This is a genomic window from Pedobacter soli (genome assembly GCF_900101435.1).
GTDB classification, from domain to species: Bacteria; Bacteroidota; Bacteroidia; order Sphingobacteriales; family Sphingobacteriaceae; genus Pedobacter; species Pedobacter soli.
The window spans coordinates 233299-348641 of record NZ_FMZH01000004.1; the positions used below are offsets into that span (position 1 = coordinate 233299).

At 41.6% G+C, this 115343-nt stretch carries 90 protein-coding genes and 1 tRNA gene (1 of these 91 running past the window's edge); 50 read left to right on the top strand and 41 right to left on the bottom strand.

Features of this window, described 5'->3' with window-relative positions:
* Positions 1-100 precede the first annotated feature (100 nt).
* Complete coding sequence (locus BLR37_RS10545; protein WP_090768262.1) at positions 101-526, top strand: nuclear transport factor 2 family protein; 426 nt, start codon at positions 101-103, stop codon at positions 524-526.
* A 158-nt stretch (positions 527-684) separates the two neighbouring features.
* On the opposite strand, the gene BLR37_RS10550 is transcribed toward BLR37_RS10545, so the two are convergent.
* The gene (locus BLR37_RS10550) at positions 685-1089 is read right to left on the bottom strand and encodes a hypothetical protein (protein WP_090768264.1); all 405 of its coding nucleotides are present in this window, start codon (positions 1087-1089) and stop codon (positions 685-687) included.
* 160 nt (positions 1090-1249) lie between these two features.
* A complete protein-coding gene (topA, locus tag BLR37_RS10555) occupies positions 1250-3811 on the bottom strand; it encodes a type I DNA topoisomerase (RefSeq protein WP_090768267.1) in 2562 nt (853 codons plus the stop codon).
* Positions 3812-4203: 392 nt separating this feature from the next.
* Between topA and BLR37_RS10565 the strand changes: the two genes are divergently transcribed.
* Positions 4204-4719 (top strand): glutathione peroxidase, encoded by a 516-nt coding sequence (locus BLR37_RS10565; RefSeq protein WP_090768273.1) that lies wholly within the window; start codon positions 4204-4206, stop codon positions 4717-4719.
* Positions 4720-4865: 146 nt separating this feature from the next.
* Here BLR37_RS10565 and aqpZ read toward each other — a convergent pair whose 3' ends face one another.
* The 3 genes from aqpZ to BLR37_RS10580 all read right to left on the bottom strand — a co-directional run bounded on the left by aqpZ (position 4866) and on the right by BLR37_RS10580 (position 7246).
* A complete protein-coding gene (gene aqpZ, locus BLR37_RS10570; protein ID WP_090768277.1) occupies positions 4866-5573 on the bottom strand; it encodes an aquaporin Z in 708 nt (235 codons plus the stop codon).
* 346 nt (positions 5574-5919) lie between these two features.
* Positions 5920-6756: an MBL fold metallo-hydrolase gene (locus BLR37_RS10575; protein ID WP_090768280.1), complete on the bottom strand. Its 837-nt coding sequence runs from the start codon at positions 6754-6756 to the stop codon at positions 5920-5922.
* 46 nt (positions 6757-6802) lie between these two features.
* On the bottom strand, positions 6803-7246 hold the full coding sequence (locus BLR37_RS10580; RefSeq protein ID WP_039472175.1) for a MarR family winged helix-turn-helix transcriptional regulator: 444 nt from the start codon (positions 7244-7246) through the stop codon (positions 6803-6805).
* Positions 7247-7416: 170 nt separating this feature from the next.
* On the opposite strand from BLR37_RS10580, the gene BLR37_RS10585 reads away from it, so the two are divergent.
* Positions 7417-8649, top strand: coding sequence for an MFS transporter (locus tag BLR37_RS10585; protein WP_090768283.1), 1233 nt, complete (start codon positions 7417-7419; stop codon positions 8647-8649).
* Between the two features lie 610 nt (positions 8650-9259).
* Here BLR37_RS10585 and BLR37_RS10590 read toward each other — a convergent pair.
* Entirely contained in the window at positions 9260-10282 is a 1023-nt protein-coding gene (locus BLR37_RS10590; RefSeq protein WP_039472179.1) for a LacI family DNA-binding transcriptional regulator, read from the bottom strand.
* A gap of 470 nt (positions 10283-10752) precedes the next feature.
* Here BLR37_RS10590 and BLR37_RS10595 point away from each other — a divergent pair, with 470 nt between their 5' ends.
* The 19 genes from BLR37_RS10595 (at position 10753) to BLR37_RS10680 (ending at position 36677) form a co-directional block, all read left to right on the top strand.
* The gene (locus BLR37_RS10595; RefSeq protein ID WP_090768286.1) at positions 10753-13893 is read left to right on the top strand and encodes a SusC/RagA family TonB-linked outer membrane protein; all 3141 of its coding nucleotides are present in this window, start codon (positions 10753-10755) and stop codon (positions 13891-13893) included.
* A gap of 4 nt (positions 13894-13897) precedes the next feature.
* Positions 13898-15601, top strand: coding sequence for a RagB/SusD family nutrient uptake outer membrane protein (locus BLR37_RS10600; RefSeq protein WP_090768289.1), 1704 nt, complete (start codon positions 13898-13900; stop codon positions 15599-15601).
* A 36-nt stretch (positions 15602-15637) separates the two neighbouring features.
* Positions 15638-18718, top strand: a complete 3081-nt coding sequence (locus BLR37_RS10605; RefSeq protein WP_090768292.1) for a SusC/RagA family TonB-linked outer membrane protein — start codon at positions 15638-15640, stop codon at positions 18716-18718.
* A gap of 67 nt (positions 18719-18785) precedes the next feature.
* Positions 18786-20504 (top strand): RagB/SusD family nutrient uptake outer membrane protein, encoded by a 1719-nt coding sequence (locus tag BLR37_RS10610; protein WP_090768295.1) that lies wholly within the window; start codon positions 18786-18788, stop codon positions 20502-20504.
* A 102-nt stretch (positions 20505-20606) separates the two neighbouring features.
* The gene (locus BLR37_RS10615) at positions 20607-22436 is read left to right on the top strand and encodes a glycoside hydrolase family 2 protein (protein ID WP_039472188.1); all 1830 of its coding nucleotides are present in this window, start codon (positions 20607-20609) and stop codon (positions 22434-22436) included.
* A 3-nt stretch (positions 22437-22439) separates the two neighbouring features.
* Positions 22440-23513 (top strand): endo-1,4-beta-xylanase, encoded by a 1074-nt coding sequence (locus tag BLR37_RS10620; protein ID WP_090768298.1) that lies wholly within the window; start codon positions 22440-22442, stop codon positions 23511-23513.
* A gap of 12 nt (positions 23514-23525) precedes the next feature.
* The gene (locus BLR37_RS25340; RefSeq protein WP_167356590.1) at positions 23526-23681 is read left to right on the top strand and encodes a hypothetical protein; all 156 of its coding nucleotides are present in this window, start codon (positions 23526-23528) and stop codon (positions 23679-23681) included.
* 250 nt (positions 23682-23931) lie between these two features.
* Positions 23932-25107 (top strand): DUF5009 domain-containing protein, encoded by a 1176-nt coding sequence (locus BLR37_RS10625; protein WP_090768301.1) that lies wholly within the window; start codon positions 23932-23934, stop codon positions 25105-25107.
* A 12-nt stretch (positions 25108-25119) separates the two neighbouring features.
* Complete coding sequence (locus BLR37_RS10630; RefSeq protein WP_090768304.1) at positions 25120-27582, top strand: glycoside hydrolase family 2 protein; 2463 nt, start codon at positions 25120-25122, stop codon at positions 27580-27582.
* Between the two features lie 6 nt (positions 27583-27588).
* Positions 27589-28779 (top strand): alginate lyase family protein, encoded by a 1191-nt coding sequence (locus tag BLR37_RS10635; RefSeq protein ID WP_090768307.1) that lies wholly within the window; start codon positions 27589-27591, stop codon positions 28777-28779.
* A gap of 1 nt (position 28780) precedes the next feature.
* Complete coding sequence (locus BLR37_RS10640; RefSeq protein WP_341844514.1) at positions 28781-29953, top strand: glycoside hydrolase family 88 protein; 1173 nt, start codon at positions 28781-28783, stop codon at positions 29951-29953.
* Positions 29954-29957: 4 nt separating this feature from the next.
* Complete coding sequence (locus tag BLR37_RS10645; RefSeq protein ID WP_244154636.1) at positions 29958-31079, top strand: glycoside hydrolase family 18 protein; 1122 nt, start codon at positions 29958-29960, stop codon at positions 31077-31079.
* Between the two features lie 54 nt (positions 31080-31133).
* Positions 31134-32600 carry a glycoside hydrolase family 30 protein gene (locus BLR37_RS10650; RefSeq protein WP_090768311.1) on the top strand — a complete coding sequence of 489 codons (1467 nt, stop codon included), beginning with the start codon at positions 31134-31136 and terminating at the stop codon, positions 32598-32600.
* 17 nt (positions 32601-32617) lie between these two features.
* On the top strand, positions 32618-33442 hold the full coding sequence (locus tag BLR37_RS10655; protein WP_090768314.1) for an SDR family oxidoreductase: 825 nt from the start codon (positions 32618-32620) through the stop codon (positions 33440-33442).
* Positions 33443-33488: 46 nt separating this feature from the next.
* Positions 33489-34652, top strand: coding sequence for a mannonate dehydratase (gene uxuA / locus BLR37_RS10660; protein ID WP_090768317.1), 1164 nt, complete (start codon positions 33489-33491; stop codon positions 34650-34652).
* 224 nt (positions 34653-34876) lie between these two features.
* The gene (locus tag BLR37_RS10665) at positions 34877-35104 is read left to right on the top strand and encodes a hypothetical protein (RefSeq protein WP_090768320.1); all 228 of its coding nucleotides are present in this window, start codon (positions 34877-34879) and stop codon (positions 35102-35104) included.
* 198 nt (positions 35105-35302) lie between these two features.
* Positions 35303-35376 (top strand) — tRNA-Arg (locus BLR37_RS10670).
* A gap of 396 nt (positions 35377-35772) precedes the next feature.
* Positions 35773-36186, top strand: a complete 414-nt coding sequence (locus BLR37_RS10675) for a helix-turn-helix transcriptional regulator (protein WP_090768323.1) — start codon at positions 35773-35775, stop codon at positions 36184-36186.
* 197 nt (positions 36187-36383) lie between these two features.
* Positions 36384-36677: a hypothetical protein gene (locus BLR37_RS10680; RefSeq protein ID WP_090768325.1), complete on the top strand. Its 294-nt coding sequence runs from the start codon at positions 36384-36386 to the stop codon at positions 36675-36677.
* Between the two features lie 25 nt (positions 36678-36702).
* Here the strand turns inward: BLR37_RS10680 and BLR37_RS10685 are convergent, their stop codons facing one another.
* Positions 36703-37179, bottom strand: a complete 477-nt coding sequence (locus BLR37_RS10685; RefSeq protein ID WP_039472210.1) for an Lrp/AsnC family transcriptional regulator — start codon at positions 37177-37179, stop codon at positions 36703-36705.
* Positions 37180-37503: 324 nt separating this feature from the next.
* Here BLR37_RS10685 and BLR37_RS10690 point away from each other — a divergent pair, with 324 nt between their 5' ends.
* The 3 genes from BLR37_RS10690 (at position 37504) to BLR37_RS10700 (ending at position 40119) form a co-directional block, all read left to right on the top strand.
* On the top strand, positions 37504-38460 hold the full coding sequence (locus tag BLR37_RS10690; RefSeq protein WP_090768824.1) for an NAD-dependent epimerase/dehydratase family protein: 957 nt from the start codon (positions 37504-37506) through the stop codon (positions 38458-38460).
* A gap of 168 nt (positions 38461-38628) precedes the next feature.
* The gene (locus BLR37_RS10695) at positions 38629-39585 is read left to right on the top strand and encodes a DMT family transporter (protein WP_208599632.1); all 957 of its coding nucleotides are present in this window, start codon (positions 38629-38631) and stop codon (positions 39583-39585) included.
* A gap of 126 nt (positions 39586-39711) precedes the next feature.
* Entirely contained in the window at positions 39712-40119 is a 408-nt protein-coding gene (locus tag BLR37_RS10700; protein WP_090768328.1) for a (R)-mandelonitrile lyase, read from the top strand.
* Between the two features lie 86 nt (positions 40120-40205).
* Here BLR37_RS10700 and BLR37_RS10705 read toward each other — a convergent pair whose 3' ends face one another.
* From BLR37_RS10705 to BLR37_RS10720, 4 genes are all read right to left on the bottom strand, one after another.
* A complete protein-coding gene (locus BLR37_RS10705; protein ID WP_090768331.1) occupies positions 40206-40793 on the bottom strand; it encodes a dihydrofolate reductase family protein in 588 nt (195 codons plus the stop codon).
* 169 nt (positions 40794-40962) lie between these two features.
* Positions 40963-41151: a hypothetical protein gene (locus tag BLR37_RS10710; RefSeq protein ID WP_090768334.1), complete on the bottom strand. Its 189-nt coding sequence runs from the start codon at positions 41149-41151 to the stop codon at positions 40963-40965.
* Positions 41152-41314: 163 nt separating this feature from the next.
* Positions 41315-42031 (bottom strand): LytR/AlgR family response regulator transcription factor, encoded by a 717-nt coding sequence (locus BLR37_RS10715; RefSeq protein ID WP_208599633.1) that lies wholly within the window; start codon positions 42029-42031, stop codon positions 41315-41317.
* A complete protein-coding gene (locus BLR37_RS10720) occupies positions 42031-43053 on the bottom strand; it encodes a sensor histidine kinase (protein ID WP_090768337.1) in 1023 nt (340 codons plus the stop codon). The genes BLR37_RS10715 and BLR37_RS10720 overlap by 1 nt, the downstream gene beginning before the upstream one ends.
* 174 nt (positions 43054-43227) lie before the next feature.
* Here BLR37_RS10720 and BLR37_RS10725 point away from each other — a divergent pair, with 174 nt between their 5' ends.
* A complete protein-coding gene (locus tag BLR37_RS10725) occupies positions 43228-43656 on the top strand; it encodes a hypothetical protein (RefSeq protein WP_143009561.1) in 429 nt (142 codons plus the stop codon).
* Between the two features lie 228 nt (positions 43657-43884).
* Here the strand turns inward: BLR37_RS10725 and BLR37_RS10730 are convergent, their stop codons facing one another.
* The 5 genes from BLR37_RS10730 to BLR37_RS10750 form a co-directional block, all read right to left on the bottom strand.
* On the bottom strand, positions 43885-44814 hold the full coding sequence (locus tag BLR37_RS10730) for a pepsin/retropepsin-like aspartic protease family protein (RefSeq protein ID WP_090768342.1): 930 nt from the start codon (positions 44812-44814) through the stop codon (positions 43885-43887).
* Positions 44815-44928: 114 nt separating this feature from the next.
* Positions 44929-45768, bottom strand: a complete 840-nt coding sequence (locus BLR37_RS10735; RefSeq protein WP_090768345.1) for an endonuclease/exonuclease/phosphatase family protein — start codon at positions 45766-45768, stop codon at positions 44929-44931.
* A gap of 27 nt (positions 45769-45795) precedes the next feature.
* Entirely contained in the window at positions 45796-47571 is a 1776-nt protein-coding gene (locus BLR37_RS10740; protein ID WP_090768347.1) for a RagB/SusD family nutrient uptake outer membrane protein, read from the bottom strand.
* Between the two features lie 18 nt (positions 47572-47589).
* Complete coding sequence (locus BLR37_RS10745; RefSeq protein WP_090768350.1) at positions 47590-50895, bottom strand: SusC/RagA family TonB-linked outer membrane protein; 3306 nt, start codon at positions 50893-50895, stop codon at positions 47590-47592.
* Positions 50896-51202: 307 nt separating this feature from the next.
* A complete protein-coding gene (locus tag BLR37_RS10750) occupies positions 51203-51844 on the bottom strand; it encodes a class I SAM-dependent DNA methyltransferase (RefSeq protein ID WP_167356591.1) in 642 nt (213 codons plus the stop codon).
* 185 nt (positions 51845-52029) lie between these two features.
* Between BLR37_RS10750 and BLR37_RS10755 the strand changes: the two genes are divergently transcribed.
* The gene (locus tag BLR37_RS10755; RefSeq protein ID WP_090768355.1) at positions 52030-53682 is read left to right on the top strand and encodes an FAD-dependent oxidoreductase; all 1653 of its coding nucleotides are present in this window, start codon (positions 52030-52032) and stop codon (positions 53680-53682) included.
* A 16-nt stretch (positions 53683-53698) separates the two neighbouring features.
* Here the strand turns inward: BLR37_RS10755 and BLR37_RS10760 are convergent, their stop codons facing one another.
* The 4 genes from BLR37_RS10760 to BLR37_RS10775 are packed head-to-tail and all read right to left on the bottom strand — an operon-like array spanning position 53699 to position 56868.
* Positions 53699-55024, bottom strand: coding sequence for a sensor histidine kinase (locus BLR37_RS10760; RefSeq protein WP_090768358.1), 1326 nt, complete (start codon positions 55022-55024; stop codon positions 53699-53701).
* On the bottom strand, positions 55025-55699 hold the full coding sequence (locus BLR37_RS10765) for a response regulator transcription factor (RefSeq protein WP_090768361.1): 675 nt from the start codon (positions 55697-55699) through the stop codon (positions 55025-55027).
* A gap of 3 nt (positions 55700-55702) precedes the next feature.
* The gene (locus tag BLR37_RS10770; protein ID WP_090768364.1) at positions 55703-56548 is read right to left on the bottom strand and encodes a hypothetical protein; all 846 of its coding nucleotides are present in this window, start codon (positions 56546-56548) and stop codon (positions 55703-55705) included.
* Positions 56549-56559: 11 nt separating this feature from the next.
* Positions 56560-56868 (bottom strand): hypothetical protein, encoded by a 309-nt coding sequence (locus BLR37_RS10775; protein WP_090768366.1) that lies wholly within the window; start codon positions 56866-56868, stop codon positions 56560-56562.
* 195 nt (positions 56869-57063) lie between these two features.
* Here BLR37_RS10775 and BLR37_RS10780 point away from each other — a divergent pair, with 195 nt between their 5' ends.
* Positions 57064-57861 carry a DUF4382 domain-containing protein gene (locus BLR37_RS10780; protein WP_090768369.1) on the top strand — a complete coding sequence of 266 codons (798 nt, stop codon included), beginning with the start codon at positions 57064-57066 and terminating at the stop codon, positions 57859-57861.
* A gap of 135 nt (positions 57862-57996) precedes the next feature.
* Here the strand turns inward: BLR37_RS10780 and BLR37_RS10785 are convergent, their stop codons facing one another.
* From BLR37_RS10785 to BLR37_RS10795, 3 genes are all read right to left on the bottom strand, one after another.
* Complete coding sequence (locus BLR37_RS10785; protein WP_167356592.1) at positions 57997-59073, bottom strand: RICIN domain-containing protein; 1077 nt, start codon at positions 59071-59073, stop codon at positions 57997-57999.
* 605 nt (positions 59074-59678) lie between these two features.
* Entirely contained in the window at positions 59679-61205 is a 1527-nt protein-coding gene (locus BLR37_RS10790; protein ID WP_090768374.1) for a PAS domain S-box protein, read from the bottom strand.
* 175 nt (positions 61206-61380) lie between these two features.
* Positions 61381-62082 carry a Crp/Fnr family transcriptional regulator gene (locus BLR37_RS10795; RefSeq protein WP_090768377.1) on the bottom strand — a complete coding sequence of 234 codons (702 nt, stop codon included), beginning with the start codon at positions 62080-62082 and terminating at the stop codon, positions 61381-61383.
* 190 nt (positions 62083-62272) lie between these two features.
* On the opposite strand from BLR37_RS10795, the gene BLR37_RS10800 reads away from it, so the two are divergent.
* Genes BLR37_RS10800 through BLR37_RS10810 form a run of 3 tightly spaced genes read left to right on the top strand, consistent with a single transcriptional unit; the run spans position 62273 to position 64786 of the window.
* Entirely contained in the window at positions 62273-64144 is a 1872-nt protein-coding gene (locus tag BLR37_RS10800; RefSeq protein WP_208599634.1) for a chloride channel protein, read from the top strand.
* A 26-nt stretch (positions 64145-64170) separates the two neighbouring features.
* Positions 64171-64404, top strand: coding sequence for a hypothetical protein (locus BLR37_RS10805; RefSeq protein ID WP_090768380.1), 234 nt, complete (start codon positions 64171-64173; stop codon positions 64402-64404).
* 31 nt (positions 64405-64435) lie between these two features.
* Positions 64436-64786, top strand: coding sequence for a hypothetical protein (locus BLR37_RS10810; RefSeq protein WP_090768383.1), 351 nt, complete (start codon positions 64436-64438; stop codon positions 64784-64786).
* Between the two features lie 70 nt (positions 64787-64856).
* Here BLR37_RS10810 and BLR37_RS10815 read toward each other — a convergent pair whose 3' ends face one another.
* On the bottom strand, positions 64857-65114 hold the full coding sequence (locus tag BLR37_RS10815; RefSeq protein ID WP_090768386.1) for a hypothetical protein: 258 nt from the start codon (positions 65112-65114) through the stop codon (positions 64857-64859).
* A gap of 242 nt (positions 65115-65356) precedes the next feature.
* On the opposite strand from BLR37_RS10815, the gene BLR37_RS10820 reads away from it, so the two are divergent.
* A complete protein-coding gene (locus BLR37_RS10820; RefSeq protein ID WP_090768389.1) occupies positions 65357-67024 on the top strand; it encodes a molybdopterin-dependent oxidoreductase in 1668 nt (555 codons plus the stop codon).
* 11 nt (positions 67025-67035) lie between these two features.
* Positions 67036-68088 (top strand): tellurite resistance/C4-dicarboxylate transporter family protein, encoded by a 1053-nt coding sequence (locus tag BLR37_RS10825; protein WP_090768392.1) that lies wholly within the window; start codon positions 67036-67038, stop codon positions 68086-68088.
* Between the two features lie 38 nt (positions 68089-68126).
* Here BLR37_RS10825 and BLR37_RS10830 read toward each other — a convergent pair whose 3' ends face one another.
* The 7 genes from BLR37_RS10830 to BLR37_RS10860 form a co-directional block, all read right to left on the bottom strand.
* Positions 68127-69539 (bottom strand): efflux transporter outer membrane subunit, encoded by a 1413-nt coding sequence (locus BLR37_RS10830; RefSeq protein ID WP_208599635.1) that lies wholly within the window; start codon positions 69537-69539, stop codon positions 68127-68129.
* Complete coding sequence (locus BLR37_RS10835) at positions 69536-72688, bottom strand: efflux RND transporter permease subunit (protein WP_090768398.1); 3153 nt, start codon at positions 72686-72688, stop codon at positions 69536-69538. Before BLR37_RS10835 ends, BLR37_RS10830 begins: the two co-directional genes overlap by 4 nt.
* Positions 72689-72726: 38 nt before the next feature.
* Positions 72727-73863, bottom strand: coding sequence for an efflux RND transporter periplasmic adaptor subunit (locus BLR37_RS10840; protein WP_090768401.1), 1137 nt, complete (start codon positions 73861-73863; stop codon positions 72727-72729).
* Between the two features lie 200 nt (positions 73864-74063).
* A complete protein-coding gene (locus BLR37_RS10845; RefSeq protein ID WP_090768404.1) occupies positions 74064-74819 on the bottom strand; it encodes a LytR/AlgR family response regulator transcription factor in 756 nt (251 codons plus the stop codon).
* On the bottom strand, positions 74816-75910 hold the full coding sequence (locus tag BLR37_RS10850; protein WP_039472257.1) for a sensor histidine kinase: 1095 nt from the start codon (positions 75908-75910) through the stop codon (positions 74816-74818). The genes BLR37_RS10845 and BLR37_RS10850 overlap by 4 nt, the downstream gene beginning before the upstream one ends.
* Positions 75911-76124: 214 nt before the next feature.
* The gene (locus tag BLR37_RS10855) at positions 76125-76493 is read right to left on the bottom strand and encodes a DNA-binding transcriptional response regulator (RefSeq protein ID WP_090768407.1); all 369 of its coding nucleotides are present in this window, start codon (positions 76491-76493) and stop codon (positions 76125-76127) included.
* Between the two features lie 134 nt (positions 76494-76627).
* Positions 76628-79072: a glycoside hydrolase family 2 TIM barrel-domain containing protein gene (locus BLR37_RS10860; protein ID WP_090768409.1), complete on the bottom strand. Its 2445-nt coding sequence runs from the start codon at positions 79070-79072 to the stop codon at positions 76628-76630.
* Positions 79073-79658: 586 nt separating this feature from the next.
* Between BLR37_RS10860 and ligD the strand changes: the two genes are divergently transcribed.
* Positions 79659-82361: a DNA ligase D gene (gene ligD, locus BLR37_RS10865; protein WP_090768412.1), complete on the top strand. Its 2703-nt coding sequence runs from the start codon at positions 79659-79661 to the stop codon at positions 82359-82361.
* Positions 82362-82784: 423 nt separating this feature from the next.
* Positions 82785-83555 (top strand): non-homologous end joining protein Ku, encoded by a 771-nt coding sequence (ku, locus tag BLR37_RS10870; RefSeq protein WP_090768414.1) that lies wholly within the window; start codon positions 82785-82787, stop codon positions 83553-83555.
* A gap of 107 nt (positions 83556-83662) precedes the next feature.
* On the opposite strand, the gene BLR37_RS10875 is transcribed toward ku, so the two are convergent.
* Together BLR37_RS10875 and BLR37_RS10880 are read right to left on the bottom strand one after the other, a co-directional pair.
* Entirely contained in the window at positions 83663-86299 is a 2637-nt protein-coding gene (locus BLR37_RS10875) for a TonB-dependent receptor (protein ID WP_090768417.1), read from the bottom strand.
* 196 nt (positions 86300-86495) lie between these two features.
* Complete coding sequence (locus BLR37_RS10880) at positions 86496-87185, bottom strand: DUF4397 domain-containing protein (protein WP_090768420.1); 690 nt, start codon at positions 87183-87185, stop codon at positions 86496-86498.
* Positions 87186-87458: 273 nt separating this feature from the next.
* On the opposite strand from BLR37_RS10880, the gene katG reads away from it, so the two are divergent.
* Positions 87459-89726 carry a catalase/peroxidase HPI gene (katG, locus tag BLR37_RS10885; RefSeq protein WP_090768423.1) on the top strand — a complete coding sequence of 756 codons (2268 nt, stop codon included), beginning with the start codon at positions 87459-87461 and terminating at the stop codon, positions 89724-89726.
* A 474-nt stretch (positions 89727-90200) separates the two neighbouring features.
* Here katG and BLR37_RS10890 read toward each other — a convergent pair whose 3' ends face one another.
* Both BLR37_RS10890 and BLR37_RS10895 read right to left on the bottom strand, forming a co-directional pair.
* Positions 90201-91151: a YeiH family protein gene (locus tag BLR37_RS10890; protein ID WP_090768427.1), complete on the bottom strand. Its 951-nt coding sequence runs from the start codon at positions 91149-91151 to the stop codon at positions 90201-90203.
* Between the two features lie 69 nt (positions 91152-91220).
* Positions 91221-92117 carry a LysR family transcriptional regulator gene (locus BLR37_RS10895; protein WP_090768430.1) on the bottom strand — a complete coding sequence of 299 codons (897 nt, stop codon included), beginning with the start codon at positions 92115-92117 and terminating at the stop codon, positions 91221-91223.
* A 189-nt stretch (positions 92118-92306) separates the two neighbouring features.
* Between BLR37_RS10895 and BLR37_RS10900 the strand changes: the two genes are divergently transcribed.
* From BLR37_RS10900 to BLR37_RS10915, 4 genes are all read left to right on the top strand, one after another.
* Positions 92307-93056 carry an AAA family ATPase gene (locus BLR37_RS10900; RefSeq protein WP_244154637.1) on the top strand — a complete coding sequence of 250 codons (750 nt, stop codon included), beginning with the start codon at positions 92307-92309 and terminating at the stop codon, positions 93054-93056.
* A gap of 7 nt (positions 93057-93063) precedes the next feature.
* Entirely contained in the window at positions 93064-93675 is a 612-nt protein-coding gene (locus BLR37_RS10905) for a hypothetical protein (protein WP_090768435.1), read from the top strand.
* A 122-nt stretch (positions 93676-93797) separates the two neighbouring features.
* On the top strand, positions 93798-94886 hold the full coding sequence (locus BLR37_RS10910) for an acyltransferase family protein (RefSeq protein ID WP_090768438.1): 1089 nt from the start codon (positions 93798-93800) through the stop codon (positions 94884-94886).
* Positions 94887-95189: 303 nt separating this feature from the next.
* Complete coding sequence (locus BLR37_RS10915) at positions 95190-95672, top strand: hypothetical protein (protein ID WP_090768441.1); 483 nt, start codon at positions 95190-95192, stop codon at positions 95670-95672.
* A 12-nt stretch (positions 95673-95684) separates the two neighbouring features.
* Here BLR37_RS10915 and BLR37_RS10920 read toward each other — a convergent pair whose 3' ends face one another.
* Entirely contained in the window at positions 95685-97565 is a 1881-nt protein-coding gene (locus BLR37_RS10920; protein ID WP_090768444.1) for a gamma-glutamyltransferase family protein, read from the bottom strand.
* A gap of 236 nt (positions 97566-97801) precedes the next feature.
* Here BLR37_RS10920 and BLR37_RS10925 point away from each other — a divergent pair, with 236 nt between their 5' ends.
* Genes BLR37_RS10925 through BLR37_RS10955 form a run of 7 tightly spaced genes read left to right on the top strand, consistent with a single transcriptional unit; the run spans position 97802 to position 104725 of the window.
* The gene (locus BLR37_RS10925) at positions 97802-98179 is read left to right on the top strand and encodes a transmembrane 220 family protein (protein ID WP_090768448.1); all 378 of its coding nucleotides are present in this window, start codon (positions 97802-97804) and stop codon (positions 98177-98179) included.
* Positions 98180-98197: 18 nt separating this feature from the next.
* Positions 98198-99058: an EboA domain-containing protein gene (locus BLR37_RS10930; RefSeq protein WP_143009562.1), complete on the top strand. Its 861-nt coding sequence runs from the start codon at positions 98198-98200 to the stop codon at positions 99056-99058.
* 26 nt (positions 99059-99084) lie between these two features.
* Complete coding sequence (locus BLR37_RS10935; RefSeq protein ID WP_090768454.1) at positions 99085-100071, top strand: TatD family hydrolase; 987 nt, start codon at positions 99085-99087, stop codon at positions 100069-100071.
* Positions 100072-100076: 5 nt separating this feature from the next.
* On the top strand, positions 100077-100961 hold the full coding sequence (eboC, locus tag BLR37_RS10940) for a UbiA-like protein EboC (protein ID WP_244154638.1): 885 nt from the start codon (positions 100077-100079) through the stop codon (positions 100959-100961).
* 27 nt (positions 100962-100988) lie between these two features.
* Positions 100989-102164: a 3-dehydroquinate synthase gene (locus BLR37_RS10945; protein ID WP_090768459.1), complete on the top strand. Its 1176-nt coding sequence runs from the start codon at positions 100989-100991 to the stop codon at positions 102162-102164.
* Complete coding sequence (gene eboE / locus BLR37_RS10950; RefSeq protein ID WP_090768462.1) at positions 102161-103372, top strand: metabolite traffic protein EboE; 1212 nt, start codon at positions 102161-102163, stop codon at positions 103370-103372. The genes BLR37_RS10945 and eboE overlap by 4 nt, the downstream gene beginning before the upstream one ends.
* Positions 103373-103375: 3 nt before the next feature.
* On the top strand, positions 103376-104725 hold the full coding sequence (locus tag BLR37_RS10955) for an alkaline phosphatase family protein (RefSeq protein WP_090768465.1): 1350 nt from the start codon (positions 103376-103378) through the stop codon (positions 104723-104725).
* Positions 104726-104861: 136 nt separating this feature from the next.
* On the opposite strand, the gene BLR37_RS10960 is transcribed toward BLR37_RS10955, so the two are convergent.
* The 4 genes from BLR37_RS10960 to BLR37_RS10975 are packed head-to-tail and all read right to left on the bottom strand — an operon-like array spanning position 104862 to position 112072.
* Positions 104862-106100, bottom strand: a complete 1239-nt coding sequence (locus BLR37_RS10960; protein ID WP_090768468.1) for an alkaline phosphatase family protein — start codon at positions 106098-106100, stop codon at positions 104862-104864.
* Positions 106101-106112: 12 nt separating this feature from the next.
* Positions 106113-107033, bottom strand: coding sequence for a metallophosphoesterase family protein (locus BLR37_RS10965; protein WP_090768470.1), 921 nt, complete (start codon positions 107031-107033; stop codon positions 106113-106115).
* Between the two features lie 3 nt (positions 107034-107036).
* Positions 107037-108827: a RagB/SusD family nutrient uptake outer membrane protein gene (locus tag BLR37_RS10970; RefSeq protein WP_090768473.1), complete on the bottom strand. Its 1791-nt coding sequence runs from the start codon at positions 108825-108827 to the stop codon at positions 107037-107039.
* 35 nt (positions 108828-108862) lie between these two features.
* Positions 108863-112072 (bottom strand): SusC/RagA family TonB-linked outer membrane protein, encoded by a 3210-nt coding sequence (locus BLR37_RS10975; protein ID WP_090768475.1) that lies wholly within the window; start codon positions 112070-112072, stop codon positions 108863-108865.
* A gap of 190 nt (positions 112073-112262) precedes the next feature.
* Between BLR37_RS10975 and BLR37_RS10980 the strand changes: the two genes are divergently transcribed.
* Positions 112263-112859 carry a TetR family transcriptional regulator gene (locus tag BLR37_RS10980; RefSeq protein WP_039472308.1) on the top strand — a complete coding sequence of 199 codons (597 nt, stop codon included), beginning with the start codon at positions 112263-112265 and terminating at the stop codon, positions 112857-112859.
* On the opposite strand, the gene BLR37_RS10985 is transcribed toward BLR37_RS10980, so the two are convergent.
* Positions 112856-113119 carry a CBU_0592 family membrane protein gene (locus BLR37_RS10985; protein WP_090768478.1) on the bottom strand — a complete coding sequence of 88 codons (264 nt, stop codon included), beginning with the start codon at positions 113117-113119 and terminating at the stop codon, positions 112856-112858. The two genes, BLR37_RS10980 and BLR37_RS10985, sit on opposite strands and share 4 nt — an antisense overlap.
* 254 nt (positions 113120-113373) lie before the next feature.
* Between BLR37_RS10985 and BLR37_RS10990 the strand changes: the two genes are divergently transcribed.
* Both BLR37_RS10990 and BLR37_RS10995 read left to right on the top strand, forming a co-directional pair.
* Positions 113374-114621 carry an efflux RND transporter periplasmic adaptor subunit gene (locus BLR37_RS10990; protein ID WP_090768482.1) on the top strand — a complete coding sequence of 416 codons (1248 nt, stop codon included), beginning with the start codon at positions 113374-113376 and terminating at the stop codon, positions 114619-114621.
* A gap of 3 nt (positions 114622-114624) precedes the next feature.
* A protein-coding gene (locus tag BLR37_RS10995) for a TolC family protein (RefSeq protein WP_090768485.1) crosses the window boundary here: on the top strand, positions 114625-115343 show its beginning. It continues 742 nt past the right edge of the window; 719 of the gene's 1461 nt are visible here — the first part of the coding sequence; it begins with the start codon at positions 114625-114627; the stop codon falls past the right edge of the window.

Consider the following 115343-nt stretch of genomic DNA (forward strand, 5'->3'; position numbering starts at 1 on the left):
AATTCACGTTAAATAGAATAATGTTGAAAATTAGCGTGCTTAACTTGTTCCTTTCCACAGTTTTGGATAAGTTTACAGCCGTTAACCAAAATAATCCCTTATGATCAAGAAAATATTTGTTTTATCTGCTTTAATTTTAGGAACCGTACATTTTTCTTTTGCACAAAAAACTGAAGTTGAGGCAGCTGTAACGAAATTAACCAAACTGATGGTTACGCCAGATAGTTCAGCGCTGGATAAATTAATCCTCCCAAATTTGAGCTACGGCCATTCGAGTGGGAAAATACAGACTAAGCAAGAGTTTTTGCACTCTTTACTTTCTGGTGAATCAGATTTTGTAGATATAAATTTAACCGATCAGTCGGTTATCCTTCAAAATAAAACCGCATTGGTACGCCATACTTTAAACGCGAAAACCAATGATAAAAATGTACCTGGAAATGTGAAATTGTATATTTTGCTGATTTGGAGCAAAGAAAAAGCAGGGTGGAAGTTACTGGGCAGACAAGCGGTAAAGGTACCTTAGTTTAGTTTGGAGTTTGCAGTTCTGGATGCAGAAGTAGCGATATAGCTAAGGTTGTAAACTTCCATTAGTTTGGAGTTTTCAGTTCTGGATGCAGAAGTAGCGATATTGCTAAAGCTACATATCTGGAAGTTCCAAACGCTCCACTCCAAACTCCCAACTTATTTAATCATTACCCCCGGGCGGTTTACCAGTGGGATTTTAATCAAATTAGAATCGATAATGCTTTCGGGAAGGAAAATGAATTTCTTATCGTAAATGGTGCCGTCAATGTAATAGCTCAGCCAGTATTCGTTGGTTAGGCCAAAAACTTCGGGATCTATGGCTTCAACACCGGCAAAAGACTGCGCTTCCATATCGCCAATAAAATGCCTTAAAACAGAGGTTTTTACCTGTTTTCCATCTTTTTCACCATAACCTTTAGAGCTAATCAGAACATTGGTAATGGGCTCATTTTTTAGGTTAACAAGGTAAACCGTCCAGTTTTTTACTTCCGGCGTTTCACTCATCAGCACAACGGCCATGGCAATATCTTCAACTGTATTTTCTGGTAAATCTGATTTCAAAGGGGGTAACTGTTTAAATTGTTTAATCGGTTAATTGTATAACTTTTAAAATTTGAATTTAATCTGTCCTGCTGAGTCTGTCGAAGCACTTATTTTAATGTCCTTCGACAGGCTCAGGATGACAATTCTATTTTGTGAACCATTTATGCGATGGCGTGATTTATTTCTTCTTCGCTACAGCTTTTTTAGCTGGTGCTTTTTTCTTTGCCGGCGCTTTCTTTTTTGTTTCGAAAGCGTTCGGAACCTGCTCTACAATCATCTTTTTAACCACTTCCAGGTCAATATCAGCCAGTTCTTCGGCCGTATATTTCTGTTTGGTGGCTTCGTTGTTTCTCAGTTTCAGCATCAGTTTGCCAAAACGGATAAATGGTCCCCAACGGCCGTTTTCGATCGAAATTTTCTCGGCATCCCAGGTTTTAATGTACCTGTTGGCTTCTTTTTCAACTTTTTTGCCAATTAAGGTTTCAATATCGGCCTGTGTAAGGTTATCGAAATCGTAACCTTTAGCCGGGATATTGATAAACAAGTCGTTCCATTTAATAAACGGACCAAAACGCCCTTTTCCTTTGGTAACGCCCAGGCCTTCGTAATAAGCAATAGGCGCATCGTCGTCCATTTTCTGGCGAATAATTTCAACAGCTCTTTCGTAGGTTACCGACAGCGGTTCTTCATTTTTAGGCAATGAAATAAAACTCTCGCCCCATTTTACATAGGGCCCGAAGCGGCCAACACCAATTACTACTTCTTTACCTTCAAAATCGGGTAGCTGGAAAGGTAGTTTAAATAATTCTAATGCATCGTCAAGCGAAATGGTAGCAACCGATTGGTTACGCATTAAGCTGGCATAGCGGGGCTTTTCTTCTTCATCAAGCTCGCCAATTTGCACCAGCGGACCAAATTTACCCACTTTGGTGTAAACGTTTTTACCTGTAGCCGGATCAAGTCCCAGCAAGCGTTCGCCAGTAGCACGTTCGGCAGTTTCTAAAGTAGTTTCTACTTCGGTATGGAAAGGATTATAGAAAGAATGGAGCATTTTAGTCCACTCTTGCAAACCTTGTGCAATCTCATCAAATTCTTTTTCTACTTTGGCGGTAAAGTTAAAATCGACGATTCCTTTAAAATGTTCAACCAGGAAATCATTAACTACCTCACCAATATCGGTAGGGAAGAGTTTCGATTTTTCGGCTCCCGTTATTTCTGATTTGGTTTCTTTTTTAACCTTGCCATCGGCCAAAGTAATGGCTGTAAATTTACGCTGCTTGCCTTCGCGGTCTTCTTTTACTACATAACCACGGTTTTGTACGGTAGAAATGGTTGGTGCGTAGGTAGACGGACGGCCAATGCCCAGTTCTTCTAATTTTTTAACCAAACTGGCCTCCGTGTAGCGTGCCGGCGGACGAGAATAACGCTCAGTTGCCTGCATTTCTTTTAAAAATAATTCCTGCCCCTTAGCTAAAGGAGGTAAGATTGAGCCGCCTTCTTTTTCATCGCCTTCTTCATCGTCGGTTGACTCGAGATAAACTTTTAAGAAACCATCAAATTTCAGCACCTCACCTTCAGCCACTAAATGCTCTTTGCGGGTTGAAGCGGTAATTTGGGCTGTGGTTTTCTCGAATAAGGCTTCGCTCATTTGAGAGGCAATTGAACGTTTCCAGATTAGATCGTACAAACGTTTTTCTGAAATATCGCCATCAACCGTATGTCTGTCGAAATAAGTTGGGCGGATGGCTTCGTGAGCCTCTTGTGCACCTGCCGATTTGGTTTTATAAACCCTTGGCTGGTGATATCTTTCGCCGTAGGCCGATTTGATTTCGGCTGCTGCAGCATTTATAGCGGTTTCTGATAAGTTTACCGAGTCAGTTCTCATGTAGGTAATCTTACCCGCCTCGTATAATCGTTGGGCAACCTGCATGGTTCTGGCAACCGAAAAACCTAATTTACGGGAAGCTTCCTGTTGCAGGGTTGAAGTGGTAAAAGGTGCAGCCGGATTACGTTTTGCCGGTTTGGTTTCTAAACTGCTGATGCTGAAATTGGCATTGGCACAATCCTGAAGGTATTTCTCCGCATCGGCTTCGCTTTCGAAACGCTGTGGCAATTCGGCTTTAACCAGTTCGCGGCCTTTGCCGGTAGTAAACTGGGCTGTTATTTTGTATGCTGCTGAAGCATTAAAGTTTAAAACTTCTCTTTCTCTATCTACAATTAAACGTACGGCAACAGATTGCACACGGCCTGCAGATAAAGATGGTTTTACCTTTTTCCATAATACCGGCGAAAGCTCAAAACCTACCAGGCGATCTAAAACGCGGCGGGCTTGTTGTGCATTTACCAGGTTATAATCGATGCCCCGTGGACTATCGATGGCTTTTAAAATGGCAGGTTTGGTAATTTCATGAAAAACGATCCGTTTGGTTTTTTCTACTTTAAGGCCTAATGTTTCGAATAAGTGCCACGAAATGGCTTCTCCCTCGCGGTCCTCATCGGATGCTAACCATACCATTTCGGCATCTTTGGCAAGCTTTTTCAATTCTGCGACCACATTCTTCTTATCGGCGGGCACCTCGTAGGTTTGGGCAAAATTATTTTTAATATCAATTGCCATATCACCCTTCACTAAATCACGGATATGGCCATAGCTAGACTTCACCAGGAAATCTTTGCCTAAATAGCCTTCAATAGTTTTAGCTTTTGCGGGTGACTCGACGATTAGTAAGTTTTTTGCCATGTAATACGTTTTTGTGCAAATAAAGCTATAATTCAAGCATAAATCAAAACCTGATTAAAATTTAATACAAATTTTTTGCTGATTTTTTTAGTGATCGTTATCATTTTTTTGAAAAAAGGGCTAGAAATGAGTGGTTTTAATGCGTTTTTTATATCCTGGCTGAAGGATTTGAATTGCTTATGGCTTACTTACTAAGAGCGGCTCCTGGCTGGTGCGCCGGTAAGCAAGCTGAGATTTTACATTTTAGCTTTGTTTATTACTGGTTTTCATTTTCAAAAAAACATACTTATTATAAAACAAGCTGCCTTTTTACCCATCCATCTTACATTTTACACGAAGCATACCCTGACGAAAACTATTTGTACTTATATTCGTATATAAAATAAAAAACGATGATAAGCACAATTTTAATTCTACTTAACTTTTTGGTGCCAAACCCGCCAAAAAATGTTTACGATTTCAGTTTTAAGACCATTGATGGTAAAGAAATTAAACTATCAAAGTTTAAAGGCAAGAAAATCATGATCGTAAATACGGCCTCTAAGTGCGGATTTACCCCACAGTACGAAGACCTGGAGAAACTACAGAAGCAATACGGTAAAAAAGTGGTACTCATTGGTTTTCCGGCTGGTAATTTTGGCGGTCAGGAATTTTCGACCAATGCCGAAATTAAAGAATTCTGCACAGGCAAGTACAATGTTTCGTTTTTACTGGCTGAGAAAAGCAGTGTAAAAGGAGATGACATTAGCCCATTGTTCAAATACCTGACTTCGCAAACCAATACCGAGGAGCAAGGCGATATTAAATGGAATTTTGAAAAATTCCTGATTAACGAAAAAGGGGAGTTGGTGCACCGTTTCCGTTCTAAAGTTAAGCCAACTGATGAATTGATTACAAAGAACCTATAGAAGGGATTTGAGGCTTGAGATGTGAGACTTGAGATATGAGACTTGAGATGTGAGATGGGTAGTCTTTGCTCATGTTAAGCTTTTAGAAAAGGTAAAATGAAATTTGGGTATTGTTCCATCTTCCATTTTACCTTTTCCTTTTTATGCTAGTTACGTTCGAGAACGGTTTTCCAAACAATGCCGCTCAAAACTGCCCCCACAATTGGTGCTACAATAAATAACCAAACCTGGCTTAGGGCTTGTCCGCCAACCAAAACTGCGGGACCAATACTACGTGCCGGATTTACCGATACGCCAGTTACAGGTATACCTACAATGTGAATGAGCACTAAACTTAAGCCAATGGCTAAGCCGGCAAAGCCCCCGTTGATATTTTTGGTAGAGGTTGAACCAAAAATTACCAATAAGAAAATAAAGGTAAGAACAACTTCGGCAATTAAACCCGCCTGTAAATTATAGTGCTGAGGCGAAAAGGCTTCGTAACCATTTTGACCAAGACCATTGGCGGCTAGCGAATACTCGGGTTTGCCGGAGGCGATTAACATGAGGATAGCGGCACCTGCAATGCCGCCTAAAATTTGTGCCACAATGTAATAGACTGCTTCTGAAGCATTCATGCGGCCGGTTACCACCATGCCAATAGATATGGCCGGATTAATATGACAACCGGATATATGCCCGATAGCATAGGCCATAGCCACTACCGAAAGACCAAAGGCAAACGAAATGCCCAATAAGCCTACGCCTGCTGTACCGTTGGCACCTGCTATTACAGCGCTGCCACAACCCATTAAAACCAATACTAATGTGCCCAGAAACTCGGCACTGAATTTTGAGAATTTGCTTGTCTCCATATAATTATTATTTAAGGTTTACACATTATATTGGGGACGAATATGTATTCGAATATAGAAAAAAATAAACAAAACGGGAATAAAATTTTGTGAAGGAAATTTTGCGCCTTTATAAGGTTATAAGCAAAAAAGAAGGGGCATAAATCCTTATGCCCCCTCAATAAACCAAACAAACTATTTATGAAGTATAGATATAACTCCAATACAGCCAAAATGTTTTGTGGTAAAAATGGATTGAGCTATAGATTGTTTTTGTTATACCTGTTTTTAAAGTGTATTTGGTTGTAATACAGTATTATAGTGTTTGAAATTCAAAAAAGCTGTTGTTTTTTGTGACTTTAAAATGTTAAAACAAATTTAACTGGTCGGGTTGGTAAAGTTCCGGACGAAAAACATAGTCCTGTGTGGTATTTTGATCGGCGCTAATATAATACAGATCGGTTTCTTCGTATCTCGAAGCTACTTTAACCAAAGTATCGCCGGCAACATTTTTAAAAAGTGTTTCTACGAGTTCAGGATCGTTATTGTCTTTAGACAGGTGGCTCAACAACAAATGGCTCATGTAGGCCGGTTTATGGTTGGTAAAGAGCTCAAGCGCCTGGGCATTGCTTAAGTGGCCATGACCGCCCATAATTCTTTGTTTTAAGAAATAAGGGTATCTGCCATTTTGAAGCATTTGGGTGTCGTAATTGGCCTCCAGGAATGCGGCATGGCAATCTTTGAAATGGCTTATGAGTCGATCGCAAACAGCACCTATATCAGTAAAAACACCAACTTTAACTGTGTTACATTCTATAGTGAAGCTATAAGGATCTGCTGCATCGTGGAATTTAGAAAAGGCTGCGATTTTTAAATCACCTATCTGGATGGTTTGCAGGTGGCTTAAAGAAAAGGTATTGGCGGCATCGAGTAAAAGGCGGCTACTTTTTAAGGTCGGTGTACTAATGTATACCGGAAGTTTATATTTTTTTGCAAAAACAGTGAGGCCCTTAATGTGGTCGCTGTGCTCATGCGAAATAAAAATGGCTTTGACTTTGTTTATGGATAAGCCCAGGCGTGCCATCCGTCTTTCAACTTCCTTACAGGTTAGGCCCACATCAACCAAAACAGCTTCATTATCGTTACCAACATAGTAACAATTGCCGTTGCTGCCCGAGTTTATGGAAGTAAAATATAGTGCCATATAAGGGGTGCAAGATACGGCTTATTTGCCGAAGGAAAAAAGAAAACTATACACGGCTGCCGTTGTGCTCTACCAGGCGCGAGAGGAGTGGCAGGAAGGCCTGGATGAGGTTAATTTCTTCAGAAGAGAAAATTTTTTCCATGGTTTGAACGAGCCACTCTTCTTTTATTTTGCGGGTGGCAATGATGTGTTTTTCGCCCAATTTGGTCAGGCCAATAAATACTTTGCGTTTATCGTCTTCGCTGGGAAAACGTTCTACGCATTTGGCATCGTGCAAACGGTTAATGATTTGTGAAATGGCCTGTTTAGATACCCTTTCCATATCAGCCAGCTCGGTAGATAACATTTTGCCATGTTGCTCTAATAACGACATGGTAAGCAATTCGGCGTTGCTAAACTCAGAGCTTACGTTTTGTTTGCGTAGCTGCCGGGTTAAACGGGTAACCGTACTTCTTAATCGGGCTGCAATATCCTGGGTTTGCGTTGGCATAGTAATGGTAAATAAACTTTACAAATATAAGCTTTAAATTTTATAGGTAAATACTGTTTTTTTGAAAATACCTGTTATTTATGAATTTGATATGATAAAACAAGATGATTTTGATTTTATAGTTCTGTTTAAAAATTCTATTTTTGTAAAGTTACTTTACTATTTTAAACATGAGTATTTTTCGTTCACTAAGGCACTATAATTACAGGTTATTTTTTACAGGACAAGCTATTTCGCTAATTGGTACCTGGATGCAGCGTGTAGCCATTAGCTGGTTGGTTTACCGCTTAACGGGCTCGGCATTTCTTTTAGGATTAATTACTTTTTTAAGTCTAATCCCATCACTGGTACTGGCGCCCTATGCAGGGAGCTACGTAGACAGGCATAACAAGTATAAAATCCTGGTCATTACGCAGGTGATTTTAATGCTGCAGGCAGGTGCGCTGGCTTTAATGATCTGGTTTAAAGTGTATGATATGTTCTGGATTGCGGCACTCTCGCTGGTGCAGGGGCTGATCAATGCTTTTGATGTAACGGCACGTCAATCGTTAATGGTCAATTTAATTGATGATAAAGAAGATTTACCAAATGCAATCGCTTTAAACTCATCGATGTTTAATGCGGCCAGGTTAATTGGACCGGCTTTGGCAGGGGTAATTTTAAGTACATTGGGCGAAGACGTTTGTTTTCTGATCAATTTTGTGAGTTTTATCGCTGTGCTGGCTTGTATGGTAATGATGAAACTTAAATTAACTGAACATAAAAAATCGACAGAGAATATTTGGATTGACCTGAAAAAGGGATATGATTATTTAAAGGCATCGCCAGATCTTGCTTCAATGGTTTTAATGATGGCAGCATCGAGCCTTTTGGTAATTCCTTTTACCACGTTGTTGCCGGTTTTTGCTAAAGATATTTTTAACGGCAATGCCACCACCTTTGGCTGGTTTGAAAGTGCAGCTGGTTTTGGCGCATTTTTCGGCGCTATTTACATGGCAACTTTAAAGGCAAATCAGAATTTGCAGAAAATAGTGATGATGTCGGGTATTTTACTGGCCCTATCGGTAGTAGCACTGGCTATTTCGCCATCACTCATCCTGGCTTTAATTTGTACCGGTTTGGCTGCTTTGGGTTTAATGGCGCAAACCTCATCTATAAATACCTATTTGCAAACCCATGCCGATGATTTAATGCGTGGAAGAACGCTTAGTTATTACATTATGGCCTACCAGGGGGTATTGCCTATCGGGAGTTTGTTAATGGGGTATTTAGCCCACCTTTTCGGTACACAGGTGGTGGTAGCTTTTGAAGGGATAGCGGGATTACTGATTGTTGTTGCTTTTGCTTACAATGAGAAACACAGGAACCAAATGAAAGACCGGTTTTCTTTATTGGGAAGCTAGGAGGGAGAGATTCGTCATTGCGAGAAGGCTTTTCAGCCGACGAAGCAATCTTACATGGTGTGCTTAAAAAGACATTTAAGCTGTTGAAGCATTTAACCATTAAGGGATTAAGGACATTAAGTTTTTGTATCACCAATATTTCTTAACTGTCTTAATTTCTTAATGATATTATTAGACGCCCAGTCTTCCGACTCAGGACTTCATACTCCGGACTTTTTTTACCACCTTAGACATTTAAGGGAATTTAAGATTAGGTATGTGAGGAAGGGATGTAGTTTCTTCGGACCGCTGACTCCAGACTATTTTTTACCATTAAGGTTTTAAGGACATTAAGTTTTTACAGCATACATGTCTTAACTGTCTTAATTTCTTAATGATATTATTAGGCACCCTGTCTTCCGACTCCGGACTCTTTTTTACCACCTTAGACACCTAAGGGCATTTAAGATTAGGGTATGTGAAGAAGGGAGCTAGCTTCTTCGGATTTCGTACCGCTTACTCCAGATTATTTTTTACCATTAAGGTTTTAAGGACATTAAGTTTTAATATGACTAATATTTCTTAACTGTCTTAATTTCTTAATGATATATTATAGCCTGACTTTTTTAAATTATGCTTCGTGCACAATGAGTTTACAATCCACCATCACTTTCTGATAATTTTCCATATCAATTTCTCTATTGATAAGCTGAAGCAGAAGTTTAATGGCATTTTCGCCTACCGATTCGGGGTTTTCTTCAACTGATGCAATGGGCGGTGAATCCAGATAGCTGATAAAAGAAGTGTTTCCAAAACCTATGCATTCAATCTGGTCCAGGTTGGGATGATTGATCGACCTGAGGTATTTAATTGCATCGAATAAAATGGGCTCTTTAAATGCAACCAGGGCAGTAGGTGTATTTTGTGGATTGTCGAAAAGGTTCTGGATAGCCGAAATGGTATTTTCTTTATCGAAATCGGTATAGGCTACCAAATCTGCCGAAAAAGGCACTCCGTTATCTTTTAGCGCATTGATGTAGCCATTAAAGCGATCGTGCGTAAAATTGATCATTTTTGGTCCACCCAGATAGGCTATTTTTTTATGCCCGCGGTTAATTAAAAACTGGGTGGCTTTATAGCAGCCCTGAAAGGTGTTGCCTAAAACTTTATGACAGCTTAAATTGAAACTCGGATTACGGGTGTAATATACCACCGGAATGCCCATGTTTTCGAACTGGTCGAGGTGCGCAAAATCCTGTGTATGTTTAGATATGGCAACGATCAATCCATCAACGCGGCTGCGCAGCAACATGTTGGCCGATTGGATTTCTTTTTCCAGATCGTCGTGCGATTGGCTAATGATGACATTGTAGCCGTTTTGGGTTGCAAACTGCTCAACCCCATAAATACTGCGCGTAAAAAAGTGATCTAAAAGATTGGGTAAAATAATACCGATAATGCGCGACTTCTTTTCCTTTAAATTAATGGCTGATTTGTTGGGGGTAAAATGCAATTCGCGAGCCATCTCCTGAACACGTTTTTTGGTGTATTCATTTATGGTAGGATAGTTATTAAGGGCTTTTGATACTGTTGATACTGACATCTTTAACTTTTCAGCCAGGAACTTCAGGGTAACAGGGGTATTGTTCGTCATCTTTTCCAATCTCAATGCATAGTTAAGAAAAAAACACAATTATTTCAAACGTTTGAAATGAGTTTCAACTGATTTTATGGCCTTTTAAGCTATTTTGAAAGACTTTTATCCTTTTAGCTTTTCTACATTCGTTACCACTAACTCAAACTAACCAAGTAAATATGATGAAATCATCCCACAATTGTTTTTGTATGATCAGGGCAAGTGCAAAGACTCCAAATTTGGCTGAACAGGCTTACGTAGATTTATCTCAAAAATGTTACTTTTTGAAGATAAGATCGTACCATCCTCAAGACGCATAGACTTTAGTTAAAGACCAATTAATTTCCCGGCTGTCAGCCTGATTTTTAAGCTGGCTGCAAAATATATAAACCTGTTCCTTTTATTGATTCCAGACAATAAAAATGAACCGGAAGGGATATGCTATGCATTAAATTTTAACCAAACAGATTAAAATATTGATAATAATTATGGATATACTTTACAATTTAAAAAGGACTTTTGCCAGTGTAGGAACGGAGCGATTCCAAAGGTTTAAGGTGCTTTATATTTTAACATTCCTTTTATTGATGAGTGCATCGTTTACTGCCTTTGCACAAAGCACAGTAAATGGTACAGTGAAAGATGCAAAAGGAGTTACCTTGCCCGGTGTAAGTGTTAGGGTTAAAGGTACTTCACAAGGTGCTGTTACCGATAACGATGGTAAATTTTCGATCAAAGCTGCAGGTAACGCCACCTTAACATTTACTTATGTAGGTTACACGATTAAAGATGTAGCTGTAAATAATAAAACTGTATTAAATGTAGTGTTGGAAGACGATACGCAGGGACTGGATGAAGTAATTGTGGTAGGTTATGGCGTGCAGAAAAAATCTACTTTAACCGGGGCTGTGGCACAGATTGGTGCCGAAGAGGTAATGAAATCGCCAACTCCAAGTCCTACAAATGCCTTAATTGGTCGTTTACCCGGTTTACTGGCCGTGCAAACCAGTGGGCAACCCGGAGCCGATGCCGCACAGTTAAAGGTACGTGGTGTAGCCACTTACGGATCTAACAATGCTGCAATTGTAGTGGTAGATGGGGTAGAGCGCCCGAGTTTTTCGGATGTAGATGCAAGCGAAATTGAATCGGTGACGGTTTTAAAGGATGCGGCTTCTACAGCAATTTACGGGATCAGGGGTGCGAATGGTATCATCGTAATTACCACCAAACAAGGTAAAATTGGTAAGCCGAAAGTAACGTACACCGGTAACATTGCCATGCAAACCTATACCGGCCTGGCTGTTGGTTTACCCGCTTTTGAAAATGCATCTTTATTAAATCAATCATATGTAAACGATGGTAAAGCGCCATTTTTTACCGATGCCGAACTGCAAAAATTCAAAGATGGTTCAGACCCGATTGGTTACCCCGATGTGCAGTGGTTCGATTATTTAACCAAAAAATATTATGCCCAAACCCAGCATAACATTAACATTAACGGTGGTACTAAAATTGCCAAGTATTTTGTTTCTGCAGGTTATGCTTTCCAGGATGGTATTTTCAAGAAATTCGATTCACCTTATGGCATCAATACTGTACCCAATTACAACCGTTACAATTTCCGTTCGAACGTAGATTTAACCCTGAACAAAGATTTTACCGTTGGGATTAAGCTGGGAGGTCGTTTTGCCAACCGCTATCAGCCTGCCGGTTTGTTGTCTTCTTCGGCTTTCTCTTATGATACCATTGAGGGGATGATTTCGCGTATTTTGCAGGTTCCGGCTTATGCTTATCCGGTAACTTTACCAGATGGCAGGATTACCGCTAACCCGAACATTGGTACCAATATCTGGAATCCTTTTGCAGTACTAACCCGTTTCGGAACCCGTAACGATGATAACAACACGATAGAAAGTACTTTCAATTTAAACTATAAACTGGGTTTTATTACCAAGGGTTTAGGTTTTAAAACTGTTTTTGGTTACGATTCTTATTACAACAATATTGAGCGGAGAAATGCCAACTGGGCGGCTTATGTTTACAATCCTGCAACTGGACAGGCTACTTTATCAACCGATACCCGTAATCGTGATGAGCCTTTAGGTGCCGTGCAGGATGGAGGGGTAACCAGTGGAAGTACCAACATGAACCTGCAAACCGGTTTTGATTATAACCGCGATTTTGGGAAACATAACGTGGGCGGATTGTTACTGGGTACACGACAGCTTATCCGCACTACCGGCGCTACACCATTTACGGCTCCGCCACGTGCCTCGCAGGGTGTTGTTGGCCGGGTTACCTACAATTATAATGAACGCTACTTTGCCGAATTCAATGGTTCTTACAACGGATCTGAAAACTTTGCCGAAGGTTTACGTTACGGTTTCTTTCCAGCAGTATCAGCAGGATGGACGCTTACTAACGAGCCTTTCTGGAAAAAGAACAATGTGTTAACCTATTTAAAAATCAGGGGAAGTTACGGGCAGGTTGGTAACGACAGGATTTCGGATAACCGTTTCTTGTTCTTAACCACCTACACCGCCAATTCCGGTGCGCCATTCGGCAATCCGCTGGCCCTGGTTAATTACCCAACCCTTTACATAGGCGATACTGCCTTAGGGAACGATAAAGTAACCTGGGAAACCGGTACCAAAAGAAATATTGGTATGGAAGCACGTTTCCTGAGCGATAACCTGAAATTAACCGTTGATCTTTTTGACGAAACCCGTAAAGATATTTTAACACCAGCGCTGAGCGGCTCTGCATTATTCGGGCATGCTTACCCCAACTTAAACAAAGGGATAGTGTACAATAAAGGTTACGAAGTTGAGCTCGATTACCAGCGTACTGTGGGTAGCGTAACTTTTGGCCTAAATGCGCAGTTGAGTTACAATAAAAATAAAATCCTGGAGAACGATGAACCAGATGGCATGCCTTTTTCACTGGCCAGAAAAGGTACCAGTGTTGGTCAGTTTTTCGGATATAAAACAGATGGGTTTTTCCAGTCGGCAGCAGATATTGCCGCTTCACCCAAGTTATCGGGATACAATCCAATTCCGGGCGATTTAAAATTCAAAGACCTGGATGGCGATGGTGTAATTACCAATTTAGATCAGGATGCTATTGGCTATACCAATACTCCGCAATACATTTACAGTTTTAGTCCGAGGGTAAGCTATAAAGGATTTTCGCTTTCAGCTTTATTTCAGGGCGTAGCTAACGTAAGCTCAAACGTAATTTTAAACGAGCAGAACAATGGTCAGCAAATGTATCCGTTCATGCTCGATTCGTGGACACCGGCTACTGCTTCAACAGCCACCTGGCCGGCATTGCATGCCCGTGGTACAGCATCTTTAAATTATGCTTTAAACGATTTTACCTTACAAAATTCAGCTTATTTAAAAATCAGGAATATTGAGCTGGCCTGGACACTTCCAAAATCGTGGATGAGTACCTTAAAACTAAGCAATGTGCGGGTTTTCTTACAGGGGCAGAATATTTACACCTGGACCAAGTATAAGTTCTATATCGATCCGGAGAATGTAAACACCATTAACACGGCATTCCCGCTACAGGCGCTTTATCCAACATCGCGGATTTACAATTTTGGTTTAAACGTTCAATTTTAAGCTCATGAAAAACTACAAGATATATACAGCCATTGTTTTATTAACGCTGTTTGCTGTTTCCTGCAAAAAAGACTACCTGGAAAGAACACCTGGTGTGGCTTTGAGTGAGGATGAAATTTTTGCAGATCCGGCACAGGCTGCCCGCTTTGCAGATAACGCTTATAATTATGTAATTAACAAATACGTACGCTTTAACGATCACCGCGGTTGCGTAGCGCAGGCATCAGACGAGGCTGTTTCGGGTAATTCGGAAGGTACGGTAACCACTTTAAACCGGGGATTGTACCACGATCACAGTAACGGAGCTTCGTTAAACGATATTTACGATATCTGGAAAAGAATGTATGCCGGTATTGCCATCGAAACTAAAATGCTTTCGCGTTTGGCTGATGTTCCGCCGGCGCCACCTGCTACTGTTCCCATTTTTCAACCAGTGAGGGTAGAGGGCGAGATGCGTTTTTTACGCGCCATGTCTTATTTCGAATTAACCAAAAGATTTGGTGGTGTGCCTATTGTTGATAAGGTATATACCGTTAACGACGAATTGAATCTACCCCGAAGTTCGTTTGATGATGTAACCAAATACATCCTGGCCGATCTGGCTATTGCCGAAGCCAAATTAGGTAACGATGCCGATTATACCGCTGCCGATTATGGCCGACCTACCAAGGGCGCAGTGCAGGCTTTAAGAACCCGGGTGCTTTTATATGCCGCAAGTCCGTTAAATAACCCAACAGGCGATAAAGCCAAATGGGCTGCTGCTGCCGCTGCTGCGCAAAGATTAATGAATGGCGAATTTGGTCCTTACGCCTTGCAAGCCACTTATGGCGATATTTTGAATGTGCCTACTTCATCAGAATACATCATGATCCGCATTAAAGGCAATACGCCACTGGCAGGAGAAATGATGCAGGATTTTTCAATGTCGCCAGGTTCTGGTGGTGCGCAAGGACAAATGAACCCTACGCAAAACCATGTGGATATGTACGAAATGGCCAATGGAAAAGCCATTACCGATCCAACTTCTGGTTACGATCCGCAGAAACCTTATGCCAACCGCGAACCTCGTTTTTACGATAACATCATTTACAACGATCGCCCGTGGCAAGGTAGAGCCATCCAGATGTGGTCATCGCCGGCAGGTGCACTCGATTACAGTACTACCATTACTTATACCGCTACGCGCTACTATTGCAAAAAATACTGGCCTGAGGTATATCGTACCGTAGGTGGAAGTACCACCTTGCTCAATTACATTTATTTCCGCTATGCCGAAGTATTGCTCAACTATGCCGAGGCACAAAACGAAGCCGTAGGTGCTGATGCATCAGTTTACAAACAGCTGGTTGATATCCGTAAAAGAGCTGGCATTCAACCAGGTGCCGATAACCTTTATGGGCTTAAAGCCAACATGAACCAGGATGAAATGCGTACTGCCATCAGGCACGAGCGTGCAATTGAGCTGGCTTTCGAAGATCACCGCTGGTACGATATTATGCGCTGGAAAATTGGCGCTACCACCATTGGAGTACCTATGAAAGGCATGGATGTGATTAAACAGGCCAACGGAACCTTTGTCTATACACCTTTTGTATTGAGCCAGACTTTCCAGAAAACCTGGACCGAAAAGCAAAACCTGTACCCCATTCCGCGTGCAGAAATTTACAAAAGCAAAGGAGTATTAACACAAAATCCGGGTTGGGAGTAGTGAGTTAATCAATGTAACGCAAAAAGACTATTGAAAATGAAATTCTTAAAATCAAAATATAAATATATAGCCTGCCTGCTCTTTTTATGGGCCTGCGTGCTAAACGTTTACAGCCAAACACCTGATGAGCAGCTTACGGTTACAGGAAGGGTAGTAGATCAGGACAAAAAGCCTGTGGCTGGTGTAGCAATCTCCATTCAGGAAGATAAGACCAATAAATCGGTTACCACTGGTGCCGACGGGCGATTTACGCTCGCAACCTCTACCAGCGATGTGCTTGTTTTTAAATATGTGGGCTATCTGAAGGTGCTTAAACCAGCAGCTGAAGTAAGCAAAGGTGATGTTGTTTTAACCAAAGCACTTATTGATGCCGGTGATAATGATAATGTATACATTCCGTTTGGTGTGAGGAAGAAGAGAGAAGTTACGGCTACCATCAGTACCATTACTACCGATAATTTACCGCAAATCCCATCTTCATCTTTAACCAATGTATTTACCGGCAGGTTACCCGGACTGGCCATTTATCCAAGCGGTTCGCAGCAACCAGGTTATGATGTATCAAGTTTTTTAATCCGCGGGCGTTCTTCTTACAACAGTAACCAGGAGCCTTTGGTGCTGGTAGATGGTATTGAGCGCGATTTCAGATCGATGGATTTAGGGGAAATAGAAAGTGTAAGTGTATTAAAAGATGCGGCAACACTGGCCTGGTATGGCATGTACTCGGCAAATGGCGTAATTTATGTTAAAACCAAAAGGGGCAGTGCTACTTCTACTAGCGTTACTTTCGATGCGCAGGCCGGTTTACAGGCACCTTTGCAAATTGCTGCGCCGTTGGATGCGTATACTTACGCGAGTTTATACAACGAGGCTGCTATTAACAGCGGTGGTACAGCAGTTTACAGTCCGGCAGCTTTACAGGCCTATCAGGATGGTTCAGATCCCATCAAATACCCAAACAACAATTTTGTACGCGATTTTACCAAGCGTGTAGCACCTACGCAGCGTTATGTAGCTACAGTTACCGGTGGTAATGCATTTATTAAATATTATACTTTGCTGAGCGCTTATCAGCAAGGTGGTTTTTATAAAGGTGGCCATAACGATACTTACGATGCCAATACCGATTTTAACCGCTATAATTTAAGAACCAACATCGATTTGCACGTAAACAAAAACCTGGATGTAGCTTTGGATATCGGCGGCAGGATTACCAATCTTACTTTCCCTAACGCGGGTACAGCAACCTTTTTATCAACGGTTTATTCAACCCCTGCCAATGCCTTTCCGGTTATTAATCCAAACGGATCGTATGGCGGAACATCGATATTTACCCAGAATAACCCGCAAGCCATGCTCGAGGCCAGGGGAGCCAGTACCGATCTGGTACGTAACATGATGGCCACCTTAAGTGCCCGTCAGAAAATGGATGGTATATTAAAAGGCCTCACAGCCGAAGTATTTTATGCTTACGATATTGCCGGTGCATACCGTTCAGGCTTCAGTCAGCAGTATGCCACCTCAGAGTTAAAAGCCGATGGTACTTACACTACTTACGGTACGCCGGTTAAGGTCGATTATCAGGCCAACGCATTTTCAGGTAACATCCGTAAAAGTGAGTTTTGGGCTGGTTTCGATTACAACAGAATCTTTGGTAAGCACGATATTAAATTCAGTACCCGGGTTTCGCGGGCAAACTATGCTTCTTTCGGGAGTTTAGATGTACGTCGCGAGGGTTGGTCTAACCGCTTATCTTACAATTATATGCAGCGTTATTTTCTGGATCTAACTGCTGCTTATGCCGGTTCAGAGAATTTTGCACCAGGTTCGCGTTATGGTTTCTTCCCCGCTGCATCGGCAGGTTGGATCATTTCCGACGAAGACTTTATGAAAGGTTCGACAAATTTTCTCGATTTCTTAAAAATCAGGGGTTCTTACGGGCTGGTAGGTAACGATGCCATTGGCTCGGCTAGAAGGTTTGCTTACAACGATTTCTTTACCAGAAGTGCTGCAGGTTATACCTTTGGTACGGGTTATACCGGTGTAAGCGGCTCGGGCCAGCTGGCTTTGGCTAACCCTTTCTTAACCTGGGAAAAAGCTTATAAAACCAGTGTAGGTTTCGATGCTAAACTGTTTAAACAGGCGCTATCTATCAGTGCCGATTATTTTTACGAAGACCGCAAAGATTTAACCACTGCATCGCTGCTGCCAAGTTTGTTGGGCCAGTCGTTAATTTATGTTAACGAGGGTGAGGCATCTTACAAAGGTTTCGAAACCGGTATCAATTTCAATAAAAAACTAGGTGGCGTAAACCTGAACGTATTTGGTAACATCACTTACAATACCAGTAAAATATTGGCCATTAACGAAGGTGCCGGATTACCTGATTACCAAAAGCAGCTGGGGCATCCCATTTCTAGTGTAATTTCTCCGGCAGCTACTGCCAATACAGCTGCGGGTTACGTGAGTATGATGCTCATTTCTGATGGTATTTTCCAGAATCAGGCGCAAATTGATGCATCGGCGAAGCAGATTTTATCTAAAGATGTTAAGCCTGGCGATATTAAATATGTAGATCAGAATGGTGACGGTGTAATTAACGATCTTGACCGCGTAAGAACCGATTTCAATTTCGTTCCAAAAGCCTATTTCGGTTTTGGTGCTTCAGTCTCTTATGCCAATTTTGATGCTAACTTCCTGTTTCAGGGCACCAGCGGCCGCTCCATTACTATACAGCAACTCGTAAATGCAGGCAATACCAATAATGGCTTTTTAAACCAGTTCAGTGTAGATCGCTGGACACCGGATAATCCCGGAGCGCCTTATCCAAGATTGTTGTTAACCGATAGGGGTAACAATACCGCTGCTTCCGATTTCTGGATCAGATCAGGCGATTATATCCGCTTAAAAAATGTTGAAATTGGTTATTCCTTATCACCTTCATTTGTCAAAAAGTTAAAAATCAAACAGCTGCGTTTTTATGCCAGTGGCTTAAACCTGCTCACTTTCGATAAACTGGGCGATTTGCCAATCGATCCTGAATTACCGGAGTCGGGTTACAATTCATCTTATCCATACATGAAAATATATTCGTTCGGTGTGAATTTGAAATTTTAACAGCTAAGACCGTGAAGCCGATCGGGATGCAAATTCTGGCAGGCTTCACCTTAAAAAACTAAAAGAGATGAAAAAAAATATATTTTATTCAATCCTGATTCTGGCCATAAGCTGCTCTGCAGGATGTAAAAAAAGCGGATTTCTTCAGGACGGCGAGTTTAGCGGGGGGAACGACATTACCCAGGCGCAGTTGTGGGCCAATCCGGATTATGCCCGTAATTTCCTGAACAATGTTTATGCATCACTTTCTGATCGCTATGACCTTGACGATGGCGCATTGCTGGCTTCAGCTTCTGATGAGGCCGTAAATTCCAACCAAAACTCATCGGTTAACATTTTAAACAACGGCACCTGGAGCCCCGTTAAAACTTTTGATGATGTGTATTTTGCCATGTATTCGGGTATCCGCAAAGCCAATATGTTTCTCGAAAATATAGATGGAGCGGTAATTGTGCCTGCCGACGAAACTTTTCCGTTAAATAATGCGGCAAATCAGGGTTTGGCTCCGCAAATTGCCCGTTTAAAAGGTCAGGCATATTTCCTGCGCGCGTTTTTCCAGTTCGAACTGCTTAAACGTTATGGTAGTTTTGCCATTGTAACGCGTACTTTAACAGTAACCGATGATCTGGATTTACCCAGAAATTCTTTTGATGATTGCGTAAAGCAAATTTCTTCTGATTGTGAGGAAGCCATTTTGCGTCTGCCTTTATCGCCAACCGAATGGAATACCCCTTTGCGTGGAAGAGCTACTCAAACCGCTGCAATGGCACTTAAAGCCCGTTTGTTGCTATACGCGGCTAGTCCGCAATATAACCCTGGTGGTGATGTGGCTAAATGGCAGGCTGCTGCAGATGCGGCAAAGCGGATTATCGATACCGGTAAGCATGGTATTTATACTTCTTATCCCAATATCTGGTTATGGAATAATGGTGCCTTTAATAATGAAACCATTTTTGCTACCGCAACCTTAAACACCAATACCATTGAGCAGAACAACGCACCAGTGAGTTACGATGCCGCTAATGGCCGTACTAACCCCACACAAGAGCTTGTTGATGCTTTTGAAATGAAAACTACCGGCAGAATGATTAGCGATGCTGCTTCCGGGTATTCGGCAACAGCACCTTATACCAACCGCGATCCGCGTTTAAACTTTGCCATCATGTACAATGGTTCTACTTTTAAAAGCAAACCCGTTGAGACCTTTGTTGGTGGTAAAGATGGTTTGGGTTTGAACGTAAATGCGACCAAAACCGGTTATTATATGCGTAAATACCTGAGCGAAAGTGCATCATGGGCCGGTAACAGTGCTACCGTACGTCGTCCGTGGATTTTCTTCCGCTATGCAGAAGTACTTTTAAATTACGCTGAAGCCTTAAACGAGGCGCAAGGTACCGGTGCATTAACGCAGATTTTAACAAGTTTAAATGCTATAAGAGCTAGAACTGGTGTGGCGATGCCTGCTTTGCAAACCACCAATCCAGCTGCAAACGGTTATGTGGCACCAACCAAAGAAGAGTTGCGTAAACGCATCCGTAACGAGCGCAGGGTAGAGCTTTGTTTCGAAGAGCAACGTTTTTACGATGTGCGCAGGTGGAAAGAAGGTGAAATTACATTTAACAAAGCTGTTACAGGAATGCGGATTACCCAGGTAAGTCCGGGCACCTTTACCTATGCGCCTTTTACCGTAGAAAACAGGGTTTTTACTGCTAAAAACTACTTATATCCCATTTCTCAGAACGAATTAAATAAGGCACCAAAGCTGGGACAGAACCCCGGTTATTAAAAAAAACCAGATTTTGCTCAAATTTAGGCGGACGGTGGAAACACCGTCCGTTAATTAATTGTTAGTTTTGGGATAATCAAATAATTAATAAAAACTTAAGTTATGCTAAAAAGAACCTATAGCGTATTTATAATCTGCTTTTCGCTTCTTTCATCAATCAGTTACGGTCAGGTTACGGCTATACAAAATATTCAGGCACGTAAAATCCAGAGCCTGAATGGAAAATGGAACTACATTGTAGATCCTTATGAAAACGGTTATTACGATTACCGTCACGAACCATTCGATCAGTCTAAAACCGGAACCGGTGGCTATTTTGATGATAAAGTACAAAAAGATAAGTCAGAACTGATTGAGTATGATTTCGACCATTCGCCGCAAATGAATGTTCCCGGCGACTGGAATTCGCAATCAGAAAAATTAGAACTTTACGAAGGCAATGTTTGGCTGCGCAAAAAGTTTGATGCAAAACCCGAAAAAGGAAAAAGATATTTTGTGTATTTCGGTGCGGTAAATTACGAGGCACACGTGTACCTGAACGGTAAGAAACTCGGTGTACATAAAGGTGGTTTTACACCTTTCCAGTTCGATGTTACCGGTAATTTAAAAGCAGGCGAAAATTCAATCGTGCTTAAGGTTGATAATATCCGCAAGCAAGATGAAATTCCGACGGTAAATACCGACTGGTGGAATTATGGCGGCATTACCCGCGATGTTTTCCTGGCCGAATTTCCGGAACATTTCATCAGCGATTATAAACTTCAGCTGGTAAAAGGCAACAATAACCTGTTAAATTTCTCGGTAAAACTGGCCGATGCCACTTCGGGTCAGGAGGTTACTTTGTCTATTCCCGAACTTAAGTTAGAGAAAAAATATAAAACCGATAGTGAAGGTAAAATTACCGATGAATTTACCTGGAACAACCTCAGTTTGTGGTCGCCCGAAAGCCCTAAGCTTTATGGCGTAAACATCAAAACCGATAAGGAAGACATTAACGATAAAATTGGTTTCAGAACCATTCAGGTAGATGGCGATAGCATTTTGTTAAATGGCAAATCGGTGTTTTTAAGAGGTATTTCATTGCACGATGAAAACCCGCTTTTGGCCGGCCGTTTACGCTCAGAAGGCGATATGCGCATGATGTTGCAGTGGGCAAAAGATATGAACTGTAACTATGTACGTTTGGCACATTATCCGCACAACGAAGAAATGATCCGTTTGGCTGATGAGATGGGCTTGCTGGTTTGGGCAGAGGTTCCGGTTTACTGGACCATCAGCTGGACAAATCCCGCTACTTACGCCAATGCCAAACAGCAGCTTACCGATTTAATTGTACGCGATAAAAACCGCGCCAGTGTAATCGTATGGTCGATAGGAAATGAAACTCCTTTAAGCAGTGCACGGTTAAGCTTTATGAGCAACCTGGCCGAAACTGCCCGCACGCTTGATGATACCCGTTTGGTTGCAGCGGCGTTAGAAGTACACCGTGACGGAAATAACATCATTTTAAACGATCCACTCGGTGAGAAAATAGATTTGGTGAGCTTTAATGAGTATGCAGGCTGGTATTGGGGAGGCAATCCTTCCGAAATTACCAAATACAATTTCGATATCAAGTACAAAAAACCAGTGGTTATTACAGAGTTTGGCGGCGATGCCTTAGGTGGTTTCCATGCCGATGAAAATACACGCTGGAGTGAAGAATACCAGGAAGCCTTATACAAAAACCAGATTACCCTGTTAAGTAAAATTGGTGCCTTACGCGGCATGACACCATGGATTTTAACCGATTTCCGATCGCCCAGAAGACAGCATCCTATTTACCAGAACTTCTGGAACCGCAAAGGTTTAATTAGCGAAACCGGCAAGAAAAAGAAAGCTTTTTACGTACTCAAAGATTTTTACGGCCAAATGCAGGCCAAATACAAATAAACAATGAACAGATTTACGACAATTGGTTTTGCTACGAAATTGATGCTTTCGGCATCGTTGTTAACCATTTCTTGTGCCAAGAGTACCGCTATCGATACTCCAATAATAAAGGCAGAAGAAAGCTTGCAGAAAAATATGCCTTTTCCGATGGGAGCGGCCTTAAATGTAAGTTTGTTAAAGAGCAATTCCAGTTATCGTAATCTGATAATTAAAGAATTCAATAGCTTTACCGCCGAAAATGCAATGAAATTTGCTTCGGTACATCCTGCTAAAGATACCTACACCTGGGCCGATGCCGATTATCTGGTCGATTTTGCCCTGGCCAATGGCAAACGTGTGCACGGGCATACCTTAAACTGGTACCAGTCGCTGCCAGATTGGGTTAAAAACTTTCAGGGAACCACAGCCGACTGGGAAAATTTATTGAAAACCCATATCCAGACTGTGGTTGGGCATTTCAAAGGTAAAGTCGCTTCGTGGGATGTGGTAAACGAAGCGGTTAACGAAGATGGCACCCTGCGCAGCACCATCTGGCTGGAGAAACTGGGCGCCGACTATATCAGCAGGGCATTTCAATACGCACATGAGGCAGATCCCAATGCCCTGCTTTTTTACAACGATTACGGGCATGAGTACAGTACTACCAAGCGTACCGCCATCATCAATCTGGTTAACGATTTAAAAAGTAAAGGCATCCCGATTGACGGGATTGGCCTGCAAATGCATACCAACATAACCCAAACCGATGCTAATTTAACTGCCGCAATTACAACCGCTGCGGCAACCGGACTAAAAGTCCATATTTCTGAAATTGATATCTCGCTTAATCCGGCCAATACACCAGGGGCAACTTATACTGATGCTTTAGCCGAACAACAGGCTGCCAAATATAAAACCATTGTTAAAGCTTATAATGTCATACCCAAAAATCAGCAGTTTGGCATTACGCAATGGAATGTTACCGATGGTGATAGCTGGATTTTATCATTTTATAAACGTGCCGACTGGCCTTTACCATTCGATGCACAATACCAGCGTAAAGCAGCTTATCAGGGAATTTTAGACGGCGTTAAATAGCAAAATATATCCATGAAAAAACATCTTTCACTGGCCTTAATTTTAGGCCTTTCTGCCACCGCTGCAGTCGCGCAGGATGGTACAGCTGGTTGGTGGGCCACCAACCATTGGAGCAACCGTCACCCTGAATTTATTTCAGGGTCTCTGGTTGAGAAAGAGTGGCTTTAGTTGAGAGGTGCTGAAATAAATCCGATAACTATCGGATCAGCATGACGATATAGTTTAGAAGGACTAAATAGGATAAATGAAATACACCCTGCCTTCCGTGTTTCCGTGGCAAAAAAGTTAGCCACTTATGCGTGAAAAACAAGATGAGCCTAATCTGGTTGGTGAGCCACCAACCATTGAATAGAAATAATTTGCTTTGTGCAGATAGTGCCTTTGTGGTTAAATAAAAAAATACTAATTCCTAAATAACATGAGCCAACTACCGCTCCGTATTTTATCGATCGATGTTTTAAGGGCCATCACCATGTTGCTGATGATCTTTGTAAACGACGTGGCTGGCGTGTCGCATATCCCCGAATGGATTAAACATACCGATGCCAATGTAGATGGATTGGGTTTTTCTGACCTGATTTTCCCTGCGTTTTTGTTCATTGTAGGGCTTTCACTGCCTTTTGCTTTGGCAAACAGAAAGAAAAAGGGCGATAACGTTTGGCAACTCATCGGCTACATTGCCTTAAGGTCGCTGGCGCTCATTGTGATGGGCTTTTTTCATGTTAATTTAGAAAATTACAATCAGGCATTGGCCTTATTACCATACCCGGTGTATACGCTTTTGGTTACGCTGGCTTTTTTTCTTATCTGGTTAGATTATGCCGGTGATATTTCGAGAGCAAAAAAATATAGCTTTATTGCTTTGGGGATTGTTTTATTGGCTGCCATGGCCTTGCTCTACAAAGGTGGTACTGCCGAAGATTCGCAGGGTTTAAAGCCACATTGGTGGGGTATTTTGGGCATTATTGGCTGGGCTTATCTCGTTTCGGCCCTGGTATTTTTATTATGCCGTTCCAGTTTGCTGGCACTCATGGCTGCCTTTACGGTTTTTGCAGCCATTAATGTAAGTAGCCATTTGGGCTTGCTAAAGCTGCATATTCCAATTGTTGGCGATGCTTCTTCCATTACATTAATGCTTGCAGGTGCTTTGCTCGCTACCTTATATACGAAAACCACAGGAGCGGGCAAATCAGCCGATTTTTGGTTTTTAACTGCCTTTTACGGCTTGCTGGCTTTTTGCTTCGGTATGTTTATCAGGCCTTATGCCGGTGGTATTTCTAAAATTTATGCCACGCCCGCCTGGGTATTTGTGTGTCTTGGCATCTCTATCCTGGTGTTCGAATTTTTGATTTTTCTGGTAGATGTGAAAGGTAAAAAAGATTGGTTTAAATGGATCAAGCCTGCCGGAACAAGTACTTTAACCTGTTACCTAATTCCATATCTGCTATATGCCCTGATGGGGATTGTGCATTTCCATTACCCACATTTCTTAAATACCGGTGTAGGTGGAATCCTCAGGTCGGTTTTCATTTCCTTTCTGGTAATTGGTATTGTGGCCTTTTTGGAAAAGAAAAAATTGCGTTTAAAAGTTTAATTTTTAAAATAGATGTTAAAACAAATTAAGTATATAGGTTCGTTTATTTTGTTGTTATTCAGTAATTTATTGTTTGCCCAGCAATCGGTAAGGTTAAATAACAACTGGGAATTTTTAAAGCAGGATTTAGGTGGTGTTTGGGAGGCTGTGCGGCCTGTGGGTTTAGGTAATCCCGAATCTGTTCCGCTGTGGCAGAAGGTAAGCCTGCCACATTGTGTAAATGCCGAAGATGCCGTAGATCCCGATGTAAATTATTACCAGGGGCCAGCCTGGTACCGTACCAACCTCAAGATCGAAAACCCATACCAAAACGGACGTACCATTTTGCATTTCGAAGGTGCCGGACAGAAAACCGAAGTATATGTGTACACCACAAAAGTAGCCACGCATGTAGGGGGCTACGACGAATGGACGGCTGACATTACCGACGCAGTTGTGGCTTTCCAAAAAACAGAAGTTTACCAGAAGCAGTTTAAAGGAAAGGTGCCGGTTGCCGTACGTACAGATAATTCACGCGACCTCGAAATGATCCCTTCCGATCTCTCTGATTTTAACGTTTACGGCGGCATTTATCGTTACCTTAATCTGGTTTATGCGCCAGCTCTATCGGTCGATAAGATGTTTGCTAAGGCCGAGGTTGATGCACAGGGGAAAATGGGTAAACTGAACGTAAAAACGCGTTTGTATAATCCTTCAGGCTTAAATAATGCCACTATTGAATTAAAGTTGATTGATCCCGCAGGTAAAATCGTGGCAAAAACATTGCAGAAGCCTGGGGATTTAACCGGCGATTTAGATTTGTGGACAGTCGAAGTAAAGAAACCGCAATTGTGGTCAACAGATAAACCTGCACAATATACCCTGCAATATGAAATCATTTCAACTAGTGGAAATTACAAGCGCGAAGAGAAGATCGGTTTCCGCAATATCGAATTCGTAGAAAAGGGCCCTTTTAAACTAAACGGACAACGTTTGTTGTTGCGTGGTACCCATCGTCACGAAGACCATGCGGGTGTAGCTGCTGCCATGACCGAGGGCATGATCCGCCAGGAAATGCAAATGATGAAAGATATGGGCGTTAATTTCATCCGACTGGGGCATTACCAGCAATCGCGCATTGTTTTAAACCTTTGCGATAGTTTGGGGATTATGGTGTGGGAAGAAATTCCCTGGTGCCGCGGCGGTTTAGGTGGCCCGGTGTACCAGCAACAAGCCAAAAGGATGCTCACCAATATGGTAGAACAACATTACAACCACCCCGCCATTATTATCTGGGGAATAGGTAATGAAAACGACTGGCCAGGCGATTTTCCGGAGTTCGACAAAGAAAAAATCCGGGCTTTTATGAAAGAACTAAACGATTTATCGCATAAACTGGATAAATCGCGCTATACGGCCATTCGCCGTTGCGATTTTTGCAGCGATATTGTGGATGTATATTCGCCCTCGATCTGGGCGGGTTGGTACCGCGGTGCTTTTACCGATTATAAAAAAGCATCAGAAGATGAATTTGCCAAAGTTAAGCGCTTTTTGCACGTAGAGTGGGGTGGAGATAGTCATGCTTTACGCCATTCAGAGAATCCTGATAAAGCTTTAGGTAAAATTAAAACAGGCGGCGCAACCGATGAGCGTGCAGGCGATGCTTCATTATACGGTGGTGCAGCCCGGATTTCTAAAGATGGCGATTGGAGCGAATCTTATATCACCAACTTAATCGACTGGCATTTAAAAGAGCAGGAAAATATGCCCTGGTTAAGTGGTACAGCCTACTGGCCTTTTAAAGATTTTTCTACACCGGTGCGTCCCGATAACCCGGTACCTTACATGAACCAGAAAGGGGTGGTTGAACGCGATTTTACCAAAAAAGAAGCCTATTATGTTTTTCAGTCATATTGGACAAGTCAGCCTATGGCCCACATTTACGGACATAGTTGGCCGGTACGCTGGGGCGATGAAGGCGAAGAAAAAATGGTAAAGGTGTATTCGAATTGTACCGAAGCCGAAATTTTCCTGAACGGAAAAAGCTTTGGTACTAAAAAGAGAAATAGTCAGGATTACCCTGCAGCTGGCCTGCGCTGGAACCTGCCATTTGTAAAAGGCGAAAACACCGTAAAAGTGATTGCTAAAAAAGGGAAGGAAACGGTAACTGATGAAATTAAATTTACCTATCAGACCGAAAAATGGGCCAAACCAAGTCAGCTGGAGTTAAAGAAAATCGATCAGCAGGGCGATATCGCTACGGTAGAAGTAAAGCTGCTGGATAACCGGAATGTACTTTGTTTAGATGCCATCAACTGGATTAGTTTTGGTTTAACCGGAGATGGTAAATTAATTGACAATCAGGGTACTTCTTCTGGTTCACGTAAAGTGCAGGCTTACAACGGCAGGGCAATTATTAAAGTTAAATTAAACAAGGGGCAAAGCATGGTTTCGGTTGCTTCCGAAGGTTTAAAAACAGTATTCACCACACTATAATTTAGCATGAAAAGAATTATTTCAACCGTATTTCTTGTTGCTTGTTGCTGGGTTGCAACAACTTTTAATTCAGCCGCTCAGCAAACTACAAAGGCAGGTAGTTTAGAAAAAGAAGCTACAGCTTTATTAAAAAAGCAGATCCTGACTGAAGCTGCCTGGGCTATGAAACAAACCCCGGTTACGATTACCGATTCCTCATCGCCAAGAAGTACAGGAGGTAAGCACGATTTTTTCTCCGAAGCCGATTATTTCTGGCCTGATCCTCAAAATCCTGACGGACCATACATTAACCGCGATGGGATGACCAATCCCGATAACTTTGTAGCGCACCGCAAAGCCATGATCCGTTTCAGCAAGATCATAGGTGCCTTGGCATCGGCTTATAAAATTACCGGCGATGAAAAATATGTGCAGCAAGCCGTTAAACACTTTCAAGCCTGGTTTATCAATTCAGCAACGCTGATGAACCCAAACCTGCTTTTCGCACAGGCCGTAAAAGGCCGGTTCACCGGGCGTAATTACGGCATTATCGATACTATACATCTAATGGAAGTGGCACAGGGAGCGCTGGTGATGCAAAAAGCAAAAGCTTTCGATCCTGAAACCGCAAAAAGAATAAAAAAATGGTTCAGCGATTATACCTTATGGCTAAACACCAGCAAGCCCGGTATTCAGGAAAAAACCGTAAAAAATAATCACGCCACTTGCTGGGCCATGCAGGTTGCATCCTTTGCTAAATTATGTGGCGACGAAAGCATGCTTGATTCGCTGCGCAACAGTTATAAAACCATTCTTTTGCCTAACCAAATGGGAAACGATGGCAGTTTTCCGCTTGAAATAGCCCGCACCAAACCTTACGGCTATTCGATTTTTAACCTCGATGCCATGACCATGCTTTGCCAGATCCTGTCAACCCCTAAAGATAATCTTTGGAATTTCGAAACTGCCGATGGCAAATCCATTAAAAAAGGGCTTAGTTATTTATACCCTTTTATTGCTGACAAAAGCAAATGGACGCTAACGCCAGATGTAATGTACTGGGAAAACTGGCCGGTGGCCCAACCCTTTTTGCTGTTTGGCGCTGTACAATTCAATCAAGGCAACTGGTATACCACCTGGGCCAAATTAGACCATCAGCCTCAGGTAGAAGAAGTAATTAGAAATTTACCTATCCGTAACCCTTTAATCTGGTTATAATATGAACATGAAAATAACGCTAACGGCACTAAGTATGCTGTTTATCACCACAGTAAAAGCACAAAAAACCGATGTGAAGAAGGCATTTGCTGCAGCAGCCAAACAAACCGATGTATTGGTTAAAAATGTAGATTCGGCACGCAAAATAAAGCCTAATCTTGTTTCACCCCGCACCGTAGAAAATGGCGAGTTTAAAATGGTCATTTCTAAAGACTGGACCAGTGGTTTCTTTCCGGCAGAGCTCTGGTATTTCTATCAATACACCCAAGATAAAAAGTGGCTCGATCTGGCCCGGAAATATACTGAGGATATTAAAAAGGAACAGTTTAATAAAGGAACACACGATTTAGGTTTCATGGTTTATTGTCCCTTTGGCAATGGCTACCGCTTAACTAACGATCCGGCCTACCGCGCAGTAATTATCCAGGCAGCAAAATCGCTTTCTACCCGTTTTAATGCTAAAACAGGAGTTTTAAAATCTTGGGACCATAGTGGTACCAAATGGAAATTTCCGGTAATTATCGATAACATGATGAACCTGGAGCTGCTTTTCGAAACCACTAAGTTAACGGGCGACTCATCTTTCTATAAAATTGCTGTTTCGCATGCCAATACCACACTTAAAAATCATTTCCGTCCCGATTTTAGTTCTTACCATGTAATTGACTATGATACATTAACTGGTAATGTGCGGAAGAAAGAAACGGCGCAGGGCTATGCAAACGAATCGGCATGGGCCCGCGGGCAGGCATGGGCACTGTATGGCTATACCATGTGCTACCGCGAAACTAAAAACAAAGCATATCTGGCTCAGGCCGATGGTGTTGCAGGTTTTATCTTAAATAGTAAAATTACCCCGGCCGATGGCATTCCATACTGGGATTATAACGATCCTAAAATCCCGGAGGTATCCAGAGATGCTTCTGCAGCAGCAATTACTGCTTCAGCACTTTACGAGCTGGCCAAATACAGCAGCAATGCAAAAAAATACAAAGCAGCTGCCGATAAGATTTTATACAGCTTGAGCACCAAGTACACCAGCAAACTTGGCGATAATTATGGTTTTATCCTTGAGCACAGCACAGGTCACCGCCCGGCTAAATCGGAGATAGATGTGCCGATTAACTATGCTGATTATTACTATCTGGAAGCTTTATTGAGAAGTAAAAACTAAGAAGATGAAAACTGTAAAGCTATTTATTTTTGCGTTTGCAGTAACCGGCATTTTGCTGGCCATGCGTACCGACCGCGCCCCCAAAAATAAGGTAGTGATCGGCTACGTTGGTGGTTATAAAGGCCTGGTTGATGTGAGTAAAATTTCGGCTGAGCAACTCACACACATTAATTATGCTTTTGTTGATGTAAAAAATAACTGCGCTTACTTACACCGTGAAGCCACCGATACCACTAATCTGCAGCGGCTAAACCTGCTTAAACGTAAAAATCCGGCACTTAAAATCCTGATTTCGATTGGAGGATGGGCCTGGAGCGAAAATTTCTCAGATGCCGCACTTACGGATACTTCGCGCAAGGCTTTTGCTGCCAGTGCCGTTAAAATTATCGAAAAATATAAGCTGGATGGGGTAGACATTGATTGGGAATATCCCGCAATTGCCGGTGAAGAAGGTAATGTTTTCAGGCCTGAAGATAAGCAGAATTTTACCCTCTTGCTTAAAGAATTACGTTTGGAGCTTGATACACTTGAAAAACAGGAACGAACCAAAAAGCTCTTAACCATAGCCGTAGGTGGTTTTACCAATTTCATCAACCATACCGAAATGGATAAAGCCCAGCAATACCTGGATTTTGTGAACCTGATGACTTACGATTTTTATCATGGCAAATTAGCAGGGCACCATACCAATTTGTACAATTCTAAAACCCATCCGGCAGAAAATTATGCGGATAAAACCTTTCGCGAGTTTGTGGCCGCAGGTGTTCCGCCGGCAAAACTGGTAATGGGGATTGCTTTTTACAGCAGGGCATTTACCCTTAGCCCCGGCGCCACAAAAGGATTAGGTGATACTGTGTTAAGCAGCAGGTACGGAAAGGGTTATACTTTTATTAAAGATAGCCTCGTGAACCAAAAAGGTTTTACCAAATACTACGATAAAGCGGCCAAAGCGCCATATATCTACAACGCTGCTACACAAGAATACATGACATTCGATGATGAGCAATCGGTAAAAGAAAAATGTGCTTATGTGCTCAAAAACGGAATGGGTGGGGTAATGTTCTGGGAGTATGACTCAGATTTAAATGGTTATTTGCTCAACCAGATCAATAAAAGTTTAAAGTAATAAAGCATTCAGTGCTATTGAACATGGTGTCGCATCCATAAATATTTAATTAAGATGAAACATAATTTAAGCCTCCTGTTAATATTAGCTACAGCATTTAATGTTGCTGCTCAAAACAAAAAAACAGTTAAACCGGCAGCCGTTTACAGTGTTGCCAATAAAAAAGTAACGGTTTTCACCACTGCCGAAAAAACTGAATACCGCATCAGCAAAACCGAAACGCTAAATTTCGTAGCCAATAAGCAGCCTTTTGAAACAGAGCCTTGCATTTTTGTCGACCCGACTATAAAATACCAAAGCCTTGTGGGGATTGGCGGAGCTTTAACCGATGCCTCTGCCGAAACATTTGCCAAACTCTCTAAAAAGAATCAGCAGGAATTGCTTCAGGCCTATTATAACCCGGATAAAGGCATTGGTTATACTTTGGCCCGTACCAATATTGCCAGTTGCGATTTCTCGAGCGGAAGTTATACCTATGTGCAGGATAATGATAAAGATTTGAAAACCTTTAGTGTAGCGCACGATCAGGATTATAAAATCCCCTTAATTAAACAAGCTATTACAGCTGCCGGAGGCAAACTGCCTTTGTTCGTGAGTCCATGGTCGCCACCCGCCTGGATGAAAGATAATAACAGTTTACTGCAAGGTGGTCATTTATTGCCGGCATTTCGCCAAAGCTGGGCCAACCACTACGTAAAGTTTATTAAAACTTACGAGGGGATGGGCATTCCAATCTGGGGTTTAAGTGTGCAAAATGAGCCTATGGCCAAACAAAAATGGGAATCATGCTTGTTTACTGCTGAGGAAGAACGCGATTTTATCAAAAACTTTTTGGGACCTACGCTTCAAAAATCGGGCTTAGCTACTAAAAAGCTCATTGCCTGGGACCATAACCGCGATCAGATTTTTCAGCGCGCCAGCACCATTTTAAACGATAAAGATGCTGCTAAATACGTTTGGGGCATTGGTTTTCACTGGTACGAAACCTGGACAGGTAGCGCTATGCAGTTTGGAAACGTAAAACAAACTCATGAAGCTTATCCCGATAAAGCTTTGATTTTTACCGAGGGTTGTAAAGAGAAATACGATGTAAACAAACTCGACGACTGGACTTTAGGCGAGCGTTATGGTTATTCGATGATTAACGATTTCAACTCCGGGACAGCCGCCTGGACAGATTGGAACATTCTTTTAGATGAAAAAGGTGGGCCGAACCATGTAGGGAATTTCTGTTTTGCACTGGTACATGCCGATACCAAAAACGATAAATTGATTTACACAAATGCCTACTATTATATGGGACATTTTTCTAAATTTATCCGCCCGGGCGCTAAACGAATTGGATCGGCTTCCAGCCGCGATAAACTGCAAACCACCGCTTTCTTAAATACCGATGGAAAGCTGGTTGTAGTCGTAATGAATCAAACGGACGATAAATTAAAATACAGTTTATGGATTAAAGGCGAGGCTGCAACCACAACAAGTCTGCCGCACTCCATAACCACATTAGTAGTAGAATAAACTAAAAAACTAAACAAATGACGAAAGAAGTGGAAAGCCCCTTTTCCCTAAAAAACAAGGTTGTAGTAGTTACAGGTGCCACAGGCGTTTTAGGAGAGGCTTTTGTTAATGGATTGAATAATGCCGGTGCAAGCATTGTAGTGCTCGGCAGAAACGAAGAAATTGCCAAGCTCAGGACTGAAGAGGTAGTTAATGCCGGTGGAAAAGCAATTTATATCATAGCTGACGTATTGAATGAAGCGGATTTGGTAGCTGCCAATACCCGGATTATGGAAACTTATGGCCGTATAGATGGGCTGGTAAATGCAGCAGGTGGCAATGTGGCCGAAGCTGTTATACAACCCGGTAGCGATATATTCGATTTGAATGTTACCGCCCTAAAACAAGCTTTCGACTTAAATTTATTTGGAACCATTTTGCCAACCCAGGTTTTCGGTAAAGAAATTGCCAAAAATGGCGGCAGCATTGTTAATATTTCTTCGGCTTCGGCTGTGCAGGCCATTACCCGCGTTTTGGGTTATTCGCTGGCTAAATCATCTATAGAAAGTTATACCAAATGGATGGCTGTAGAACTGGCCAACCGTTATGGCGATAAAATCAGAATGAATGCGCTTGTACCCGGCTTTTTCATCACCCATCAAAACCGGGCTTTGTTAACCAATCCGGATGGATCTTTAACCGCAAGAGGACATGCCATTATCGCTAAAACGCCATTTAAACGTTTCGGTGAGCCCGAAGAATTAATTGGTGGCCTGGTATATTTGCTTAGCGATGCCTCGAAATTTGTAAACGGCGAAAATATTAAAATAGACGGTGGATTCAGTGCTTTTTCAGGCGTTTAAAAACCAAAAATCGGTGTAATCTTATAAATCAGTGTAATTATATATAATGAAGAAATTAGAACAAACCTGGCGTTGGTACGGACCAAATGATCCGGTTAGCTTACAGGATGTTAAACAGGCAGGTGCAACAGGTATTGTATCGGCATTACATCACATTGCCCACGGCGAAGTATGGCCGCTGGAAGATATTAAAGCAAGAAAAGCCATTATCGAAGCCGCTGGCTTAACCTGGTCGGTGGTAGAAAGTGTGCCTGTGCACGAAGCCATTAAAACACGCAGGGCAGATGCAGGTCAGTATATCGAAAATTATAAAACTTCGCTGCGCAATTTAGCTGCCTGCGGACTTAAAACCGTATGCTATAATTTTATGCCGGTACTCGATTGGACCCGCACGCAACTAGATCTCGAAATGACTGATGGATCAAAAGCCTTGTATTTTAACTGGATTGATCTGGCGATTTTCGATCTTTACATTTTAAAGCGTGAAGGAGCAGAGGCCGATTATTCTGCTTCAATTTTAACAAGGGCCAAAGATAAATATGCTACGCTTAATGAGCAGGAGCTGGTTGATTTGCGCATTAATGTGTTAATGGGCATCCCGAATGAGAAAGAAATCGAACTCGAAACCCTGCGCGAGAGCATTAACGAGTATAAAGCCATTGGTACGCAGGGCTTGAAAGAAAATTTAAAGTTTTTCCTTTCATCAATTGCTGAAGTATGTACCGAAGAAGGTATTAAAATGACCATTCACCCCGATGATCCGCCTTACCCGATTTTAGGATTGCCGCGAATTGCCAGTACACTGGAAGATTTTAACTATATCATTAAAGAAGTAGACCAGCCTTTTAACGGAGTTTGTTTCTGTACCGGTTCGCTAGGCGCTGGTGTTGATAATAATGCTTTAGAAATCTTTAATGCGGTTAAGGAAAGGGTTTATTTTGCGCATTTGCGTAATGTGACCAAAGATGAAGATGGCAGTTTCTACGAGGCCGATCATTTAGGTGGCGACGTAAATATGTATGAAATTATGAAAGCCCTGACAGAAGAAAATGCAAGCCGCGAAGTGGCCATTCCTTTCCGCCCAGATCACGGGCACCAGATGCTTGATGATTTAGCTAAGGTAACTAACCCGGGTTATTCTGCCATTGGCCGCCTTAGGGGGCTTGCAGAATTAAGAGGTTTAGAAATCGGGGTAACCGGCAATTACTAGCACATAAAAAACTAATGCGCACAGTATTTAATTGTGCGCATTTTTTGCTTACGCTTAGAATTAACCATATAAGAAATATAAGGCCTTGTAAGCATGGATTTGCTGATAAGAAACATAAGCTTAAATGTGCTGATATGCCTTATGCGGTAGAAAAATATACCTTAAATGTTCTAACATGACTTATATGGTAAGCGTTATGGCCTGAAATTTGATTAACTTTAACCATGGAAAATAGCAATCATCCCCTAAAAACCATCTTAAAGCCCTCAGTTATTCATGATGATTTACCTGAGGTTAAAAAACCAGAGCATTTGCGTAAAGTGCCCCTTGAACACGATAATGCCTTACCCGAAAATCCTGAAAGAAATTACCACCATGATGATCCGGCAAGCTACAGTCACGACGAATTAAGGCAGGCCGATGATGATATCTGGAATGGGGAAGACGCTTAAAGGCTTTTTTTTGCTGAAATAACCAGCAAAAAATACGGTTTAAGGTGAGGGTAAGATATTTTTTAAGTGCTGAAGTTAATTTTAATTGCTTCTCTTTTAAATACTTATTTCAAAACTGAAAACAGCCTTCCAAATAGTTTAAAATATATTTTTACTTATTCAATAGAACTCCTATATTTGCAGCTCATTAAAAAATGAGCCTCGGTAGCTCAGTTGGATAGAGCAACGGTTTTCTAAACCGTGGGTCAGGGGTTCGAATCCCTTCCGGGGTACTTAAAGGGGAGATTGAAAAATCTTCCCTTTTTTATTGCCCATAATTTTCTCTGTTACTGATCTTGATTTAAACCTTAACCTATTTTTCTTCATTCGCATAAATAGATTTCTCCGGCGATTGAAAGATCGGATTCTTGATTAATCAGCGTTTTTCTTGTTGCTGACCTGAATACAAAATCGATTTAAATCCATGCTAATTAGGTTTTATTCCACAGTAAAAGGAAAGCTTTTGCAAGGAGGTTAGAAGATTTTTTTACAACCTAAGGTTTTGAAAACTAGTCTTTTGTCAAAAAGATGATACTTGCTGTGCCACTTTATATATTATGGCTAACTTAGGCACGTCGGTCGTCCCCAATTTGATTTAATTACTTTTTTTCTAAAAATTAATTAGCTCAATGACAACACATTTGAAACAAGGAGAAATTCTCGAGCGCCTGGTACGTAGAGACCGCATGGGAATTAGCGAACTTTCAAGAAAACTTAAAGTAAGTCGCAGGACTATTTACAACTGGTTTGCCCAGGAACGGATTGATCAGGAGATTATCTGGCAGGTGGGTAGGCTATTAGGTCAGGATCTTTCTATCGATTTTCCAGATGCTTTCCCCGTACCCTTATCCGGGCAGCTTAAAAGCCAGGCAATTGATCAGGTTAAACCAGATCATTCGAATGCCAATGCAGTACACTTCTGGATGAATAAATATATCAGCTTGCTCGAAAAGTATAATGATTTGCTGTCTGCAAAAGATCAGGCTGATCATATCGAGCTTAGAAAACGACTCTTGTTTGGTAATGAAAGGACTATGATTTAATCCTTCAAAATAGGCTGTTATCCTGGTAGCAATCTTGTGGTTGAATATTAGCGTCATTGTGCGGCACAGTATGAATCGATCAAAAGGCCAGATTTTACCATATTGACAATGGTACAGGATGCTTTTGCTGAAGTTTTATTTTGCTTTGGATTAATAATTTTTATGCAATTTGCGTAAATATTCAGACAGAGATTTAAATGGAAACGATAGCAGATTTTAAGCGTAGTTTAGCGAACGAAAAGCCAGATGATAGTTTTACAGTTCAGCTTAAAGCATTGTGGTACGATGGAAAAGGCAACTGGGATAAAGCCCATGGACTAATTGACCAGCTAAACGACCGCCAATCGGCCCATGTGCACGCTTATCTGCATCGCAAAGAGGGCGACCAGTTTAACGCAGGTTACTGGTATAGAAAAGCAGGGCAGGTGTTTCCGGAACAATCTTTGGAGAAAGAGTGGGAAGAACTTGTTTTTAAGTTCCTAAAGAAATAATATTTTTTTAGGGAAGCCAGGGTAACTACCTCGATTCAAGCGGATAGGCCAGATCGCGTTTAACTTCGTTTACCACAAAACTACTGTGCGATTTGAGTACATTTTCCTGCGTCATCAGGTCGCGGGTAATAAAACGGGTGTATTCCTGCATATCTCTAACCACAATTTTAAGCAGAAAATCGTAATCGCCAGTGGTATGGTAGCATTCGAGCACCTGCGGAAATACAGCAACTTTTTCCTGGAAATTGGTAAGCGCATTGCTGCTATGGTCGCGAAGGGTTACATGCGTGTAAGAAACCAATAGTTCTTTAAACTTTTCGCGGTTAATGATGGTAATGTTACCGGCTATAAAACCACGTTCGCGCATGCGGTTAATGCGCTCAAATATGGTGCTTGGCGATTTGTGGAGCTTATAGGCGAGTTCTTTATAATTTAAATCGCCTTGCGTTTGCAGCAGCGATAAAATCTCATAATCCAGCTTATCCAAAATATCGTCGTGCATGGCGCAGGTCTTCTTAGCTATTTAATTTGCGGTAAATAATCAGGTAAATTGATTTGCCGGTTTGAGCTTCCGGCATTGCAAACATAATAAGTTTATTTTTAACTCCCAATTCCGGAAACATTATTTGGAATTCGCTTTAGCGCATATCTGGGCTCAAAATTATGTTTGGCTTTTAATGTCACTTCTCGAATAATCTTCGAACTAAAATCAATCGCAAGGATTTCTCTTCCGGTCTTTCCAAATTTGCGTTGTCAAAAACTAAAATAAACGCGTTTGCAGCAGATTAATAATCAGATATGCACTCCCGGAATTTCAAAAAAATATATGAACAAAGAAACAATATTAGTGATCGGAGCCTGTGGGCAGATTGGGAAAGAGTTGTTGGTTGCCCTGAGAGAAAAAAACGGACATGATAACGTAATTGCTGCAGATATCCACGCGCAAGAAAGTTTGCCGGCCGAAACCGCACCTTATGTTAAGCTTAATGTTTTAGATGCGCAGGCACTCGAAGCTTTAATTGTTGATCAGAAAATAACCCAGATTTACCACCTTGCAGCAGTGCTTTCTGCTAAAGGAGAAAGCAATCCAACATTGGCCTGGGACCTTAACATGAACAGCCTGTTAAGTATATTGGATCTTTCGGTAAAACATAAAATAAATAAAGTATTCTGGCCAAGCAGTATTGCCATTTTCGGGCCAGATTCAGAGAAGATTAACTGCCCTCAGCAAGGTGTTACCGAGCCATCTACTGTGTATGGAATCAGTAAAGCTGCAGGAGAGCATTGGTGCAAATATTATTTTGAAAAACACGGTTTAGATGTGCGTAGCTTGCGTTATCCCGGATTAATTAGCTATACGGGTGCTCCGGGTGGTGGTACTACCGATTATGCTGTTGATATTTTCCACCATGCAGTACAGGGTAAGCCATACACCTGCTTTTTAAGCGAAGAAACGGCATTGCCAATGATGTTTATGGAAGATGCCATTCATGCTACGCTCCAGTTGATGGATGCACCGGCAGAAAATGTTCACATCCGTACGGCTTATAACCTGGGTGCTTTAAGTTTTACTCCTCAGGAATTGGCGGCAGAAATTAAAAGCCAGGTACCTGAGTTTGTAGTAAACTATGCGCCCGATTTCCGCCAGGCCATTGCCGATAGCTGGCCATCAAGCATCGATGATAGTGCCGCGAGAAAAGATTGGGGCTGGAAACCTGCTTATGATTTAAAAGCAATGACTGCCGAAATGCTGGAGAACCTTTTGGTACTACAGGCAAATTAATGTGACAAAAAAGTATTAAAAATAATTAACCCGAAAGGGTTAGTATCTAGGGAAGAACCCTATTTGTTTTTTTGTAAGTCATTTAAGGTGACTGAAATAGGTTTTAGTTAATAAGCGGTTGTTTCCGGATGGTAACAATCGCTTTTTGTTTTTTTACAGCTTTCACAAATGAAGAACAGGAAAAGCAGTACCTTTGCGCGGTTTAAATTTTTAGTCGTTAATGCTATGGATGCTGTGAAGATAAAAGGATATGTATGTGCGTTGATTTCGGCAGTAACCTATGGTTTAATACCACTTTTTATCCTGCCGCTAAAAGCCATTCACTTTTCGATGGATGTAACCCTCTTTTACCGATTTTTCATTTCTGCAGGTATTATGCTCATCCTGTTGCGGTATAAAAAAGAACATTTGAAGTTAAAAACGAAAGAAATAGGGGTGTTTTTGGCGCTTGGTATATTGTTTAGCCTCAGCTCCGATTTACTTTTCCTGGCTTATGACCGCTTATCGGCCGGAATTGCTTCCACTATTTTGTTTGTATTTCCGGTTATTGTAGCCATTATTATGGCTGTTTTTTTCAGGGAAAGGATAAGCACCATCATGGTTATTTCGATGGCTATAACCCTTTCAGGTATATATGTGCTAAGTGGTGCATCAACCGCCAGCATTAATTTTAACGGACTTGCACTGGCGCTTGGCAGTGCACTTGCTTATGCACTTTATATCGTAACGGTAAATAAATCGAATATTAAAGCTTCGGGGGTTAAAACAACTTTTTACTCCTTGCTTTTTTCGGCTTTGTATTACTTCATTAAGTCGCTGATTGGCAGAGAATCGCTGGCAGTCCCCGATTTACACATCCTGTTGCATATTACGCTTTTCGGGCTCATCACTTCAGTTGTTTCCATTACTACACTGGTATATGCCATAGGTTATATTGGTTCTACACCAACGGCTATACTGGGCGCGCTTGAGCCTGTAGTAGCAGTAATCATTAGCGTAATGCTTTTCGGCGAAAAATTAACTTTTGCCTTGCTACTTGGTGTATTGTTAATTGTTGGCGGCGTTTTGGTGAGTATTGTGTTTTCGAAGGCCAGGACTGCTGAAGAAGAGGTTTCAGCGGCATAAGGGAATCTTTACATTGCCATTCTAACTAGCTGAAATAACTATTTTTAAACTTACATTTTACTTATAAATCCTTAATTTTAGCTAATCTTATCACAGATTATTGTCTCAAATAATAAAAGTATAGAAATGGAAATTACAAGGATAGGATCGAAGGCCTCGGTTAAAGGACCTGAAGATTGGTTTACGGGAGCGGTAAGGGTCGATTCGTTATTTGATGCTAACAGTTCGAGGCGGGCTGTTGCAGCAAGCGTAACTTTTGAGCCTGGAGCAAGAACGGCCTGGCATACACATCCGCTGGGGCAGACCTTAATTGTTACTGCTGGTTGTGGCTGGGTTCAGCGTGAGGGAGGGCCTGTAGAAACCATCTATCCAGGCGACATAGTTTGGTTTGAAGCAAACGAAAAGCATTGGCACGGCGCATCGGCAAACATGGGAATGACACATATTGCCATTCAGGAAAACCTGGACGGAAAAGTGGTTGATTGGCTGGAAAAGGTTACCGATGAACAGTATAACGGACAAATTGGAGGATAATCTACCAATAAATTAGAAATAATCGATTCTATCCCGGCACATGAAGAGATAGAATCGATTGTGCAGTATTGCAGAATGGCTAAAAGCTAGGATATGGTTAAAGGTGATGCTGTTTTGGTATAATTGGCCAGAATAATGCCTTTAGTAGTGGTTTTACTTTCGGTTAATGTAAATTCTGCAGGAAATGCACCATTATCAAATAGTTTTTTGCCTTCACCGAGCATTAAAGGGTATATTTTCAGACGTAGTTCATCAACCAGATCATGTTTAAACAGCAATTGTACAAGTTTGCTGCTACCCCAGACCTGAATATCGGCACCCGTAGAATTTTTGATTTTGCTGATGTCTTCGACGGTTTCGAGAAACTCAGTATTTTCCCAGTTTGTTGTTTTTCGGGTTGTACTGAGTACATATTTAGTACCGCTATTAATCCCTGGCCAGAAATCGCCATGCGCTGGCCAGTAATTTTCCCAGATATCGAATGTTTTTCGGCCTAAAAGATAAGCTGCCGGTTGTTCAAGCTCCTTCTTAACTTCGGTACCACTGATCTCATCATTGTAGCCCATGGCCCAGCCGCCATATTTAAAACCGTTTGAGGTATCTTCTTCCTGTCCTCCGGGGCCCTGTATTACACCATCAAGGCTCATCATGGCCAGCACAATTATTTTTCTCATAAGTTCTGCTTTTTATCGAATATAAATTTCGGAATAAAAATGCAGGCTTAACCACTACAATTGTGACAAGTTTAATGGGCGGATGCGACAAGCTGGATGGACAATATACTCAATCAGGAAAAGTATCTTCGGCCTTTAATCTGAGCAATAGCCGTGATTTTAAAGTGATTTAGTTTTCGTTAGTGGCGGCAACAAGACTAAAATCATAACGTACGCGCTCGTATTCAGATGCCTGGGCGCGAAGGATTCTGATCTCTGACATTTCTTCGCAGCTAATGCGTTGACTGCCTTTATTCATCAGCATATTAATCCTTAAAAGAACCTTACGATATTGCTCTACTGTAGTGATTGCGTCCATAATGATAGATTTAAAAGCTAAGGTAAGCTGCGGCGAATTACCAAAAACAAATAATTTATAAACAGGCTGTGGAAAAGATTGAGGAGGCTGATTATGACCTGTTTATTTTTTCAGCTACACAAAGGATTAATAAATTAACTTTGATATATCCGGGATCTATATTTTAATGCGCTTTAATAAATTTCTCCAGTTCTTCGCGAAAGTTACGGCCTATGGGTACCTGATGACCATTTAAAAAAATACTGTTTCGATCGAGTTGCTGAACTTTTTGGAGGTTAATGATAAAAGATTTATGCACACGTAAAAAACGATCGGCCGGAAAAAGGTCTTGCATAGCTTTGATTGATCCTTTAAGCAGGATCTTTTTTGCCGGCGTATGAATGATGGCATAATCTTTCAAACCCTGAATATGGCTTACTTCGCTGAATTGGAGTTTGATGCGTTGCACCCCGCTTTTAACGAAAATAAAATCGTCGATATTGGCCTGGTTTTCTTCCAGATGGCTGTGTTCTTTAAGCGCCAGAAGCTCCCTGGCTTTGGTTATGGCTTGTTCAAAGCGGTTAAAGGCAATGGGTTTCAGTAAAAAATCGATCACACCCAATTCATAGCCTTCAAATGCATAGTTGCGGTAAGCGGTGGTAAAAATGGTCAATGGTGGTTCAGCTAATCGTTTCAGAAACTCAATTCCACTCATTTCGGGCATTTCTATATCCAGGAGCAAAAGCTGGGTTCTGCTATCTTTTAATCCGGCTAAAGCAGCCATCGCATTGGGGAAAAGCAAAATTTGTCCTATGCCAGATAGCCTTTTTAAATAACCTTCCAATACCTCCCGGGCTAATGGTTCATCGTCAATTACAGCAACATTTAACAGCGTTTCCATTACAATTCAATTATTAATAGCGCACTAAAACGGCCTGGCTCGTCCTTTAGTTGTAAATCATGTTTGCCCCGATATAGCAATGCGAGGCGTTTGCGTAGGTTGCTCAGCCCAATGCCACCTTTTAAAGGTTCTGCCGGCGCAAGCGGCCTGGTGTTTTCTACCTTTACAGTTAAAACACCATCATTAAAGGCTATATCAATATTTAGCTCACTATTAGCTGTTTGTCTGCTCAATCCGTGTTTAAAAGCGTTTTCTACCAAAGGTAATAAGAGGAGTGGAGCAATGGTTAATCCCGATGGCACGTTGGCAATATTAAATGTTATCACCGCTTCATTGCCAAAACGCAAGCGTTCCAATGCTACATAATTTTGCAAATATTCCAGTTCTTTGTCCAGCAGAACTTTATCATCATTGCTATCGTACAGCATGTATTCCATCATCGATGATAGCTTCAGTACCACATCTGGCGCCTGTTCCGATTTTTTAAGGGTGAGGGCGTAAAGATTATTGAGGATATTGAACAGGAAATGCGGGTTTACCTGGGCCCGTAAGAAATCTACTTCGGCGTTAAGTTTTTCAACCGTAATGCGTTGGATCAATAACTGCTGACTATACCAATCAATACTCAGTTTAAGCGAAAGCATAAGCCCCAGATACCATAAAGTACTGAAAAAATTGTAGTAGAGCGATTCGTACATGTTGCTTCGGTAAAGCGGGCCAACAATATAGCCGTATAAATACCAATCGTACAGGCTTTGGATAACGAGGTAGGCCATAACCGAAAGTAAAATGGAGGCTGCATAGGAACCATATCTCTTTTTTATGAGATATTTCGGTAAAAAAATGTGTAAATTAAGGTAAGCAATCACCATCAGTAAGATTACCCGAACACTTACACAGGCCAAAAAGTAGGGCATGTTGGCTTTATAGAGCAGATATTTTTTCTCGTAAAGAAAAAAGCCGGTTACCAATATCCAGTAAGCGGTGTAAATCAGTGTTTTTTTGTTGAAAAATCTGCTCATGGTCAAAGGAACTTAAAAAGGCCGGGCCAACAAAGAAATGTCGACAAACGACATAAATAATAGAGGAAGATACGCATAAAAATACGCTTGTCGATTAGATTGGTTGTTACTCTACTATTTTTTAGCTGTATTTGCTGAAGCGCTAACTTGGTACTAAATCAAAAAATAAACAATATGAAAAAGTTATTAGTTTGTGCTTTCCTGGTTGTAACACTGGGAAGTTTAAGTTTTACCACCAGGTTTGGACTTGATGGTTATGAGATTTTTCTCAATAACAAATCGGTGCTGAAACAGTACATTAACCAACCACTAAATTTAAGGGTATTGAATTTAGATCAGGCCAAAGAAAGTGATCAGTTGCGCATTGTTTATAAACATTGCCGCCTGGATAACGGCACGGGCACTGGTCGTGGGCTGGCACTTAAAGATCAAAGCGGGACTACTTTGCACCAATGGAGCTTTAGCAATGAAGGCCAGATGACCATTTTGGTGAAAGAATTGCGCCTGGCCGAAAAGAAAAGTGGTAAAAACAAACTCAGCCTGTATTATACTGCGCGTGAACTCGAAAAAGGAGAGATGCTGGCCATGATTAGCCTGAAATAAAAAATATCGGGTAACAGCTTATGTATAAGTATGCACATTGCCTCTACAAACAGCTGTATAAAGTTGTGTTTGTTTATACATTATGAGTCACAATGTAACTACAAACGTTTGAAATCAGCAAAGAGCCACTATCTTTGAAACACAATCGCCTCACTCGATTGAAACAAATTTTGTCTGCTCCAGTGAATTTTCACTGGAGTGGTTTTTTTATGGCTGGTTGATCACCGCTTAACTTGCCGGATAAGGCAAGTTGAAAAGGCCATTGGGCTTAAGGTACACCACCTTGCGATCGGCACTGATTACGATATTGAATCGTTTAAGTAGCTCACCACCAATAATGCTCATCTTTTGACGACCAATTGCACCTTTAAAAAAGCCAGCCGGAACTTCATTCAGTTTGTTTTCGCCCATTATCAAAGCAGGTAATACCGCCCTTTTTACGGTAAGCACGTTTCCGAAAGAATCTTTGAGGTTTTTTTCGCTAACGATTTTAAGTTTTTGATCCAGTTGATTGTTATTGGTAAAGGTGTCATCAAAAAGCACAGCTCCTGCATATCCCGAATGGATTAGAAAGGGTAGGCTAAGTTGTTCGGTGCCAATTTCACAGCCGGCATTAATGAATAACATATCGTCTTTATATTCAGCTTCGAGTTTGGTATAAGCTTTTGCTTTTGCAGGTAAATCGTTGCTGATGGTCATGATTTTCTTGTCAAAATCAATATCGATAAACTGACCTTCAAAAAGTTCAGGGCCAAATTTGCCACCCGTTCCCGGACCGGAATTCAGGTTTTCCCATAGCGGAATATGATCCCACTTCTTTTTTCCGATTTGAAGCAGATTGTTTTTACTGTAACGTGAACTGTTTTCGCCACCGCCCCAGCTTTTTACTGTATCGGCACCTTCAAAACGCGGGCTTTTCATCTTCGAAATGGCTTCAGTAGTGAGTGTTAACGAATTTGCTGCCGTATGGAACATGAGCGAAACGGTATCCTGACCGTTAATAAGCGCACGAATGGCAATATTATTCTGGCTGGTTAATTTGAATGGAATGCTATAGGTTTTGGCTGAAGATTGTGCAATGACCTGATTGTTGTAAATAACCCAAATACATAAGGTTAAGAGGAGTTGTAAGGCATTTTTACTGATTAGCGTTTTCATTTGGCTAATGTAATCATTTCAGCTTTATAGTTTAAAAACCTGAAAAACAAAGAGGCTGTTTCATAAATGTCATATTTAAGAAACAGCCTCTTTTAAAAGTCTGAATAAATTAGCTTATTTCAATGTCACTTCTGCTAAAACCGGAAAATGATCTGAAGGGAATTTACCATAGTACGTATCTGTTAAAATGCCCCATTTGCTGGCGCTGAACTGATTACTCATAAAAATATGGTCGATAACCGATGTGCCGCGTGGGATTCTAAAACCGTTGGATGATGAATTATTGGCGTAAGGGAATTTAACCTTGCTGTGCACATCAACCAGTTGATTAGAAGTAGCTATAGTTTTATACCATTCGCTATCTCTGCCACCGTTAAAATCGCCGGTTAGCAAAACCGGTTTATTGCCGGCAATTTCACTTATCTTTTTCAAAATCAGCTTACTGCTTTCGCGACGGGCAATTACGCCCTGGTGGTCATAGTGTACGTTGAAAGCATAGAATTGTTTTTTCGTTTTTACATCTTCGAGATAGACCCAGCTACAAATGCGGTTACAACAGGTTACATCCCAGCCTTTACCAGGTACATCTGGTGTTTCTGAAAGCCAGAAATCGCCACTTTTTAATAGTTTGAACCTGTCTTTTTTGTAATAAATGGCTGAGTGTTCTCCGGCATCTTTTCCATCATCGCGACCTTTACCATAGCGCGCGTATTCGGGCAAAGCAGCACTCATATCGTCGAGCTGGTTTTTTAAACCTTCCTGTATGCCCAATATATCAAAGCCGTGGAAACGGATTAAGTTGGAAACAATGGGGGCACGGTCTACCCAAAGGTTACCCGAATCGCGTGGATTATCGTAACGGATATTAAAAGTGCCAATGGTTATTTGTTGTGCTTTAAGCCCCATTGATACTAAAGAAAACATGGTGGCCAGAAGCCAGATTTTAATTTTCATCTGTATTTTATTTAAGATTAAACTTGTTTATTCCCAGCCTTTGTTTTGTTTAAGATTAGGGTTTTTTTGGATATCTGCTAAAGGAATAGGGTAGTAGTAATTACGCTCGTTCCACTTACGCGGGATCTCTTTCATCCAGGTTAACTCACCCGAATTATCATTTTTTAGTAACTGAGAGTTAACGGCTGCACCAATGTTAGCCGAAACATCAACATAAGTTACACCGGCAACCGGCGAAGGACGTGTGCCCTGATAAAAAGCTACATCCAGAATGCCATCTTCATTCAAATCCATAGGCGTATTTAAAGTGGGCACGTAAAAACCATTCCATTCCTGCTCCATTAAAGGCCCGCGTTTCCAGCGCAACAGATCGGCAAAACGTAAACCTTCCAAACTAAGTTCAATACCACGTTCTCTTCTGATTTCGAGCAAAGTTGCATCCGATATACCCGGGAAATAGTTGGTTACCAGATAAGGGTCGGCAGTAAGGGGTTTAGTGCTTAAGCCACCTGTAATACCTGCCCTGGCCCTTAATGCACCGATGGTGAGGGCCCAGTCTGCATCGCTCAAGGTGCCCAGTTCGGCTTTTGCTTCGGCATAGTTGAGTAATACTTCTGCATAACGGAATAAAGAAATGGCATTGGTATTTAAAGCTCCTGCATCAAAATAGGTATCATCCAAGGTCCATTTAATAGGTTGATAACCGGTAAAGGTATAAGAAAAAACGGGTGGGGCAGGTACTTGCTGACCACTGGTAATGCGTTTATAATCGCCCAAACGGATGGTTTGTTTCAACCTCAGATCCCTGTTTTTAACTTCATCTTTAAATAACATGGTTTTATAAGCCGGATCATTGGTGTAAGGCGTTCCGTCAAGCTTTAAATAAGTATTAATAAAGGTACGGGTAAAACTTGCTTTTGCACCGTAAGTGCCACTGGTCCACCACCAGTTGGCTTCGTTCAATACGCCAAGATTGATATCGGCCACTGCAGCCTGTAATACTTCGTTTGCCATTGGGGTATTACTGGTAAACACCTGGCGATAAGAAACACCAGGACCACCGGCTGTATTTAGTGAGTAACCTCCTTTTTTAATAATTTCATCAGCAGCAGAAGCAGCATCTTCCAGCCATTTGCCGGCAGTTGATGCAAGGTTTAAATCGGTGTGGTATTTACGGAAAGTACCTTCAAAAAGACATAACCTCGATTTAAAAGCATAAGCTACCCATTTGGTAATGGTGGTGCGGCTGGCGTCGTTAGTAGAACTAATGTTTGCACAGGCAAAATTAATGTCGGCCAGTACCGAATCCATAACCAGTTCGCGTTTGTCTCTGCCAGCGTTTAGCGCCGGGTCATCGATATTTAATGGTTTTCCGATCCAGGGCACATCTCCAAAACGTTTCACCTTTTCCATATAGAAGTAAGCCCTGAAATAACGGGCAATACCCAGGTAATTGTTACGCGTTGCTGCCGGAACAGCCGGATTCGTACAATTTTCTATAAAATAATTGATATTTCTAAGGTCTCTCCAGCTCCAGCCAGAGCTGTTATTAGCCGCAAAGCCGCCTTCGCGGATAAAATCCGGAACAGATTTTACGGCAAGGTAATCAGACATGGCATCCTGACTGGTTGAATTCTTTGGCAGAAAATCCATGCCGTAAAATGAATTGGTGTAGAGTTTTAACCCGTTTTCGGTACCAAAAACCGCATCTTTTGTTGCGCTCGATTGAGGCTTTTGATCGAGTTTTTTACAGGCTGCCAAAGCCAGGCAAGCCAGTAAGATATAGATATAATGTTTTTTCATCTTCTTTTATTCAGCTAATTATAATCCAATGTTCAATCCCAAAGAGTAGCTCTTCATTAAAGGATAATTGTACCCATCTCCGTTTGTACTGCCGGCATTTAAATCCTGATCAGATGGCACAGCATTTTCCACATCGATAGTATGTTTAACTATTTTATACATTGGCGAATAGGTAAACAGGTTCTCTCCTGAGAAGAAAATTTTGGCACTGCGCACCCCAATACGGTTTATCCATTTGCCGGGAAGGGAGTAACCAACCTGCAGGTTTTTCATGCGGAGGTAGGCCACATTTTGCAGATAACGGGTTTGCGCCACACCCAATGTACGGTTGGTATTGCTTGATGCAGCCCGCGACATGGTTCTCGGGAAATAGGCATCAGTGTTATCCGGTGTCCACATGTTACCCAAATGGAAGGTTGGAATATTGTTGTATGGCCTGTTGTACTGGCCCCAGAACATTTCTGTTTCGGTGCTTGGGTACCATTGTTGCTTACCAACACCCTGGAAGAAAACAGAGAATGAAAAATTATGCCAGTCGGCACCAAGGCTTACCCCATAAAGGTATCTTGGAGCTGAATTACCTATAATTCTGCGGTCTCCTGATTTGCCTACTTTATTTTCGCCTACATTGATAAAACCATCACCGTTAAGGTCTTTTAGTTTAATGTCGCCTGGGAACCATTTGCCGGTAGGTGAGGCCCTCATTTGCGGATCTTGCTTGGCATGCGAAGCGATGTCTGCATCATCAATAAAAAATCCTTCGGTTTCATAACCCCAGATCTCGCCAAGGGTTTGACCTTCGTAATAATCGCTCAGTAATTTATCCGGATTATTGTATTTATCTATTTTCGTTTTGCTATCCGACAAGGTTAACCTTACGTTGTAATTGAAAGGTTTTTCTTTCCCGATTTTATCGTTCCAGGTTAACGAAAGTTCCCAGCCACGGGTGGTTAGGTTGGCATAGTTTCCTTTAGGTACATCTGCACCAAATACAGCAGGAGGCGTAAGCCCGAAAGTAAACATATCAGTTGTTTTACGGATATAAGCATCGCCTGTAAAACTTAATCTGCCCGAAAGCATGGTTAAATCGAGACCAAAGTTGGTTGTGGTCGAAGTTTCCCAGGTTAAACCATCAGGAAGTACATTCGGGATACGCGTGGTTTGTGGCCTTACACCATTTAAAATAACACCCGACTGGCTGATATTGAAGATTTCCTGAAAAGCATAGGAAGCGATGTTCCCGTTTCCAAGTGAGCCATAAGAAGCCCTTAATTTTAAATCAGAGATTAACCTGTCAGAAACACCCCAGAAAGGTTCCTTGTTAATTCTCCAACCGGCCGAAACAGAAGGGAAGAAACCATAACGCTGATCGGCAGGGAATTTAGAAGAACCATCGTAACGTGCATTAACCTCTAAAAGGTAACGGTCTTTAAAAGCATAATTTAATCGTGAGAAACCACCCAGAATAGCCCATTGCTCATAACCTCCACCTGTAGTAATGGATTGGCCAAGTGCCAGGTTTAAATCGGTTGCATCCTCAAAAATAATTCCGTTGCGTTGCACTGCAATGCGGTTATAGGTAGATTGCTCGTAATTGTAACCGGCCATCGCTTTGAGGTAATGATCGGTTCCAAACCGGTTTTCGTATTCGGCATAAATATTGGTAGCCAGGTACTGGGTTTCGCGCTGATCGAACAAAAGATCGTTGGTTGTGGTACCCACAAATGCCGTAACGCCCTTTGTATTGCTGTATGGCACCTGAACCCTTTTCTGCTCAACGTTATTATTGGTGTTGCGGAAGGTAAAATCAGCATTTACCCTAAACTTGTTGTTAAAGAAATTGGTTTTTAACCCGGTTATATTTCTAAAAACCTGCCGACGGGTATCGATACCGTTTTTGCCGTAAATAAAATCACCTACTGTGTAGGCTGCAGCAAAAGTTAATGAACCATCAGGGTTAAAAATGGGCATAGTAGGTTTACCTTCATCGGCAATATTCCGCCAGATACCACCGCCTTCACCCACGTTGATCGGATTGTGGTAGTTCATTACCGAGTAATCGGCATTATTCTCGATGCTTAACCACGGGAAAACCTGAACCGAACCCCTGGCGCGGATGTTTTTCATGTCGTAATCGTCGCTGTTGTACTTAAATAAACCATCTTGGTTAAGGAAACGCCCTGATACCAGGAAAGATGCTTTATCGCTGCCACCACTTACCGAAAGGTTATTTTCTGTAGCTGCTGTATTTTTCTTGTACAGTTCGCCATAGTAATCGGTACTTCCATAATAAGTGTACTCACCAGTCGTTGGGTTTACCTCTATCTGGTTGTATGGCTGACCTGATTCTGATCTTTTCTTGAATTCATCGAGATAAGCCTGCGAAAATTTCTGTGTTTTATTGGCATTCTGCGGAAAAGCACCATCCCCGTTTACAAAAGCCTCTGCAAACATTTTGGCCCAGGTATACCCGTCGGTTACAAAATCAGGAACCTGTAATGGGCTTTTAATGGCGTAATTGGTTGAGTAAGCTACGCTGGTACGGCCTTTTTCGGCTTTTTTAGTCGTAATAAGCACCACGCCAAATACCCCTCTGGCACCATAAATAGCTGCTGATGCGGCATCTTTAAGGATCGAAACACTTTCCACATCATTGGGGTTAAGCAAGCTTGGATCGCCCTCAAAACCGTCAATCAGGATTAATGCGCTACCGCCCTGGCCAATAGAAGTAGTACCACGAATGTTAAAACTTGGCGATTGCGTAGGCTTTCCATCCATCATTTTCAAATTCAGGTTGGGTAATAAGCCTTGCAGTCCTTGCGTAAGATTGGTAATTGGCCTGTTTTCGAGTTTTTTTGCATTGATTTGGTCTACAGCACCGGTTGCGTTTTCCCTTTTTTGGGTACCGTAACCTACCACAAGCACCTCATTCAAACTTCCCGATTCGCCTTTTAAGGTTACATTTAACGGGGCGTTTTCAGTTGCTTTTACCTGCACTTTGCCTAAAGTGACCGTGGTGTAGGAGATAAAGCTGATCTGTACCGTATAAGTGCCGGTAGGAACACTTAGTTTAAAGCTTCCATCCGGATTGCTTTGTGCAACTTTGTTGAGCTCTTTTACCAAAATACTCGCACCGGGAAGGGGATCGCCCTTTTCATCAATCACCTTTCCAATAATTGTTCCCTGTTCTTGCGTTTTTAAAGCAGCAGGAAGATTGGGTAGATTCGCCATGGCCATGGCAGCTGAGCCCGGTGCTGCTGTAAGCCATGCAGTTGCAGAAGCAAACAGCACAGACCTCAGCAAGGCCGTTAAATTTTTTTTCATTAGTTTAATAATTAGTTTTTGAACCTAAACCGTTTTAGTTTATTTTCAGGATTCCTTAGATTGCTGCAAAGCTAGGGGGCGCATATAAACCCAATATTAACTTACTTTAAATTTGAAGACTGCTTTTAGCTTACTTTTGACCTTTGTCTGCAACATAGGGTGAAGTTTGATGCAGAAGAAAGCAAATTTTGTGTTTATCGTTTAAAAAAGGTGAAAATAAGCAAGTTAAAGAGGTGTATTTTAAGCGTAAGATTAAATTAGATGTCTTGTTGAGAATGATTTCGTGAGCAAAACAATCTTATTTTGCTTAAATAACTTGTTTAAGTTTGCAAACCAATACCAGATCGCTAATGTTTACACCGTTTTGATCAGGTGCGCTGTAGCGTTTTATACATAGTGTTTCAAAGCCACTTTGGCTGAGTGCCTGAGCTAAAGTGTCTTCCCGGTGATAATGCACATAAACACGGTCGCCGGTACTCGATATTTGGTATCGCGATTGATTATTGGCATCTTCTTCCATGGTGCTCAGATAAAACATGCCTGCAGGTTTTAACAATTTAGCTACGTCACTGATCATTGCTGCAGCTTCTTCGGGAGTTAAATAGGGAAGACAAAAACCACAGGTAATGCCATTAAAATGTTGTTCAATTTTGTTGATCTCACGACAATCCATCAACTGAAATTGAGCAGTTGGATTATTGATTTGGGCAAGGTCGAGCATATTGGGCGAAAGGTCGATCCCTAAAATGCGGTAATCGGGTTGCCTGTCAAGTAAATATTTAACAATGTTTCCAGGACCGCAGGCGATATCTAAAATGCTGGGATTATTGACTTGTATGTGATCACAAAATACCTGAAAAGGCTCAGCATATAAACTCACATTCATAAACTTTTGCTGATAGAGCTTTGCCGATTTGTTAAATGCTTCAGCAGGTTTTACTGTTTTCATAAGTTCATTAATTATAATTGCCTTTAATGTACCCGAATTCCCAATCGTTAGCATAAAGTTATGAAAAATAGCAGGATAACTGTTTTTTATTATCTGGATTACTATCTTAGCTAAAACGTTAAACCTTAGTAAATGCAGGCAATAATCCACCTGGCATTTATCGAAACATAATCTTTTAGCAGCTCATGATCAGAAAATTTTTAGCCGGTTTATTTGCACTTCATTTTAGCTTATTTACGCTCGCACAACAGAAAAAGCAGGAATATAAAGCCGATATCATTGTTTATGGGGGCACTTCGGCCGGAGTTATGGCTGCAGTGCAGGCTGCAAAATTAGGGAAAAGTGTATTGGTGGTTTCACCAGATCAACACCTCGGGGGGCTTTCTTCATCGGGTTTGGGTTTTACCGATACTGGCGATAAATCGGTGATTGGAGGTTTAGCCAGAACATTTTATGCGCGGGTTTATCAGCATTATCAAAAAGCCAGTGCCTGGAACTGGCAGGCGCAGGCTTCCTATGGCAATAAGGGACAAGGCACCCCGGCAATGGATGGTAACGAACGCACGATGTGGGTTTTTGAGCCCCATGTTGCTGAGCAGATTATGGAAGAAATGGTGAAAGAAAATCACCTTAAAATTTACCGTGGCGAGTGGCTTAATAGAGAATCTGGACTGGAGTTGGAAGCAGGAAAGATTATCCGGCTGACTACGCTGTCAGGTAAAAAATTCTCTGGAAAAATATTTATAGATGCCAGTTATGAAGGTGATTTGATGGCAGCAGCTAAAGTAAGTTATCATGTAGGAAGAGAGGCCAATAGCACTTATTCAGAACAGTGGAACGGAGTGCAGGCTTTGGTTTTTCAGCATGGCCATCATTTTAAGAATAAAATAGATCCTTATCGTATTGCGGGCGATAAAAACAGTGGACTTTTAACAGGTATTTCAGCAGAACAACCTGGCAAGAATGGCACTGCAGATGATAAAATTCAGGCCTATTGTTACCGCATGTGTTTAACAGATAAACCCGAAAACAGGATTGCTTTTCCCAAGCCAGATCATTACAATCCGAATGATTATGAACTCTTGCTCAGGGTTTTCAATTCAGGCTGGAACGAACTTTTTAATAAATACGATCCCATTCCCAACCGCAAAACAGATACCAATAACCATGGCCCCTTCAGTACCGATTTTATCGGAATGAATTATGATTACCCTGAAGCTTCGTACGAAAAGCGAAGAGAGATTATTAAAGCGCATGAAAATTACCAGAAAGGCCTGATGTATTTCATGGCTAATGATCCGCGAATGCCCCGGCAGGTTAGTGCACAATTAAAAAACTGGGGACTGGCAAAAGATGAATTTAAAGATAATGGCAACTGGCCATATCAGCTCTATGTGCGCGAAGCGAGAAGAATGATTAGCGATTTTGTGATGACCGAAAATGAAGTATTGGGTAAAAAAGCTGTGCCTAACCCGGTAGGTATGGGATCCTATTCGCTCGATTCGCATAATGTTCAGCGTTATGTTACAGCCGAAGGATTTGTTCAGAATGAGGGCGATATCGGTGTAAAGGCGCCAAAACCTTACAGTATTGCCTATCAGTCTATTGTGCCACGTAAACAGGAATGCCAGAATCTTTTGGTTCCGGTGTGTTTATCAGCTTCGCACATTGCCTATGGTTCGGTGCGCATGGAACCTGTATTTATGATATTGGGTGAATCGGCGGCTACAGCAGCGGTTTTGGCGATAGAGGGTAATCAAGCCGTACAGGATATCGATTACAATGCATTAAAAAAGATGCTGCTCAGCCAGAAACAACATTTGGTTTTGGGTGATTAACTTTCTGCTTCGCAGATTAAACAGAGCGGTCATTAGTGCTGAAACGGATGTTGAAATTCGTTTCCTGTTCAGCTACAGAAGTTACTGTAATGTTTAAGTTTAAATAACTGGCAATGCTTTTTACAATCGCAAGTCCCAGGCCATAACCCGTATTTTCTGCTTGTCCGGTTTTTTTAAAACGATCAAAAATATGGGGAATTTCTGTTGCGGGTATGCCTTGCCCGCTATTGATTACCTGGATGCTATATTTACCCTTGTCAAAATGATCAGTAATGCGAATATATCCGTTTTCCCGGTTAAACTTAATTGCGTTATTGATGAGGTTATAAAACAGCTGAAAAAGCAGATCATGATTCATCTGAGCCTGTTTGTTATTGTATTTAAGGTCAATATTCAGACGGATGTTTTTTTCTTCTAACCTGTGACCGATTTCTTCTACAACTTCGTTAATCAGGCTAAGGGGTTCTACTTGTTCCTGTTTCGAAAACTGTTCGTTTTCTATTCGTGAAATTAACAGCAGTGCACGGGAAATTTTCTTTAACCTTTCCAGTGTCCGCATCATTTCCACAATGTGTTCCTGCAGGCTTTCCGGCTCAACTTCTTCTGTAAGCAGGTTTTCCATCTTATTTTGTAAGATACTGATCGGGGTCATAAACTCATGCGAGGCATTGGCTGTAAACTCGCGTTCTTTTTCAAAAGCTTCATTGATCTGGTTCATTAACGAAATGAGCGATTGATCGAGGTATTTAAAATCGTAGGTATTGGTTTTAATCGGCTGCTGGTTTCTTTTAAAAGGAAAACGGGTATTGCCCAGCCGCAGTTTAATAATTTGGCCCAATGGTTTAATTAATCGGCGGGTAAATATCAGGTCGATGATTATACTTAAAGCAATAAGAATAATCAGCACATACAAGGCAAAGCGTTGCAGCGCATCATTATACTGGTTAATACTGGTGGTAGTTTTGCCAATTTCGAGCAGGTAATTCTTTTGGTTCCTGGTAAAAGTAAAACTTAATACACGGTAGGCAAGCGTATCCTGTTCAACAATCCTTTTGGTGTCTCTGATGGTATCGAGTTTCAGATCGGGAGCAGCAATTTCGAGCGCGATGTACTCATCTTTAAGCATGGTATAACTGCCATAGCTATCCTGGCCTTCGAGGTAGTAGTCCATACCTTTATTGTTGATGTTCCGGATGACTTTCTTTCGCTGGTTTTTGAGCGAAAAATTAGTGTAATTGGAAGCAACCTGCCCGATTAAAAAAGGAAGCAATAGAATAAACAGTCCTACAATTGCAAGTTTAGAACCAGTAATAAATAAAGTAAGTTTAGTAGAAAGTTTCAATTACTTTTTAATTCTATAGCCAACACCCCTTACGGTTTCGAGCCATTCGGTAGGGGCATACATGTTCAACTTTTTTCTGATGTTTTTAATATGGGCATCTATATAATTGGAATCATAATCACCATCGGTAAAATTTCCCCAGATATGCTCGCTCAGCTGGATGCGGGTAAGCACCCTGTTTTTATGAAGCAACAAATAACTTAACAAGTCGAATTCTTTGCGCGAGAGTTCAATCTGTTCATCCTCAAAGAAAACAAAGCGTTTCTGAAGGTCGATATTAAAATTGCCCAGCGGGAGCAGTTCATCAGCAACTTTAAATTTTCTCCTGGCAATGGCCTGCATGCGCGATTGGAGCTCGGGCAGAAAAAAGGGTTTGGCTAAATAATCATCAGCACCCATGTCAAGTCCGGCCACACGGTCTTCCAGTTTGCCCCTGGCAGTTAAGATCATATAGGCCGCATCTGGATTGCTTTTTTTTGCTTTTTGCAAAAGATCGAAACCATCCCCATCAGGTAAGCCCAAATCAATCAGGATATAATCGTACTGGTTGAGTTCGAGCTTCTCTACAGCTTGTTTAAAGCCATGGGCAAGATCGCAAAGGAAAAAGGCCTTTTTGAGGAATTTTTCCATCTCAAAGGCAAGTGTTTTTTCGTCTTCTACGATTAATACTTTCATGTTTTAAAACTGATAGTAAAGGGCAAGGCCAAAGAAAGATTGCTGATGTTTTACTTCTTCTTCTTTTTTGTTTCCTAAGATAGAAAATTGATAGCTGGCTTCGGCCAGGAAATTTCCGGTACTAAAGTTTAGTGGAAATTTAAAGTTATAGGCCAGTAATTTAAACTGATTGACAGTATTTTCGACAATTTCGGTGGTATTGCCGTTACTAATACCCGGGGCCGAAGCACTTTTCCCGTGGCCGTTAGCATTTTGTCTTTTACTTTTTTCGATAATGTAGCTCTCGTAAAAGCGCGTGGTACCAGCTGTAATTTCAATGGCTGGAGTAATTGAAATTGAACTCTTTCCGTTGAAAATGGTGCCAAGTTCAATTTCCTTTGAGTTTTCAAAACTTAGAAATACATCGCGCTGCTTTCCAAATGCAAAATCGATACTTAGGCCGGTTTTAAACCAGGGCCAGGTGTAAGCGGAAGATGCATTGATATTATTGCTGTTTGAAGCTTGCAATAAAGGTGAGTTGGAAGGGAAAAAAGAGTGTGTATAGGCTAAACCCGCGGTAAGTTTTTCGTTAAAATCGTGGTCGAAACCAATACCTAAATCTGTTTCCGATATTCCGGAACCAAAGCTTAAAAGCTTATAGCCACCACCTGTAAAGTATAAACCATTTGGGAACCTTAATGTGGCATTAAATAATGCATAAGGATATTTTTCGGCCGTTACTTGTCCATAATAGTTTATGTTGCTGTTGTATAAGGCGGCAAGGGTAAGCGTAGCTTTAGCAGAGTCTTGCTGGGCGTAAACTTTAGCGGTAAGTAAAAACAAGCAGAAAATTAAGAGACGGATGTTCATATACTTATCCTTTAAGGTCTTTTAATTTTTGGTTTAATAATTTTAATAGGCTTAACTTTTACATTAGGTTTAACTGCCATGGGTTTGAGCTGTCGTCTGGCCTTGGGCACTTCTTTAATTTGTACTTCTTTAATTTGAGGCTGTTCCGGCTGCTGTTGCTTTTCGGCTTTTTTATGGTCTTGCTTTACTTTCTCTTGCTGTGACTCTTGTTTAATGTATCTGATTGACAATAAGCTTGCCGATAGTGCATCGTTTTGCAGCGCAAACGAATTGGCACAAATCAAAAAAGTCAGAGAGAAAAAGGCGGTAAATCGCTTCATTTTATAAATATAAAAAAGTTTACCCTACCTGAGGGTAAACTCTTACCAAAAACCATCATTACAATGGCAATATATCTTCAAATGTAAATGGGCAACATGAAAATAAGATGAAAAAAATAATTTTTAAATTTCATGTTGGTTTCATCTTCGGCCTTCAAATTTGAGCTATAAAACATGGAATAAAATCTAAACATTATGAAAACAAAATTTGTAAATAGTATAGGTATGGCGCTCGTAATAGCGGGTATATTTGCTTTTACCGGCTGTAAGAAAAATGAATCGGGCGAAGGAACCACGAAGGTTCAGATCAAAATGACCGATGCTCCCGGTAATTTCGATAAGATTAATTTAAGTGTAAAGGAAATTGTTCTGGTATCGGGAGATAAACCTTATGTTTTTGCCGCGAGTACCGGAATATTTGATATCCTCGATTTCAGAATCGGTACCAGTAATCCGGATATTTTGGTGGCTTCTGGCGAAATGCCCAGCGGCGAAATTACTGAAATCAGGTTAGTGCTGAATGAAACCGGAAATACTATTGTGGTTAATGGTATTCAGCAGGAACTTAAAACACCAAGTGCCCAAACTTCGGGCTGGAAGGTGAAGTTAACTGCAAATCCTGAATTGGTTGAGGGAGCTGCTTACACGCTGCTTTTAGATTTTGATGCGGCGAAATCAATTGTAGGCACCGGAAATGGTAAGTATTTATTGAAACCGGTAGTACGTGGTGTAACCGCTGCCACTACAGGTTTAATATCTGGTACTGTTTTACCTTTAGCCAGTCACCCTGAAGTATTGGTAATTGCGGGTACTGATACTGTAGGTACTGTTGCAGATCCGTTAAGTGGTAAATTTACTGTAGGAGGTTTAGCTGCAGGTACTTATTCGGTAAAGTTTGTCCCAATTGCGGGTTACAAAGATAGTACTGTTACTGCTGTTAAGGTTGCCCTTGGTCAAAACACAGCATTGGGTACTATTACATTAAAGCAGTAAAGTATATATCCTTAAAAGCAAAGACTAATAGTGAAAATTAGTTGTTTGTGTTATCTAAAAGAAACCCTCCAGTTGGAGGGTTTCCTTTTTATTTTTGATAAGCCTATCATTATAGTCGGTTAAAATCATGTTTTGTTACATGCCATCAGAGCGCATGGCATAAACTAATTTTACGTGCCTGAATGCGTTTGTTTCGCTCCATTCATTATCATAATTTAAGCCATAAGGCCAGAAATGTCCACCTCCGGTATGTATTGCGCCACTGGTGCCATCAAATATTTTAACCAAAGCAACCGTATTAGTCCCCAGAAAATCGCCTGTAGACGTATTGGTTCCCCATCCGCCGCTAAGGCCTACACCATAGGTATGCGCAATTTCGTGCATGGCTGTACGCACGTTCTGGTAGCTGGTATTGGCACCAAAACGGATATTTCCATTCGTACTGCCATCAGCTGTTGCCACACCTGTATTATATTCAACAGTAAGGGTACGCGCAGGCCAGTTGGCGCCAGCATTATACCTGGCGCAGGCGTCGTTCATGGCATTGGTAATGCGGGTTAACACATCGGCCGGTACGCCGGTGCTGGTAAGCGTCCAGCCTAATTGACCACTGGCATTAACCGTAAGTAGTGACCATTGCTGGTTTTCGCCTCCCCAGTAAGTCCATTGGTCTACATTGGCGCTGTTATCTATCGATTGCCCGGCAACATCAAGGTCTTTGCCACTATTGCGGTTAATAATGCGGTAGTAACCGTTGCCAATAGAAGTAAATTGCCATTGCTGGTTGGTGGCGCCGGTATTGGTCGAAATATTTACATTATCGCCATCGGCAGTACCCGCCTGATCTACCTGAAGCGCTTTTGCGCTATGTACACCAATAACCGAATAATAACCGCCCGAAACTGCAGTTAAAGTCCATTTTTGGTTGGTACCGCCAGTACCGGCATATTGCGCTACATTAGCACCATCGGCAGTTTGAAAGGCTGCCACATCAAGTACCTTTCCGCTTTTGCGGTTTACAATGTAAAATGTGCCGTTTGCGACGGTAAGTTGTGCCTCGTTGGGCGGTATGGCGCCCAGTTTTCCCTTTATCGAAAGCGATTCGGTAGTTGTGGTATCTGAAAGTTTGTCTTTTTTACAGCTGCTCGAAAACAGGACGATGCCGAGCATGACTGCGCCGATTGAACGTAAGATAGAAGGTTTAGTTTTCATAATGTTGAGTAGGGATTTAGTGATCATTGCATAATAAATGGTCGTTTGGTTAATTAAAAAGAAGGCCTATGCACACCATTAGTACGGTGTCCTTCTGCGCTTATCAATAAGACTATAATGACAGTTTAAGTTGTTAGGTTATGTGCAAGAGTAATGAAACACCAGAAGTGCTTAAATCCGTTTTGCATTTTTTATTATACTTGGTTCGAACAAATTAACTACAAAAAAGATGCGCAGCAGAGGGGGAATCTGATCAAAATAAGGGGGCAAACTCTTATTTTTTATGCTACAAGAAAAGAAATTACAATGAAAGCGGTAAAATGGAAATGATAGGGAAGATGTAAACTGGAAATAGAACAGGTATTAAAGCATGATTACTTAATGTACTTAACTCCTTAATGATGAAAATGCCTGTAAAATAGAAAAGGTAAAATGGAAATGATAGGGAAGATGTAAACTGGAAATAGAACAGGTATTAAAGCATGATTACTTAATGTACTTAACTCCTTAATGATGAAAATGCCGTAAAATGAAAATAGGCCAGTTATTAAAATAACAGGACTTAATTTGCTTAATTCGTTAATGATGTAAATAACAAGCCAATCTTAATCAGCCGTTTTAAGCTTAAACAAAAATGTTGATCCTGATCCTGCAGTGCTTTCAACCTCAATGCTGCTGCCGTGGAGTTCGAGTATGGCGTAAACAAGGTAAAGCCCAATTCCAAATCCGCTGATGCTTCTGGTTTCTTCCGACTGTATCCGGTAAAACTTCCTGAACAGGAGTTTTTGATCTTCTTTCGGAATACCGATGCCCTGGTCTTTCACCGCGACAGTCAGATAGTTATCCTGCCTTTCGCAGGTTACTGTAATTTCTCCACCATCAGGCGAATATTTTATCGCATTGCTGATCAGGTTAATCAGCACCAGCGAAATTTTTTCTGCATCGCCAATGGCCAATGCATTTTGTTCGCCAATATAGTTGAAATGATGTTTCGAAGTGGTTATAGAAGCATCTGATATACAGTTGTTAATCAGTGCTGATAAATCGAATTGGCTTAAGTTTAACTTTAAATGTCCATCTTCCATTCGTGAGATATTCAGGAAATCCCTGATCATGGCCTCCATTTTTTTGGTCTGCAGCTCAGCTCTGGAAAGCGCTTTATCAATAAAATCGTTTTCTTCCTTTCTGGCTTTAAACAACGCCACCTGCACATACGAACGGAGTGAGGTTAAAGGCGTTTTTAACTCATGGCTCACCAAACCAATAAACTCTTCTTTTTTCTTATCGGCTTGCTTCCTTTCGGTAATATCTCTGGCAATTTTTGAAAGCCCGATTACGCGTCCTGCACTATCTTTAATGGGCGAAATGGTTAACGATACATCAATCAGCCTGCCATCTTTGCGGCGTCTTATGGTTTCGAAATGATCTACCCTGATGCCCTGGCTAAGTTGTGAGAGGATTTTGGGTTCTTCATCATGCCGGTCGTTCGGAATGATCTTAAGAATCGATTGCCCAATCATCTCTTCGGCGTTGTAGCCAAATATGCGTACAGCCGAATCGTTCCAGCTGGTTACAATACTGTTCAGGTCTTTACTGATAATGGCATCGTCTGATGATTCGATGATCGCGCTCAGCCGTTTGCTGTTCACCTCAGCCGATAGGCGATCGGTAATATCACGTGCAATTTTAGATACGCCAATAATTACGCCTTTAGAATTCAGAACAGGAGATATGGTAAGCGATAAATCTACCAACGTGCCGTCTTTACGTCTGCGTTTGGTTTCGAAATGATTGATTGCGATGCCGCGTTGCAACTTAGCAATGATTTCAGTTTCTTCGTAATGGAGATCTTCAGGGATAAGGGTGAGGATCGAAACACCAATCATTTCTTCGGCAGTGTAACCAAAAATACGCGATGCAGCCTTATTCCAACTTGTAATAATGCCATCAAGGTTTTTGCTGATGATGGCATCATCAGTAGATTGGTTAATAGCATGAAGTATGGCATTTTTTTCTTCAGCAATTTTGAGTACTGCATTTAAACGTTGCAATTTATCCTCATCAAGATTGAGGTTTAATGCAAGTTTTTCCAGTTCATTTATTACTTCGGCAATATCATTAGACGTTATCATGTTTTATAATGAATAAACAATATCGGAATATTTATCTGATCGCTTTTCTGTTTTAGTAATTGCCCGTATAAATTCGGGTGATTTCACCCCTTTGTAATGAAATTGCTACTGTTGAAGGCGCTTTTGAGTGCTATTTAAACCCAAAATCGATAATTTTGCTGTTTTAATCCGCGGTTTAATTTTTCTGGTTATCTGCGGCTACAGTTTCCTGTAAAAAAGGTGTATCAAGGATACTGATCCGCTTGCCTTGTGCCGAAATTTTACCTGTTTTACTAAATTCGGTAAAAATCTTGAAAAGTGTTTCGTAAGTAGTTCCTGAATAAGAAGCTACGTCCTGGCGCGAAATATCCAGATCAATTGCGCCTGAAACATCGGTGCCAAATTGTGCCTGTAAAGCTAAAATCGCATTGGCAATCCGCCCTTTTACAGACATGTGCGCAAGATTACGCATCCGCTCGTGCGATTCCTGCAGTTCGGCAGCGAAGAAATCCATGAGTTGGTAGGTAAAATCAGGATTCACCCGCAAACTTGATCTAAAGAATTGCAGATCAATAAAACACACCGTTGCCTCCTCAAGTGCTGTCGCTGAAACCGGATAAACCGGGTTTTTACCCAGCCCAAGGTGACCAATTACATCGCCTTTGCGGGCAAAACGGATAATCAGCTCTTTCTCATTATCCCATTTCTTGTGCACCTTAATCGTGCCCGAATAAACAAAATAAATCCCATTTACAGGGTCTCCCTCAGCAAAGAGCTGCTCGCCTTTTTTAAGCTGAAAGTTTTTTTTCTGCTGTGCAACCGCAGGGAGCCAGTCGGTAAGCACACGACTGCACAGATAGCAGCTTTTCAGGTCGCAGGTATTGTTGCTTTCTTTCATCTTCAGGTTGTTGCTGCTGGCAAAAATACAATTATTAATTTATTCGCAATCCAAATCTTAAAATATATCTTAAAATATATTTTAATGTATTGTTTATGTTTTATTAATTGTTATAATATTGTTTAGAATATATTTTATGCAATGTTTCTGATTTTTTATTTCTACTTTTGTCTCATGCTCAAATAATAAAATGAATAAGACAAAAAATATCATACCAATTTCCCCGGCGCTGGGTATTTTCGGTAAGTTTAAAAGAAGTAAAAACAAAGAAAAAAGTTCTAAAAAGCGCCTGTTATTTATTTCAATGCTCTCAATTGGAGTAGCAATCGGCATTTCTTTCATCGCAAAAGTGCTGGTATCGTTAATTAACCTGGTAACCAATATTTCTTTTTACCAGGAGTTCGATTTCAGTTTCCATAGTCCAGCAGATAACCATCTTGGTCTGTTGGTTATTATTGTACCCGTTATTGGCGGGGTAATAGTAGGTTTTATGGCATTTTATGGTTCAAAAGCGATTAGGGGGCACGGTATTCCCGAAGCCATGGAACAGGTGCTTACCAATCAGAGTAAAATAAAACCAGCTATAGCCATTTTGAAACCGGTTTCTTCTGCTATTGCCATTGGTACGGGTGGGCCATTTGGTGCAGAGGGACCAATTATAGCCACCGGAGGTGCATTGGGCTCTACACTTGGGCAGTTGTTTACTGTGAGCCCGGTTGAACGTAAAATTATCCTTGCTGCCGGGGCAACTGCGGGTATGTCGGCCATATTTGGTACACCGCTGGCTGCGGTATTTCTTGCCATCGAACTCTTGTTGTTCGAATTTTCTCCGAGGGCAATTATACCGGTGGCACTGGCCTGTATTACAGGAGCGGCAGGACATCATCTGCTTTTCGAAGCAGGGCCTGTGTTCCCCATGCCGGTGCTTTCGGCACCGTCAAATGCGGCATTGGGTATTTATAGTCTCATCGGGATTCTGGTAGGGCTCGCATCACTGGGGCTTACTAAAGTGGTTTATTTTATCGAAGATGCCTTTGAGCACCTGCCTTTGCACTGGACATGGTGGCCTGCAATTGGCGGGCTTGCCGTAGGCGTTGTTGGTTATTTTGCACCGCGAACTTTAGGTGTAGGTTACGATAATATCATCTCCCTTTTAAGCGGCCAGCTTTCCATTTCTGTCATTCTTTCGCTTTGCCTGTTTAAATTTATTTCCTGGGCCATTGCGCTGGGCAGCGGAACTTCGGGTGGAACGCTTGCACCTTTAATGACTATTGGTGGTGCAACGGGTGCTGCATTAGGTTATCTGTTGCATTCGGTTTTTCCCGGCTTAGATATCAGTATTCCAATGTCGGCACTTGTAGGTATGTCGGCCATGTTTGCCGGTGCTTCGAGGGCTTACTTAACCAGTATTCTTTTTGCGCTCGAAGCTACCCAGCAGGTGCAGGGGCTATTGCCTTTGCTTGGTGCCTGCTCTGGTGCCTACCTCATTTCGGTGTTTTTAATGAAAAATACAATCATGACCGAAAAAATTGCCCGTAGAGGCATTCATACGCCAGATAGTTATGAACCGGATTTGCTGTTAAAATTACGTGTTGCGGAGGTGATGGATCGCAATCCGGTTTTTATCAGTTCGTACAATACCATTGCCGAGGTGCGGAAATATTTTGCGGCCAATCCGCCTAAAGAAAACCGGTATGCTGTGCGCGATGCTGAAGGTGATTATTTGGGTACTATCTCCGTACTGGATATTTTCCAATGGGTAAAAGAAGATATGGCCAGCATTACGGCTATAATCAAATCAGGAGATGAGCAGATTAAAGGAAACGAACCGGTAAGAAAAGCACTGGAGTTGATGCATACTTCCGGAAACGACTTTGTAGCGGTAGTAAGCGGCAGAGATGAAACATCATTCGAAGGTTTGTTAAGCTACAAAGATATTGTTAGGGCCTATAGTGTAAACCAGGAAAAGGAGAGTAGTGTAGGTAGAAACCTTTCGATGGAAAGGCAAGCGAAAAAGATGATTGTGAAAGGGAAAAAAATGATGGCCGACAGAAGAGTTTAATTGTAAATGTTATTTAATTAAAGGTTATGAAAAAAACAAGTTATTACCTGATGGTTGGTGGATTAGTATTACTGGTTGCGGCATTATTAACCGGCGGACAGCTAAATGCGGTAAATCCGGTAGATTCGCACCCCTGGACGATCAATATCAATGGCATCCGTTCATTTGCCTGGCCTGAGTTTACTGGCGGTTTGTTGATTGCATTGGGCGTTATTTTTAATATCGCTACCTGGCAACAGAAAAAATCGAGGATAGCCTGATTGTTGAAACATTAAGTTTCCTTTTAATTACATGGTAACGGAAAATAATGCACTTGAGGAGGCCATCGCGCAACTCAAAGCCAAAGGATATACCTTAACGTTTAGTCCCGATGATACCGATAATGCAGCCTGGGGGGTAAGTGGCCCATGGCCGGTTGATATTGAATATCACATTGATGAGGAGTTGCCTTGTACGGTTTACAACGATGGCGAAGAAACCCGAATGAAGGTGTTGGCCATCACTACCAAACCCTTTGGTTTAAAGGGTATTCAACTGGTAAATGCAGAACAGCAACGTTATTGGACAGTTGATGAAATTTTAGTTAGCTTTTCGAAAATGCTTAAAGCTACCAAAACATTTCTTTTTGGTCCCAAAGGATAATTAAATCCTGTTTATTTACACATAGTTACTTAGGCTTATCTATCCCGTCGCTGGTTAAGGTGTTTTCGGATTACTCCGGAAGCACCTCTAGCTTTGCTGCGATTTCGGTAATAATGGTCATGCTAAAGGTATGTCTGCCGGTTAGCCATCTTTTAATTTCATCAGGATTAACATCCAGAGCGATAGCCAGATCTTGTTCAGTTAGCTCATTATTGGCAATTGCAGCGGCAGCTTTTGCGGCAATAGCAAGGTTTAGTTGCGACAGGCGTTCGATAGCAGGGTTGCCGGTTTCTTCCAGCCAGATGGCAACAAAATCGTTTTCTTCCATTTATATATGTATTGGTATTTCAGCCAATTGAGGCTGCTTTATTCGGGGGGCAAATTTAACGATCCTACATCAATCAACACCATGCTTTTTGGTTTTTTGGCAGGTAAACCCTGAGATTTCTGGATTTATTTAGCTAATTTCAGGTTTGTAAACCTGCTGGCAATTAAAAAATGGTGAAATATCCGGTTAAGTCAGGAAGTTTATCATTCATAAAAAACGTTCATCTTCCTTAAAATTGCGCCATGATCCCGAATTTTTCCGCTGCAGAACAAGCCGTTCACTACCCCGCCGATCGAAGAACTTTTATTGGATTAAAACCACAGGTGTGGTATGTTTTAGCTATTTTACTGATCGCTACAATGGGTGTTGCCTGGTTGCAGTACTTAATCTGGGGTTTACCGGCCGATCCGGGGCTCATCCCTGTGCCTAAGGAAAAGCTGGCTATTGGTTTTCCGTGGTGGCTAAGGTTAAGCCATTGGGTAAATTTCTTTTTCCTAATTACCATTATCAGGAGTGGCCTTTCTATACTGGCCGATCATCCGCGCTTATATTTTAACAACAGTTGTACCCCGGGTTCTGAATGGGCCAAATTTACCCCCTTAAATATTCCGGAAGGGAAGGTGTGGACAGCAAAAGAAGATGCACGTTACATTAGTCCGGTATTGGGTTTGCCCGGGTACAGGCACACCGTAGGCCTGGCGCGTTGCTGGCACTTTATCAATGTGCCGTTTTTCTTGCTCAACGGGGTTATTTTTATTGTCTTACTGTTTTCGACTGATCAGTGGCGTAAACTGGTACCTACCTCGTGGAGCATTATTCCTGATTCGTGGAGTGTGTTTGTACATTATGCCACTTTCAATATGCCTATAGAACCGAATGGCTTTTACCAATACAATGCCCTGCAGCAATTATCGTATTTCGCCGTGGTTTTTTTGTTGGCACCCATTGCCATGTTGAGTGGTATGGCCATGTCGCCGGCAATTGAAAACCGTTTCCACTGGTTTCCTAAAATTTTTATTAACCGGCAAGGTGCCCGTTCTGTTCACTTTCTGGTGATGCTGGCTTATCTGGCTTTTCTGGTGGTCCATGTAGCAATGGTAGTAGCAACGGGTTTGGTTAGAAATATGAACCACATTGTTAATGGAACGGATAGCGAAACCGACCAAACCGGCTTGTACTTTGGTATTGGTTTTCTTATTTTTCTGGTTTTGTTTGCAGTGTTTGCGCATTGGTTCTCCTGGCATCGGCCAAGGCGATTGCAACGGTTGCAGGCTTTAATTAACGGTACGCTTTGGGAGAAAACCATTAACAAGCTTAAGCCTAAATTGGTCTATAGCAAAGAAGATATTACACCTCACTTTTGGGCCAACGGCAAAGTGCCCGAATCGAGTGAATGGAAAGCACTTGCCGCCAATAACTTTCAGGATTTTAAACTTAAGGTAGGCGGTTTGGTAGAAAATCCAATGGAGTTTTCGCTGGCTGAGTTAAAAAAACTAGGGCAGGATGAAAATATCACCATGCATCATTGTATTCAGGGTTGGTCGGGTATAGCCGAATGGGGTGGTTTACCTATGCGTAAACTCATTGAAGTGGTAAGACCTCATTCATCAGTTAAAACGGTTGTATTTTATTCTTTTGGTGAAGGGCTTTATGGTGGCGATTATTACGATACCCATACGCTCGATAACTGCATGAAACCAGGGGCCTTGCTCGCCTGGGAAATGAATTACGAGCCCTTAACCGAACTTTATGGTGCGCCTTTACGCTTGCGGGTAGAAAACCAACTGGGATATAAAATGGTGAAGTGGATTGCGCGAATTGAGTTTGTTACCTCTCACACCACGGTAGGTAAGGGCTATGGAGGCAAAAACGAAGATGATGAATATTTCGATTTACTGGCCAATACCTAAATCTGTACAACATGAGCTTAGCACAGCGGATAAAAGAAATGCCACCAGCTTATTTTTCGATGGTCATGGCTACGGGAATTATCGGCATAGGCTTTTCTTTACATGGCTGGCCTTTGCTGGCTAAAGTTTTCCTGTTTTTTAATCTGGCAATTTTCTGCACATTAATTGTCGCGAACCTATACCGTTTGGTTCGGTTTTATGCAGACATTAAGGCCGATTTTCATAGTTACGAGCGTGGCCCTGGTTTTTTAACGATTATTGCCGCCTGTTGTATTGTTGGAAACCAGTTTGTGTTAGCTGGCTTTAATTCGGTTATTGCAATCGCTTTTCTGGTTTTTGCAGGCATAGTCTGGCTGTTTCTGGCTTACGGTTTGTTTTTTAGCCTTACCGTGGCCCACCATAAAAAAAGCTTAAAAGATGGAATAAACGGTGGTTGGTTGTTATTTGTAGTAACGTTGCAGGCCATATCGGGTTTAACCACCTTAATTGCTGGCGGAGATGAAAACCTGATTTTCATTTCACTCTGTTTTTTCTCGCTGGGCGCATTGTTCTATCTGTACATCATGTCGCTGATTATTTACCGGATGTCTTTCTTCGAGCTTCATGCGGCCGAGCTGGGTGCACCTTACTGGATTAACATGGGCGCCACTGCCATAACTGTACTGGCAGGTTGCATGCTGATGCATGTTGCAGGAACATTACCAATTATTGCTGCAATTATTCCTTTCTTAAAAGGTATTGTGGTACTTTTTTGGGCCGCAGGCACCTGGTGGATTCCCTTATTGCTTTTGCTCGGTATTTGGAAACACGTAATTAAAAAAGTTAAAGTTCCAATTACAGCCAAAGGTTACGATCCCAGCTTCTGGTCGTTCGTTTTTCCCATTGGTATGTATTCGGTAAGCACTTTCAGGTTAAATGAAGTGCTGCACATTAGTTTCCTGCCTGTGGTTTCTACTTGTTTTTGCCTGTTTGCCGTAATTGCCTGGTGTGTGGTGATGATAGGTTTCTGGGCTAAACTATTTACCAGACCGAATTCTGATCGCGCTAAAACAAATGACAATTAAAATGGGAAGATTTATCCCATTTTAATTGAACCATTTGGTTATTCTATTCCGCCACCCAGTGCCCGGTACAGATCAGTTAGGGCGCTAAGCTTTTCCTGTTTTATTGAAATGGCTTCCAGATCGTTTTGCAAGGCATTATTTTGTGCTGTAATAACCTCGAGATAGGTGGCCATGCCACTTTTATAAAGCAATAAGGCATCTTTATTAGCCCTGTTTAAAGAGGCAGATTTAGCATCAATCAAAGCCAGCCTTTCGTCTGCATGTACCGATTGGCTCATGGCATCAGAAACTTCAGCAACAGCTGTTAACATGGTTTGTTTAAATGTTATAACCGATTTTTGCTGTTCAAGGAGCGCAGTTTGATAAGCTGTTTTTAATTCTGCTTTCTGAAAAACAGGTTGAGCCAGGTTCGCAGCAAGAGTATTGAATATTGAACCCGGAATATTAAACCAGTTTTTGATATTGAACGCATTTAATCCCGATTGTGCTGAAAGGCTTATTGCCGGATACATGGCTGCTTTGGCTAATCTGGTTTTAGCATTTGCCGACCTTACCAGCAATTCGGCTGCTTTTAAATCAGGCCTGCGCGATAAAAGCATGGCCGGAACACCTGTTGCAAAAATGGCATTCGGAGCCACACTGGCTAATGTACCCGAGCGTTTTACCGCATCGGGATATTCTCCACACAATATGCTAAGCGCATGCTCCTGCATCTCTATATTTTTTTGCACAAGTGGGACTAAAAGTTCAGCTGTTTTTTGCTGTGCTTTAACCTGCTCAACTGCCAGCGAGTTTACCTGCCCGACACGGTATTGCAGGTTTAGCATGCTAAGCGTACTGTCGCTTAATTGTACATTTCTTTTCGCTATGCGTAATTGCTCATCAAGGCCAATCAGGTTATAATAAGCCTTGGCAACCTGTGCTATAATTTTGGTTTTTACTGCGGCAATATTTTCTTTTTGAGCCAGGTACTCTGCCATTGCACCACTTTTGCGCATCGCAGCCTTTCCCCAAATGTCGGCTTCCCAGGCCAATTGTAAATTGGCATTGTAATCATCGATATAACTGGTGCTTACAAACTGGCCTGAAAGTGAACCATTGAGTGAGTTTTTAGATTGAAAACTGCGGTTTGCACTTACTGCGAGGTTAAGTGTTGGCAATATAGATAGTTTGGCTTGTTTAAAAGCCAGATCAAGTTGTTCCATAGTTAACAAGGCAGTAGCCACTTCGCTGTTTTTATTAAGGGCGTTTTCAATAAGCAGATTGAGTTGGGGCTCCTTAAAAAAAGATTTCCACGGAAGCAGCACTGTATCGCCGGTTAAGCTAATCTGATTCCGGTATTGCGCTGGCGTTGAAAGCGTTTGTCGGCTATATTTGCCACCTACGGCACATGATGCCAGTAAAGTAACAATAACCAGTGCAGGTATAAGATGTTTTAATGTTGTTTTCATGATACGATGTCTGCTTTTTGTATTTGAGTTTTGCGCGAAACTTTCTCCTGAAGGAACTGGAAGAGCATAAACAGCATAGGGATGATGAATAATCCTAAAATTACCCCGCTAAACATACCGAATGCCGCACCAAAACTGATTGATTTATTTCCGGTAGCAGTTCCTCCGGTAGCAGTCATCAGGGGAATCATTCCCGCGATAAAAGCTAATGAAGTCATGATAATCGGGCGCAATCTTTCTTTTGCACCTTCATAAGCAGCTTCAACTATAGAAAGGCCTGACTGACGGCGTTGTACTGCAAATTCGACGATTAAGATTGCATTTTTTGCCAGCAAACCAACCAGCATAATTAAACCAACCTGCACATAAATATTATTGTCTAAACCAGCCAGTTTTATACCGGCAAAAGCACCAATTACACCTGTTGGTATAGATAGTAATACCGCCAATGGCAACAGATAACTTTCATATTGGGCAGCCAGCAGGAAGTAGACAAACAATAAACACAGGCCAAATATCATTACGGTTTGGTTGCCTGATGCTTTTTCTTCCAAACTCAGTCCTGTCCATTCGTAGCTGTAATCGGATGGGAGCTTATTTAATACTTTCTCCAGTGTTTCCATAATCTGGCCATTACTGAAACCCGGGGCAGCACTTACGTTAATGGTAACGGCATTGTACAGGTTGTACCTGTTTACCGATTCCGGACCATACACTTTTTGTAAGGAAAGCAAAGCTTTTGCAGCAACCATTTCGCCCTGGTCATTCTTAACAAATATTTCGTTAAAAGCATCTTCATCTGTCCTGAAAATACCATCCGCTTTAATACTTACCCGGTAAAATTTTCCAAATCTCGAAAAATCTGCAGATTGATCGCCTGCAAAGTAAACCTGCACAGCATCCAGCAATCCGGCAATGCTAACACCCATTTGTTTGGCTTTATCTTCATCAACCTCAAGTTCCAGTTGCGGGTAATCGGCCCTGAATGTGGTGTAAGCATACTGAACACCCGGTTGCTGCATAATCTGACCGATTAATTTATCGGCCTGCGATTTTAAGGAAGCCATATTGCGGCCAAGTCTATCCTGCAGCACAATTTCTGCACCAGCGGTTGTTCCAAAACCTTCAACAGGAGGCATACGGAAGGCCATAACCTGTCCGTCTTTTACCGAGGCCAGCTTACCTGTAATAATTCCCATTACGGCATCAATATCCTTAACGGCACCACGGTTTTTAGGCGCTTTAAGCTTTACAAAACCCATGGCGTATGATGGACCTGCACTATTGCTCAGGATGTTAAAACCAGTAATATTGGTATTATTGTCAACAGCTTCTACCTCTTTTAACAGCTTGTCGATTTTAGCAACTGTGGCTGTTGTACGGTTTAACGCTGTTCCGGCAGGCATGCTTAAACTATATACAATAAAGCTATCATCTTCCATCGGTACAAAACTTTTAGGGGTCGTCATCATCATCCAGCCTGCAAGAGCGATAATTGCCAGGGTTAATCCGCCAGCAAACCACTTATATCTCGTCAGGAATTTTAAACCATCGGTGTACCGGTTTGTTAACCGGTTAAAAGCTGAATTGAAACCAGTAAAGAAGCGTTGCGAAAAATTTTGTTTTTGCTTTTTATGCTGGTCATGCCCATTATGATTGTTCTTTAAAAAAAGTGCACAAAGGGCAGGGGTTAGCGTTAACGCGTTAACTGCCGAAATAATGATAGAAATGGCCAGCGTATAAGCAAATTGCTTGTAAAATATTCCGGCAGATCCGGTCATAAAGCCAATGGGAATAAATACTGCCGACATAACCAGGGTGATGGATATTACGGCACCCGTAATTTCGCTCATGGCCGAACGTGTGGCTTCGCGCCCGGTCATATCCGAACCCTCCATCTTTTTATGTACTGCCTCTACCACCACAATGGCATCATCTACAACAATACCTATGGCCAGCACCAGTGCAAAAAGGGTTAGAATATTAATGGTAAAGCCAAATACAAGCAGGAAGAAAAAAGTACCAATAATGGCCACCGGAACCGCAATGGCTGGTATAATGGTCGATCTACAGTCCTGAAGGAAAAGAAATACAACAATAAATACCAATATAAATGCTTCTATCAATGTCGATTTAACCTGACCTGTAGCTTCATCTAAACGTTCTTTGGTGCTCATTAAGGTATAATATTTAATACCCGGAGGAAAAGATTTCGATAATCGCTCAAGCTCAGCCCTTACACCAATTTCTATTTCGTTGGCATTAGAACCGGTAGTTTGTAAAATGGCCAGTGTAACCGCGTTTTTTCCGTTCGATTTATTATCTCCACTGTAAGAAATGGAACCAAATTCTACCCTGGCTACTTCTTTTAAACGCAGTACATTGCCTTTTTGGTTTTTTATCACCATGTTTTCGTACTGTTCGGGCAGGTTTTTCTTGCCTTTGTAACGCATCACATATTCAAGTGCAGCGTCTGATTCTTCTCCCAGTTTTCCTGGGGCTGCTTCTAAGCTCTGATCGGCAATTGCTGCTTTAATATCAGCCGGAACCAGGCCTGCATTCGCCATTTTCTGCGGATTTAACCAAATTCTCATCGAATAATCTTTCGCTCCGAAAACCTGTGCCTGGCCTACACCTGGTACACGTTTAATTTGCGGAATAAGGTTAATGTTGGCATAATTCTGCAAAAACAATTCATCATATTTTGCATGGTCTTCGCTATACAGGTTGAAGATCATAATCATGCTGTTTTGTTGCTTAGAAGTGGTAAGCCCCATCCTGATTACTTCCTGAGGAAGCTTTGGCGTAGCCTGCTGTACCCTGTTTTGTACATTTACAGCGGCCTGATCAACATTTACACCTTGCTTAAAAATAATGCTTATGGAAAATGACCCATCGTTACTTGCAGTAGATTTGATATACTGCATGTCTTCTACACCGTTAATCTGTTCTTCTAAAGGTGTTACCACCGATCTGATTACCGCTTCGCTATTGCCGCCAGGATAAGAGCCACTTACCGAAACCGTAGGAGGCGAAATATCCGGAAAACGGGTTACCGATAATCTGGTCAAACCAATTATACCCAAAATAACGAGCACAATAGAGATTACGGTAGCCATTACTGGTCTATCGATTATATTCTTTAACATAAAATAAATTCTAAAATTTAATATTGGATATGATTGCGCTAGGGCCTGGCAACTTTTGGCTTAACAACCATTCCCTGCGCCAGGATTTCGATATTGTTTGTTGCAATCCGATCGCCCGATTTTAGTCCGCTTTTAACCAGGTAATTTTGACCTGATTTGCCGGCAATTTCCATGGGCTGCATGTTCACTTTATTGCTATCGCCGAGGGTGTATACAAAAAACTTATCCTGTATATCTTTAACACTGGCCATTGGGATAGTCATAACCGAGCTGAGTGCGGTATTAATTACTACGCGTACCGAGCCACCTGAGCGTAGAAATTTATCTGGATTAGGGAAAATAGCTTTCATAGAAATGGTTCCGGTCGTTCTGTCGATATTTCCACTTGCGGTTTCTAATTTTCCTTTTATCCCATATAAAGTTCCATCAGAAAGAATAAGGTCAACCCCGGTTATTTTTTCGCTATTGCTTTTACCCGCTTTAAGTATGCGCAGATAATCGGCATCGCTCATGGCAAAATAAACATATACTTCATCGATTTCAGAAAGCGTTGTCATTGGATTTGTATCAGCAGGGGTCACCAAATTACCAATCCGGTTAGGAATACGGCCAATATAACCGCTAACAGGTGCTTTTATTACCGAAAAATCGGCATTAATTTGAGCAGCTTTAAGGGCTGCCTTAGCCTGCGCAACAGCGGCTACAGTGGCTTTAAAGTTCGATTCGGCAGTTTGCAGCTGTATATCGGTAACTACTTTGCCTGCTACTAAAGGTTTTGTTTTTTCAACCTCTAGTTTTGCCGTCGCCTGATTGGCCAGAGCCGCACTCAAAGCAGCCTCGCTATTGCTTATTTGTGCATTTAGTGCATCACCTTTAATGCGGAAAAGCGTTTGTCCGCTTTTAACGTAATCGCCTTCTTTTACATATATAGCAGCCAGATACCCTGTAGCCTGTGCTTTAATGTCAACATTTACTTTGCCTTCAATAGTACCGGGATATTTTTTTTCTATACCCGCATTTCCTGTACTTAAAGTAATAAATTCTACTTCGGGGCTGGCTTCCTGTTGCATTACATTATCGTTTGCGCTAGTGCCACAGGCGGCCACTAAAGCAATGGTGCTTATTGCTAAAATGTTGTACAGGCTAGCTTTTATTTGCTTATAAGTTATTGCCATTCTTTTTTAAGATTTGATTATATGGCAAAAAGACAAAGAAATTAAACGCGCGAGGCTGAATAATTGACCGAAACGGAAGAATTTGCTGCTGAATCGTAGGAAACAATGGCTGAAACTATGCGGCAGGATCGGGCAATTGGCTAATAGTACGAAGCGCGGTTTTTGGTTAAAAGAAAGTCCTTTGTGTGGTTATTCTTTAATTAATAATCCATCCAGTTTCTAAATTGCTGCGCCTTTTCGCGGCTAACAATTACCTCGGCTTCCGGATTGTGCTTTAGCTTAATTTTTAGTTTGCCATTAAAATAATTGTGGATGTTTTGTACCGCATCAATGTTGATGATAAACTGGCGGTTAGCCCTGAAAAATTGTTTAGGATCGAGCTGTTGTTCCAGCTCTTCCAGAGTTTGGCCCAGGTTTTCTTCAGTAGAATTATTCAAAAACGCCCTTGTAATTTTTAATTCAACATAAAAATAAGCAACCTCATTTACCAAAAGCGTTTTAAAACCATCACGATAGGGAAGAAGAAAACGACTTCTATAAGCCTTGCGATCTAAATGGTTAAGCAGATTTTGAACTGCAATCATCGGGTCTGGTAAATTTCGCTCCTCCACTTTCTCAATAGCCAATGCCAGTTCATCCTGATCAATCGGTTTCAGAATGTAATCGACACTGTTGAATTTAAATGCCCTCACCGCATATTCATCATAGGCCGTGGTGAAAATAATCGGACATTTAAGATTAGTTTGCTCTAAAATTTCAAAACTCAAGCCGTCTGATAGTCGGATATCCATCATAATCAGGTCTGGACAATCATTTTTTAATAACCAGGCCATACTTTCAGATACGCTCCCCAATACGTCCAAAATAGCAATATCTGGACGTACAATGCCAATCAATCTTTTTAAACGATCGGCATTTGGTTTTTCATCTTCAACGATTAGAATATTTTTAATCATAATTTAATAAGTGGAACAATTACCGTAAACTGCTGCGAATCTTGTACAATTGTGGGTAAGGCTTTCCCCAGTAACCGATATCTCTTTTTAATATTATCCAGACCAATACCCGCTGAAACTGGTTTCCTGTCCAGTGCTTTAATTCCATTACTAACCGTTAATTCTTCAGAATCGGTACCTTTTATTGAAATTTTTAAAGGGTCGTCTTTCAGTAATTTATTGTGTTTTAACGCATTTTCAATCAGCAGCTGTAAAGTTAATGGTGGTATACGCAGGTGGTTCAATGCCGGATCAATTTCAATATTAAACTGAACACCTGTGCCAGCTCTTTGCTGTAGCAGGAAAATATAGGCATGGATGAATTTAATCTCGTCGGCCAGGCTAATAAGATCTTTTTTGGCATTGAGTAAGAGGTAGCGATACACTTTGGAGAAGTTTTCGGCATATTCATAACCCAGTTGCTGGTCTTCAAGTATCAATTCGGAAAGTACGCTCAGGTTATTAAAAACAAAATGAGGGTCGATTTGCAGTTTCAAGGCCAGTAGTTCGGCTTCGGCAGCAGCTTGTTCGTGCTGTGCTGCTTTTACTTTATTTTCAAGTGCTTCCATCGCCGAACTTTTCCAGTTCATGATCAGGAAATTGCCTGTATTGATTCCGCTAATCATTAATCCAATGAGTATGCTTACCACAATAAACTGGGCAAAATCAGTGAGGTCTTGCGGAGACATTTCCCTTTTCTCTTCACCACTTAAGGCAATATGGATTAAAACCTGAAAAAAAATAAGAATCAGTACCAATATAATATTGGCAATGGTTTCTATCGAAAGTCGTTTAAGCGGAGCCTGGGTCCAGGGAAAGCGTTTATTTAGCAGCTTATGCATAAAAATGCTCGATTCTGACATAATCACACAGAATAAGAAGGTGATAGTCATTTCGCCCAGAATTTCATAGTATGATGAATTGATATATTCTACCCACCACCTCGAATAGGGATTGAGTACATAAGATACCAGGTAAAACATAATAAAAGCAAAAATCACGATCATGATTCGTTTGCCTTTATTACTAAAATAGATGTCAATTATCTTCATAATGATGCCGATATCAGTTCATTACCACAACTGATAATTGCAGGATACCTCAATTACCGATTGGCAAATCATTTATCTGAATCCAAATTTCGTTTTTTTTGGCTGATATCTGCTTTTTTTTCTGCTCTGGTGGTTTTCTTTACCGCTGAAGCGTAGATATAGCTTACTGAGGCAGATTGCTCCATGTTGCTTATAAAAAGATAATGGCAATGATCTAACAACCCGCAGTTTGTGTTACATACCGGCTTACCAGTTTGGTTAGCTGCGCTATATCAAAAGGTTTGCGTAAATAGGTGTCGAAACCCATTTTACGGTAAGTCAAATCTATATCCGGATTACAGCTTGTGGCAATAAGGCCGGTTTGAGGACATAAAACGCTGATTAATCTACATAATCTGGCCGGCCGGAGCAAGTCTTGAAAACAATCCATTATTACCAAATCTGGTGTATAGCTTACCACCGCAGTAGTTAAATCGCTATCCCAGTAAGGAAGATTTTTTACCTGACAGCCCTCTTCGGTTAATATCAGACTAATAATTTCGAAAATAGCCACGTCGGGCTCATATAGAAATATCTTTTTCATGCGTAGTCCTCCGAAAAAGATAAATCCTCCGCCTCCGGGGGGAATATTTTAAGGATATTACAATATAGTCAAAATTAATTTACAAAACGAATTTATGGGGTATTATAAGTGTTACTGTTGAAGCTTTGATATGCTCATTTGATACTTTTACGAATAGAAGTTAGATCTAAAAATGCATCCGGAAGTCCTGGCGAACTCACCTGCATCTTAATATTTCCGGTAATGTGCGTGCTCTTTACAATAGCCAAAGCCCGACCATTCCAGGCCTTTCTGATATTCGAAGGATAAGGTGTAATATCTTTCAGATTGGCATTATCTGTGGCTGCCAGGCTTGCTGCCCCCGTTAATTTAAAAGTCAGCGTATTGCTTGCATCAGGTTTTATATTTCCATCCTTATCTACTATTTCTGCAGTGATAAAAGAAAGGTCTTGTCCGGTGGCCCATAATTTAATTCTGTCAGCCTTTAACCTGATTTTATAAGCCGCTGCTGAAGTTTTCAAAATTGAGGCTGTTGTTTCTTTTCCGTTAACTACACCTACAGCTTTTAGCTCGCCAGATTGATATGGAACCGAAAATACAGCCTTAAACTCCTGTTTTGCGGTAGTTTCCTTTTCGCCGATTAGCTTGTTGTTGAGGTAAAGGCGTACAGCGGGGTATTTGGCATAAATTTCTACCTGTATTGCTTTGCCTTCGTAACCCGGCCAGGTCCAGCTTTCCCAGGTGGGCCAAACCGACCACATGGTTTCTTTAATTGCACCTCCATTAAGTGGATTTGGCTCTTTTACTGCTAGGTAAATTTGTTCATTATCATTGTACAGCATGCTCCGGTAGTGCGAAATGGGTTTTCGCCAGCCCGTTAAGTCAATATCGCCACAGTAGGCGCCATGCCACGGAAAAAGATCGCGTTCCCAATGTTGCCCTTCTAATTCTCCGGGGTAAAAATAGCGTCCAATACCCGATTCGCCCAAATAATCCATAGCCGTCCAAACAAAATCGCCGATAATGTAGCTGTTTTGCTGTACCAGCGCCCAGTTGGCAAAGGCATCTCTGGGATAAGATTCTGTTTGTACAATAATGCGTGAGGGAACCCGCTCATGATCTGCCTTTGCATGATGCAATTGGTAATTGTATCCGGCTACATCGTGCGCTGCCATCAGGGGATCAAACATGGCCCAATCTTTATCCCAGGTGGTCATGGCCGAAGTTACCGGTCTTGTGCTGTCATGTTTTTTTACATAGCCTGAAAGGAGTTTGGCAGTTTCAATAGCCTGCGGTTCTTTTCGCTCTATGATTTCATTACCAATGCTCCACATAATGATTGAGGGATGGTTACGATCGCGTTTAACCATTGCGGCTACATCGCGTTCTGCCCAATCGTTAAAATATAAAGCATAATCATATTTGTTTTTGCCCGTACGCCAGCCATCAAAGGCTTCATCAATTACCAGGAGCCCCAGTTTATCACAGGCTGCTAAAAATGCTTCTGATGGTGGATTATGTGAAGTACGAACGGCATTAAATCCTGCGGATTTTAACAGCTCAGCTTTTCTTTCCTCGGCACGATCAAAGGCTGCTGCACCCAAACTGCCATTATCGTGATGTACACAACCACCATTTAGTTTGATGTTTTGGCCATTCAGTTCAAATCCTTTGGTAGCACTGAAATGTATGGAGCGGATGCCAAAGGGTTGAGTTATCTTGTCGAGTACGTTTTTGGCTGCCCTGATCTCAACCTGCGCCTGATATAAATCTGGTGTTTGAATAGCCCATAAGTCTGGATTTTTCACTTCAATTTGTTCAGTTACCTCCTTAAAACTATTGGGCTCAATGTTAACCTGAACAATCTTTGTAGCTGCTTTTTTGTGGGTTTTATCAAAGAGCGAAATAGATAAGGCAACATTTTTAGGCATATCGGTATCATTTTTAAGTTTAGCTGCTACCTGAACGGTGGCTTTGTTGCTGCTTACCTTTGGTGTAGTAATAAAAACGCCCCATTGATCGATGTGAACCGGATCTTTACTCACCAGCCACACATGACGGTAAATTCCTGATCCGCTATACCAGCGTGAGTTTTTCTGCTGAGCATTATCCACCCTAACGGCGATGGTATTTTTAGCGCCATATTTCAAGTAAGGACTCAAATCGTAACTGAAAGCTGAATAACCGTAAGGATAAACGCCCAGCGATTTGCCATTGATGAAAACTTCGGCATTCATATAAACCCCTTCAAAATAAACAGATAAGCGTTTATTTTTTGCACTGGCGGGTAAAGAAAATGTTTTACGGTACCAGCCAATCCCCGCCGGGAAATAACCACCATCGTTGCCCATTGGATTTTTGGCTTCCATTTTACCCTCAATGCTCCAGTCGTGGGGCAAATCGAGCCCGCGCCAGTTTCGATCGTCAAAAGCAGGGGCACTGTAATTGTCTGATTGATTTGCCAGGGTAAATTTCCAACCGTAATCAAATAGTTGTTTATCGGCATTAAAGTTTTGTTGCGCACCCGAACTGTGTGTTAAAAAAATAAGGAGCACAATTAGCGTTACATAATTAAAACCAGAACGGAAAGATTTTTTCATGGCGAGGTTGATTTATACTTGGTTGCCATGAAGATATAAATAATAAACGTTATATGTACGTTTAAAAAATTATAAAATCAAATATTGACTAAACCATTACGCCTTAGGAGGATTAGGATTGTTTCTTTAAACTATAGGAAATGGGTGTTGTGATATGGATTTGGAGGAGAGGAGCAGAAAATGGATGAAACTTAATCAGACGAAGAATAAAGTGTTTTTGGAGCCGAATAAACTAATCTATTCGGCCCTTTAAACTTAAAACCGCCTTTCTCGGCCTTTGTTACGAAGTAATTCGATCAAAATACCGAAACCAGAAAGTAGTGAGAATACGCCGATGATTAGGTTGGTTCTGTCATCCATGAAGTTTTAGTTTAGATTTTCAAGATATAAACTTCAAATGACATTAAAAAGACAATTAGTGAAAAAAGAGCAAAAAAGAGTAAAAAAATAGTAAATAGTCATTTTTTACCAGTTTAAATAATCAGCTCACACTGCTCAGAAAATTGAATTATAACATTTTAAAAACCAATATCTGCTCACAAAGGTTTCTTTAGCAGGTATTTCGGCCAGTTTAAAATATACGATAATGAGTTTACAGGCATACAATCAAAAACGCGATTTTAAAAAGACCACCGAACCTAAGGCTGGTATAAGTAAAGACAGCAAAAGGTTAATGTTTGTGGTTCAGAAGCACGATGCTTCGAGACTCCATTACGATTTCCGTTTGGAAATGGGTGGTGTTTTAAAAAGCTGGGCGGTACCCAAAGGGCCTTCGCTCGATCCTAAAATTAAACACCTGGCCATGATGGTAGAAGATCATCCTTTCGATTACCGCAATTTCGAAGGCATTATTCCAAAAGGAGAATATGGTGGTGGAACCGTAATTGTTTGGGATCAGGGTTGGTACGAAACGATAGAAGATATAAAAGGAAAAAAAGCACAGGAAAATAATTTGCTTAAAGAATTGGCTAAAGGCTCCGTTAAAGTACGTTTACACGGGCAAAAATTAAACGGGGAATTTGCATTGGTAAAAACCAATGGCATGGGCGAAAATGCCTGGCTGCTGATTAAACATGATGATGAATTTGCCACTAAAAAGGATGTAACCAAACTGGATGAATCGGTGCTTTCGGGAAAAACCATTGCGGTGATGGAGAAAACCAGTCAAAAGGTATGGAAATCGGGTAAAGCACAAACTATTAGTGATGAAAAGCTGGCCAAAGCCGTAAAGACTAAAAAAAAAGTTAAAAGTGATCCGGAATTGGCTGATCTGCAGGACGAAAATCCCGATCCGGCTAAACTGCTTAAAGAAGCACCTAAAACGGCCATTTTTAAAGCGGTAAAACCGATGCTGGCCACTTTGGTTGATAGTCCTTTTGATGATGCAGACTGGCAGTATGAAGTGAAGTGGGATGGTTATCGCGCCCTTGCTTTCTTGAATAAAAATGAAGTGGAACTCCTTTCGAGAAACAAAAAATCATTTAACGAAAAGTTTTATCCTGTTCATGAACTCTTAAAATCGCTGAAACTAAACGCCGTTTTGGATGGAGAGGTGTTGGTACTGAATGAAAAAGGCATTTCGAATTTTGGTCAACTGCAGAACTGGCGGAGTGAAGCCGATGGCGCATTAACTTATTGCGTTTTCGATATTTTGTGGTATAAAGGGAAAGACCTTACCGGCCTTACGCTGGTTGAAAGACAGGCGATATTGAATGAAATATTACCTCAAAATAACGATCGCATCCGCATTTCCAAAGTTTTTGATACCAACGGAACAGAATTTTTTGAGGCCGCTAAGAAGATCGGGCTGGAAGGAATCATGGCCAAGCGTAAATCTTCCGTTTATAGCATAAACAGCAGATCAAAAGACTGGCTAAAAATAAAAATCAATAAAAGGCAGGAAGTCGTGATTGCTGGTTTTACCAAAAACAAAGACACTTCCAAATCTTTCAGTTCGCTCATATTGGCAGTGTATAAAAAAGGTAAATTAACATTTGCCGGCAAGGTGGGTACTGGCTTTTCTAATCAGGATCAAAAAGAGATGATGAAATTGTTTGAACCTTATATTACGAGGAAGAGTCCTTTTGAAGTTATTCCGGACGTAAATAAGCGTTCGCGATTTCAATACATGCAACCCGATGCAGAAATTACCTGGATGAAACCGGTATTGGTTGCGGAGGTTGAGTTTACCGAAATTACAAGCGATGGCGTGTTCAGGCATCCTTCGTTCAAAGGGATGCGCGAGGATAAAAAGGCTAAAGAAGTGATAAGGGAAGAAGCTGAACCAGTTAAAGAAATAGTTAAGCAGGCTGATGATAAAAATTCAGACAATAAAGAAATATCAAAAATGAATGCTGATAACTTGTTAAGTGACAAAGGCGACAGGCAAGAGCTTAAAATAAAGGGCAAAACGCTTGAATTTAATCACCTTTCTAAAGTTTACTGGCCAGGCGAGGGCATTACCAAACGCGATTTGTTAAATTATTATGCTGCAGTATCGGAGTATATGTTGCCTTATTTAAAAGATAGACCGCAATCTTTAAACCGTTTTCCGGGAGGGATAAAAGGAAAGCCGTTTTACCAGAAAGATGTTAAGGGAAAGGCCCCTGAATGGGCCAAAACTTTTCCTTACTCAACCGGCGATGGCGAAGAGAAGGAATATCTGTTAGGCAACGATCTGGCTACGCTTTTGTGGATGGTGTCGCTGGGTTGTATTGAAATCAATCCCTGGTTTTCGCGCGCTAGAAAGCCCGATTATCCGGATTATTGTGTGATAGACCTTGATCCCGATCAGCAGGATTTTGATCAGGTAATTGTAGCCGCAATTCAGGTAAAAGAGGTGTTGGATGCTATTGATGTGCCGAGTTTTCCTAAAACTTCGGGATCAACCGGAATTCACATCTATATTCCGATGGGGGCAAAATATACCTACGAACAAACACAGCTTTTTGCGCGGATTATAGTAGAAGCCGTTCATGCCGCTTTGCCCGAGTTTACGACACTCGAACGCAGCATTGCCGCCCGGAAAGGGAAAATGTATCTCGATTTCTTACAAAACCGTCCGGGTGCAACTATCGCAGGGCCGTATTCGGTAAGACCAAAGCCAGGTGCAACGGTTTCTATGCCATTAGATTGGGATGAAGTTAAACCAGGCTTGAAAATGAAAGATTTTACCATTTTTAATACCATGGAAAGATTAAAGGAAAAAGGCGATCTTTTTAAAGGTGTGCTGGGTAAAGGTATTGATCTGAAAAAGGCCATAAAAAAAGCTAAAGATCGATTTCAATAATTTGGTAATAAAGACTCATTCTTATCGGTCGGTGCCCTCACCGACCGAAACAAGTTGGTTCGGCTGGTCGGTGGAGACACCGACCAGTAGACAAGTATGAGATTAAACGCATCGGTTGGTGGCTCACCAACCGAAATACGATCACTAAGTTTCTATCACCCCATTACGTCATGCTGAACTTGTTTCAGCATCTCTTTAATCTCGAGGGCCATTAAAACGAGAGGTATTGAAACAAGTTCAGGATGACGATCGTATTAGATTAAACGCTATCGGTCAGCCGTCCTCATCGACCAAAACAAGTTGGTTCGGCTGGTCGGTGGAGACACCGACCAGTAGACAAGCTGGTTGGTGGGCCACCAACCAGTGAGATCACAAAACAATCGGCTTTGCCAGACTGTTAGTAGTGAAGTTAAATTTATTAAGATGAGATCAATCTGGAAAGGTTCAATTGGATTTGGGCTGGTTAATATTCCGGTTAAGTTATTTTCGGGTGTCGAAAACAGTCACCTGGATTTAGATATGCTGGATGAGCGCGACCACGAAAAAATCAGGTTTTTGAGGGTTAATGAAAAAACACACAAAGAGGTACCTTTTGATAAAATTGTGAAAGGTTATTTTTTGAAAGACCGTTACATTGTTTTAGATAAACATGACCTGGAAGAAGCGGCACCCGAAAAAACGAAGATTATCGAGCTCGAAAATTTTGTCGACATCCAGGATATTAACCCCATATATTACGAAACATCGTATTATTCGGAGCCCGAAAAGCAGGGGAGAAAAGCCTATGCTTTATTGTTAAAGGCGCTGGTGAAATCGAAAAAGGCCGGTGTGGCCCGCTTTGTTTTGCGCAATACTGAAAATCTTTGTGTTATTCATCCCATGGATGATGTAATTGTGATTACTAAAATCCGCTTTCAGCAGGAAATCAGAAGTTTGTCTGAAATTAATAAGGTAGGGGATATTAACATCACCAAAAAGGAAATGGATGTAGGGCTGGCCTTAATTAAACAATACAGCTCCTCCTTTGATTTAGGCGCATTTAAAGATGAGTACAGCGATGAACTGCTTAAAATTATTAAAGCTAAGGCCAAAGGTAAGCGCGCTACGGTGAAGAAAATGAAACCACAAAAAGCAGTGAGCGACGATCTTTACGATCAGTTAATGGAAAGTCTGGGCACAAAAAAAGGCGCCTAAAGCTGAATGTTGTGCTGGATAATTCTAAAATATACCCGATTTAAACAACTGTAGCCTGCCACAAGGCAAGCTACAGCTTTAATCTTTCCTGTTGAATCTGTGATCAGTTAGCCGAATTTGCGTACCCGGTAAATCAGCGATAGCATAAAATAGCGACCTAGGCGGTTTACCTGCTTATCGACAATTACGTTATCAAATACATCTCTCGATATCCCCGAATTCTGATTAAAAAGGTCAAATCCTTCCACACGGATAGCAGCCATGTCGTTTTTCATAAATTTATATTCCATCGAGAGACGAAGCAGGGTAGGATTACGTACCGATCCGTTATCAAATCCGGTATTAATCTGCTTGCTGAAATCGTAGCCTAAGGTTAGGTCTTTAAAGAAGTAATTCCGGCCCTCTATACCATATTCAAAACGGTTCGACTGGCGGTTACTAAAAGTTGTGTTTGAATAGCTGGTTAGGTTTTGAGAATAAGAGGTTTCCAGTTCAAAATTCGTAATGTCTTTCAGATCAACCCTGAACTCCAGTTCTTGTCTCCACGAAATGTTTTTCGCCTCAATTCTGCTATCGTCGGTAAATGAAATATTGTTATTCAATTGTCCCGAACCTGAATAACCAATGGTAAATTTACGTTCAGCCGAAAGTGGTTTGCTGATATTGTAATCGCCTTGTATGGTGTAATAACCATCTGTGTTGGTATAGCTTGTTAACTGATTTACGGTACCGGGTACACGTGCTTTGGTGGTTACAATTTTATTGTCAGTTCTTTCGTATCTGAAATTTGCCAGAATCACTTTACCTGCATTCCAGTCTGCCTGTTTATAGTGGGCATTCACACTGTGTACAAATTCAGGCTTCAAATCGGGGTTTCCTGTAATGATGTTTTGCAGGTTGGAGTTATCAGAAATGGGTTGTAACTGCAAAAAGCCTGGCTGGTTGTTTCTGCCCCAGTAATTTACATCAATAGATTGCTGGTTAGAAAATTTATAAGAAAACCTGCCCGAAGGGATCAGATTAAAAGTACGGTTCTCGGTTTTAACATCACGGCTCAGGTTTTGTCCGGTTAAAACAGCAGGTTGCGCATTGATTCCCACCGTATAGTTCAGCTTTTCGCCTATGTAACGGTAATTCATACCTACTTTGTTGGTTACAAACTGGTAATCGTAAATGTTGCTGAGCTGTGGGTTAAAAACCTGGTTGCCTGCAGTTACATCGTAAGTTTCTTTGGCATTATTGGTCGAGGTGCGGTTCCAGCTGTAGTTTACCTCAATAAAGGTTTTATGCCATAGCGGCTCCATATACGATGCTCCAAAATTTAATCCGAAGTTGTTATTATCCTGATTATTCAATTGATTTTGGATCAACGAATCTGTTTTGCTGGTGTGGGTATTAATATATTGGTTGTAAGCATTTCTGTCGCTGCCACTGTTTGAATAGTTGATGTTACTCCAGCTGCTCAGGTTACGGCCTTTTTTAGCGAATTTGTGGTTGTAAAAAATATTCGCCTTGGCACTAAAGCTGTTCGAACTGTTTGCATTGGTCGATTCGCGGCGGGTAGATAAGGTATCCTGTGTAACCAGCGATCCTCCCGTACTGTTGCCAATACCGGTGTTGTAGTTAAAATTTGGCGAAATTTTCAAGTAGTTCATCGTGTCGATTTTATACTCGAGGTTGCCGCCCATCCAATGGCTGTAATTATCACTCTTGTTATTGTTTTGCGCATCTTCTAAACGACTGATGTTTTGCCCATCGCCTTGTAAAATATTCTGTGTATAAGTGCTGCTGATGGTATTGTTGCGGTCGTTATTGAAATTGTAGCCGGCATCAAGCGAAAGTTTCGGACTAAATTCGTTTTTGAAGTTTAAACCGGCAGCATTCCGGGTGGTAACCCCATCGCCGCCACCACCGCGCATATTGGCATTGGCCGATGTCGCATCAAACGAAAGTTGTCGTTCGCCTTTCATGCTGTTACCTCTAATACTGGTATTATAACGGTCCGCATTACCTACACCTGCCGAAGCACGGGCGAAATAGCCTTTCTTCTTATCTTCCTGGATAGTTAGGTTCAATATTTTCTCTGGTTCGCCGGTTTTAATGCCCGTCAGTTTAGCCTGGTCACCGTAATCATCAATAAACTGTAGGTTTTTAATAATATCGGCCGGCAGGTTTTTAATCGCTGTAGCCACATCCGTTCCAAAGAAATCTTTTCCGTTTACCCGTATTTTGGTTATAGGCGAGCCCTGACTGGTTACATTCCCGTCTTTATCTACTTTTACGCCGGGCAGTTTTTTCAGCACTTCGTCAACAGCATCGCCATCGCGCACCGGAAAGGCTTTGGCATTAAAACTTACGGTATCTTCGGTTACTTTTACAGGTGGAACACCCGAAATCACCACTGCATCCAGCGTATTGGACGAGGGCTTTAATTTAATGTTTTCAATCGTAAGGCTATTGCCTTTTTCAATCTGATATTGTTTGCTAAAGGTATCAAAACCAATAAAGGCCGCCGAAAGGGTAAACTGTTTCGATTTAATTTTGCCAATGGTAAAAGTTCCATCATTATTGGCCGAAACGCCAATGCTATCGGTTTTGGATTTAATTCTGACTACCGCGCCCGGAAGGGGGAGTCCGGCGGTATCGAGTACCGTTCCTTTAATTGAGTAATTCTGGGCATAGCTGTTGACGAAAAATCCCGCAAAGAGAATCAGCAGCCAGGCCGACTTCATATAAAGCTTCATAAATACATTTGTGTGCTATAAAGGTACGGCACAGGTATTTAAAAGCTGTGGCGCGTAATCAACATGTTACCGATTGTTCTGTAAAGGAAATGTGATAAAGCGAAGTGTAATGTACGGAGGTCGGGGATCGTCATTGCTTCGTCGTCCCTCCCCGCAATAATGATCAGCCTGGAGGAACGACAAAGCTTTAATTTTTTTATTTATTCGTAATCACAGTCATTTTAACATTGGCGCTGTTTTCGCTTCTGTCACCAGTTGCAATAATGGTATAAATTTTACCGTTTTCGATTTTTACTTTTTCAAGGCTATTGATCACCTGAGTGTTTCCATTTTCGCGTAAGTCGAAATTTACTTCGGTAGCTACCGCCATGTTTTCGAAATTGGTAGCGCTTTTATAAGCCAGGTTGCTGAATACAGGTTGTTTACCGCGTACGTTTAAATCTAATCCTTTTGTACCTGGGCTTAAGTTAACAAAACGGATTTTTCCGCTGTCTTTTAACGGTGCGTTGAGGTTGTCCTCTGCTAAAACCAGTGTGGGAGCATTTGTTGTGCCACATACAAACACCGAGTAATTACGGCCGGCTGTAAAGGTAAAATCTGTAGTGGCAAGTGCGGTAGTTGAACCCGCGTTGCTTACCTTAATGGTTAATTTTCCTTCAGGCACTTCGCTGTAATCGCTATGGAGCAGGGCATCCAGACTGGCTTTTTTAGTGCCGTTTACATAGAAATCGAGTTTGGGTGTGAGGTCGAGACCGTTGTTGAAGGATAAGGTTGCAGTTGTAGCCACTGGTTGATCGGTGTTGCTGTCTTTTTTGCAGGCGGTTAAGCCAATGCTGAGCAGGGTAACACTTAAGATGCACTTCAGATAATTCGCTTTTACTTTCATAATAGAGATAGGGATTTTGTTTCGGCATAGAAACGAGAGAGGGTAGCTTTTTGCTACAATGAAGGCTGATAGATGCGCAGCTGGGAAGCTTAATAGTTGATAATCTTATGCTTAATTTTTATATCGGTATACATAAAAAGCTGAAAATTAAGGTTCAATAGGGATAATAGATTTTAACTATTTACGCATAGAATTATGTGATTGTGATTATTGATGGGAATCCCTTAATTTTATATCAGTTCATAAATTTAAACTAACAAATTGAGATAAAAGATGGAAAAAGACCCGAACGATATCAGCAAATGCCCGTTCCATAACGGCAGCATGAAACACAATGTAGGCGGTGGTGGTACCCGTAACAATAACTGGTGGCCAAAACAATTGAAGCTTAATATTCTCCGTCAGAATTCGGCTTTATCAAATCCTTCAGACCCTGATTTTAATTATGCCGAAGCATTTAAAAGCTTAGACCTGGAAGCTGTAAAAAGTGATTTACATGCGCTAATGACCGATTCGCAGGATTGGTGGCCTGCAGATTTCGGGCATTATGGTGGTTTGTTTATCCGTATGGCTTGGCATAGTGCAGGTACTTACCGCGTAGGCGATGGCCGGGGCGGTGCAGGTGCCGGATTACAGCGTTTTGCACCTTTAAACAGCTGGCCTGATAATGTGAGTTTAGATAAAGCGCGCCGCTTACTGTGGCCTATCAAACAAAAGTATGGTCGCAAAGTTTCTTGGGCCGATTTAATGATCCTGGCCGGTAATATTGCTTTAGAATCGATGGGCTTTAAAACCTTTGGCTTTGCCGGAGGAAGAGAGGATGCCTGGGAGGCAGACGAATCAGTGTATTGGGGTTCGGAAACAACCTGGCTGGGTGGCGATTTACGCTACGCACATGGCTCTGACGGTGCCGATAAAGCACATGGCGTAGTGGTAACTGACGATGATGCTGATGGCGATGTGCATTCACGTAATCTCGAAAAACCACTTGCTGCAGTGCAAATGGGTCTAATTTATGTAAATCCTGAAGGGCCAGACGGTAATCCTGATCCTGTTTTAGCCGCTAAAGATATTCGCGATACTTTTGGTCGCATGGCCATGAACGATGAGGAAACTGTAGCGTTAATTGCCGGTGGACATACTTTTGGTAAAACCCATGGTGCTGCTTCTGCCGATAATGTAGGTAAGGAACCTGAAGCAGCTGACATTGCCAGTCAGGGTTTTGGCTGGAGCAATAGCTTTGGTTCTGGTAAAGGTGCCGATACCATCACCAGCGGACTGGAAGTAATCTGGACAACTACGCCAACGAAATGGAGCAATAATTTCTTCGAAAACCTTTTTGGTTACGATTGGGAGTTAACCAAAAGCCCGGCTGGTGCACATCAGTGGGTAGCTAAAAATGCCGAAGCGATTATTCCTGATGCTTACGATAATGCAAAGAAACATTTGCCAACCATGTTAACCACCGATCTTTCTTTAAGGTTTGATCCCGCTTACGAAAAAATATCGAGGGGTTTTCTGGAAAATCCAGATTCCTTTGCTGATGCTTTCGCACGGGCATGGTACAAGCTTACACACCGGGATATGGGACCGCGTGAGCGTTACCTAGGTGCTGATGTACCACAGGAAGAACTGCTTTGGCAAGATCCTATTCCGGCAGTAAATCATCCTTTGGTAAATGATATCGATGTTGCAACATTAAAAGCTAAAATTCTGGGATCAGGTTTAACTACATCAGAATTGGTTGGTACTGCCTGGGCTTCGGCAGCTACTTTCCGTGGATCGGATAAACGTGGTGGCGCCAATGGTGCCCGCATACGCTTAGCGCCACAAAAAGATTGGAAGGTGAATAATCCGACTCAGCTACAAAAAGTGTTGGGTGCGTTAGAAAATATTCAGCGGGATTTTAATGCAAGCCAAAGCGATAATAAGCAGATTTCGCTGGCCGATTTAATTGTATTGGCAGGTAATGCTGGAGTAGAGCGTGCGGCAAATAACGCAGTAACTATTTCATTTGCAGCAGGCCGTATGGACGCCTCACAAGAACAAACCGATGTAGAATCGTTTGGATATCTTGAGCCGGCAGCAGATGGTTTCCGTAATTACCGCAACCCAAGGGTTCCAGTTGCTACCGAAGAATTGCTGATCGATAAAGCACATTTGTTAACCTTAACTGCTCCTGAATTAACAGTGTTGGTTGGTGGTTTGCGTGTATTGGATATTAACTTCGATGGCTCTAAAAACGGTGTTTTTACTCAAAATCCGGGTCAGTTAAGCAACGATTTCTTTGTAAACCTGCTGGATATGAATACTGCCTGGAAAGCTGCTTCTGAAGACCGGGAACTGTACATTGGCAGCAGTCGCCAAAGCGGACAACCCAAATGGACGGCCACACGCGCCGACCTTGTATTTGGCTCCAATGCCGAATTAAGGGCTATTGCCGAGGTTTATGCCAGCGCAGACGGACAACAGAAATTTATAAAAGATTTCGTAGCCGCGTGGACCAAAGTGATGAATTTAGATCGTTTTGATCTGGCTTAAGCGTTTTTAATTAATCGTAAATACGTAAAGGATTGCTGCATGCGGCAATCCTTTACGTATTTGATTAGGTTCCCACTATGTTGTCATCCTGAGCCTGTCGAAGGACTTCGTTGAACAATTGAGCCTCATAAAATCAAAACTTAAATGCTCTTACCTGTCTTAGGTGGTGAAAAATAACTCAGGCATAAGCATTAAGATTCCCCCTTCGCAGGAATGACGATTCTGGAACAGGTAAAACTTAAATGCTCTTATGTGTCTTAGGTGGTAAAAAATAACACAGGCATAAGCATTAAGATTCCCGCTTTCGCGAGAATGACGATCCCGTAACAGGTAAAACTTAAATGCTCTTACATGTCTTAGGTGGTGCAAAATAACTTAGACAAAGCTTTAAGATTCCCGCTTTCGCGGGAATGACGATCCTGTAAAAGGTAAAACTTAAATGCCCTTACATGTCTTATGTGGTGAAAACACTCGTTAACCCAATAGATAAATCACCGCCAGCAACGCAGGTATCGAAATCATCACCCACAAAACCAATCCCTGCAAAATAGGTTTAAAACCAACTGTAGTAAATACATCTTTGGATAAACCAGAGCCAATCAGAAATAAGGTAAGCGTTAACCCAATCTTAGAAAGCTGTACAATCTGGCTGCCAATAATCTTTACAAAAGGAAAATAGGTATTCAGCACTATAGCCAGCACAAATAAGCCAATAAAATAGGGAATTTTAATTTGAGTGCCCTTATTCCTGAATAACACTGAGCTAAGCAAAGCAATCGGAATAATCCATAAGGCGCGGGTTAATTTAACTGTTGTGGCAATTTGCAAAGCCTGGGCACCGTACTTACTCGCCGCACCCACTACCGAGCTCGTATCTTGAATGGCAATAGCACTCCAAACCCCGAATTGTTGCTGCGAAAGCTGCAGGCTTTGCCCAATAAGCGGGAAAATGAATAATGCAACCGAATTAAGGATAAAAATGGTGCCCAAAGCCACGCTGATTTGTTTTTCTTCGGCCTTAATTACCGGCGATATAGCTGCAATAGCACTTCCACCACAAATAGCGGTTCCAACTGTGATCAGGAAAGCCGACTTGCGTTCTATCTTTAAAAGCCTGCCCAGTAAATAACCCAGCATGAGTGTGATTAATATCGAAAAAACAGTGAACATAAAGCCGCTTTTACCAGCCTGCAACGCCGATTGTACGTTCATGCCAAATCCGAGACCCACTACCGAAAATTGCAGCAGAATATGGGTAGCCTTATGGTTAAGGTGTAAAAACGGGTGACCGATTGATTGCGCGACCAAAATTCCCATCAAAAGTGCAACTACTGGAGAGATAAAGGGTAGCAGGCACAATAAAAGAAAAGCAAAGAAAATGATTTCCCTGACGGTGATCGATTTATTCAGTATTTTGTTATCCATGATTTTGTTGTTTTACGCCACAAAGATGGATAGCATGCTGAAGGTATAGAAATGAATAATTGCTATTTGTTATAACTTAAAGTTATAAGAGGAGAGATGTTTAATAAAAGTTTCCTGCAAGTCGAGGGTGTCGCCTTGTTGGGTAATGAAATAGAATACACGTGTAATATCAAGGCCTTTAATGTCGATAATCTTTAATTCGCCGCTTTTAAGTTCCTTTAGTATCGCGTGAATGGAAAGGAAAGCAAAAGCATTGGTGTTGAGCAGGTAGGCCTTTATACTTTCGGCACTCTCCAGTTCCAGATCCCTGTTAAGTTGAGAAAGGCTCAGACCTGCATTTTTTAATGCTGCGGCTACCACCTCCAATGAACCTGAACCTGGCTCGCGCAATACCAATGGCAGCTTTTGAAGTTCGTTTAAGCTAATCACAGCCTTTTTAGCCAGTGGATTAGTGCTACCGGTGCAGAGTACAATTTCATCCTGTACAAATGGCGTATATTTAATGTGAGGGCGTTTAGATTGCCCTTCAACCAATCCTAAATCAATTTTATTTTCAATCAGCAGGTTTTCTATTGCTTCGGTATTGTTCGATTTAAGTGATATAGTGATGTCTGGAAATTGCTGTCTGAAAGAGGCCAGGTACTTCGGTAGGAAATACTGTGCAATAGTTGTACTTGCACCTATGCGAAGTGTTCCTTTTATGTTTTTAGCCAATGCAGCAAGTTCAAAATCGATATTGCGGTGAATATTGATCAATGCTTCGGCGTGTTTTAAAAGAATATTACCGGCCTGCGTAATTTTAATTTTCGTTCCGTTCCGGTCAAAAAGTTTGGTTTTGTAAAAGGCCTCTATTTCCTGTATATGCTTGGTTACTGCGGGTTGTGTAATAAATAATTCTTCGGCAGCCCTGGTAAAGTTGAGCCGTTTGGCAACGATATAAAAAACCTTCAGTCTAAAATCAAACATCTCTCAAAAAATGGGGGTAAAGCTTTTGTAGCAGGCTAAAGTAACGAAATATGTCCTTTAATTGTGCATTTTAGATTGAATCAAGTCTGGATATGCTATAGCTATGTAAATACTTAAAGCATTCAATTACGCTTTACAATTAAATTCAGGCTTATTTTTATTTTTGTGGCTCAATAATACCTAAAAGGGATGATGAACATAACCGACCTGATTATAAGCGATAAAGAACAGATCAAACTGGATGATTTATTTTTAGACGAAGATAATCGACTCCTGCTTAACCAACTCATCAGGGAGCACAGTTACATTGAGCAACTGCGCCAGTACGAATTGCCGGTTAATAACAAAGTGATGTTGCACGGCAGCTCGGGTTGCGGTAAAACTACTACAGCTAAAGCCATTGCTGGTGCGCTAGGCAAAAACCTGTTGGTGCTCAATCTCAGTAATGTAATCAGTGCCCGCTTAGGTGAAACTGCCCAGCATGTTAAAATGGTTTTCGATAAAGCAAAAAGAGAGAAAGCAGTTCTTTTCTTAGATGAATTTGATCAGATAGGCAAGGCGAGGAGCGAGGGCGATAAAGATGTAGGCGAAATGCACCGCCTGGTGAATACCATGATCCAGATGATTGATTATTTTCCTGAAAATGCTTTGTTAATCTGTGCAACCAATTACGAATCGTTTATAGATCCAGCTTTGTTAAGGCGTTTTCAGCTTCGCTTAAGCTTTACCATGCCTACAACTGAGATACTCAATGCTTATTACGACAAGCTGCTTTCGCGTTTTCCAATAAATATTCAATCAATTGAGCGCAAATACAGTATTTCTTTTGCCGAAGCGAAAGATCATGCTTACCGCCTGGTGAAAGACGCACTAATTGGCGAATTTGAGTTGCAGGCGGCCTTAAATGTAAGAGAAGAAGCGCAGGTTTTGGCTAATTAAAAACGGCATGTTACAAAATCGTGTAAATCCCTTCGGCCAAATCATTAAAACTCCGCACCGGGGCACCTGGCTGGGTAACCGCGGGGTAATACACAATGCCGATAAAGAAATTGTGCGCCAGTTTAAGGTTAAGGCCTGGATTACCTGCGCACTTCAGTTTAGAGGCCGGCACCGCGAAATCATGCAGCCCAATCGCTGGACAGAGCTTTTCTTTTTAGATGAAGCCACTGCTTTTGCAGCCGGACACAGACCTTGCTTTCAGTGCCGTTATGCAGATCACCAGCGTTTTAAAATGTACTGGTTAAAAGGGAATCCCGGATATGGGTTTAACATGAAAACTGCTGTGACCGAAATTGACGATATTTTGCAGCGTGAGAGGATTGCAGCCGATAAAACCAAAGTTTCTTACAAAGAAAGCCTTGATCTACTACCTGATGGTGCTTTTGTTGCTTATCAAAACAAGCCTTACCTCGTTAAAGCTAGACAGTTGCATTTGTGGACAGCCGCAGGCTACGAAAAACCAATTCCTTTCCCTGTTTTAGATGAAGTACAGGTTTTAACGCCTAAATCGTTCGTCAATATGTTTGCAGCGGGCTATGCGCCGCAAATGTTGCTTTAGTTTTTTCGCTTAACCGGCAGGTTAGCTAAAAAATCTCATTCTTTCTATGTTTTGTCTCTATTTCCTTTCTTGCCCTTAAGTTCATTTCATAAAATATTATCATTGTGGTTCAACACAACACAATGAGCTTAAACACTACACCAAATGGCCTGTTAAAAACCAAACAGCATTTCGAAATTTTAGATGGCCTCCGAGGCCTTGCTGCGGTAGCCGTGGTTATTTTTCATTTCATGGAATTTGCTACGCCAGATTACAAAGACAACTTTATTGCGCATGCCTATCTTGCAGTCGATTTCTTTTTCTGTTTATCGGGCTTCGTTATTGCTTACGCTTACGATCATAAATTAGCCGATCTGGGCATTATTCCTTTCTTAAAACTCAGGTTTATCCGTTTGCATCCATTGGTAATTATAGGTTCAATAATAGGCGTGTTGGCCTTTATTTTCGATCCTTTTAGTAAGCTACAGGACGTTTATGGCTACGCACAAACTTTTATCCTATTCGTGTCGTCATGTTTCATGGTGCCTTATCCGTTGGTACAGGAGCGTTATTTCAATCTTTTTCACCTTAATCCACCAACCTGGTCGTTGTTTTGGGAGTACCTGGCCAATATCGTTTATGCACTTGTACTGATCAAACTACCCAATAAAGTATTATGGGTTTTAACCATCATTGCTGCGGTAATGCTGGGTTTCGAAGCACAAAAGGCAGGTTACCTGGGCGTAGGGTGGGGTGGCGATAATTTTTTTGGAGGCGGCATCAGGGTTTTATTTTCATTTCTGGCAGGGATTTTAGTCTACCGTTCAAAATGGATTATCAGGTCGAAACTGGGTTTTGTTTCAATGGGTATTTTACTTTTGGTTGTCTTTCTTATACCATTCTCTAAAGCCAATGCGATTATCGATCCGCTCCTGGTTGTATTTTATTTTCCGTTATTAGTAGCGCTGGGAGCAGGAGCTACGTTACAGCCCAAACTATCTAAAATCTGTAAGTTTTCTGGCGAAATTTCTTATCCGCTTTACGTAATCCATTATCCTTTCCTTTGGCTTTTTTTAAGTTATATCGAAGTGAAAAAACCTGATATGGCTACCATGCAAATATTGATACCAATCGGGACAATTGCCCTGGTTCTATTAGCTTACGGTGTGCTTGTTTTTATGGATCTTCCCCTTCGGAAGTACCTTAAAAAGATCATGTTTAAAAGCGTTTAACAGGTTAATTTTATAACATTTTTTATTTATATTTTTATTTAATTGATTTTTATAAAAATCTGAATATTAATAGAATAAAACTTTTATTCAGCGCAATTTACAATTATAGTAACGCTGATACATGGTGCTGATTTACCTTTTACGGGGCTTATATTGTTGAGCTAACAATATTAGTATTTGCCTGGCATAAAATAATATCAGATTACCTGAAAACGCAAAGCTTTCAAGCGGGAAAATTTACCGATATAATGCTATTATTTTTAGTATTTATTTTGTAGGTTTGTATATCCCTACAAATAAAGCATGATCGAATTAGACTATTTCTTTACGGAAAGTGATGAAAAATCAAGCCATTATCAGCTTATCCAGTTTTCGCAAAACGAACCCTGGCGACTGGTTCAGGATGGAGAACTTTTAGGCAGTTTAGAAAAATGGAATGGTAAATGGCAACAGTTAAGCGGTAGTCCGCTTTCCGATGCACTGCTTGAAGGTATTTGCAAGCTGATTGAATCGCAGCATTACCACGAGTTGCCAGTACAACTCCTGTCGCGCTGGGGTAATGTGATTGCCGAAGTGATTACCAAATCAGATGATGAATACCTGATCATTTGCAAGGAAAGGGTGAGCTTCAGGAGTTTTACAAGCATTTTTTCCAAGTTTGTTTCTACCATGCTCAAAGATGAGTGGCCTGTACGTTTTCAGCTTTTTAATGCCGATTTTAGCGAAGATTTCGAAATTATGGCTCAGCCGGTTAAAGCAAGCTATAATTTCGGCTGGAAAGACTAAAGGTGGCTTTCGTTACCAGCCGATGCCATAATCTTCGCCATGATTGCTCGAACCTCCCCAAAAGGTGCCATGCGCGCGATCAAAATAAATGGCATTGATCGGTCCGCTCGTGCGATCGCCAAAACTGAGGATATAGCCCATGTTCTTTAAGGCCGTACGCACTTCTTCTTTCGTATTGCTGTTCAGTAAAATCTGTCCTGCTTTTGGTGCTCTATCCGCTGTTTTGCTTCCTCCTAACGAAAGCCATAACTGGTTGGTGTTAAAATTAGCAGCTTCTGTTGCTTTTTGCACCGTCATGCCAAACTCGGCCATATTTAAAAAGAATTGTAGCAGGTTCTGATCTTGCGTATCACCACCTTGCACAGCCGCCGAAACATAGGGTTTGCCGTCTTTTAAAAATAACGATGGCGATAAGGTTACCCTTGGGCGTTTGCCTGGTGCCACCACATTAAAAGGATTCAGGGTAGAGTCGAGCACAAAACTCTGCATACGCTGACTCATGCCAATGCCGGTATTTCCTGCAATGCAGGCCGGCAGCCAGCCACCGCTTGGTGTTACCGAAACTACCCAGCCTTCTTTATCGGCGGCCTCAATAGAAGTTGTTCCTCTCCATAGGCGGTCTTCGTATACTGCTTTTGGCGTGTAATTCCCTAAATCATGTTTTGGTGCAAAGTTGCGTTTGGTGGTGTCGATTTCAAAACCACGGCTTTTTAACAGGTTGAGGTATGGATTTTTTTGTCCCTGAAAAGGATAGGGGTCGCCCGGGCCAATCTTAGCATCATTCTTTTCAAACTGGATTAGCGCTGCACGCTGTTTGGCGTAATTTTTACTTAACAGGCCTTTCATGGGCTCGCTTGGTGTCTGATTCGGGTCGCCATAATAAAAATCACGATCTGCAAAAGCCATGTTCATGGCCTGATAAACGGTATGGATATATTTTGGACTGTTGTAGCCCATTTCTTTCAGGTTAAAATTTTCGAGGATGTTTAAGGCCTGCAAAAGCATCGGTCCCTGTGTCCATTGCTGTAGTTTATATACCTCAATACCTTTGTAATTGGTGCTTAAAGGTGCTTCTTCAACAGGTTTCCATTTCGCCAGGTCTTCCATCGTAATTAAGCCGCCCTGTTCTTTGCTGCCTCTTACAAACTCACGGGCAATATCTCCTTTGTAAAAACGATCGTATGCGGCCATTAAAGCGTCTTTGCGATTTTTTCCTTTTTTTAGGGCTTCTTTCTCCGCTTCAACCATTTTGGTGAGCGTATTAAGCAAATCTTTTTGTACAAAGATCTCGCCCGCCTCCGGTGCCTCGCGCTTTTCGTCCGGGTGTGTTAAAAATACTTTTTTACTGTATGGCCAGGTTTTAATGCGTTCTTTATCGCGTTCGATACTGTTGGCAGCCTGTGCTTCGATGGCATAACCTGCTGCCATGTGCATGGCCGGTGCCAATACCTGCCCTAGGCTCATGGTTCCGTACTGGCTCAGCATATAAATTAATCCACCGGGTGTGCCAGGTGTAGTGGCTGCCAGCGGACCATATTCGGGTGGAAAATTATAGCCTTTACTTTTGAAAAATTCTACTGTAGCACCTGTTGGCGCTACGCCCATAGCATTTATGGCAATTACTTTGCCCGTTTTAGGGTTGTAAATCAGTGCTTGTGTTTCGCCTCCCCAGCTCAGGGTATCCCACATGGTGCAGGTAGCAGCCAGCATGGCACAGGCAGCATCTACCGCATTACCACCTTGCTGAAAAATCATCGATCCGGCTGTTGCCGCCATCGGTTTTCCGGTAATGGCCATCCAGTTACTGCCATATAACATTGGTTTTTGGGTTTGCTGGGCTATAGTGCGTACAGCTACCATGCCGCATAAAAGAAACAGAACAAGCTTTTTCATGAAACTAAGGTAAAAAAAGCCCTCTTTAAGCTTGCAAGATAATGTAAACATATTTGTTACAATAGGCAGTCAGCAGGCTGTATATCACAGTCCTAAGCAGTTCAATCTTGTACTAATGCTAAAAGAGACTATAATTTTACAAATCTAGGTTTAAAAAGCTGTGAGTTTAAATAACTTTGTCCTTTCGGTTGCATTAAAAAATCGATTTAACTAGATTTAATTTTTTTAAAATTCAAATGCTTTTAATAATTCTCAACAGTATTTTCTGTTTGTCTTTTATAGGTTTTGCCTATGTTAACCTTAACGATGTAGATCCTTACCTTTGGGTATCCATCTATATGAGCGCTGCAATTTGCTGTGGTTTAGCTGCTTTTGGTCTTTATTATCCACTGGTTTATTTGTTTCTGATGGCTTTTTACCTTGTTTATGCAACTATTTTATTCTTTGCAAAAGATGGTGTTCGCGATTGGATAATGAAATATAAAAGGCCCAGTTTGGTAGAAAGTATGCAGGCTACCAAACCTTATATCGAACAAACGAGAGAATTTTTTGGCTTATTGATTATTACAGGAGCCCTGCTGATTGATTATCTGGTAGCCGCGGGTACGATCTAGTTCTGATATATTTTTGTGATGATGAAAGAAAGTGATTTGGTAACGACTAATAAACTGTTACTTGATATTATAAAAACCAACCTGAAAGGCGAGGGATTAAGCTGGCTGGGGGCCTGGGAAACAACTCCTGATCAGATAAATAGCATTGGAAAGACCTTTGTAATGGCACCGCGCAAAACCGGTAAAGCCATTGTTCAGCTTTCTGATTCGCAGTTGGCAGCACTTAATGAAGCAGACCTGACTTACATTGCCCAATGGAGCATCGACAGGCTTTGCCGGGTTTGGTTATTGAGTAATTTACCAGCTACCGATCAGGACAAGTTATATAAGGCTATCAGTCAGTTATGCTTATCGGCAGAAATGAACGAAGCTGTGGCTTTGTATTCGGCACTTCCGTTTTTACCCTTTCCTGAAATCTGGGCCCTACGTTGTGCAGAAGGAATCAGGAGTAATATCGGGTCGGTATTGGAAGCCATTATGGAAAATAACCCATACCCGGCGCAGTACCTTGATGAAGCCGCCTGGAACCAGCTGGTATTAAAAGCGTTTTTTACCGAAAAAAGTATTAACGTCATTGTGGGGTTAGATGAACGTGCAAATTTAGCATTGGCACTAACTTTAACTGATTATGCTAAAGAACGTTGGGCTGCCGGACGTAAAGTAAATCCACAATTATGGCGCCTTGTTGGCAAGTTTACCAACAGCGAAATTTTTGAGGTATTGAAAACCGGTTTACAACATTACGATCAGGTAGAACAACGCGCTATTGCACTGGCAGTTGCAGGTTCAGATTATCAACCGGCAAAAGACTATATCAATACTTTCCCTGAGCTTAAAAACGTTTTAACAACAAACAGTTTAAGCTGGGACCAATTTTAACCAAACCAAGAAAAATATAACTAAATATGTGTTGCAGTAATTCAATTGAAAGAGATAAAGCGATGATGGGAGCGCCTGAAGCGTTTGATATTAGTGTGGTAAGTGGCATGAAATTCTTTGATCCACATGTTCACATGACTTCGAGAACTACCGACGATTACCAGGCCATGGCCGATGCAGGTGTAGTAGCCTTGATAGAACCAGCTTTTTGGCTGGGTCAACCCCGTACCGGCTTAGACAGTTTTAGAGATTACTATAGCAGTTTAATTGGCTGGGAAAGATTCCGTTCATCGCAATTTGGGATAAAACATTACTGTACCATTGGTTTAAACTCAAGGGAAGCCAATAACGAAAGCCTGGCCGAACAGGTGATGGAGATTTTACCTTTGTTTATTTATAAAGAAGGGGTAGTAGGGATTGGCGAAATCGGCTTCGACGACCAAACCGCTGCCGAAGAAAAATATTACCGCGCACAACTAGAGCTGGCTAAAGAAGCAGGACTTCCGGTGCAAATTCATACACCGCACCGCGATAAGAAAAAAGGTACGCAGCGCAGTATGGATATTGCCATAGAGCATGGCCTCGATCCTTACAGTGTTATTGTTGATCACAACAATGAAGAAACGGTAAAAGAGGTTTTAGACAGAGGCTTTTTTGCCGCCTTTACCATTTATCCTTTTACCAAAATGGGTAACGAGCGGATGGTAGAAATTGTAAAACAATACGGTCCTGAACGTATTATGGTTAATTCTGCAGCCGACTGGGGCATTAGCGACCCATTGGCCGTGCCCAAAACAGCAGCCTTAATGAAAATACATGGTTTAAGCAACGAGGCGATTGAACTGGTAACTTACCGTAATGCCATTACTGCATTTGCGCAAAGCGGACAAATTGATGAAGCTGATTTTAACACTCCACAAAATATCGATCAATCGGTAAAGTTTGAAGGTAACACCATTTTACGTGGTGGCCAACAGCCGCGTGCCGATAAATCGTCAATGATTATTAGTTAATTACCTTGAAGAAAATAATTGTTTACCTGCGCATCATGCGCCCCGCTAACGTGGTTACTTCGGTAGCCGATATTTTAGCGGGAATTGCTATTTCTGGTATTTTAACTGCGGGTTTTGCGATTCCGTGGTTATCTGTTTTTTATTTGTGCGTATCTACCGCCTGCCTGTATGCGGGAGGTATTGTTTTTAACGATGTTTTTGATGCTGAGCTTGATAAAATAGAACGTCCGGAGCGTGCCATCCCAAATGGTATCATTAGCTTGCAAAACGCAGCACTTTTAGGTAGCTTGTTATTACTGGCTGCAATTGGCCTGGCATTTTTAAACAGTACAGCATCAGGCACACTGGCCATTTTGGTGGCCATATTTGCGCTGCTTTACAATAAATTTGGCAAACACCATTCGTTTTTTGGTCCTTTAAACATGGGCCTATGCCGCGGTTTTAACCTCTTACTGGGCTTAAGCATTGTGCCCGAAATGTTGTACAGCCATTATTATCTGGCTGTTATTCCGGTAATTTATATTTTCTCTATCACCATGACCAGCCGTGGCGAAGTACATGGTGGTACAGCTAAAAATTTATACCTGGCCGCTTTACTTTACGGCATTGTTATTTGCGCCATTGCTTATTTTGCTTTTATTAACGACAGATTATTATGGTCGCTGTTGTTTCTACTGCCCTTTACCTTTATGATTTTTAAACCATTGTTAAAAGCCATTAAGCAACCTGTGGGTAAAAACATTGGCGCAGCTGTTAAAGCCGGGGTAATATCGTTAATTTTGATGGATGCAGCCTGGGCAGTAACTTTTGATGCACTGATCCTTGCTTTTGTGATTGCGGCTTTGTTGCCCGTTTCTATGGGGCTCTCTAAACTTTTCGCCGTAACCTGATCCGATTTAAACTGAAATCCAATTATTATGGAACATTTACAACAATCATTTACTGTACAGTACAATTATAATGTTTTCTTTACCTCAGCACTTTTTGCTGTTGATAACACCCTTTTTAGCGATTTTCTGCGTCAGCTTAACCCTGCTGTAACCATAAAAAAGATTCTTTTTATAATTGATGAAGGGGTAGCAGAAGCGCATACCGGTTTAACTTCTGAAATAAAGAAATACTTTAGTCAATACAGTCAAACGCAATTGGTTCAGGACATTATTGTAATTCCTGGTGGCGAATTGGTGAAGAATGATACCCAATATCTTGACCGCGTTTTGGAGGCCATTAATACCCATGGTATCGACAGGCATTCTTTCGTGGCGGCTATTGGCGGTGGTGCCGTGCTTGATATGGTAGGCTATGCTGCTACCATTGCGCACAGGGGCATTAAACACATCCGTATACCCAGTACTGTGCTTTCGCAAAATGATTCGGGTGTAGGTGTAAAAAACGGAATCAACTATTTCAATAAGAAAAACTTTCTGGGCACATTTTCGCCCCCTGTTGCGGTGTTTAACGATGAGTTGTTGTTGAACAGCCTGTCTGACCGCGATTGGCGTTCTGGTATTGCGGAGGCGATTAAAGTGGCATTGATTAAAGATCTGGAGTTTTTTGAGTGGCTGGAGACTAATGCTACTGCACTGGCCAACCGCGACAGGGAAGCCATGAATTACCAGATCTGGAAATGTGCGAAGTTACACCTGGAGCACATCCGCAGTGCCGATCCTTTTGAAAACGGATCTGCACGTCCGCTTGATTTTGGCCATTGGAGCGCACATAAACTCGAGTATTTAACCAATTTCGAAATCAGACATGGCGAAGCCGTGGCCATGGGCATTGCTTTAGATACGGTTTATTCGAACCTATCCGGAAGAATTAGTGCTGCAGATGCCCAAAGGGTTATCGCTGTAATCCAGGCATTGGGCTTTGAATTAACGCATCCTTTACTTCAGGTAAATGGAGCTAATAGTCCTATTTTACAGGGGCTAGAAGAATTTAGAGAACATCTTGGTGGTCAGTTAACAATCACGCTGCTTACTGCTTTGGGTAAAGGCGAAGAAGTTCACGAGATAGATGCCAGCATATTAAAACAGGCTGCTGAATTGCTCCAGAATCAAGCGGCTCAACATTCAACTACTACCGTACTATGAAATTAAATTCAGGTCATTTAACCTTTTGTACCAATATATATGCCGGCGAAAGCTGGTCAGCACATTTTGCCGTACTTAAAGATAGTTTTCCGAAATTAAAGACAGCTTTATCGCCCAACGAAGCTATGGGAATTGGTTTACGCCTTTCTAATCTGGCCAGTATCGAATTGTTTGAAGCAGCGCATTTAACTGAATTTAAGCAATGGCTGGATGCCGAAGGGGGCTATGTTTTTACGATGAATGGCTTTCCTTACGGAGGCTTTCACCATTCCCGGGTTAAAGATCAGGTACATGCACCCGACTGGACCACAACAGAACGTTTGGATTATACCATCCGCCTGGCTGAAATATTAGCACAGCTGGTGCCGGATCATATGGATGCTGGTATTTCTACCTCGCCATTAAGCTATAAACCCTGGTTTGAAGATGCTGCTGATAGAAAAGCAGCCACCGTTAAAGCAACGACTCATGTTTTGGCTGTAGCCGAAGCACTGCATAAAATATACCTGAACAGCGGTAAACTCATTCACCTCGATATTGAACCCGAGCCAGATGGCTTTCTCGAATCAGGACCTGAATTTATTGACTGGTATGAAAATGAACTTCTACCTTTAGGAAAAACTACCTGGGCAGCAGATTTAGGTTTTACTGCCGAAAAGGCCGAAGAAATTATCAAAACACATATTAACCTGTGTTACGATGTTTGCCATTTTGCGATCGGTTACGAACCACATGCTGCCATTGTGCAAGAGCTGCAAGAGAAAGGCATTAAGGTGGGTAAAATCCAGATCAGCGCAGCTTTAAAGGCTAAATTACCGGAAACCAGAGCCGATAGAAAGGCGGTATTGGATGCACTTGCCGGGTTTGACGAGCCGGTTTACCTGCATCAGGTTATTGCACAGCAGAAAGATGGCGCTTTAATTCGCTATCCTGATCTTTCGAACGCATTGGCTGATGCCGAAAGGCCAGATGTACAGGAATGGCGCGCACATTTCCATGTGCCGATCTTTGTGGAGGATATGGGCCTGATCCAATCTACCCAGTCGGATATTCGAACGGTATTGGAACTACAAAAAAACAATCCTTTTACCAATCACCTCGAAGTTGAGACCTATACCTGGGAAGTGCTGCCAGCTCAATTGAAAGCACCACTAAACGAATCCATCATCCGCGAACTGGATTGGGTAAAAAATACATTAGCACAGTAAATCATGCATAAAACAGTTGTAATTGATATTGTAGGCTTATCTAAGTCGGTTATAGGCGCAAATACACCTTTCCTCCAAAAATATATTGCCGAAAAGCACTTAACAACCGTTGCGCCTTTGCTGCCTGCGGTTACTACTGCGGCACAATCGGCTTATTTAACCGGAAAATATCCTTCGGAGAATGGTATTGTTGGTAATGGCTGGTATGATCATGCAGAATGCGAAGTAAAGTTCTGGAAACAATCGAACAAGCTGGTACAGGGCGACAAGATTTGGGATAAAGCCAAACAGCAAGACCCCAATTTTACTTGTGCAAACATGTTCTGGTGGTACAATATGTATTCGACTGTTGATTATTCGGTAACTCCACGTCCCAATTACCTGGCCGATGGACGTAAGCTACCCGATTGTTATTCGCAACCAGCCGAGCTTAGAGATGACTTACAAACTAAACTGGGCCAGTTCCCACTATTTCAGTTCTGGGGACCGGGAGCCAACATTAAATCGACCAGATGGATTGCTGATGCAGCTATTGAAACTGAAAAGCTCCATAACCCAACACTGAGCCTGATTTATCTGCCGCACCTCGATTATTGCTTACAGAAATTTGGTCCCGATGAAACAAAAATTGGAGCTGAATTACAGGAAATAGATCAGGTAGTTGCAGATTTGGTTGCGTTTTACGAAGGCAGAGGCGCGCGTGTAATTTTACTTTCCGAATATGGTATCGCGCCGGTTAACAATCCGATTCATCTTAATCGTTTGTTCAGGGAAAATGGCCTGATCCAAATCCGCGAAGAGCGTGGTTTAGAATTGCTTGATGCAGGTGCTTCAAAAGCGTTTGTGGTAGCTGATCACCAGATTGCACATGTTTACATTAACGATAAATCGGTTACCGAAAAAGTAAAAACCTTGCTTAAAACCGTTCCGGGCATCGAACTCACATTGGATAAAAACGAACAGGAGGCACACCACATTAACCACGAACGTTCTGGCGATTTGGTATTGATGGCTGATGAAAATAGCTGGTTTACCTATTATTTCTGGTTAGATGATGCCAAAGCTCCCGATTATGCCAGGGTAGTAGATATCCATAAAAAACCAGGTTACGATCCGGTTGAAATGTTTATGACCTCTAAGCTAAGGGCCGGATATAAATTGCTGCGAAAAAAAGCAGGCTTCAGGTATGTGATGGATGTAATTCCGCTGGATGCCACTTTAATTAAAGGCTCGCACGGAAGGATTAACACCAAAGAAGAATTTAAGCCAATATTGGTAACTGCTAATAAAATAGATAAAGCTTTAACGCCGGTAGATGTTTATCAGGTGATTTGGGATAGTTTGACTTTGTAGGGAGTTATTAGTAGCAAGTAGTATTGGGTATCGAGTAGCAAGTAGCAAGTAGTAAGTATCGAGTAGTAAGTATCGAGTAGCAAGTATTGACGATCGGCTAGACTGTCTTGATACTTGATACTCGATGCTTTTTTTCTTAGTTAACACTAACCCACTTGTTCAGGCTATTATCAGCACCTTCTACAATAATTTTATAAAAGGTAGCCGGGTAATCTTTTAAATCGGCAAAATAGTGCTGTTGGTTCAGATCTACAGTTGCCAGCAAATGGTAATTGTCTTTTCCGCCGGTTTTGAAATCGTTAGTGGTAGCAAGCCAGATTTTTACTTTACCATTTTTTTCGAGTGCTTTCCAGGTAATATCGAGGTGTTTCTGTATAGGGTTGACTTTGAGGTTAGCTAAAGACACTGGCCCAATAAACGGTGTGCCATCAATTTCCTGCGAAACACTTTCAGGAAGTTTCACTTTTAAATAACGGGCTATAGATGGCATAATGTCTACAACGCCCAAATCGAAGTACTGCGCATATGTATTCAGGTTTTTATAATTGCTTACCATCCAGGTAGCTCTTTGCCTGTCTGATTGCCCGCCGTGACCGCGGCCTGTTTTTTCATCTCGACCATGATCGGTAGTAATGATAATCAACCAATCTTCTTTAAATTTCTGTTCGCGATATTGGATAGCATCCCAGATTTTTCCTACCTGTACATCAAGCATGGCAATGGCATTATAAAATTCTGGACTGTCGCCATAGCGGTGTCCCATATCGTCTGTGTATTCGAGGTAAATCCACGATAGGTCTGGGGCATTGTTTTGCAGAGTATTGGCAGCCTTTTTAATCACTTCTTCATCAATCTGATGCATGTAAGCCGATTTTTTGTCGTGCTTAAAGTGTACGGTATCCAGTTCGTAACCATCAAAAGCATAATCGGGTTTAAAGTTACCGGTTCCAGCCAGTCCATCGCCCAGTAGTTTGGTCCGGTTATCCGTCCAGCTCGAAAAAATAGCTGTTTTTTTCTCAGGATATTGATCTTTAAACAATTTAAAGATATGCTGGTAATTGTAATTAGGCGCTTTAATGTCGTTATCCGGAACGTTGTGCTTATTAACCCAGGTACCGGTAAGTAAACTGTTGTAACCTACGGCCGAGATGGTTGGTGTTTCGTTATAGGTGCCTTTATCGCCACCCACATGCATGCGTGAGTAAGAACCCGCCGTGATGATTTTCTTAAAATTAGGCAGGTTTTCACGTTCCATCACATCTGCAGGTATGCCATCTGCGATAATGTAAACCACTTTTTGCTGGCGTTGTTGTGCCTGCAAAATAGCCGGTAAACCTATACAGGTAGTCAAAATAGCAATTTTTAATAGCTTCATTTTTGGTTAGGTCTAAAAAGTGTGCGGATAATAAGTGTTTTCTACAGTTCCATCAGTATATAGCTTTAATATAGCATATCCCGGCGGGGTTTCGAGATAATAACCTGTTCCGGCCGATTCTGCATCGCCTTTGCCCCACCAAAAACCGCTCATGGCGCCATTACAACAATAAAGCACGCCATTATAGGTGGTATGATCAGATAGGTGGTTATGGCCACTTAAACAGATTTTTACCTTATCACGATGCTTGTAAAACAAATCTTTTAGTTTTTTAGCATCCGAATGGCCACCACCAACCAATACCTGCGTAGTACCCAGGATGGGGTAGTGCGACATGATTACCGTAGGCGTAGCCGCAGGTAATTTTTCCAATTCCTGTTCCAGCCACTTATACTGTTCTTCATCCAACGATATTTTACTGTTATTGCCATCTAAAATGATAAAGTGCCAGTTCTTTTTCGAAAAGCTATAATAACGGTTCGGGATTTTTAAGCGCTTAACTACATAATCTTTACCGTACATTTCATCAGTTTTTTCAGGCGCTTTCCACCAGGGATCGTGATTGCCTATGCAGCTGTATATCTCGTGCTTGCCAATTTGTTTAAGGCAATCGTCCCAAATGGCCCATTGTTCGGTAACCTGGTTACGTACTACATTGTCATACGAAGCATCGTTAATCGAATCTCCACCGTTTAAGAAAAAATCTGGCTTATGCTGGTCAATAACCTGTTTCAAGCAGTTTTTAAAACGTTCAGGGGCATTGTCGCCAGGGCGGATGTGTACATCAGTAATGTGCGCCACGGTTAAGGCCAGTTTTTTATTTTTGTTATGATCTGCTGCTTCAGCTGTAGCTAAAGCAGGAAGACTGCCGGTTGCTAAAGCACCGGCAGTCAATCCTACAGTTTTTAATAATGTTCTTCTTTTGATATCCATGGTTTACCAGCCAAAAATCTGTTTAAGTTTAGGGTTAAGGGTAACTTGTTGTTGTGGGATAGGACGATAATAGAATTTAGGTTCTTCAAAATTCCTGATTACACTTTCGGTTACAATGTTACCACCGCCATTACCAGCTTTAAGGTAAACAGTTGCATCGGTACCAATGGCTCCGGCGCGGTAATAAACCAATTTTACACCCAATGAGTTTTTCTCTTTCTGATCTTCGCCCGGTACGGTAGCAGTGCGGTCGATTAAAATAATATCATCTACACCATCGCCGGTAAGGTCGTATTTACCCAAACCTGCAAAATACATCCCTTCAGGGCTTTTGGTTAATAATTTACCAGCTTTCCAACGCATCAGGTCGTCATATCTTAAGTTTTCGAAAGCAAATTCTACCCTGCGTTCGCGTCTGATTTCGAAGATTACACCGGCATTGGTTGTTACATTTGGATATTGTTGTTGCAACAAAGCATCAGGATTGGCGTTGGCTACACCTAAATTAAGATCGGGCATACCTGCTCTTTTTCTCAATAAATTTACCGACTGATCTAAATCCGATTGCGATAAAGTGCCTAGCTCAGCAAGTGCTTCTGCATAGCTTAACAGAATTTCAGCATAACGGTACACCGGAAAATCAACCCCGTTTAAAATGTTGTTATCGGTACTGTTCACGTAACCTTTTAGTTGATGATAACCAGTAAAGTTCTTGTTTAAACGCTGAATGTATGGCGTTGCATCAGGAACTCTTGTCCAGCCAGGGTAAACCATGGTTTGCGCCATGCGTGGATCGCGGTTTTTAAACTCTTCTACAAAACTCTTTTGGGCATAACCGGCAATATCAGTAAAACGCGAACCATCTTTCATCAGATAGGTAAGCAGCAGATCTTTGGCGGGAGCCTGCTCGTAATCGCCAAATACTACACTGTTAACATTTTGTCCCTTGCTTTTACTCAAATCGAAAATGTTGGTTAAAATTACTTCGCTGTTTCCAGTTAAATCCTGACTTGAGAACAAAGTTGCATAATCCTGATCTGGGCGACCGGTGTTGTAAATGCTGAATTTTTTTGCGGCTATCATTTCGCCTGCAACCCTTGCTGCAGTTTGTAGAAAGGTGTTAGCACTGCCAGCTAAGTTCAGTTCATTGTGGTATTTGCGATAGGTACCTTCATATAAAGCTGCACGGGTGTATAAGGTAGCTACCGCCCATTTGCCCAGAGTACCAACCGGCACACTTTCTCTTACATTTTTATAAGCGAAATCTAAATCGGCCATAATGCTGTCGGCTATTAGTGCACGTGGATCTCGGGGTTTGTATAGATCGTCATCACCAGGCTCTAAAGTTCCTGAGTACCAGGGTACATCCGAAAAACGTTTTATTTTATCGAGATAGAACTCAGCACGGTAATAACGGGCAAGACCTGCATAATGGTTTTTAATGGCTGAGGTAACCTGTGCCTTTTTATAATTTTCGAGGAAATAATTGATATTACGCAGTCGGCTCCAGCTCCAGCCTGTGGTAATGTTTTGGGCATTGGCGGTACCCAACATGATGTTTTTTACTTCAACAGCAGCGGTTGTAGCTACGTTATCGGTACTTTGATCGTTAAGATAACTATTGCGGTCGGGTTGCGATAGCAAACCATTAATGTATAGGGATAAATCTTCTTCCGTATTGAAGAAAAGATTGGGCGAAATAGAGGTTTGCGGATAACGGTCCAGCTCACCTTTTTTACAGGCCGCAAATGTACCTGCAACGCCTATTAGCAATATATATACGTACTTTTTCATTTAGTTGTTTTTGAATGTGGTGAATCTTTATCGGATTAGAAATCAAGGTTTAAACCCACAGCGTATCTGCGTTGGTAAGGGTAGGCCCAGGCCGATGGACCCTGGTTAACGGCTTCAGGATCGATAAATTTCTTGATCGCCGAAAACTCATAAAGGTTATCAGCTGTAACAAATAAGCGTAAGCGGTTAATGCTTACCTTTTTAGTCCATTTGGCAGGGAAGGTGTAACCCAATGATACGTTTTTGATTCTTAAATAAGCACCATTTAACAGGTATTTGGTTTGTGGAATATCCAATCCGGCGCCATAGTTGGCATCAGCTAACCACGATTGTAGTACCGGATATTGCGAGTCGGTATTGGCATCGGCAAGGCCTGCTGCAATATACGATGCCGAATGTTTGGCACGTTGCTCTGGCGAATCTGCTGTAGCACGGTAAAAATCGAGGTTCCATGGGTATACGTTTGCATAAGGCTGTTGGTAAGGTCCCCAGAACAGGTAGTGGTGGGGATAGAAGTCTCTTTTTAATACCCCTTGCAGGAATATCGAAAGATCGAAACCGTTCCAGTCCATATTCAGGTTGGCTCCTATGGTATAACGGTCAGTACTGTTACCAATAATTTTTAAATCTTTCGGATCGTTGGCACTTAAACCGCGCTCAATTTTTTTATTACCATCCTGATCTACGTATTTAGGCCAGCCTTCTACAATAGATAACGCTCCCCATGGAATAATAGCAGATTGATCTAAAGCGGCAATTTCTGCTTTACTGCGGAAAACTCCATCGTTCTCTAATCCCCAGATCTCGCCAATATCCTGTCCTTCGCGGTAGTTTGAAAACAGGTTCTGGTCGTTTTTAAATTTGGTAATCCTGCTCTTAGAATCGGCAAGGAATACTTTGGTTTCGAAGTTGAACGGCTTATCGGCAACGGTAAACTTATCTCTGTATGATACAGAAAGTTCCCATCCTTTAGTGCGTAAATCGGCAGCATTTTGTCTGGGTACTCCTGTACCTAACACACCAGGTAATTCTTGACCCGCCGTTAACATTCCTTTCGTATCACGGATGTAGTAATCGAAGGTGAAAGAAAGTTTATCGTTTAACAAACCAATATCAGTACCCATGTTTAAGGTCGATACCCTTTCCCAGGTGTAGGTTTGTGGATCAACGTTTAAGCCCGGCGCTCCGGTAATAATCTGGTTTTGGCCTGCACCACCAATCAGGTAGCCCGAAGTACCCGTAGCCAACGACTGGATATAACCAAAATCGCCTACGTTCTGGTTACCCAAATCGCCATAAGAAGCACGTAGTTTAAACGTATTAAAGGCTGGTGCCAATGGTTTAAAGAACTCTTCGGCACTCGCTATCCAGGCTGCAGAAGCTGATGGGAAGAATCCCCAGCGTCTTTCAACCGGGAAACGCGATGAACCATCGTACCGGCCTGTGGCTTCTAAAATATACCTGTTTTTGTAGGTATAGTTTAAACGGCTAAATGCACTGTTGGTAGCATAAGCTGAGTAACCGCCTGTTGCAGTAGCTGCGCCACTGGTAAGCGAAAGGTAAGGTGTTGAAGAAGAAATCAACACTTGTTTTGATGCGTTTACAGTCGAGTAATTATAATCTTCGCTGTTAAAACCTACCATGGCGCTAAAAAAGTGATCGCCAATTGTTTTTTTATAGGTAGTGTATAAGTTAAAGGCATTATTGTACAAGTAGCCATTTCCCTCGCTTACAGAACCTGTTCCCCCTTCTTCGCGAATATCGTTAGGACCATAACCGATTTTATATTTTTTAGCATCGGCATGGCTTTTCCAAAGTTCTCTTTTAAAAGATGCATCGGCATTTACCTGTAAGTCGCCATTTAAGAACAAAGCGGTTGCAGTGGTGATGTTCTGGAAACCAAACATATTTTGCAGACTGTTTCCGCCATCTACCAATTTCGCAGCCAGTTTACCGGCAGCTGTATTGGCCCAGGTACCATCCGGGTTTTTAGCCACATCGGTTGGCATCAGGTAATAAAGATCGGTAATGCTTGAGTTTGGTAATGCCCTTTTAGTTTCGTAAATGTTCAGGTTGTTATCTACTTTAAGCCACGAAATGGGAGAGAAACCTACTTTCGATCTTAAGCCATAGCGATCCCAGTAATCGGCTGTTAACTTATTCAATCCGTTATCTTTAGCGTAATCGGCAGATAAATAATAGGTTAGGGGCTTGTTGTTAACTGTAGCTCCGCCAGAAAAGGTTAAAGTATGGCTTTTCGATAAACTGGCATCGTTAAAGAAATAGTTATACCAGTCGTTACTCCCCATATAAGCCCATTTGGTTGGGTCTTTCGGGTCCAATCTGGTATCGGCTATAGACGGATTATCCGATCTTTCTTTGGCCCAGCGGTAATACTCATCAGAATAGTTTACGTAATCCCAGGGGGTATTATCCGTTGCCGTTTCCAATACCCGGGAAAAAATGTAAGGGTCAGTCACTGGTTTTGGTAATAAAGTAGGTTTGGCCCACGACAGGTAAGTATTGTAACTGATTACATTATTACCTGCAGCGCCTTGTTTGGTGGTGATTAAAATTACACCAAAAGCTGCCCTTGCACCATAAATGGCAGATGAAGCTGCATCGCGTAGCACAGTAAATGAAGTAATATCAGAGGGAGTTAAGCGCAGCATATCATCATTGCTTGTAGCCGGAATACCATCAATTACAATTAAAGGAGAACCACCATTAATGGAAGTATAGCCCCTGATATTGATGTTAGGTAAAGCACCTGGCGATCCACCGGCATAGGTAATGTTCAGGCCCGGGCTAATCCCTTGTAAACCTTGCAGCACATTGGTTACCGGTCGCGATTCAAGTTGCTTGCCCGAAATCTGATCGATGGCACCTGCAATGTTGATTTTTTTCTTGGTACCAAAACCAACAACTACTACTTCATCCAGGTTGGCATAATCAGGCATCAGGGCTACATCTATTTTAGTTTGCCCGTTTAGTGTAATTTCCTGTTGCTTGTAACCAATATAAGTGAAAATTAAAACGGCATTGGCCTTAAGGTCGTTAATGGTATATGCACCATTGACATTGGTTGCCAGGTGCAGATTGGTTCCCTTTACCGAAACGTTTACGGCAGGGAGGGTTTCTTTAGTCTTTGCATCAGAGACTACCCCTTTTACGGTAATTCCCTGGGCAAAGGCGCCTGCGGATAAAATCAGCAGCGCAAAAATCCATAATAGTTTTCTTTTCATTTTGTTTGATAATGGTTTGGTTTAAATGTGATAGTTGCTTTTTGGCGGCCGCTAAATTGAACATATCATATTAAGGTTAAGTTAAATCTAAATTAATATATTGATTGAACATTCATTTAATTTATATCAAAAAATAATTTTGCGAATGCTGCTACATTTGGTTAGTTTGCGCCATTAAATTAACAGCACTATGGGAAGGAAAAGCCTAAAAGAGACAAGGCAACTGGAAATTATTAAAGTTTTTTATCAGGTAGCCAAAAAGGAAGGTTACGAAAACACCTCAATCGCTAAAATTGCCAAGGTGATGGATATTAACCCAAGTTTAATTATCCATTATTTTAAAACTAAAGAGGACCTCAGTTATACTTTAATTGATTACATATTGGAGCGGTATTTACTCATTTATGCAATTAAAGATAAAGGAGAACCCGGACTTGAAGATCTTCAGAAAACAGTAGAAATGCTATTCTCTAAAAAATGGAATTTGCTTTTTGACGATGGCTTGTTCTATACTTTTTATGCGCTGGCTTTCAGGGAGAAAAAGATCAAAGCGAAATATAAACTGATATTGGATTCGTTGCGTAAAGGATTGGCCGAAATGATCGAAGTATGTAACGCAAAGGGCGTTACTTCAATTAAAGATCCGCAAACTACTGCCGATCTGATTTTTGTATTGGTAGATGGTGCGTATTTCTACCTTTCGTTAGAAAGTGATAAGAAAGCCTATACCGAGCGACTCGACTATTACAAGCAAAAGGCTTATCAGATTTTGGGCATAAGCAGTTAAGCCGCTTTAGTACGTTTTCGGCTGGTTAACTGCCTGCCAAGTGCGTAAATACCAATGCTCATCCACAAGAGGTTGGCTGCTGCATTAGGCAAATCGCTGGTATCAAGCGCAGTCATGGCCAGGCATAAACCACCTACAACATTAAACAACTGAAAGGTCCACGATTCTGCTTTGATAACTTTTAAACTCAGTAAAAGGTAGCCTAAAGTACAAAGCAGTACACCCAGCCAGCCTATGCAGGTCATGATTAATTTTGTCATATCAATAAAAATTGTGGCCAATATAACAAATTACTGTTAGCACAACAGGTTAATGCTGATACATAATTTAGGATTACTGTTTGCAGATTAAATCGCAGTATTTTTAAAAAATCATCTTCCGTTATTTTTTGCCCGATACAGAACAAAACGTTCGATATCGGGCATTTTTTGTTTTCTTTAAAAATGTAACTATCAGTATTTAAGTGTTTTAACTTTGGTATTCTGCTTGTAATGGATGTGCTAAAAATATTTAAATGGACACACTCATTGCCGAAGACGTTTTAGCAAAAAAGAAGAAAAAAAAATACATCATTGCTGGTGTCATCCTGCTGGTAATTATTGCGGGTATCTGGTGGGTTAGATTTTATTTCAAGCCGGTGTTAACCCTGGCAGATATTACCACAGCAAAGGTAGAGGTAGGGATAATTGAAAATACCATCAACGCAACAGGAGAGGTGCTGCCCGAATTTGAAGAAGTTTTAACCAGCCCGATCAATGCATCGATTAAAAATGTTTTGCTGGATGCCGGCAACAAGGTTACCAGGGGCCAGTCGATTTTAACACTCGATAAATCCGTTAGCCAAACTGATTATGATAAGCTTCAGTTCCAGATGGAATCGAAACAAAACGAGATCAGTAAACTCAAACTCGATTTGGAGAAGAGTTTTTTTGATATCAAATCCAATAACAGTATTAAACAATTGCGCATCAGTAACCTTACCGACGCGGTATCATCGGCCAAAAGGTTGCTTAAAGCCGGTGGTGGTACCAAAGAAGATGTAGAACGTGCCGAATTGGAGCTGAAGGTAGCTGAACTCGAAAAACTCCAGCTCGAGAACGAAATTAAAAGCAAGCAGCAAACCATGAAAATCGAGATCAGGGAAGCCGAAATTGCCCTGGCCATTCAACGGAATGATCTTGATGCCCTGAAACGCCGGCTCGATCTGGCCGATTTGATTGCTACCCGGCCCGGCGTAATTACCTGGGTTAATAAAAATATCGGTTCGGCGGTGCACGAAGGTGATGCACTGGTGCGCATTGCCGATTTAAGTGGCTTTAAAGTGGCAGGTAGCATGTCTGATAATTTGCTGGATAAGATTCACAACAACATGACAGCCATTATCAGGGTGAGCGATACGCAGTTGCGCGGATCCATCGTCAATATTTCGCCTGCGGTAAACAATGCAATTGTTTCGTTCGATATTCAGTTGAACCAGAAAGATAGCAAGGTGTTAAGGCCAAACCAAAAAGTAGACGTTTTTCTGGTTACCGCTACGCGTAACGGTGTTTTGCGGGTGGCTAATGGTCCGGCGTTTAATGGTAGCAACCAGCAAGAGGTTTTTGTGCTTAAAAATGGCATTGCCGAACGCCGGAGCGTAAAAACAGGCCTGAGCAATTTCGATTATGTAGAAGTTTTAAGCGGCTTAAAAGCTGGCGATGAAATCATTACTTCGGATATGGGCGATTATAAAAATGTGAAAACGGTAACCATTAGCAACTAAGTTATGGCAAAGAAATTTTTAATGATGCCTTTGTTGTGGTGGATCGGTTTCGGGGTTTTTGCCAATCCGAAAAACGATACATTGAGACTTACCTTGCCGCAGGTGGTAGAAATGGCTAAAGCCAATTCAATTGCTGCAAAACAGGCCATTACCGTTAAAGAAACCAGGTATTGGGAATGGCGTACCTTCAAGTCTAATTACCAGCCTCAGCTGGCTTTATCAGGTGTATTGCCGGGTTATACCAAAACCTATACCCAGGTACAACAGCCCAACGGAACCATTCTTTTTCAACCGGTACATTATGATAATTCTTCGCTGACTTTAGATTTCAGCCAGAGTATTGCCGCAACAGGCGGAACCATTTATGGCACTACACAATTGCAGCGTTTCAGTGATTTCGATCGTAAAAATGTGCTTTATAACGGTATTCCATACGGTTTGGGCTACACTCAGCCTTTGCTGCAGTTCAATGCCTTAAAATGGGACAAAAAAATCGAGCCTCTAAAATTTAACGAAAGCAAGCAGGTTTTTATCGAAACGCAGGAGAAAATATCGGTTACGGTAACCGAATACTTTTTCGATTTGCTGCTGGCTCAGGTTAACCTCGATATTGCCGACCTGAATTATGCCAATACGCAAAGAATTTTAACCATTGCCGATACCAAATTTGAACTGGGTAAAATCTCCAAAAATGAAATCCTGCAGTTGCAGTTAGAAGTTTT

What these genes read in the sequence shown, in the direction of transcription:
- BLR37_RS10705 (WP_090768331.1), bottom strand. Translation starts at nt 40,793, where the DNA reads ATGAGAAAAATAATTGTGCTGGCCATGATGAGCCTTGATGGTGTAATA.
- BLR37_RS10915 (WP_090768441.1), top strand. Translation starts at nt 95,190, where the DNA reads ATGATCGAATTAGACTATTTCTTTACGGAAAGTGATGAAAAATCAAGC.
- BLR37_RS10990 (WP_090768482.1), top strand. Translation starts at nt 113,374, where the DNA reads ATGGACACACTCATTGCCGAAGACGTTTTAGCAAAAAAGAAGAAAAAA.
- BLR37_RS10880 (WP_090768420.1), bottom strand. Translation starts at nt 87,185, where the DNA reads ATGAAAGTAAAAGCGAATTATCTGAAGTGCATCTTAAGTGTTACCCTG.
- BLR37_RS10750 (WP_167356591.1), bottom strand. Translation starts at nt 51,844, where the DNA reads ATGAAAACAGTAAAACCTGCTGAAGCATTTAACAAATCGGCAAAGCTC.
- BLR37_RS10975 (WP_090768475.1), bottom strand. Translation starts at nt 112,072, where the DNA reads ATGAAAAGAAAACTATTATGGATTTTTGCGCTGCTGATTTTATCCGCA.
- BLR37_RS10615 (WP_039472188.1), top strand. Translation starts at nt 20,607, where the DNA reads ATGCTAAAAAGAACCTATAGCGTATTTATAATCTGCTTTTCGCTTCTT.
- BLR37_RS10650 (WP_090768311.1), top strand. Translation starts at nt 31,134, where the DNA reads ATGAAACATAATTTAAGCCTCCTGTTAATATTAGCTACAGCATTTAAT.
- BLR37_RS10590 (WP_039472179.1), bottom strand. Translation starts at nt 10,282, where the DNA reads ATGACGAACAATACCCCTGTTACCCTGAAGTTCCTGGCTGAAAAGTTA.
- BLR37_RS10980 (WP_039472308.1), top strand. Translation starts at nt 112,263, where the DNA reads ATGGGAAGGAAAAGCCTAAAAGAGACAAGGCAACTGGAAATTATTAAA.
- BLR37_RS10645 (WP_244154636.1), top strand. Translation starts at nt 29,958, where the DNA reads ATGAAAACTGTAAAGCTATTTATTTTTGCGTTTGCAGTAACCGGCATT.
- BLR37_RS10785 (WP_167356592.1), bottom strand. Translation starts at nt 59,073, where the DNA reads ATGAAAACTAAACCTTCTATCTTACGTTCAATCGGCGCAGTCATGCTC.
- BLR37_RS10820 (WP_090768389.1), top strand. Translation starts at nt 65,357, where the DNA reads ATGATCCCGAATTTTTCCGCTGCAGAACAAGCCGTTCACTACCCCGCC.
- BLR37_RS10610 (WP_090768295.1), top strand. Translation starts at nt 18,786, where the DNA reads ATGAAAAAAAATATATTTTATTCAATCCTGATTCTGGCCATAAGCTGC.
- BLR37_RS10895 (WP_090768430.1), bottom strand. Translation starts at nt 92,117, where the DNA reads ATGTTTGATTTTAGACTGAAGGTTTTTTATATCGTTGCCAAACGGCTC.
- aqpZ (WP_090768277.1), bottom strand. Translation starts at nt 5,573, where the DNA reads ATGGAGACAAGCAAATTCTCAAAATTCAGTGCCGAGTTTCTGGGCACA.
- BLR37_RS10755 (WP_090768355.1), top strand. Translation starts at nt 52,030, where the DNA reads ATGATCAGAAAATTTTTAGCCGGTTTATTTGCACTTCATTTTAGCTTA.
- BLR37_RS10860 (WP_090768409.1), bottom strand. Translation starts at nt 79,072, where the DNA reads ATGAAAAAATCTTTCCGTTCTGGTTTTAATTATGTAACGCTAATTGTG.
- BLR37_RS10625 (WP_090768301.1), top strand. Translation starts at nt 23,932, where the DNA reads ATGAGCCAACTACCGCTCCGTATTTTATCGATCGATGTTTTAAGGGCC.
- BLR37_RS10855 (WP_090768407.1), bottom strand. Translation starts at nt 76,493, where the DNA reads ATGAAAAAGATATTTCTATATGAGCCCGACGTGGCTATTTTCGAAATT.
- BLR37_RS10675 (WP_090768323.1), top strand. Translation starts at nt 35,773, where the DNA reads ATGACAACACATTTGAAACAAGGAGAAATTCTCGAGCGCCTGGTACGT.
- BLR37_RS10680 (WP_090768325.1), top strand. Translation starts at nt 36,384, where the DNA reads ATGGAAACGATAGCAGATTTTAAGCGTAGTTTAGCGAACGAAAAGCCA.
- BLR37_RS10890 (WP_090768427.1), bottom strand. Translation starts at nt 91,151, where the DNA reads ATGGATAACAAAATACTGAATAAATCGATCACCGTCAGGGAAATCATT.
- topA (WP_090768267.1), bottom strand. Translation starts at nt 3,811, where the DNA reads ATGGCAAAAAACTTACTAATCGTCGAGTCACCCGCAAAAGCTAAAACT.
- BLR37_RS10930 (WP_143009562.1), top strand. Translation starts at nt 98,198, where the DNA reads ATGATGAAAGAAAGTGATTTGGTAACGACTAATAAACTGTTACTTGAT.
- BLR37_RS10960 (WP_090768468.1), bottom strand. Translation starts at nt 106,100, where the DNA reads ATGAAGCTATTAAAAATTGCTATTTTGACTACCTGTATAGGTTTACCG.
- BLR37_RS10845 (WP_090768404.1), bottom strand. Translation starts at nt 74,819, where the DNA reads ATGATTAAAAATATTCTAATCGTTGAAGATGAAAAACCAAATGCCGAT.
- BLR37_RS10825 (WP_090768392.1), top strand. Translation starts at nt 67,036, where the DNA reads ATGAGCTTAGCACAGCGGATAAAAGAAATGCCACCAGCTTATTTTTCG.
- BLR37_RS10985 (WP_090768478.1), bottom strand. Translation starts at nt 113,119, where the DNA reads ATGACAAAATTAATCATGACCTGCATAGGCTGGCTGGGTGTACTGCTT.
- BLR37_RS10775 (WP_090768366.1), bottom strand. Translation starts at nt 56,868, where the DNA reads ATGAAGCGATTTACCGCCTTTTTCTCTCTGACTTTTTTGATTTGTGCC.
- BLR37_RS10780 (WP_090768369.1), top strand. Translation starts at nt 57,064, where the DNA reads ATGAAAACAAAATTTGTAAATAGTATAGGTATGGCGCTCGTAATAGCG.
- BLR37_RS10700 (WP_090768328.1), top strand. Translation starts at nt 39,712, where the DNA reads ATGGAAATTACAAGGATAGGATCGAAGGCCTCGGTTAAAGGACCTGAA.
- BLR37_RS10720 (WP_090768337.1), bottom strand. Translation starts at nt 43,053, where the DNA reads ATGAGCAGATTTTTCAACAAAAAAACACTGATTTACACCGCTTACTGG.
- BLR37_RS10765 (WP_090768361.1), bottom strand. Translation starts at nt 55,699, where the DNA reads ATGAAAGTATTAATCGTAGAAGACGAAAAAACACTTGCCTTTGAGATG.
- BLR37_RS10665 (WP_090768320.1), top strand. Translation starts at nt 34,877, where the DNA reads ATGGAAAATAGCAATCATCCCCTAAAAACCATCTTAAAGCCCTCAGTT.
- BLR37_RS10545 (WP_090768262.1), top strand. Translation starts at nt 101, where the DNA reads ATGATCAAGAAAATATTTGTTTTATCTGCTTTAATTTTAGGAACCGTA.
- BLR37_RS10965 (WP_090768470.1), bottom strand. Translation starts at nt 107,033, where the DNA reads ATGGATATCAAAAGAAGAACATTATTAAAAACTGTAGGATTGACTGCC.
- BLR37_RS10935 (WP_090768454.1), top strand. Translation starts at nt 99,085, where the DNA reads ATGTGTTGCAGTAATTCAATTGAAAGAGATAAAGCGATGATGGGAGCG.
- BLR37_RS10730 (WP_090768342.1), bottom strand. Translation starts at nt 44,814, where the DNA reads ATGAAAACGCTAATCAGTAAAAATGCCTTACAACTCCTCTTAACCTTA.
- BLR37_RS10945 (WP_090768459.1), top strand. Translation starts at nt 100,989, where the DNA reads ATGGAACATTTACAACAATCATTTACTGTACAGTACAATTATAATGTT.
- eboE (WP_090768462.1), top strand. Translation starts at nt 102,161, where the DNA reads ATGAAATTAAATTCAGGTCATTTAACCTTTTGTACCAATATATATGCC.
- BLR37_RS10925 (WP_090768448.1), top strand. Translation starts at nt 97,802, where the DNA reads ATGCTTTTAATAATTCTCAACAGTATTTTCTGTTTGTCTTTTATAGGT.
- BLR37_RS10735 (WP_090768345.1), bottom strand. Translation starts at nt 45,768, where the DNA reads ATGAAAATTAAAATCTGGCTTCTGGCCACCATGTTTTCTTTAGTATCA.
- BLR37_RS25340 (WP_167356590.1), top strand. Translation starts at nt 23,526, where the DNA reads ATGAAAAAACATCTTTCACTGGCCTTAATTTTAGGCCTTTCTGCCACC.
- BLR37_RS10740 (WP_090768347.1), bottom strand. Translation starts at nt 47,571, where the DNA reads ATGAAAAAACATTATATCTATATCTTACTGGCTTGCCTGGCTTTGGCA.
- BLR37_RS10620 (WP_090768298.1), top strand. Translation starts at nt 22,440, where the DNA reads ATGAACAGATTTACGACAATTGGTTTTGCTACGAAATTGATGCTTTCG.
- uxuA (WP_090768317.1), top strand. Translation starts at nt 33,489, where the DNA reads ATGAAGAAATTAGAACAAACCTGGCGTTGGTACGGACCAAATGATCCG.
- BLR37_RS10835 (WP_090768398.1), bottom strand. Translation starts at nt 72,688, where the DNA reads ATGTTAAAGAATATAATCGATAGACCAGTAATGGCTACCGTAATCTCT.
- BLR37_RS10600 (WP_090768289.1), top strand. Translation starts at nt 13,898, where the DNA reads ATGAAAAACTACAAGATATATACAGCCATTGTTTTATTAACGCTGTTT.
- BLR37_RS10745 (WP_090768350.1), bottom strand. Translation starts at nt 50,895, where the DNA reads ATGAAAAAAAATTTAACGGCCTTGCTGAGGTCTGTGCTGTTTGCTTCT.
- BLR37_RS10685 (WP_039472210.1), bottom strand. Translation starts at nt 37,179, where the DNA reads ATGCACGACGATATTTTGGATAAGCTGGATTATGAGATTTTATCGCTG.
- BLR37_RS10710 (WP_090768334.1), bottom strand. Translation starts at nt 41,151, where the DNA reads ATGGACGCAATCACTACAGTAGAGCAATATCGTAAGGTTCTTTTAAGG.
- BLR37_RS10810 (WP_090768383.1), top strand. Translation starts at nt 64,436, where the DNA reads ATGGTAACGGAAAATAATGCACTTGAGGAGGCCATCGCGCAACTCAAA.
- BLR37_RS10840 (WP_090768401.1), bottom strand. Translation starts at nt 73,863, where the DNA reads ATGGCAATAACTTATAAGCAAATAAAAGCTAGCCTGTACAACATTTTA.
- BLR37_RS10790 (WP_090768374.1), bottom strand. Translation starts at nt 61,205, where the DNA reads ATGATAACGTCTAATGATATTGCCGAAGTAATAAATGAACTGGAAAAA.
- BLR37_RS10795 (WP_090768377.1), bottom strand. Translation starts at nt 62,082, where the DNA reads ATGAAAGAAAGCAACAATACCTGCGACCTGAAAAGCTGCTATCTGTGC.
- BLR37_RS10970 (WP_090768473.1), bottom strand. Translation starts at nt 108,827, where the DNA reads ATGAAAAAGTACGTATATATATTGCTAATAGGCGTTGCAGGTACATTT.
- BLR37_RS10565 (WP_090768273.1), top strand. Translation starts at nt 4,204, where the DNA reads ATGATAAGCACAATTTTAATTCTACTTAACTTTTTGGTGCCAAACCCG.
- BLR37_RS10770 (WP_090768364.1), bottom strand. Translation starts at nt 56,548, where the DNA reads ATGAACATCCGTCTCTTAATTTTCTGCTTGTTTTTACTTACCGCTAAA.
- ligD (WP_090768412.1), top strand. Translation starts at nt 79,659, where the DNA reads ATGAGTTTACAGGCATACAATCAAAAACGCGATTTTAAAAAGACCACC.
- BLR37_RS10955 (WP_090768465.1), top strand. Translation starts at nt 103,376, where the DNA reads ATGCATAAAACAGTTGTAATTGATATTGTAGGCTTATCTAAGTCGGTT.
- BLR37_RS10800 (WP_208599634.1), top strand. Translation starts at nt 62,273, where the DNA reads ATGAATAAGACAAAAAATATCATACCAATTTCCCCGGCGCTGGGTATT.
- BLR37_RS10595 (WP_090768286.1), top strand. Translation starts at nt 10,753, where the DNA reads ATGGATATACTTTACAATTTAAAAAGGACTTTTGCCAGTGTAGGAACG.
- BLR37_RS10875 (WP_090768417.1), bottom strand. Translation starts at nt 86,299, where the DNA reads ATGAAGCTTTATATGAAGTCGGCCTGGCTGCTGATTCTCTTTGCGGGA.
- BLR37_RS10920 (WP_090768444.1), bottom strand. Translation starts at nt 97,565, where the DNA reads ATGAAAAAGCTTGTTCTGTTTCTTTTATGCGGCATGGTAGCTGTACGC.
- BLR37_RS10630 (WP_090768304.1), top strand. Translation starts at nt 25,120, where the DNA reads ATGTTAAAACAAATTAAGTATATAGGTTCGTTTATTTTGTTGTTATTC.
- BLR37_RS10655 (WP_090768314.1), top strand. Translation starts at nt 32,618, where the DNA reads ATGACGAAAGAAGTGGAAAGCCCCTTTTCCCTAAAAAACAAGGTTGTA.
- BLR37_RS10910 (WP_090768438.1), top strand. Translation starts at nt 93,798, where the DNA reads ATGAGCTTAAACACTACACCAAATGGCCTGTTAAAAACCAAACAGCAT.
- BLR37_RS10605 (WP_090768292.1), top strand. Translation starts at nt 15,638, where the DNA reads ATGAAATTCTTAAAATCAAAATATAAATATATAGCCTGCCTGCTCTTT.
- BLR37_RS10635 (WP_090768307.1), top strand. Translation starts at nt 27,589, where the DNA reads ATGAAAAGAATTATTTCAACCGTATTTCTTGTTGCTTGTTGCTGGGTT.
- katG (WP_090768423.1), top strand. Translation starts at nt 87,459, where the DNA reads ATGGAAAAAGACCCGAACGATATCAGCAAATGCCCGTTCCATAACGGC.
- BLR37_RS10640 (WP_341844514.1), top strand. Translation starts at nt 28,781, where the DNA reads ATGAACATGAAAATAACGCTAACGGCACTAAGTATGCTGTTTATCACC.
- BLR37_RS10695 (WP_208599632.1), top strand. Translation starts at nt 38,629, where the DNA reads ATGAAGAACAGGAAAAGCAGTACCTTTGCGCGGTTTAAATTTTTAGTC.
- BLR37_RS10585 (WP_090768283.1), top strand. Translation starts at nt 7,417, where the DNA reads ATGAGTATTTTTCGTTCACTAAGGCACTATAATTACAGGTTATTTTTT.
- ku (WP_090768414.1), top strand. Translation starts at nt 82,785, where the DNA reads ATGAGATCAATCTGGAAAGGTTCAATTGGATTTGGGCTGGTTAATATT.
- BLR37_RS10900 (WP_244154637.1), top strand. Translation starts at nt 92,307, where the DNA reads ATGATGAACATAACCGACCTGATTATAAGCGATAAAGAACAGATCAAA.
- BLR37_RS10805 (WP_090768380.1), top strand. Translation starts at nt 64,171, where the DNA reads ATGAAAAAAACAAGTTATTACCTGATGGTTGGTGGATTAGTATTACTG.
- BLR37_RS10830 (WP_208599635.1), bottom strand. Translation starts at nt 69,539, where the DNA reads ATGAAAACAACATTAAAACATCTTATACCTGCACTGGTTATTGTTACT.
- BLR37_RS10850 (WP_039472257.1), bottom strand. Translation starts at nt 75,910, where the DNA reads ATGAAGATAATTGACATCTATTTTAGTAATAAAGGCAAACGAATCATG.
- BLR37_RS10905 (WP_090768435.1), top strand. Translation starts at nt 93,064, where the DNA reads ATGTTACAAAATCGTGTAAATCCCTTCGGCCAAATCATTAAAACTCCG.
- BLR37_RS10815 (WP_090768386.1), bottom strand. Translation starts at nt 65,114, where the DNA reads ATGGAAGAAAACGATTTTGTTGCCATCTGGCTGGAAGAAACCGGCAAC.
- BLR37_RS10690 (WP_090768824.1), top strand. Translation starts at nt 37,504, where the DNA reads ATGAACAAAGAAACAATATTAGTGATCGGAGCCTGTGGGCAGATTGGG.
- BLR37_RS10580 (WP_039472175.1), bottom strand. Translation starts at nt 7,246, where the DNA reads ATGCCAACGCAAACCCAGGATATTGCAGCCCGATTAAGAAGTACGGTT.
- BLR37_RS10715 (WP_208599633.1), bottom strand. Translation starts at nt 42,031, where the DNA reads ATGGAAACGCTGTTAAATGTTGCTGTAATTGACGATGAACCATTAGCC.
- BLR37_RS10575 (WP_090768280.1), bottom strand. Translation starts at nt 6,756, where the DNA reads ATGGCACTATATTTTACTTCCATAAACTCGGGCAGCAACGGCAATTGT.
- BLR37_RS10725 (WP_143009561.1), top strand. Translation starts at nt 43,228, where the DNA reads ATGAAAAAGTTATTAGTTTGTGCTTTCCTGGTTGTAACACTGGGAAGT.